Raw genomic sequence first — 113,112 nt, 5'->3', positions numbered from 1 at the left:
GGGCTCCTTCCTGTCCATGGCGGATCGTTTTCACCGGTCCACTTGGGAGTTTTGCGAGGGTTTCGCAAGTTCACTATGGTGGATGACCGTTCGCCATCCGTCTCTTCCAGAACGAAGAAGGGCCCGGACGTTTCCGTCCGGGCCCCTTATCGCATCGGTGATGACCGTGGCGCGTCAGGCGACCTTCTGCACCTCGGCGACGATCTTCTTGGCCGCGTCGCCCAGATCGTTGGCGGGGACGATGGCGAGGCCCGAGTTCGCCAGGATCTCCTTGCCCTTCTCGACATTCGTGCCCTCGAGGCGGACGACGAGCGGCACCTGCAGGTTCACTTCCTTCGCCGCGGCGACGATGCCGTCCGCGATGATGTCGCAGCGCATGATGCCGCCGAAGATGTTGACCAGGATGCCCTTCACCGCCGGATCGCTCAGGATGATCTTGAACGCCGCCGTCACCTTCTCCTTGTTGGCGCCGCCGCCGACATCGAGGAAGTTGGCCGGGAACATGCCGTTCAGCTTGATGATGTCCATCGTCGCCATGGCAAGGCCGGCGCCGTTGACCATGCAGCCGATGTCGCCGTCGAGCTTGATGTAGGCGAGGTCGTACTTCGACGCCTCCAGCTCCATCGCGTCCTCTTCGGTGGTGTCGCGGAGTTCCATCAGGTCCTTGTGACGGAACATGGCGTTGCCGTCGAAACCGACCTTGGCGTCGAGCACGACCAGCTTGCCATCGTCGGTGACGGCGAGCGGGTTGATCTCGATCTGCTCGGCATCGGTGCCCAGGAACGCGTCGTACAGCTTGGACGCGACGCTGGCGGCCTGCTTGGCGAGGTCACCGGTCAGCTCCAGCGCAGCGGCGACCGAGCGGCCGTGATGCGGCATGAAGCCGGTCGCGGTGTCGATGTCGATCGAGTGGATCTTCTCCGGCGTGTCGTGCGCCACAGTCTCGATATCCATGCCGCCCTCGGTCGAGGCGACCATCGAGACACGGCCGGTCGCGCGGTTGACGAGCAGCGCGAGGTAGAATTCCTTGGCGATGTCGACGCCGTCGGTCACGTACAGGCGGTTGACCTGCTTGCCGGCGTCACCGGTCTGGATCGTCACCAACGTGTTGCCGAGCATGTCGGCAGCGGCCGCGCGAACCTCGTCGGCGGTCTTGGCGAGGCGGACGCCGCCCTTGGCATCCGGGCCCAGTTCCTTGAACTTGCCCTTGCCGCGGCCGCCGGCGTGGATCTGCGCCTTGACGACGTAGAGCGGTCCGGGAAGCTTCTTGGACGCCTCGACAGCCTCGTCGACCGACAGGGCGGCAAAGCCCGCGGGGACCGGTACGCCGAACTTCGCCAGCAGTTCTTTCGCCTGATATTCGTGAATGTTCATGGGCGACCTCGCCTTGTGCTATTATCTAGGACGGTTGACAGCCCTTTCGCACAGGGAGCGAAGCGAATCCACCCCGGATTTTGCGGAATTCAGCGCACTATTGCAAACGCATCGCAATATATATAGGAAAGTCGAAGAATTTCATGTCCTGGTCCATCGGCATCCTGCTCCTCGTCGCCACCGTGATCGGCATGGAAGGCTTCGCCTATGCGGCACACCGCTGGATCATGCATGGTCCGGGCTGGTTCCTGCACGAAAGCCACCATCGCCCGCGGACCGGCAGCTGGGAGTTGAACGACCTGTATGCGGCGATCTTCGCGGTGCCGTCGTTCGTGATGATCCTGGGCGGCGTGCAGCTTGGCTGGTGGCCGGGCTTTACCTGGATCGGGGCGGGGATCGCGGCCTATGGCGCGATCTATTTCGGTTTCCACGACGTGATTGTGCACCGGCGGCTGCCGACGCGGTACCTGCCCAAGTCGACCTACATGAAGCGGATCGTGCAGGCGCACCGGCTGCATCACGTGGTGGAGACGAAGGAGGGCAATGTCAGCTTCGGCTTCCTGGTCGCGCCCCGGCCCGAGGACCTGAAGGCCGAGTTGAAGCGGCGGCGCCATGCCGGGGTACGCGCACCCAAAGCGGAGGCCGGTGCGTTTCCGGAAAAGTAACCACCATGGCCGTAGAGCGAGTCGCGATGGAACATCCGGTCTTCACCCCGCCGTTCGAGCCGGTCGCCGGCCAGGAACTCCGCCAGTCGCTGCGCCGCAAGGTCAAGATGCGCGCGCATCTGCGCGACAAGGGACAGACCCGGTTCGAGATCGACGTGGTCGACCTGTCGCAACAGGGCTTTCGTGCCGAAACCAGCTTCACGCTGTGGCCGGGCACGGTGGTGTGGCTGACGCTGCCCGGCCTCGCGCCGCTGGAGGCGGTGGTCGCATGGCGGGACAAGTTCAAATATGGCTGCGCCTTCGCCAAGCCGCTGCACCCGGCGGTGTTCGAACATATCGTCGGCCTCGGCAACCGCTGAGGCGGCGACCCTCTACCCCCGACCGAGGAAGAGGGTTCGGGCGTATCAGTCGAACAGCGAGGACACGCTGGTTTCGTCCGCGATGCGCTTGATCGCCTCGCCCAGCAGGGGGGCGATGGCGAGGTGGCGGATCTTGGGGGTGGTGCCGATCGTCTCGTGATTGCCGATCGAGTCGGTGATGACCAGCTCGCGCAGGGCCGAGCCGTCGACCCGCGCGACCGCGCCGCCCGACAGCACGCCGTGGGTGACATAGGCGACGACGTCCTCGGCCCCCGCCGCGCGCAGCGCCGCGGCGGCGTTGCACAGCGTGCCGGCCGAGTCGACGATATCGTCGATCAGGATGCAGAAGCGCCCCTCGACATCGCCGATGATGTTCATCACCTCCGACTCGCCGGCACGCTCGCGACGCTTGTCGACGATGGCGAGCGGCGCGTTGTCAAGTCGCTTGGCCAGCTGGCGGGCGCGCACCACGCCGCCGACGTCGGGCGAGACGACCATCAGGTTCTTGCCCCGGAAGCGGGCCTGGATATCCGCGCTCATCACCGGCGCGGCGTAGAGATTGTCGGTGGGGATGTCGAAGAAGCCCTGGATCTGCCCGGCGTGCAGGTCGACCGAGAGCACGCGGTCGGCGCCCGCGACGGTGATCAGGTTGGCGACCAGCTTGGCCGAGATCGGCGTGCGCGGGCCGGGCTTCCGGTCCTGGCGGGCATAGCCGAAATAGGGAACGACCGCGGTGATCCGCTTGGCCGACGCGCGCTTCAGCGCGTCGATCATGATGAGCAGTTCCATGAGGTTGTCGTTGGCGGGAAAGCCCGTCGACTGGATGACGAACACGTCCTCGCCGCGGACATTCTCCTGGATCTCGACAAAGATCTCCTCGTCGGCGAAGCGGCGTACCAGCGCCTCGGTCAGCGGCACCTCGAGATAGTTCGAGATCGCCTGCGCCAGTGGCAGGTTCGAATTGCCCGTCATCAACTTCATGGTCGTCGGTCCCCGCAGCCCGGTCGTGATGCGCGCCCCTTAACCATGGTGTCACATAAGCGCAAAGTGCTTTGCCGCATCGCCGGGCCCCGGTTATGGCCACGCGCATGACCGTGACCCGCTTCGCGCCGTCGCCCACCGGGCGGCTTCATGTCGGCAATATCCGCACCGCCCTGCATAACTGGATGTATGCGAAGGGGAATGGCGGCCGTTTCCTGCTGCGCATCGACGACACCGATGCCGAGCGCAGCGAGGAACGCTTCGTGGACGCGATCCGGGCCGATCTGGCGTGGCTGGGCATGGAGCCGGACGGGGAGGTGCGGCAATCGGCGCGGTTCGCGCTGTACGAATCGCGGTTCGCCGAACTGGTTGCGGCCGGGCGCATCTATCCGGCCTATGAAACCGCGCAGGAACTGGACCTGAAGCGCAAGGTGCTGCTGGGGCGGGGATTGCCGCCCGTCTATGACCGGGCGGCGCTTCGCCTGTCGGAAGCGGAGCGTGCCGCGCTGGAGGCGCAGGGGATACGCCCGCACTGGCGGTTCAAGCTGGATCATGACGCGCCGATACGCTGGGACGATGCGGTGCGTGGGTCCCAAAGCTTCGATCCTGCGACGATGAGCGATCCCGTCATTCGGCGCGCGGACGGATCATGGCTGTACATGCTGCCATCAGCGATCGACGACATCGACATGGGGGTGACGCAGGTGGTGCGCGGCGAGGACCATGTGTCCAACACCGCGCTGCAATTGCAGATGTTCGACGCGATGGGCGCGACCCCGCCGGACTTTGCGCATGCCGCGCTGCTGACCGGGGCGGAGGGCAAGCTGTCCAAGCGGCTGGGATCGCTGGGCGTCGATCACTTCCGCGAGGTCGGGCTGGAGGCGCAGAGCGTCCGCGCGTTGCTGGCGCGGATCGGGACCAGCGATCCGGTGGAGCCGGTGGCGGACATGGCACCGCTGATCGCGACGTTCGATTTCGCCCGCTTCGGCCGCGCGCCGGCGCGGTTCGACGAGGCCGAACTGGCACAGCTGAACGCGCGCATCGTGCACCAGTTGCCGTTCGAGGCGGTCGCGGATCGCCTGCCCGCCGGCATGGGCGCGGCGGAATGGGATGCGGTGCGGCCGAACCTGTCGACGGTGGCCGAAGCGGCGGACTGGTGGGGCGTGATCGAGGGACCGGTCGACGCGGAGATCGCCGGGGAGGATCGTGCCTATCTGGCCGAGGCGGCGGCCGCGGCGGCGGCGATCGACTGGGCGGGCGATCCCTGGCACGCGCTGACCGACCGGTTGAAGGGGACGAGCGGGCGCAAGGGCAAGGCGCTGTTCCTGCCGCTGCGCCTGGCGCTGACCGGCCGGGCGCATGGACCGGACATGGGCCAGTTGCTGCCGTTGATCGGGCAGGCGCGGGCGGTAGCGCGACTCGGGGCGGCGGCGGGCTGACCCGGCGCGTGCCGTGGAAGTGGACACTACACCCCCCACTGCGTGTCCACTTCCGATCTCGTTACGCTGCCTTGTCGGAAGCAGCGGACTGGCGGGCGTGTGCCGGATCATGGTGACGTCATAGCGGACCGACACGCTGTAGGAAAACGGCCGCTTGCGCGAGTCTCGTTATGATGTACCATCGCATCCCGCGGCAAGGTGTGGCCGTGGGGCGTCTCAAGGAGTGATCGTCAGCGAAGGAGGCAAGCGTCATGTATGCGGATCGTCACGCACGTGAATTCCATCCGGCCAGCCTGTCGGTGGCCGTCGGCGTCAACGTCGTCCTGATCGGGGCGCTGTTGTTCGCCAATCCGCCATCGGTGTTCAAGAAGCCGCCGGACACGACGCTGACCACGACGAACATCCCGCTGCAGCCCCCGCCGCCACCCGAACCGGTGCTTCCCGAGATACAACCGCGCGAGAGCGTCACGCCGCAACCGGCACCCCGGCCGGTACCCGATCTGACCATGCTGCCCGTGGACGTCGCGCCGGCCGGACCGGTGTTTTCGCCGCCGCCGCCTTTGCCGCCGGTCGAGGGCGGCGTGATCGGCGGCACGGGTACCGCGCGAGTGGTCGATCCACCCAAGCCGCCATCGGTGTTCACCGGGCCGCAGGTCGATCCGCGCTATGCCGGGCAGTTCCAGCCGCCCTATCCATCCGCCGAGCAGCGGATGGGCGAGGCCGGGCGCGTGGTGGTGCGGGTGCTGGTCGGAACCGACGGGCGGGTGCGGCAGGCGGAATGCGTGACCGCGAGTTCGGACGGCTTCTGCCGCGCGACGCGTGAGCGGGCGCTGGCCAAGTGGCGGTTCAAGCCGGCGACGCGCGACGGCGTGGCGGAAGAGGCGTGGCGGACGATGTCGGTGACGTTCGTGCTGGAGGATTGATGCTGGGGTTGCTCCCTCTCCCCTGCGGGAAGCATCAGCTGAACAGCGCCCCGCGCTGTTCAGCCCATGCCGGGGGCATGGGCGACCTGGTGCTGGTGGGAGGGTGAGGGGCAAACCAGCAGTGTTGCACTGCTTGGCGGCCCCTCACCCCAACCCTCTCCCCGGAGGGGAGAGGGAGCTGGTGTTTGGCCCTTTATCCGCGGCCCCCAAATCCCTATCTTCGGGCCCATGTCGTTCTTCGGCCGCTTTTCGCCCCGCCGCGCCTATCAGGATCTGCGGCTGTTTCTGTCGCATCGCCAGCCCTATGAACTGGGGTTCCTGGCGCTGGCGGTGGGGATCACCGGCTTCTTCGTCTATGCCTTTGCGCGCGACGATTATGTGCCGGTGCCGTACAAGCCCGACATCGTCTATGTCGAGCAATGGTCGGCCGATCGCACCGACGCCGAGATCGTCGCGCAGCAGAAGATCGACTATTTCAAGAAAAAGAAGATGCTGGCCGAGCAAAAGGCCGCCGAAGAGGCCAAGCGCGCCGAGTTCAAGAAGGTGGACGACGCGTTGAGCCGGTGGGGTATCTGAGCGACGATCATCGCTGGATGGGCGCTGCACTGGCGCTCGCCTCGCGCGGGCGCGGACGGACGGCCCCCAATCCCAGCGTCGGTTGCGTCATCGTCGCGAACGGCCGCGTGGTCGGGCGCGGATGGACGCAGGATGGCGGGCGGCCGCATGCCGAGGCGATGGCGCTGCGGCAAGCGGGCGCTGCGGCAACCGGCGCCACCGCCTATGTCACGCTGGAGCCGTGCGCGCATGTCTCGGCGCGGGGGCCGGCCTGTACCGACCTGCTGATCGCCGCGGGCGTCGCGCGGATCGTGGCGGCGATGGGCGATCCCGATCCCCGCACCAACGGCAGCGGTTTCGCGCGGGCGCGGGATGCCGGGATCGCGGTGGTCGAAGGGGTTCGGGAGGCCGAGGCGCGGGGCATCATCGCCGGCTTCCTGATGCGGCAGGCATCGGGGCGGCCCTATGTCACGCTGAAGCTCGCCACCTCGCTGGATGGCTGCATCGCGATGGCGGACGGGCAGAGCCGCTGGATCACCGGCGCGCAGGCTAGGGCGCATACCCATCTGGAGCGGAGCCGGCACGAGGCGATCCTGGTCGGCCGCGGCACGCTGGTGGCGGATGCGCCGCGGCTGGACGTGCGGCTGGCCGGGCTGGCGGCGCGAAGCCCGCGCCGCGTGCTACTGTCGCGCCGGCCCGAACCGGGGTGGGAGCATGTCGCGGCCCCGCAGGCGATTGCCGGGCTGGCGGGGGTCGATCATCTGATGGTCGAGGGGGGCGCCGGGGCGGCGGCGGCGTTCCTGGGCGCCGATCTGGTCGATCGGCTGCTGCTGTACCGGGCACCCGTGCTGATCGGGCGGGGCCGCGCGGCACTGGGCGATATCGGGCTGGCAACGCTGGCGGATGCGCATGGCCGATGGCGGCTGGCCGATGCACGCGCGCTTGGCAGCGACCGGCTCGAGGTCTACGAGCGCGGCTGATATGTTTACAGGCATCGTCACCGATATCGGTATCATCGACGCGGTCGAGTCGCGCGGCGACACGCGCGTCCGCATCTCCACCGCCTATGACATGGGCAGCGTCGATCTGGGCGCCTCGATCGCCTGTTCGGGCGTGTGCCTGACCGTGGTCGACAAGTCCGCGCCCGGCGCGCCGGGCTGGTTCGCGGTCGACGTCTCGGGCGAGACGATCAGCCGGACCGCGGCCGATCAGTGGACGAACGGCCGCCACCTGAACCTGGAACGTGCGATGAAGCTGGGCGACGAGCTGGGCGGGCATATCGTCACCGGCCATGTCGACGGGGTCGGCACCGTGGTGTCGGTGGCGGAGGAAGGCGGATCGCACCGCGTGTTCGTGCGCGTGCCGGCCGAACTGGCCCCCTTTGTCGCGACCAAGGGGTCGGTGACGATCGACGGCGTTTCCCTGACCGTGAACAGCGTCGAGGATGGAGCCGACGGCACGGTCGTCGGCCTGAACATCATTCCGCATACCGCCGCGGTGACCACGCTGGGCACGGTGGCCGAGGGGCAGGCGGTGAATGTCGAGATCGACGTACTTGCCCGCTATCTGCAACGCATGGAGCATTATCGTGGCCGCTAAGTCCGCAGAACTGGCGCGGTTGCGCCACGCCTTTCTGTCCAGCCCCGAAGAGATCATCGACGAGGCCCGCAACGGGCGGATGTTCATCCTGGTCGACGACGAGGACCGGGAGAATGAGGGCGATCTGGTCATCCCCGCGCAGATGGCGACGCCCGAAAAGGTGAACTTCATGGCGCGGCACGGCCGCGGGCTGATCTGCCTCGCCATGACCAAGGAGCGCGTCGACGCGCTCGGCCTGCCGCTGATGAGCCGCAACAACGGCACCCGGCACGAGACCGCCTTCACCGTCTCGATCGAGGCGCGCGAGGGGGTGACGACGGGGATTTCGGCGGCCGACCGTGCGCGGACCATCTCGGTCGCGATCGATGCGGCCAAGGGCGCGGGCGAGATCGTGACGCCGGGCCATGTCTTCCCGCTGGTCGCGCGGGACGGCGGCGTGCTGGTGCGCGCCGGTCATACCGAGGCGGCGGTGGACGTCGCGCGGCTGGCCGGCCTCAACCCCTCGGGTGTGATCTGCGAGATCATGAACGAGGACGGCACCATGTCGCGCATGGACGATCTGGTCGGCTTTGCGCAGCTCCACGGGCTCAAGATCGGCACGATCCGCGACCTGATCGCCTATCGCCGGCGCTACGACCATCTGGTCGAGTTGCAGTCGGAGGCCAAGTTCGTCAGCGAATGGGGCGGCGACTGGGTGGCGCGCGCCTATCGCAACAAGGCGACCGGGACCGAGCAGGTCGCGCTGGTCAAGGGGCGGCTGGACATCACGAAGCCGGTGCTGGTGCGCATGCACGCGCTGTCGCCCTTTGCCGACGTGTTCGGCGAATCGGGGTCGCGCGGGCATCTGCTGGCGCGTTCGATGGAGATCATCGCCGAGGAGGGTGCCGGTGTCGTCGTCGTCATCAACCGGCCGCGATCGGACGCATTCACCACCGCGGTGCGCCTGAAGGCGGGCGAGGAGGTGTCGATCGACATGGAGGAACTACGCGACTACGGCGTCGGCGCGATGATCCTGGCCGAACTGGGCGTGCAGGACATGGTGCTGCTGACCAACACCCATCACACGCTGGTCGGCCTCGACGGCTATGGCCTGTCGATCGTCGGCGAGCGTCGCATCGAAGAAGGAGACGCCTGATGGCGCATGTGCTGATCGTCGAGGCGCGGTTCTATACCCATCTGAACGACCTGCTGCTGGAGGGTGCGCGCGCCGCGATCGAGGCGGCGGGGCACACCCACGAGACGGTGACCGTGCCGGGCGCGCTGGAGGTGCCGGGCACGATCGCGCTGGCGGCGGAGCGTTATGACGCGTTCGTGGGCTTGGGCGTCGTGATCCGCGGGGAAACCTATCATTTCGAGATCGTCGCGGGCGAAAGCGCACGCGGGATCATGGCGCTGACCATGGACGGGCTGGCGATCGGCAACGGCATCCTGACCGTCGAGAACGAGGAGCAGGCGCTGGTCCGCGCCCGCCCCGACCAGAAGGACAAGGGCGGCGAGGCGGCAAAGGCGGCGCTGGCGATGCTGGACCTGAAGAGCCGCTTCGGGTGATGGTCCTCCGGTGACCGAGATGCCGCCGACCCGATTCCGCGTGATCGAGCGCGGACGGCGATTGGTGGTGATCGATACGCGTGCGGCCGGACCGGTGGCCGGGGCGGGGCCGCAGCGGACGCGGTTCGATGGCGGGGGCGAGGTGGTGACCGCTGCGCTGTATGATGACAAGGCGCCACGGACGCTGAGGCTGGACGCCACGCGGTTGCGGATCGTCGGATGGTGCCGGGCGGCGGCGTTCCTGATGCAGTGGTCGCCGGAAATGCACCGGCCGCTGCGGAGATGGGTAACGCGGTATCTGGACCGGGTGGAGCGGCTGTAACGCTGCTCCCTCTCCCCTTGGGGAGAGGGTCGGGGTGAGGGGGTGCCAAGCAGCGTTCCGCCTGTGGCGGCCCCTCACCCTTCCATCGGGTCTTACGCCGCCCTGGCCTCGTCCAGCGTCGGGTAGTCGATGTAACCCTCCGGCCCCTGGCTGTACCATGTCTTGATGTTGCTCTGGTTCAGCGGGGCGTCCTTGGCGAGGCGCTCGGGCAGGTCGGGGTTGGCCAGGAAGGTGCGGCCGAAGCTGATCGCATCCGCCGTGCCGGCGTCGATGGCGGCCTGCGCCTGTGCGGCGGTTTCATAGTCCGAGTTCAGCACCAGCGGCCCTGTGAACACGTCACGGATCTGTGGCGAGAGCTTGGGTACGTCGGTCTTGCCGAAGGTGCCGTCGGGGCCGGGTTCGCGCAGTTCCAGAAAGCCGATGCCGATCTCCGCCAGCGCCTGGGCGGCGGGGATGAAGACCGCGGCGGGGTTCGAGTCGTCCACGCCCTGGCTGTCGCCGTTGGGGGAGAGGCGGACGCTGGTGCGGTCGGCACCGGCGACGCCGGCGACGCGCTCCACGACTTCGCGCAGGAGGCGGATGCGGTTTTCCGGGGTGCCGCCGTAGCGGTCGTCGCGGAAATTGGCGTTGTCGCGCAGGAACTGGTCGATCAGATAGCCATTGGCGGCGTGGACCTGCACGCCGTCGAACCCGGCGGCGAGCGCGTTGGCGGTGGCGCGTGCATAGGTGTCGAGGAGGACGGGGATCTCGTCGAGCGTCAGCGGGCGCGCGGTCTCGAAATCCTGTTTGCCGTCATAGGTATGCGCCTGACCCGCGGTGGCGGTCGCCGAGGAAGAGACGGGCTGCTCTCCGATCACCGAGGAATGGACCTGCCGGCCCATGTGCCAGAGCTGCGCGACGATGCGGCCGCCGGCGTCGTGCACCGCCTTCGTCACCGGGCGCCACGCCTCGACCTGCTCGTCGGACCAAAGACCGGGGGCGAAGGGCCAGCCGAGCCCCTGGCGGCTGATCCCGGTCGCTTCCGAGATGATGAGGCCGGCACCGGCACGCTGTGCATAATATTCGGCCATGATCGGGGTCGGCACCGCCGCCTTGTCGGCGCGACCACGGGTGAGCGGCGCCATGAGGATGCGGTTGGGCGCGTGAATGGCGCCGAGATCGATGGCGTCGAACAGACTGGGCATTAGGCTTCCTTTTTCTTGCCTGACGACGGCGAGATAGGGAGCTAAGGGGAGCCATGCACGCAAGCGCACCCCCAAGAAAAACTGCGCCGGCCCAAACCCCGTTACCGGATGCGTCCCCGGCGGCGTTCGCCGCGGTGATCCTGGCCAACGTAGCGCTCGCCTTCGGGCCGTGGTTCGTGCGGCTGGCGGATACCGGGCCGGTGGCGGCGGCGTTCTGGCGGATCACGCTGGCCGCGCCCGTGCTGGTGGCGGCGGCATTCGTGGCCGGCGGCGGTGGCGTCGTGCGGGGGCGGCAACCCCCCTGGGGCCTGCTGGGCGTGCTGCTGCTGTCCGGCATCGCCTTTGCCGGCGATCTGGGAACGTGGCACCTGGGCATCCGGCAGACGACGCTGGCCAATGCCACGCTGTTCGGCAATTCGGCGACGCTGATCTTTCCGATCTACGGCTTTCTGGTGGCGCGGGCGTGGCCGACGCGCATGCAGGCGTTCGCGCTGCTGCTGGCGGCACTGGGCGGCGGGCTGCTGATGGGGCGGTCCTATCAGGCGGACCCGCGGCATCTGATCGGCGATCTGCTGTGTCTGGCGGCGGGCGTGCTGTATGCGGTCTACTTCATCCTGATGGCGCGGGTGCGGATGCGGGTGGCGCCGGTGCCGGCGCTGGCGATGTCGACGCTGGCGAGCATCGTGCCGCTGCTGCTCTATGCGCTGGTGCTGGGCGAGCGGATCTGGCCCGATCACTGGGGCGCGCTGATCGCGATGGCGCTGGTCAGCCAGGTGGTGGGGCAGGGGCTGATGATTTATGCGCTGGGCAAGTTGAGCCCGCTGGTGATCGGCATCGCGCTGCTCGTCCAGCCGATCGTGGCGGGCGCGATCGGGTGGATCATCTATGGCGAGCGGCTGGGCGGGCCCGATCTGCTGGGCGTGGCGTTGGTGGCGGCAGCACTGGTGCTGGTTCGCCGCAAGGGAAGGAGTGAGGCATGAGCGATGTCGTGGATATGACGCTGGACGAGGTTCGCGCCGCCCTTGCCCCCGGCATCGCCAGCAATGCGGCATTCGACGGCTGGACCGCCGCGGCGCTGGAGATGGCGGCGGATGCGGCGGACATTGACCGGGACGTGGCGCGGCTGGCGTTTGCGGGCGGGGCGGTGGCGATGATCGATGCGTGGTTCGACAGCGTGGACCGGGCGATGGTCGAGGCGCTGCCCGCCGCGACGGTCGCCACGATGAAGATCCGCCAGCGTATCCAGCAGCTTGTCGAGGCGCGGCTGGCGGTGCTGGCGCCCGAGCGCGAGGCGCTTCGCCGGGCATTGGCGGTGCTGGCCATGCCGCAGAACGTGGCGGCGGCCGCGCGGCTGGGGTGGCGATCGGTGGACACGATCTGGCGCCATGCCGGCGACACCGCGACCGATTACAATCATTATACCAAGCGTACGATCCTGCTGGGCGTGTACGGCGCGACGATCACCGTGTTCGTGGACGATGACAGCGAGGGCCATGCGGACACGCGCGCGTTCCTGGCGCGGCGGATCGATGGCATCATGCAGTTCGAGAAGCTGAAGGCGGGCGTGCTGCGCCGCGCGGAATATCGGCCGAGTCTTTCGCGCTTTATCGGCCGGCTGCGCTATCCGGCCGTGTAACTTCATCACCGCGGCTAATTGATAATCACTCGCAGGCGGTCTATGTAGGGGCCATGGCCACCGCACCGATGTTCGACTCCGCCGGGTTCAGCCTGATCTCGCTGCCGCGCCACCGCCCGGCAACGGTGGCCGCAATCGCATGGGAGCGACTGGCGCAGCCCGAGGCACGGCGTTTACGCGAGTTCGGGTTCGACGAGGGCGTCGATGTCGAGGTGCTTCATCGCAGTTTCCTGGGTGGCGGTCCGATCGCCTGTCGCATCGGACGGATGACGGTGGCGCTGCGCCGCCGCGTCGCCGCCGCGATCCAGGTAGCGCCGGTCGCGCAGGTCACGGCAGGCGAGTCCGCACCGGGCGACTCGGATCGTCGCTGACAGGATGCATGCACAACCGCTGGTCGCGCTGGTCGGCAATCCCAATGCCGGCAAGAGCGCGCTGTTCAACGCGCTGACCGGTGCCCGGCAGAAGGTCGGCAATTATCCGGGCGTGACGGTGGAGCGGCATTCGGGCCGTCTGGCGCTGGACGATGGCCGCCCGGTCGAACTGGTCGACCTGCCCGGCGCCTATAGCTTGGACCCGTCCTCCCCCGACGAGCGGGTGACGCGCGATGTGGTCACCGGGCGGCAGGCGGGGGAGCGGCGTCCCGACGCGCTGATCATCGTCGTCGACGCCGCCAATCTGGACAATCACCTGCGCTTCGCGCTGCAACTGATCGCGCTGGGCCTGCCGGTGGTGGTCGCGCTGAACATGGTCGACCTGGCCGAGCGCGACGGGCTGACGCTGGACCCCGACATCCTGTCGCGCGAACTGGGCGTCCCGGTGGTGCCGACGGTGGCGGTGCGGCGGCGCGGGATCGATGCGTTGCGCAGCCATGTCGGCGAGATGGTGGCGACGCGGCAGTCCCGCGATGCCGGGCCCGCCGAGGACATCAAGGCGCTGCAACGCCGCGCGCGCGAGATTGCGGGCCGGACCACGGTGTCGGAAACCGCCGGGCGACGCTGGACCCATGCGCTGGATGCGGTGGCGCTGCACCCGGTATCGGGACCGATCCTGCTGATCGGATTGCTGTTCATCATGTTCCAGGCGGTGTTCGCCTGGTCGGAGGCGCCGATCGGGTGGATCGAGGGCGCGTTCGCCGCGCTGGACGGGTGGATCGATGCGGTATTGCCCGACAGTTTCCTGCGATCGCTGCTGACCGATGGCCTGATCGCGGGTGTGGGCGCGGTGGTGGTCTTCCTGCCGCAGATCCTGATCCTGTTCCTGTTCATCCTGATCCTGGAAGCGTCGGGCTATATGGTGCGCGCGGCGTTCCTGATGGACCGGCTGATGGCGCATGTCGGCCTGTCGGGGCGGGCGTTCATCCCGCTCCTGTCCTCCTTTGCGTGCGCGGTGCCGGGGATCATGGCGACGCGGTCGATCGAGGACGAAAAGGACCGGCTGACCACGATGCTGATCGCGCCGCTGATGACCTGTTCGGCGCGGCTGCCGGTCTACACGATCATCATCGGGGCATTCATTCCGGACCGGCAGGTGGCGCCTTTGGTCGGTTTGCAGGGGCTGGTGCTGCTCGGCCTCTACGTCATGGGCATATTGGGCGCATTCGTCGCGGCGCTGGTGCTGCGCCGGACAGTGACCAAGGGCGAATCCTCCGGCTTCATGATGGAGATGCCGAAATATCAGTGGCCGCAGCTTCGCGACGTCGCCATCGGGCTGTGGAGCCGGTCGCTGATCTTTCTCAAGCGGGCCGGGACCACCATCGCGCTGACCACGGTGATCCTGTGGGCGCTTTTGTCCTTCCCCAAGCCGCCGGAGAATAGCGGCATCTCGCCGGTCGATTATTCGGTGGCGGGGCGGATCGCGAACGGGCTGGAGACGGTGGTCGCGCCGATCGGCTTCAACCGCGACATCGCGCTGGCACTGATCCCCGCGATGGCGGCGCGCGAAGTGGCGGTGGCGGCGATCGGCACCGTCTATGCCATCGACGACCCCGATGCCGAGGGCGGGCAGAAGGCGATCACCGAGAATCTGAAGAACCGGTGGACCCTGCCGACCGCGCTCGCCTTTCTGATGTGGTTCGTCTTTGCCCCCCAGTGCATTTCCACCATCGCTGTCACCCGGCGGGAGACGAACGGGTGGAAGTGGCCGGCGTTCATGGTTGGCTATTTGTTCGCCACGGCCTACATCATGGCCGGTATCACCTATTGGCTGGCGACGCTCGCCGGCCTGTAAGAGAAGTTTCGGGGCATCATGGCAGGCAGCGTCAACAAGGTCATTCTCGTCGGCAATCTGGGGCGCGACCCCGAAAGCCGCAGCTTCCAGAACGGCGGCAAGGTCGTGAACCTGCGCATCGCCACGTCGGAATCGTGGAAGGACCGCAATTCGGGCGAGCGCAAGGAAAAGACCGAATGGCATTCGGTCGCGATCTTCAACGAAGGGCTGGCCAACGTCGCCGAGCGGTTCCTGCGCAAGGGATCGAAGGTCTATATCGAGGGCCAGTTGCAGACGCGCAAATGGCAGGACCAGTCGGGCAATGAGCGGTATTCGACCGAGGTCGTGCTGCAGGGCTTCAACTCGGTCCTGACCATGCTCGACGGACCTGGCGGCGGGCAGGGCGGCGGTGGCCGCAGCGGCGGCGGCGACGACTGGGCCGGCGGCGGTGACGATTTCGGCGGCGGCTATGGCGGCGGCGGATCCTCGTCGGGCGGCGGCTTTGGCGGCGGATCGGGCGGTCAGCGCGGCGGCGGGGCGGCGGCCGGGAACGCCGGTGGTCGCGGCGGGTTCAGCCAGGGCGGCGGTTTCGCCGACGATCTGGATGACGACGTGCCGTTCTGATTCCGGTCGACATCTCTGTTTTTCGGCCGGCAAGGTAGCTTTATCGCATGACGAATAGCGACGATCCGACACCGGCCCGTGCCCGGATCGTCGATGCCTATGCCCCCGGCGGCGTCCGGGCGTCCGGCCTGCTGGACGACGTGACCGATTTCGCCGCCACGCTGTGCGCGGCACCGATGGCACTCGTCTCGCTGGTCGAGGAGGAAGACACCCGCTTCCTGGCGCAAAGCGGGGCGGACGGAATGGCGGCACCGTCGCGCAGCCTGTCCTTTTGCACCCATGCGATGGTGCAGGACGGTTTGACCGAGATCCGCGACGCGACGCTGGACCCCTGCTTTGCCGATCATCCCTTCGTCACCGGGGACATGCATCTGCGCTTCTATGCGGGCATGCCGCTCCGGTCGCGGGACGGCGTGGCGCTGGGCGCGTTGTGCGTGGTCGACCGGGAGCCGCGGCCCGAGGGGCTGACCGCGCTGCAACGGCAGGGGCTGACGGTGCTGGCCAGCCTGACCATGGCACGGCTGGAGGATCGGCGCACCACCGCCGAGCAGGAGGCGATCCGCGAGCGCGAGGCGGAAGCGCTGGCCGATAGCGAGCGGCGGTTCCGGACGCTTGCCGATGCGATGCCGCAGATGGTGTGGGCGACGCTGCCCGACGGCTATCACGACTATTACAATGCGCGCTGGTACGATTTTACCGGCACCCCCCGGGGTTCCACCGACGGCGAGGGGTGGAACGACATGTTCCATCCCGACGATCAGGATCGCGCCTGGGCGGTGTGGCGGCAAAGCCTGGCGACCGGCGACCCGTACCAGATCGAATATCGCCTGCGCCATTTCGACGGCACCTATCGCTGGGTGCTGGGGCGGGCGCTGCCGCTGCGCGATGCGGATGGCGCGATCACCCGCTGGTTCGGCACCTGCACCGACATCCACGAACAGAAGCTGGTGCAGGAAGAGCGCGAGATTATCAGCCAGGAGCTGAGCCACCGCATCAAGAACATCTTTGCGGTGATCTCGGGCCTGATCGGTTTCGCGGCGCGGGGCAATCCGCCGTTTGCGCCGCTGGCGGCCGACTTGCGCGACCGGATCACCGCGCTGGGCCGCGCGCACGACTTCGTCCGGCCGCACAGCAACGCGTCGCGCCCGCTGGCGCGGCAGGACAGTCTGCACGGCCTGCTCAACGACCTGTTCCTGCCCTATGCGCAGGAAAGCATGGAGCGGCTGCGCGTGACGGGCGACGATGTGCGGATCGACGATCGCTCGGCCACGCCGCTGGCGCTGCTGTTTCACGAGTTGGCGACGAACGCGAGCAAATATGGCGCGCTGTCGACCGATCATGGCAGCGTGACGGTGCGGATCGATCGCCGCGATGGCGGGGTGGTGCTGTGCTGGACCGAGACGAGCGGCCCGCGCGTCGACGCGGCACCCGCCTATGCCGGGTTCGGATCGCAACTAGTGGAGTTGAGTGCGGTGCGCCAGCTCGGCGGAACGGTGGCGCGCGACTGGCGGCCGGAGGGGCTGGTGGTGACGGTGGCGGTGCCGGAGGCGGCGTTCAGCCGTGGTTGAGCGTCAAGGGCATCAGGTCGGGCGTCTCGGTCGCATCCATCTTGCCGCCCGTTTCGCTGCACGCCTGGCTGCATAGGGCCGCGGCCGCGATAATCGCCTGCTCGCTGAAGGGCTTGCGAATATAGCCTAGCGCGCCGCCCGACTCGCCGATCTGCGCGGGGTTGGCGGTGACGAACACCACCTTGACGCCATATTCGGACGAAATGCGCCGGGCGATGGTGGGGCCGGTGGCGCCGTCGCGCAGGTTGACGTCGACAAAGGCGAAGCTGCACTGCGGCGCGGCCTCCATCGCGGTGGCGCTGTCCGCGGCGATCGCGGCGACGTGGTATCCCGCGTCGGTGAGGATGCGTTCGAGATCGAGGGCAACGAAGATCTCGTCCTCTACGATCAGTGCGGTTTTCGACATGCGGGCGTTCCAATATCGGGACGGGCAGGGTCGAAGGACCATGCCCGATACTCGGACAAGCCAATGCGCTGACCTATGTTCGGTTCCGTACTCATCTTGATTTAAATCAAGTTTAGTTCATCGCTGTAGCAGAAAGACCGCATGTTCCGCGCGCAGATTGGCCGCGGCGGCACTGGTCTGGCGGCTGCGCGACAGGAACCAGCTTCCCTCCACGGTCAGGCCGCGATCACGCAGAAAGGCGCGAAAGTCGTCGATGGTGACGTGGTGGATGTTGGGGGTGTCGTACCAGCGTTCGGGGAGGAGGTCGGTGACGGGCATGCGTCCGCCCCACATGAGCGACAGGCGGACGCGCCAATGGGCGAAGTTGGGGAAGCTGACAAAGGCGCGGCGGCCGATGCGCAGCAGGTGGTCGAGCACGACGTCCGGAGCGCGCGCGGTCTGCAGTGTCTGGCTGAGGATCGCATAGTCGAAGCTAGCGTCGGGGTAGCTGGCGAGGTCGGTGTCGGCATCGCCCTGCACCACCGCCAGCCCGCGGGCGACCGCGGCGGCGACGTTGGCGGGATCGATCTCCAGCCCGCGCGCGTCGCATCCCGCCTCGTCGCGCAGCGCCGCCATCAGCGCGCCGTCGCCGCAGCCGATATCGAGGATACGGCTGCCGCGGGCGACGTGGCGGGCGATGATCGACAGGTCGGGGCGCAGGTCGTTCATGGCTCGGCCCTCAGGAAACCGTCGATCACCCGGTTCATCTCGGGGGCCTCCAGCAGAAACGCGTCATGGCCGTAAGGGCTGGACAGTTCCACGAAGCTGACCGCGGAGCCGGCCGCGTTCAGCGCCTGGACGATGCCGCGCGAGGCGGCGGTGGGATACAGCCAGTCGGTGTCGAAGCTGACCACGCAGAAGCGCGCCCGCGTCTGGCGGAAGGCACCGGCGAGCAGGCCGCCATGTTCCTCGGCCAGGTCGAAATAATCGACCGCGCGGGTGATATAGAGATAGGAATTGGCGTCGAACCGGTCGACGAAGCTGATCCCCTGGTGGCGCAGATAGCTTTCCACCTGGAAATCGGCGTCGAAGCCGAAGCTTTTCGCCTCGCGCGCCTGAAGCTTGCGGCCGAACTTCTCGGTCAGGCCCGCTTCCGACAGATAGGTGATGTGCGCGGCCATGCGCGCCACCGCGAGACCGGCGGCGGGAGGGTCGTCATGCCCGTAATAGTCGCCGCCGCGCCAGCGGGGATCGGCCATCACCGCCTGGCGTCCGACCTCGTGAAAGGCGATGTTCTGCGCGGTGTGGCGCGCGGTGGTGGCGACGGCGACGACGGCGCGAACCCGCTCGGGAAAGGTGGCGGCCCAGCTGAGCGCCTGCATGCCGCCCATCGATCCGCCGACCACCGCCTGCAACTGTCCCACCCCCAGATGATCGAGCAGCAGGGCCTGCGCGCGCACCATGTCGCGAATGGTGATGACGGGAAAACTCATCCCCCAGGGCGCGTTCGTCGCGGGGTTGATCGTGGCGGGGCCCGACGAGCCCATGCAGCTGCCGATGACGTTGGAGCAGATGATGAAATGCCGGGTCGGGTCGATCGGCCTGCCGGGGCCGACGAGCCGCGTCCACCAGCCGGGCTTGCCGGTGCGCGGATGGACGCTGGCGACATGCTGGTCACCGGTCAGCGCATGGCAGATCAGGATCGCGTTGCTGCCTTGGGGATCGAGCGTGCCATAGGTTTCATAGGCGATCTCGACCGGCGACAGCAGCGCGCCGCCGTCCAGCCGCAGCGGGCCGGGCAGACGGACATGGCGGAGAAGGCCGAAGCGCGCGTCATCGGACATGGGACGGTTCGCTAGGCCGCCGGGGCTGGCGACGCAAGGCCCGCGCGGCTATGCCCCCGCCATGACCGCACCCGATCCCAAGGCCTGGGTAAAGGCCATCGCCCCCTATATCCCCGGCCGCTCCACGACCGATGACGGCCGCCGCGTCCACAAGCTGTCGTCCAACGAGAACCCGCTGGGCACCAGCCCCGATGCCAGGGCGGCCTTCGCGACCGCGGCCGATACGCTGGAGCGCTATCCCGACGCGACTGCAACCGCGCTGCGCGAGGCGATCGGCGAAGTGCACGGGCTGGAGCCGGCGCAGATCATCTATGGCACCGGATCGGACGAGATCCTGCATCTGGCGGCCGGTGCCTATGCGGGCGTGGGCGACGAGATCATCCATGTCCGCTACGGCTTTGCCGTGTACGAGATCGCGACGCGGCGCGTCGGCGCGACGCCGGTGGTGGTCCCCGACCGCGACTATGCGACCGATGTCGATGCGATCCTGGCCGCGGTGACCGAGCGGACGACGGTGGTGTTCGTCGCCAACCCGAACAATCCCACCGGCACCTTTGTCGGCGCCGACGAGATCGCGCGGCTGCATGCCGGCCTGCCGTCTCATGTCCTGCTCGTCCTCGACCAGGCCTATGCCGAATATCTGGAGGAGGGCGAGGACGATGGCGGCCTGGCGCTGGCGCGTACCGCGTCCAACGTGCTGGTGACGCGCACCTTTTCCAAGATCCACGGGCTGGCGGCCGAGCGTATCGGCTGGGGCTATGGCGCGCCCGCGATCATCGATGCGCTGCACCGCATCCGCGGCCCGTTCAACGTGACGATCGCCGGGCAGGCGGCCGCCGTCGCCGCGATCCGCGACACCGGTTTCGTGAAGGACACGCGCGCGCACAACACGCGCTGGCTGCGCTGGTTCGAGGAGCAGATCGCCGGCTTAGGCAATGCCGGCCTGCGCGCGGTACCGTCCAAGGGCAATTTCTCGATGGTGCTGTTCGAGGGCGCACTGACCGCCGAGCGCGCCTATCACGGGCTGATGGATGCGGGCTATATCGTCCGCTGGCTGCCCGGACAGGGGCTGGGGCATGGCCTGCGCATCACCATCGGGACCGAGGACGAGACGCGCGGCGTCGTCGCGGCCCTGCGCGAACTGGCCGGCGCCTGATGCTGCCTTTCGCGCGCGTGACGATCATCGGGCTGGGCCTGATCGGCTCGTCGATCGCGCGCGGGGTGAAGAAGGCGATGCCCGGCGCGGTCGTCACCGCCTATGACGCGGACCCGAGCGTGCGCGATACGGTGCACGCGCTGGGCATCGCGGACGATGTCGCCGATTCGGCGGGTGCGGCGGTGGTCGATGCCGATCTGGTCATCCTGTGCGTGCCGGTCGGGGCGATGGCGGCGGTGGCGGCGGAGATCGCCGAGGATTTGCCCGCCGACGCGGTGGTGAGCGATGTCGGCAGTTCCAAGGCCAGCGTCTTCGCCGCGCTGCGTGGTGCGCTGCCGGGTGCGACGATCGTGCCGGGGCATCCGGTGGCGGGCACCGAGCATAGCGGGCCGGAATCGGGTTTCGCGACGCTGTTCCAGGGGCGCTGGTGCATCCTGACGCCCGAGGACGGAGCGGAAAGCGCGCCCGTCATCCGCCTGCGCGCCTTTTGGGAGGCGCTGGGCGCGCAGGTCGAGCTGATGAGCCCCAAGCATCACGACCTGGTGCTGGCGGTGACCAGCCATGTGCCGCACCTGATCGCCTATTCGATCGTCGGCACCGCCTCGGACCTGGAAGAGGTGACGCGCAGCGAGGTGATCAAATATTCGGCGGGTGGCTTCCGCGATTTCACCCGCATCGCCGCGTCCGACCCGACGATGTGGCGCGACGTGTTTTTGAACAACCGGGAGGCGGTGCTGGAGATCCTGCAGCGGCTGACCGAGGATGTGACGATGCTGCAACGCGCGATCCGCTGGGGGGACGGGGATACGTTGTTCGACCTGTTCACGCGCACCCGCGCGATCCGCCGCGGGGTGATCGACCAGGGGCAGGACGATGCACGGCCTGATTTCGGCCGGGCGCACGGGGAGTAGGGTCGGGGGCTGCTTGAAATGCGTTGAGGCAGACGATCAGCCCTCTCGGCGATGAATTCACCGCAACAAAGCCACTCTTAGCCTGCCGCCGATGTCCGTCATGAGTGGAAAGTGGATCGGCCGCTTTGCTTGCTGTGACGTTCAATGCGGCGGGGAATCGCTGGGGCGGAACCCGAACCCTGTATGTCGATAGCTCTCCAGCTCCTTGCCGATGCAACGAACCGTGGGAGAGAGACCGTCTTCTTGCACCAATTCATCGGCTCTCAGTATAAACGTCGCACTAGGAAGATGGCGTTTGTTTCGAAGGTATTCACTTCTCATTGCTCCGCATTGTTTGGCGATGCGTTCGCTCGCCACAGCCGTGAGAAGCGGCTTTCCAGCCCGATCACTTGCACAGCCAGTCAGTGCAACGACTGACGCGAAAGCAATTCCGTACCAAGGCTTACGCAAAATCCTTCCTCGCCATTGGGCTTATCGATATGCCGGAAATTGGATGATCCGCTGCTATTGAGCAACCCGTTCCGGTTCGAGAGCCGCAAGAAATAGCGATTTGCGACGGTGCAGTAGCGCGTGGTCGGCTGAAGCGCATTGCAAAGGAAATGCTTAATCCAGCACGTTGATCGCGGCGTGGACGCGGGCCTCGATCTCGGCGCGGTCGAGGCCGGGGGGGATGACCTCGCCGAAGCGCAGCGTGATGACGCCGGGGCGCTTCAGACCCTTGCGCGGCCAGACCACGCCGCTGTCGGTGGCGACGGGGACGACGGGCAGCTTCAGCATGCGGTACAGGCCGGCAAAGCCGGGTTTCAGCGGCGGCTGCGCGCCCGGCGCAACGCGCGTACCCTCCGGAAAGATCAGGATGGCGCGGCCCACCGCCACGGCGGCGGCGGCATCGCGCATCATGCCGCGAAGGGCACGGGCCGACGCGTCGCGATCGACCACGATCGCGCCGTAGCGCCGCGCCGCCCAGCCCCAGATCGGCAGATCGGCCAGTTCCTGTTTCAGCACGATCGCGGGGCCATCGAGCAGGGCCTGCAAGGCCAGCGTCTCGAACATCGCCTGGTGCTTGGCGGGATAGAGGGCGGGGCCGGCGGGGCGCGTGCCCTCCACCCGGATGGTGATGCCGAGCAGCACGCGCGTCGCCCAGTTGTGGAACCGGGTCCAGCGCGTCGCGTGGTCGATCATCGCGGATTGCCCGATAAAGGCGGCGATGGGGGCGGAGGCCGCAAAGAACAGCGACACCGGATAGAAGATGCAGGCGAACACCAGATTGCGCAACGCGATCACGACCCGAACCCCACCCATAATGCGATCCGGCGCAGGATCAGCTTGTTGTATTCGTTGACCAAGGTCGCCAGCCGCGGGTCGCTGGTCGGCACGCCGTCGCCCAGCACCACGACACCGGGGCCGAGAGCTGCGATCAGCTCCATCTTCGCGCGCGGCAGGTGCCAGTCGGCGGTGACGAGCCGGATGCTGGCATAATGATGCGAGCGCACCCAGCGCACGGTTTCCTCCGCATTCGAGCGGGTATCGACGGCATCGGTGCCGAGATCGATGCAGCAGGTGAACAGTGCGCGCGGCGTCTTGTAGGTGCGGGCCAGATCGATCGGGCGGACGCCGGGGGCGACGCCCGTCACCAGCATCCGCCGCGCCTGACCCTCGCGCAGCAGCGCGATGCCGCGATCGATGCGGCCGGGGCCGCCGGTCGGCACGACGATCGCGTCGGTGGTGTTGCCCTCCAGCGGGGGGGGCAGCATCAGCATGAACGCGGCGAACCCCAGGCACCAGCCGATGCCGATCAGCCCGAGGAACCGGGCGATCACAGCGTGCGCCGCAACTGGGCGAGCACCGCGACCCGCGCCGCGAACGTGGCAAGCGCCACGAAGCCGAAGGGCAGCAGCGCCAGCACCAGCCATTGGGCGGGACCAAGCGTCACCGAGCCGAGCAGTTCGGAGCCGAGCGCCGCCATCTGCCCGCCGATCAGCAGGATGACGGCAAGGGCGCCCAGCCCGCCCGCCGCGCTGCCGATCCCGGCATCGATCGCGATCCGGCGCTGGAACAGCCGGGCGATCTGCACGTCGGTCGATCCCAATATGTGCATGACGCCGATGGTGGTGCGATGCGCCTCCAGTCCGGCGCGGGCGGCCAGCATCACCACCGCGCCCGTCGCCGCCATCATCAGCAGGACGACCAGCCCGGCCAGCCATGTCATCGACGACAGGAAACCGCTGACCGGCGTCATCCAGGTGGCGTGTTCCTCGACCTGAACGGTGGCGGGGGACACGGCGCGCACGACAGTCGCGACGCGCGCGACCGTGGCGGGATCGGTATCGACCAGATCGACATCGATCAGGGCGGGCACGGGCAGGCCGGCATCGGCGGCATCGGCACCCAGCCACGGCTTCAGCATGGCGGCGAGTTCCGCCTGCGGCACGCGTACGGTGCGCACCACCTCCTCGCGGTCGCCGAGCGCGGCGAGCACGCGGCGGGTAGTCGCCTCGCGCCGGGTCGGCTCGCCCTCCACCACCTGCACGGTCAGCCGGCCGGCCAGCTGGCGGTCGAGCGCGCGCGCGGCGCGGGCGGTGCCCAGGCCGCCGGCGGCGGCGAGCAGCGTCAGGAACAGCATGATCGCCATCACCCAGGTCATCGCCCGGATGCCGGGTGCCTCGTCCAGCACCCGCCGTTCGGTGCCCGCCCCGCTCATCCGCCGTCCTCCCCGTCGATGCGCACGGGGGGATGGCGCAGCGCGCCGGTGGGATCGAGCAGCCGGCCGCCCTCCAGCCGCATCATCTGGGCCGAGGGCAGGCGGTTCATCAGGTGCAGGTCGTGGGTGGCGACGACGACGGTGGTGCCCAGCTTGTGCAGCGAATCGAACAGGTGGAGCAGGCGTTCCGCCATGGCCGGGTCGACATTGCCGGTCGGCTCGTCCGCCACCAGTATCTCGGGACGGGCGATCACCGCGCGGGCGATGGCGACGCGCTGCTGCTCACCGCCCGACAGCGTGGCGGGGCGGGACTGGGCGCGTTCCGACAGGCCGATCCAGGCCAGCATCTCGCGCACCGGCTGGGCGATGCTCGCCTCCGACATGCCCGCGACGCGTAAAGGAAGCGCGATGTTGTCGGCGGCGCTGAGGTGCGGGACCAGTCGGAAGTCCTGGAACACCACGCCGATGCGGCGGCGGAAACCGGGCAGGCGCTCGCGCGGCATGATGACCGCATCCTCGCCGAACAGGCGGATGATGCCGCGGCTGGGGCGCTGGGCGAGGTAGAGGAGGCGCAGCAGCGAGGTCTTGCCGGCGCCGCTGGCCCCGGTCAGGAAATAGAAGCTGCCGGCGCGCAGCGTGAAGCTGAGATCGGCCAGCGTTTCCTCGCCCGCGCCGTAGCGCAGTCCGACATTCTCGAACTGGACGATGTTCGCCATGGCGCTCAAAGGGTCGCGATCGCTCGTGTCATGCCGTCGATCCGGCCTTGGCATGAGCGGGCCGACGCTTCAAGCTTGCCACATGACCGAGCGGCGTGCTTACTGAGGATCGGTTCAAAGGCCCGACGTTATCCGGGCCCCTTCGTGAAGCGCCAACCCGCATGATCCTGGAATGCCCCGAGTGCCGCACCCGCTATCTGGTGCCCGACAGCGCGATTGGGCATGACGGGCGCACGGTGCGCTGCGCCAATTGCCGGCACAGCTGGTTCCAGTCGCCGCCGGAATTGCCGCTCGAACCGCTGCCGGAGCCGGTGGTGTCGCTGGACAAGCCGGCGGACCGGGACCTGAGCGAATCGGATGGCGCGGGTGCCGCGGCGATGCCGCCCCTGCCCAGCTTCGTGTCCGCAGCCCCCCCGCCACCGCCGGTGGTGGAAGCGCCCGCCACCGAGACCTTCGACGCCTTTGCGCACCAGCCGCCGTTCCGCCAGCGCCGCAACAATGCGCGCCGCTGGACGATCGGCGCGGTGGCGGCCGGGCTGTTGATGCTGGTGGGGGTGATCGCGATCCTGTGGCTGGGTGCGCCGGGGATCGGCGCCAGCCTGGGGTTGGGGACGACCGAATCGCCGCTGCGGCTGCGCGACAATCCGATCGAGCGGCGCGAACTGGCCAATGGATCGGAGCTGTTCGCGGTCAGCGGCCAGATCACCAACCCGTCGAGCGACCGGCAGCGCGTGCCCGACATCCGTGCCGAGCTGAAGGATGCGCAGGGGCGGGTGGTGTTCAACTGGACGATCACCCCGCAGCAGCGCACGCTGGGCCCGGGCGCGGCGATCGACTTCAATTCGGCCAAGCTGGACGTGCCGCCCAATTCCAAGCGGCTGGAACTCAGCTTCGCCGGGGAATGAACAGTTTGCACGCGAAGCGTGTTGCAGGACGCAAAAGCCTCTGCTAGGGGCACCGGCCTACCAGCCACCGGCCAGCCCGGTGGATCAAGTGTGCGGTCGTGGCGGAATTGGTAGACGCGCAACGTTGAGGTCGTTGTGGCCGAAAGGCCGTGGAAGTTCGAGTCTTCTCGACCGCACCATCTTCCCATCCAGATGATGAACCGGCCTGCAGGGAATGCAGGCCAGTGTCGGCGGCATCATTGCCGCCGCGCGACATCCTCCAGATAGCGCGTCATCGCGGCGTGGCCGGTTTCGTTCAACGACACCTCGATACGGCGGCGGTCGGCGGGATCGATCACGCGGGTGATGAGGCCCAACTTGTCGAGATGCTCGATCCAGCGCTGCGAGGTGGTGACGGGGGCGTCGGCGGTGGATACCAGCGACTTGATGTTCAGGGTCTGGCGTCGGCGATAGGCGACGAAGAGCGACAGCAGCATGTCCCAGGCCGGTTCGTGGAACAGTTCGTCGGGCAGGAAATTGCGTCGTCGCTTGCGCTGGTCGATCAACCGGCCGGCGATGCGAATCAGCGTTTCCTCATCCGGCCCGTCCGTCTCGCGCGAGGCCGCCACCAGCGAGTCGGTGCGACGCCCGAATTCCTCGACAATGCCGGACAAGCGCGTCGCCAGTTCGTTGACCAGCCCGATAGCCGCTTCGTTGCTCACCCCTGACACCTCCAGCATGCTCCCACATGCCCGCCGAAATGGCGGTAGTTTGTTATTGATCTTATTACGTTATCTACAATGGCATGATGTCCCAAACAATCTTTTGGTTCCCTCGCCCACATGGGTGATCGCGCCGGCCGGGACGGGGCCTGCGTAACATATATGAGCGCATGGACATTGGCGCTGCATTATGTTTGATCAAGGTTAACTTGGGGAAGGGCGACGTCATGGATGCTCAGCGCGTATATGCGCTCCTGCAACAGGCCTGCATGCTGTTGGAGGATGCCGGGGATTTCCACATCGCCGCGCATGTCGGGCAGGCGATGGCGCTGGTCGAGGGGCGCTATGCGGTAGGGGGCGACCATCTGGCGGAACGCGACGGCGCACTTTCGCGATCGGACCCGGTGGAACACATCTGAACGCAAGGCACTCGCGCGGCGGTCGTGCGTTTCAAGGGTCTCCACGGCGTAAGGATCTTCGTGACTGCCTATTGCCACGCCATCGGCACCGCGGTGCCGGGCCATGATGTCCATGCCATGTATTGCGACTGGGCGACCGACCTGCTGGACCCCCGCGAGGCGCGCATCTTTGCGCGGATGGCGGCGCGTGCCGGGATCGAGCATCGCTTCTCCGTGCTGCCGCCGCGCCCGGATGGCGGGCCGCAGATCGGCGATGGCGGCTTCTACGACAAGGCGCCACTCCCCGGCACGGCCGCGCGCATGGCCATCTATGCCGAGGCCGCACCGCAGCTTGCCGCCGCCGCCGTGGCGGCGTGCGCCGCGCAGGCCGATCTGGGCGGCATCACCCATCTGGTGGTCGCAAGCTGCACCGGCTTCGTGGCGCCGGGGATCGACCAGATCCTGGCGCGGCGGCTTGGCCTGTCGCCCTCGGTCGAGCGGCTGCTGATCGGGTTCATGGGCTGTTACGCCGCGGTGACGGCGCTGCGCACCGCACGGCATATCGTGCGGTCGGAGCCGCAGGCGCGGGTGCTGGTCATCACCGTGGAGCTGTGCACGCTGCATCTGCAGGCGACGCCGGAGGTGGGCGCGCTGATGGGCCAGTTGCAGTTCGGCGACGGTGCGGCGGCGGCGCTGGTGACGGGCGAGCCGGGCGGGCTGGAACTGGAGGCGGGGGTGTCGCTCGCCCTGCCGGAAAGCGCCGAGCTGATCCGCTGGGACATCACCGACCGCGGCTTTGCCATGCACCTGTCGGGCGAGGTGCCGGGGCGGCTGGCGGAGGCGCTGGGCGCGGCGGAGACGCGGGCCGCGCTGTCGGGTGATGGCGGACCGATCGAGGGATGGGCGGTCCATGCCGGCGGGCGGTCGATCCTGGATGCGGTGGAGCGGGCGATGGCACTGGATGCCGGAGCGCTGGCGTCGTCGCGGGCGGTGCTGCGCGAGAAGGGGAACATGTCGTCGGCGACGTTGATGTTCGTGCTGGCGCGGATGATGCGCGAGGCGCCGATCGAGCGTGGGCTGGCGCTGGCCTTCGGACCCGGCCTGGCGGCGGAGGGCCTGCGCTTCCGGAGCGCGGCGTGAGCCTTGCCACCCGCGCCCCCGGTCCGGAGCTGATGGATGCCGAGGACCTGGACCCCGGCACATACCGCGCGGTGCTGCACGATCTGGCGCGGGTGAACACGGTGACGATGGCGCGGCGGCCGACGCTGCGGTTTCTCGATTCGGTGATGCGGGGGCGGTCGACGCTCCGGCTGCTCGATGTCGGGTTCGGCGACGGCGATATGCTGCGCAGCATTGCAGGCTGGGCAAAGGCGCGGGGCATCGTCGCGCAACTGGTCGGGATCGATCTCAATCCCAACAGTGCCGGCATCGCTGCGGCGCAGACCGGGCGCGACATGCCGATCGATTACCGCACCGGCGACTATGCCACGCTGGCGGGGCAGGAGTGGGACGTGATCGCCTCCAGCCTGGTCGCGCATCATATGAGCGAGGCGGAGTTGATCGCCTTTTTGCGCTTCATGGAACAGGAGGCGCGGGTCGGCTGGTTCGTCAACGACCTGCACCGGCACCGCTTCGCCCATGTCGGCTATCCGCTGCTCGCCCGGGCGGCACGGTGGCATCCGATCGTGCGGCATGACGGCCGCCTGTCGATCGCGCGCAGCTTCCGCCCGGCCGAATGGCGCGACTTGCTGGCGGCGGCGAACATCAGCGCGGCGAAGATCGAGCGCCGCTTCCCCTTTCGGTTATGCGTCGCACGCCGGCGCTGATCGTCGGCGGCGGGCCGGCGGGTGCGGCGGCGGCGATCACGCTGGCGCGTGCCGGTACGCCGCATCTGCTGGTCGAGCGGCAGCGCGTGATCGGCGATGCGCTGTGCGGCGGCTTTCTGAGCTGGCGGACGGTGGCGCAGGTGCGGGCGCTGGGCGTGGAGCCGGGCGGCCACCGGGTCACCCGGTTGCGCATGATAACGCCGCGCGCGGTAAGCGAGGCGGCGTTGCCGGAACCCGCCATCGGCCTGTCGCGCCACCGGCTCGACACCATCCTGTTGACGCAGGCCGAGGCGGTGGGCGCGCGGATCGAGCGCGGCGTGAGCGTGCGCGCGGTGGAGCAGGACGGCGTGCGGCTGGCCGGGGGCGATGTGCTGTCGCCGGATGCGCTGTTCCTGGCGACCGGCAAGCACGACCTGCGCGGAACGCCAGAGCGGGGCGATGCGGGCGAGGACCCGGCGCTGGGCTTGCGCGTGCGGCTGGCGGCGGCACCGGGCCTGTCCGCCCTGGTGGACGACGCGATCGAACTGCATCTGTTCGACCGTGGCTATGCCGGGCTGGTCTTGCAGGAGGATGGCAGCGCCAATCTGTGCATGGCGGTCCGCCGGTCGCGCCTGCGCGCGGCGGGGACCGCGGCGGCACTGCTTGCCGAACTGGGGCGGGAGGTACCGCGGCTGGCCGAGCGGCTGGCGTTCATGGCGGGCGGGTCGCACGTCGATGCAGTGGCCAATGTGCCCTATGGCTGGCGGGCGGCTCCGGCCGCGCTGTTCCGGCTGGGGGATCAGGCCGGCGTGATCCCGTCGCTGGCCGGGGAAGGCATGGGGATCGCGCTCGCCAGCGGCGTGTCGGCGGCGCAAAGCTATATCGCCGGGGGCGCGGCCGCGGCGCCCGACTGGCAGCGCGCGTTCACCCGGCGGATCGGGATGCCGATCGCGGTCGCCGGTGGCGTCCGGGCGCTGGCGGAGGGGTGGGCACGCGGCGCGCTCCCCCGGCTGGCGCATCCGGCGCTGGTGCGGCTGATCGCGCGGGCGACGCGGGTGGCGTGATCGTGCGCCGGACCGCATGGAGGCAGCGGCAGGCCGCACGCAAAGCTTGCTTGTGATGGCGCGCGAAGCCGGGTATTTCGCGCATCCTTCATGGCTCGCGCGCGTTCTTCCCGCTCACGTCCCCGTTCGCCCTGGCGGCGCCGGATCGTCGTTTCCCTCCAGATCCTGATCGGCCTGGCCGTGCTGGCGCTCGGCGCGCTGCTGATCGCGGTGTATGTCGCGCGGTCGCAACTGCCGAGTTTCGAGGAGCTGAAATCCTCGCCCAACGGCCAGATGATCCGCGTCCATGCGTCCGACGGCACGGTGATCGTATCGCTCGGGCCGAGTTACGGCGAATGGCTGTCCTATGGCCGCATCCCCGCGGTGATGCGCGATGCCACCGTGGCGGTGGAGGATCGCCGTTTCCGTCAGCATCCCGGCGTCGATCCGATCGGCATCGTGCGCTCCGTGATGGTCCGGTATGAACGCGGCCGGTGGGTGCAGGGCGGCTCCACGATCACGCAACAGCTTGCGCGCAACATCTTCCTGAACAACCAGAAGAAGTTCGGCCGCAAGTTTCGCGAATGGATCCTGGCGCTGGCGCTGGAGCGCAAGTTCAGCAAGGATCAGGTCCTCGAACTCTACCTGAACAAGGTCTATTATGGCGGCGGTGCGTATGGCATCGACGCGGCCTCCCGCAAATTCTTCGGCCACGGCGCGGACACGCTGAGCCTGTCGGAGGCGGCGGTGATCGCCGGGCTGGTCAAGGCGCCGTCCAACTATTCGCCGACCGCCGATGCCGAGGCGGCGGTGGGCCGCGCGGGCGTGGTGATCGACCAGATGGTGCGCAACGGCTTCATCACCGCGGCCGAAGCGGCGGAGGCCGAGCCGAAATCGCTGCACCTGGCGCCCGAGCCCAAGCAGAACAGCGTCCGCTACTTCACCGATTGGGCCTTGCCGCAACTCGATACGCTGATCGACGAGACGCAGGCCCCGCTGGAGGTGTGGACGACGCTGGACCTGGGGATGCAGCGCGCCGCCGATGCGGCGATCCGGCAGCAGGCGCCGGCCGGTACGCAAGGGGCGCTGGTCAGCCTGGACCGTGACGGCGCGGTGCGCGCGATGGTCGGCGGCAAGGATTACGTATCCACCAACTACAACCGTGCGACGCAGGCGGTCCGCCAGCCGGGCTCCGCGTTCAAGCTGTTCGTCTATCTTGCCGCGCTGGAGGCGGGCCACAAGCCCGAGGATACCGTGGTGGACGAGCCGGTGACGATCGACGGTTGGAGCCCGCGCAACGATTCGCGGCGCAATTCGGGGCAGGTGTCGCTTCGCACCGCCTTTGCCTATTCGCTGAACACGGTGGCGGCCAAGCTGGGCCAGGAGGTCGGCTTCACCACGGTGGCCGACATGGCGCGCCGCTTCGGCATCACCACGCCGGTCAACACGCATCCGTCGATGGTGCTGGGCACGTCGGACGTGCGCCTGATCGACATGACGCGCGCTTTTGCCTCGGTGGCGAACAAGGGCGTGGCGGTGGCCCCCTATGGCATCACCCGCGTGACCACCAACGGGCAGGAAATCTATCGCCACGAGGTGGATCGCAGCCATGTGCTGGTCGCCCCTTATGTCGCGGCCGAGATGACCGACCTGCTGCAGACCGCGGTCAACACCGGCACGGGACGTGCGGCACAGATCGGGCGGCCGGTGGCGGGCAAGACGGGCACGACGAGCAGCATGAAGGATGGCTGGTTCGTCGGTTTCGCCAGCGGGCTGACCACGGGCGTGTGGATGGGACGCGACAATGCGCGACCGGTCGCCGGCCTGCACGGCGGCACCGCGCCGGCGCGTGCCTTTGCGCAATATATGAAGGTGGCGACCGCCAGCCGGCCGATCGAGCAGTTCGAGACGCAGGTGACGCTCCCCGAATGGCAGCTGGAGCCGGACGAGGAGAGCTATTTCGGCGCCCCCGACAACGGCACGGCGGCGGTGGATGCCGATGGCAATCCGATCGCCCCGGCGGTGCCGGGTGACGGCTATGACGACGATCAGGCGCCGGTGGACGTGCGCCGCGGCAGCGACGAGGACGGGCCGCCGGTGCAGGCCGCACCGCCGCAGCGGCTGGATCAGGACTGGCTGGACCGCGTCACCGGGCGCGATGGCCCGCGCGAACCGTCACGCCCGCGCCCGGCGCCGCGCGAGGGGCTGGCGCCGCCGCGCTTCGATCAGGACGACCGGCCGACCCAGTGAAGCGCCGCGCCATGCCGCCGCAACCAGGCGGTGGCGGGCGCGGGGTCCTCGCCCAGCAAGGCCGCGACAAGGGCGTGGAAGGCAGGCGCGTGGTTCATGTGGACGCGGTGCGCCACCTCGTGCGCCACCGTCGCGCGGCGGACGAAATCGGGCGCTAGGATCAGCCGCCAGCTATAGCGGATCGCACCGTGCGAGGCGCAGCTTCCCCAGCGGGCCTTGGCATCGCCGATCGCGACGCGGGTGACGGTGACGCCGGCCTTTGCCGCGAACTCGGCGGTTTCCTGCGTCAACAAGTCGAGCGCCTGGCGGTGCAGCCACAAGGCGACGCGGCGGGGCAGCGTGTCGACCGGGCCGGAGGCGTGCAGCACGTCGCCCTCGCGCCGGAGCAGGCGGCTGCGCCCCTCGGTCCAGCGGATGGTGAGTTCGGTGTCGCCGAAGGGGATGGTCGCATCGGGCGCGAAGGGGCGCGGGGCGGGCAGGGCGGCGCGCTGCGCGGCGATCCATTCCCCCTTGCCCTGCGCCCAGGCGAGCGCTGGTTTGAGCGCGGCGCGCCTGGGGATGACGAGGCGGGTGGTGCCGGTGGCGGGGTCGATCACCAGCCGGATCCGCCGCGCGGTGGGGTGGCGGATGACCTGGTCGATCATATCGGGACCGATATCCCTCTCCCCGAAGGGGCGAGGGGCCTCACAGGTCGCGTTCGACGATGTGATTCTCAAACTCGCCGGCATCGTCTTCGCTGACCGTCCAGCCGCGTACCGATTCGCCGGCGCGGTGCACCGCGTCGCGGTCGCCCGAGACGAGGTAATGCCAGTCGGGCAGCGGCTCGTTCGCGGCGCGCAGGCGATAGGCGCAGGTGCGCGGCAGCCAGTCGATATCGCGGACGTTGCGCATGGTCAGCCGCACGCATTCGGGCACATAGGCGCGCCTGTTGCGATAATCGGAACAGAAGCCGGTACGCCGGTCGAGCATGCGGCAGGCGACGTTGGTCGGCAGCAGCTCGCCGGTATCCTCGTCCTCCAGCTTGTGCAGGCAGCATTTGCCGCAGCCGTCGCACAGTGCCTCCCACTGGGCACGGTCGAGCTGCTCGATCGGCAGCTCCCAGAATTTCACGGTCATCGGACCCAGCGCTCCAGCGCGTTTGCCACGGCCTCCGGTCCCTCGTCGGCAGGGATCAGCGCGATGGGCAGGTTGTTCGGATCCATCAGATAGGTGGTGCGCGCGTGATTGACGAGATAGCCGCCGCCGGGCGACGCCTCGCCCTTCTCCGCATAGACGCCGTAGGATTTGGCCATGGCGGCGATCGCCGCCTCGCTGCCGGTCAGGCCGATGGCGCGGGGGTGGAAGGCCGCCGCGAAGCGCTTCACCACGGGGGCGGTGTCGCGTGCGGGGTCGATGGTGACGAAGACGGGGACGATCGCGCGTGCCTTAGCCGGATCGCGTGCCTCCAGCAGGCGCAGGCCGGCACCGATCGCCTGCATGTCGGTGGGGCAGACATCGGGGCAGAAGGTGTAGCCGAAATACATGACGCGCCAGCGTTTGCCCAGCGAACGGTCGGTCACCGGCGCGCCGTCGCCGCCGGTCAGGCGAAAGGGGCCGCCGATCTTCGCACCCGCCAGCGGCGGCGCGGCGGCGGTATCGGGGCCGGACGGGCTGCACGCGGCCAGCGCGAGAAGCAGCGGCATGAGGCGCAACAGGGTCATGACGCGCGCAGCCTTGCTGTGTTAGGCACCGGATCGCAAGCCATGGATTCCAAGGATCTCCGCATGTCCGTCCGCTCCCTCCTGGCAGCCATGCTGCTGGGCGTTCTCGTTGCAGCACCGGCCGGTGCGCAACAACAGTCCGAAAGCTACAAGTTCCTTCAGGCGGTCAAGGACGCCAAGGGCAACGAGGTGACCGAGATGCTCGGCCGCCCCGGCAGCAACATCATCAACACGCGCGATCCCAGCACGGGCGAGGGGGCGCTGCACACCGTCATCAAGCGGGGCGACGAGACCTATCTGCGCTTCCTGCTGCAAAAGGGCGCGGACCCGAATTTGCGCGACGGGCGCGGCAACACGCCGCTGCTGCTGGTCGTCACCACCGGGCAGACCGACATGATCGGCATCCTGGCGGCGGCCAAGGCCAACGCCAACATCGCCAATTCGGCGGGCGAGACGCCGCTGATCCGTGCGGTGCAGCGCCGCGACATCACCATGGTGCGCGAGTTGCTGGCGGCGGGCGCCGATCCGGACCAGGGCGATCTGCTCGCCGGCATGTCGGCGCGCGATTACGCCACGCAGGACCCGCGCAACGCCGCCATCGCCAAGGTGCTGGCCGATACGCCCAAGAAGACGCGCAAGGCGGTGTCCGGGCCGAAGCTGTAGGGTTTCCAGAACCTTCAATGCACCTGACAGGCGATCATCCTTACCCGTTCGTCTCGAGTAGTCGTCGAGCGTGTCGAGACGACGTATCGAGAGGCCTTCACCTCGGGCAAGCACCTCTCGATACGGGCTCTCGACAAGCTCGATCCCTACTCGAGGCGAACGGATGTGAGTTGATACCCTAAATCAACGCCAATTCGGCGAGCTTGCCGAGGAGTGCGGGCGGCAGCACGTCCGCGCCGCTGGCGTCGCCGCCGAGATCGCCGGGGGCGTCGGTGGCTTCCAGATAGCGCCAGCCCTGGTGTGCGCGCTTGGGGCGCGCCTGGACCAGCACCAGCGCGGGATCGATATGGATCGCGCAGCGACCGCCTTCCGCCTCGCCGAAGGACAGGATCGGCGAGCGGGCGATCAGCTGGTGTTTCAGGATCCAGAACAGCGATCCCTGTCCCGCCACCTCCTCATGCCGCTTGGGCAGATAGCGGGTGGTGAGAAAGACGGGGCCGTCGGCGGCGCGCAGGGCCAGTCGTTCGGCAAGGTGATCGATACTGGTCGCGCCAAACGCGACTTTGGTCAGATGCAGTGCCACGCCGCTGGATTTGGGGGCGAAACCCGCCCGCGACAAGTCAGCCGCCCAGACCCCACAGCGCCGCCAGCCCCAGAAAGGTGAAGAAGCCCATCGAGTCGGTGCAGGTGGTGACAAAGACCGACGACGCCACCGCCGGGTCGACATTGAACCGGTCCAGCGTCACCGGCACCAGCACGCCGACCAGGCCGGCGACGATGTTGTTGATGAACAGGGCCAGCGCGAAGACGATCGCAAGGCCGGGATTGCCGAACCACAGATAAGCGCCCGCGCCGACCAGCAGGCCGAGCCCGGTACCGTTGCTGGCGGCGATGCGCAGTTCGCGCACGATCATCCTGAGCGTGTTCGATCCGGTCAGCTGGTTGGTGGCGAGCGCGCGGACGACCACGGCCAGCGTCTGCGTGCCGGCATTGCCGCCCATGCCGCTGACGATCCCCATCAACTGCGCCAGCACCGCAAAGCGCGCGATCCGGTCGTCGAACAGCCCGACCACGGTGGCGGCCAGCATCGCGGTGGGGAGGTTGATCAGCAGCCAGGTCAGCCGGGTGCGCACGGTGAAGCGGATCGGCTCGTTAATGTCGCCTTCGCCGGCACCGGACAGCAGCAGCGTGTCCTCGCCCGCCTCTTCCTGGATGATGTGGACGATGTCGTCCACCGTCACCATGCCGACCAGCCGGCCGCTGGCATCGACCACCGCGGCCGAGATCAGCGCATATTTCTGGAAGCGCAGCGCCACCTCTTCCTGGTCCATGTCGACCGGGATCAGCGTCTGTTCGCGCTTCATGACATCGGCCAGCGCGATGTCGCGGGGGGTGCGCAGGATCCAGGACAGCTGGCAGGTGCCGACCGGCTTGTGCCGTTCGTCCACCACGAAAATTTCCCAGAAATCGGTGGTCAGCTCGTCATGGCCGCGCAGAAAGTCGATCGCGTCGCCCACCGTCCAGTGCTCGGGCACCGCGATCAACTCGCGCTGCATCAGGCGGCCGGCGGATTCCTCGGGGTAGGACAGTGCCTCCTCGATCGCGGCACGGTCGTCCGGGTCGAGCGCGCGCAGCACCGCGCGCTGCTCGTCGGCATCCATGTCCTCGATGATCGCGACCGCGTCGTCGGTATCGAGTTCGGAGGCGATGTCCGCGACCTGATGCGGCTCCAGCGCCTGGATCAGTTGTTCGCGAACATAATCGTTCATCTCGGCGAACACGTCGCCGTTCAAGAGGTCGGCGACCGCGCGGGCCAGCGTGCCGCGATCCTCCTCGGGCGTCAGCTCGAACAGGTCGGCGATGTCGGCGGGGTGCAGCGGCTCGACCAGCGCGCGGGCGCCCTCGTCATTGCCGTCCTCCACCGCGTCCAGCACGGCGCGGACGAATTCGGGCTTCAACCGATCGTCCTCGTCCAGCTGGGTTTCGCCCTCCACCTCGGGAAGCTCGGTGTCGCTCATCGCTGCCTCCCTGATGTTTCGCGTGCCGTTCGCGCTCTATCGCGGTGCAACGCGATTTGCCAGCGGGCGAACGAATCCCTACCTGCGCGGGCACTAGAGGAAGGAAGACTGATGGCCGATACCTTTGAGACGCTGACCCTGACGCTGGACGACGGCGACGTCGTCATCACGCTGCGCCCCGACCTGGCGCCCGAGCATGTCCGCCGCATCGGCGAGCTGGCGAACGAGGGTTTCTATGACGGTGTCGTGTTTCACCGCGTGATCCCCGGCTTCATGGCGCAGGGCGGTGATCCGACCGGCACGGGCATGCACGGGTCCGACAAGCCCAATTTGAAGCAGGAATTCAATGCCGAGCCGCATGTGCGTGGCACCTGTTCGATGGCGCGGACCAGCGACCCGAACTCGGCCAACTCGCAATTCTTCATCTGTTTCGACGATGCGCGCTTCCTCGACCGCCAGTATACGGTGTGGGGCCAGGTTTCGAGCGGCATGGAGCTGATCGACGCGCTGCCCAAGGGCGAGCCCCCGCGTGAGCCGGGCAAGATCGTGAAGGCCCGCGCGGCCTGATCATCGAAGCCCTCGCTTCGTTGGAGCGAGGGCTTTTTTTCACGCGGAGACGCGGAGGCGCGGGGATTGCGCTGCTGGGCCTGCGCTCGGGCTGTTGCGAGCGTCGCCAAATACTAGTCCTTGCGGATAAGCGGCGACGGGTGTTCGGGCGCGCAACCCTTCTGCGTTCTCCGCGCCTCGGCGCGAAAAGATGTTCACGCGAAGGTGCGAAGGTGCGAAGGCGCGAAGAGAAGGGGTAAGGGTCCGCTGCCGCGGACGAGCCATCTTGGCGTCTTCGCGGCTTCGCGTGAACCTTACGCCGCTTGCGGGTAAAGCGTGCGGATCAGCCAGTCGTGGAACAGCTTCACCGGCTTTTGCTGGAGCGCGCGCGGGCGGCAGACGAACCAGTGGCTGTAGGGGCTTTCCACCTCGATATCGAACAGCCGCACGAGTCGCGGGTCGTGCGCATTCTCGAAATGGCTGGCGTGCATGAAGGCGATGCCGAGGCCTTGCGCGACCGCCTCCAGCATCAGCCCGCCCGAATCGAAAAAGTCGATCGCCTTGGGCTTCACGTTCGGCAGGCCGACCGCGCTGGTCCAGGCGGTGAAGGCATCGGGCATTTCGCGGTGGAGCAGCGCGGTCATGCCGTTCATCTGTTCCGGGCGGACGATCGGGTTCGGCCCGTCGAGCAACGTCTTGGCGCCGATCACATAGACACGGTTGGTATCCAGCCGCTTGGCATAAAGCGCCGGATCGATCTCGCGCCCCAGCGCGATCACCGCATCAAGCCCCTCGCCCAGTCGCGCGATGCCATGGCCCGCGGTGTCGATGTCCAGATGCAGTTCGGGATGCGCGGTGCGCAGTTCGCCGAGCCGCGGAAACAGTTTTTGCGAGGCGTAGAGCGGCAGCACGCCGAGACGCAGGCGCAGCACTTCCTGCCCGCTCGACATCGCCTCCACCGCATCCGACAATTGGTCGAGCAGCGGCGCGATCTGCGTCATCAGCGTTTCGCCGTCGTCATTGGGCACCATCGCCTGATGCCGCCGCGCGAACAGCGGCTTGCCGACGAATCGCTCCAGCGTCTGTACCCGGCGGCTGAGCGCGGGCGCGGACAAGGCCAGTTCCTCTGCGGCGGCCTTGATCGAACCGAGCCGCGCCACCTGCACGAATGCCTCGATAGCCCCCAAGGGCGGCAGCCTGCGCATCGACATCCTCCTCCTGGGATCCTTGGATCAAACGGTTGCACATCTTGCAAGCGTCAACACGCTTTTCGCACTTGCAACATAATCCGCCGCGACGCAAAAAGCACGGGCCTTTCAGGCATCCTCTCCTAAAAACTTTCATGGGCTGGTCTGCGGATCGGCCCTTTTTTTTGGCACTGCACGCCGCCTCGCCCTTTCGCGATCCGGAACCCGCCCCCACGTGGCGCGCTCTTGGCGATACGAAAAGCACGAGGAACAGCATGGCCGAAAGCGACGCGCCGACGCGCAAGATACAGGTGGCGAACAGCCGCCCCGAAGACTCGGGACGCGGCCTCGCGCACCTGCCGCGCTCGCTGATGGCGGCGTTGCAGATCGCGGAGGGTGACGTGATCGAGATCGTCGGCAAGCAGGCGACGCCTGCACGTGCGGTCGGCCCCTATCCCGAGGATGAAGGGCTCGATATCCTCCGGATCGACGGGTTGCAGCGCGCCAATGCCGGCGTCGGCTCGGGCGATTTCGTGGAAGTGCGGCGGGTGGAATCGAAGCCGGCGTCACGCGTCGTCTTTGCGCCGGCGCAGCAGAACCTGCGCCTGCAAGGCTCCACCAACGCGCTGAAGCGCACCTTTTTCGGTCGACCGCTGTGCCAGGGCGACGTGGTCGCGACCGCGGGGCAGCAGCGGGTGACGAACATGCCGCCGGGCGTGCAGCGCTACATGAACGCGCCCGCCTATGCCTTGCAGGAGATCCGGCTCGCCGTTGTGCAGGCCAGCCCCAAGGGCGTGGTGCATATCGACGAAAATACCGAAATCGAGCTGCGCCCCGAATATGAGGAGCCGGCGCAGCGGCGTGCCGACGTCACCTATGACGATATCGGCGGCATGGCGACGACGATCGACCAGTTGCGCGAGATGGTCGAATTGCCGCTGCGCTATCCCGAGCTGTTCCAGCGGCTGGGTGTCGATCCCCCCAAGGGGCTGCTGCTCTATGGCCCGCCGGGAACGGGCAAGACGCGGCTGGCACGCGCGGTCGCCAACGAATCGGATGCGCAGTTCTTTTTGATCAACGGGCCGGAGATCATGGGCTCCGCTTACGGGGAGTCCGAGTCGCGGCTGCGCGAGGTGTTCGAGGAGGCGACCAAGGCCGCGCCCTCGATCGTGTTCATCGATGAGATCGATTCGATCGCCCCCAAGCGCGACCGGGTGCAGGGCGAGGCGGAGAAGCGCCTCGTCGCGCAGTTGCTGACGCTGATGGACGGACTGGAATCGCGTGCGAACCTCGTGGTGATCGCGGCGACGAACCGGCCGGAAGCGATCGACGAGGCGCTGCGACGGCCGGGGCGGTTTGATCGGGAGATCGTGGTCGGGGTGCCGGACGAGCGGGGCAGGCGGGAGATCCTGGGCATTCACACGCGCGGGATGCCGCTGGGGGACAGGGTCGATCTGGACGAACTGGCGCGGACCACGTTCGGGTTCGTGGGGGCCGACCTGGCGGCGCTGACGCGCGAGGCGGCGATCGAGGCGGTGCGGCGGATCATGCCGAAGCTCAATCTGGAGGAGCGTACGATCCCGCCCGAGGTGCTGGACACCCTGTCCGTCACGCGCGAGGATTTTCTCGAAGCCTTGAAGCGGGTTCAGCCGTCGGCGATGCGCGAGGTGATGGTGCAGGCGCCGAGCGTGCGCTGGGATGATGTCGGCGGGCTGGATGCCGCGCAGATGCGGCTGAAGGAAGGCGTCGAGCTGCCGCTGAAGGACCCGGATGCGTTCCGGCGGCTGGGCATTCGCCCCGCCAAGGGCTTCCTGCTGTATGGGCCGCCGGGCACCGGCAAGACGCTGCTCGCAAAGGCGGTGGCGCGCGAGGCGGAGGCGAACTTCATCGCCACCAAATCGAGCGACCTGCTGTCGAAATGGTATGGCGAGAGCGAGCAGCAGATCAGCCGGTTGTTCGCCCGCGCGCGACAGGTCGCGCCCACGGTGATCTTTATCGACGAACTCGATTCGCTGGTGCCCGCACGCGGTGGCGGGCTGGGCGAGCCGCAGGTGACCGAGCGCGTGGTGAACACCATCCTGGCGGAAATGGACGGGCTGGAGGAGTTGCAGTCGGTGGTCGTGATCGGCGCCACCAACCGGCCCAATCTGGTCGATCCCGCGCTGCTGCGCCCCGGCCGTTTCGACGAGCTGATCTATGTCGGCGTGCCCAATGAAGAAGGGCGCCGCCGCATCCTGGGCATCCAGACGCAGAAGATGCCGCTGGCCGGCGACGTCGACCTGGACATCGTCGCGCGGCGGACCGAGCGGTTTACCGGCGCCGATCTGGAGGATGTGGTCCGCCGCGCCGGCCTGGTCGCGCTCAGGCGCTCGATCCGGTCGCAGGAAGTGACCATGGCCGATTTCGAGGAAGCGCTGGACGAGGCACGCGCCAGCGTCACGCCGGAAATGGAGCAGGATTACGAGCAGATCGCCGCCAAGCTGAAGCAGGATGCGGCCGCGATCCAGCCGATCGGCTTTGCCTTTCCGAACCGGTCGAAGGAGTGACGCCTTTCCCCTCTCCCCGGCGGGGAGAGGGGTTATGGCCGTTCCCATTCGTAGGACCGCGTCACCGCGGCCACCGCAATGTCGTAGCGGTCGTACCAGCGTGCGCGACCCTCGGCGCGGATCGCCGCATGCGCGGGGTGTTCGCGCCATGCGATGGCGGCGGCCTCGTCCGCCCACCAGCTGACCGTGATCCCGAGCCCGTCCTTGTCGCGCGCCGCATCCACACCGCGGTATCCGGGCTGCGCGGCGGCCAGTCGATCCATCGCTTCGGCGGCTGCGGCATAGCCGGCCGCATCGGCGTCGGTGCGCTGCGACACGAAGATGACGGCGATCTGCCCGGTTCTGTCCATATGTTCGCCCTGCCCCGTCCGGGCACCGTTTAGGCGTGGGCGAATGGGGGCGCCAGGGTCGTCCGCCGCACCGATGCAACCCAAAAGCTTGAAACACGTTTGCCACCTGTGCGACGGAGGGGGAGACCTCGCCGCCCGTGTGGGGACCACGAACGACAGGATCTCGATGCCCAGCTCGACCACCGCCGCGCGCCGTGCGCGTTCCCGACCCGCCGGCGTGCCGTCCCCCGGCCAGATGTTCTTCCAGGAATTTCTGAAACATCCGGTGATGGTCGGCTCGATCATCCCTTCCTCCAACAAGCTGATCCGCAAGATGCTGGCGCCCGTCGACTGGGCGAATACCAAGCTTTTCGTGGAATATGGCCCGGGCGTCGGCACCTTCTGCCGACCGATTCTGGAGCGGATGGCGCCCGATGCGACGCTGATCGCGATCGACACGAACGAAGATTTCTGCGGCTATTTGCGCCACACGATCACCGATTCCCGCTTTGTCGCGGTCAACGGGTCGGCGGCGGACGTTGCCCAGATCATCAAGGATCACGGCCACGAGCACGCTGATTATGTGCTGTCGGGCCTGCCCTTCTCCACGCTGCCGGCCGGCGTCGGTCCCGCGATCGCCGCCGCCACGCATGAGGTGCTGCGCCCGGACGGTGCCTTCCTGGTCTATCAGTTCAGCCCGAAGGTGAAGGACTTCCTGCTGCCCCACTGGCAGCGGATCGACCATGATATGGAATGGTGGAACGTGCCCCCCGCCCAGCTTTACTGGGCTTGGAAGGACTGAAGGCGTTTTCAAACGCGTTTCATCGCGTTTCCAGACAGCTTCTGAGTTTCCCGGACGCCGGCCCTTATAAAGGCCGGCGTTTCCATGTCGGCCTCAGCGTAGCGCCCGGTTGGCCAGTGCGCCGCAATCGGCGTCGCTGGCGGTCGGCCCGCCATGACCGGTGATCGCGCGACCGATCGAGCGGAAGATGTTGCCGATCGATTTCACCTCGCGCGGGATGACCAGATCGGGCTGGCGAATCGTGCCGTTCATCAGGGCGGCGCCGTCGAGCCGCAGGATCGCATCGCCCTTGGGCGCGCCGGTCAGGCGCAGCGCGATGCGTTCTTCGGGGAAGCGCACCGTGCCCGTACCCTCCAGCTTGCTGCGCGTGGTATCCAGCACCAGCGGATCGACGCGGCCGGTGCCGTCCCGCATGTTCAGTCGCAGCACGAGGCAGCGCAGGCCGGCCGTCGAATCGTCGCCTGCCACCAGCATGCGTCCGGCATCGAAGCCGAGTGCCGCGGCATAGCGGTCCGGCAGGGTGCCGTTTCGCACGACCAGCCCGATGAACCCGCGCGACCGGCCGATGGCGTCGCGGATCGTCTCTCCCGCGCCGGTCAGTTGCGCGCGGGCGGAAACCCGGCCGGTGAAGTCGCCGCCACCGCCGGCAAGCGACACCACGCTGGCATCCGACAGCCGCAGGTCGAGCGTCAGCGTCGGCCGGGTCGCGCCACCCCGTTGATCGACCTGGGCCGAGCCGCGGACCACCCCTTCCGTCAGGTTCAGGCGCAATTCGGGGATGCGGAGCAATTGGTGGTCGAGAACGAGCCTGCCCGCCATGGCGGTGATGGGAGAGGGCCCCTGAGCGCTGACGATGCGACCGACCTTGAAACGGATCGTGCCGTCGGTCGAATCGATCTTGCTGATGTCGATACGGGTGTTCGGTACGAGGCGCGGGCCGATGCGGCGTTCGAGTGCAGCGGCCTCCGCGCGACCCTCGGCCGAGGAAAGATCGTCGAAGTCGAACTGGCGGGAAGTGATCTCCCCGTCGAGTTTGGTGCGGTCAGTGCTTTTGTCGACGGTGATCCGGCCGGTGAGATCGGAGCGGCCGATCGTTCCTGTCAGGTCGGTGATCGTCCAGACCGGACGTTGATGGCGGACATGCGCGGACAGTTGCACCGGGCGGGTGCGGAACAGCCCGGCCTCCACCACCGCATCGATCAGTTTCAGGTCGCTGGCGCGCGCGGTCAGGTCCAGCGTCATCGCGTTGGTGTCGAGCGCGCGGTCCATGCGGCCGACGGCGCGCATCGCCAGTGCCGGGCCGTCGATGATCGCGGTGAACGGCCAGGGGCCGGGGCGGACCGGTGCCCCCTTGACGCGGATCGCGACATCGGCACCGCGAATCGATCCGTGGCCTTCGGCACGCAATCCCGTATCGGGATCGGCGGCGAAGCGGACGGTGGCGGTCCGGTCCTGCTTGGCATCGCGATAGCTGATGATGCTGTCGGTGAGGGTAAGATCCTGAAGATCGGTGGCGCCGCCGCCGCTTTCGCGCCTGCCGGGCCGCGACCAGTTGGTCCGGCCATTCCGGTCGCGAACCAGCGCGAGACGAAGCCCGCGGGCCTCCACCGCCTCGATCCGGAAATCCCCGGTCAGCAGCGCCCAGGCGGAAAAACGCACTTTTGCGGTATCGACCCGCGCGAAATCGCCGCTGCCGGCCCAGGCCGCCTGCGGAATGCGCAGGTGCCGGATGGCGATGACGGGGTGGAAGCCGATCGTGTCGACCCGCTCGACCGCGCCGATCGTGACGGGGCGACCAAAGCGCTCGGTCGCCTCACGCGTGACGATGCCGCGCAACACGCCCCAGGGGAACAGCGCCAGGACCAGCAGGCCGAGCAGCAAGGTCGCTGCAACCGTACCCAGGACGATCCGTGCCGTCCGCCCCTTCATGATCGTGCGCATCCCTTTGCCCGACGCGCCAGCCGCACGTTCGTTCCGGTTGCGTCAGGACCGCATCAAAAATCGATTGCGATACCCTTCAATTCCCAATCGCCATAACGGGTCGGGTCCTTGCCAAGCGGATCATGCTCCGGGCGCTTCTCCGCCTCGGGTTCGGGGACCGGCGGGTTGGGAGAGAGATAGGCCGGTGGTTTCACATGGTCTGGGCGCTGGCCCATGGGCGTGCCTTTCGGTAGCGGGGTGTGCCCCCCACATCGGGGTGCCAAGGAGCTTTGCCAAGTGAATCGACCCCCGCGCCGGCCCAATCATCCCGTTCGTCAAGCCGAGCCGCTGGGCACGGCAAGCCGGCGCGCGGCCCTGCGCCTGCTGGACGCGGTGCTGCGCCGGGGGGAACCGCTGGAGGCGGCGCTGGCATCGGCGACGCGCGACCTGCATGGCGGGCCCGATCGCGGGCTGGCCCATGCGATCGCGGCGGAAACGCTGCGCCGCCTGCCCGATCTGGACGCGCTGATCGATTCGGCGACCAGGAACCAGTTGCCCGACGATGCAAAGGCGCGGTCGGCACTGCGCATCGCGCTGGTCCAGGTGCTGTCGCTGGGTACGCCGCCGCATGCCGCCATCTCCACCGTGCTGCCGCTGGTCGATGGCGGCCCGCGCAAGCTGGTCCACGGCGTGTTCGGCACGCTGATGCGGCAGGGGGTGTCCCTGCCGGAAGTCCCGGAGCTGCCGAGCGTGACGGCGGAACGCTGGGCGGCACAGTGGGGCGACGCGATGGTGGATGCGGCCGAGCAGGCGATCGCCGCCCCGCCGCCGCTGGACCTGACGCTGGTCGATCCCGCCGCGACCGCGGACTGGGCGGAGCGGCTGAGCGGCACCAGCCTGATGCCGGGCCATGTCCGCCTGCACGATGCGGCGTCGGTGCCCGAGCTGCCGGGGTTCGAGGAAGGCGCGTGGTGGGTGCAGGACGCGGCTGCGTCGATGCCGGCACGGTTGCTGGGGCCGGGCGCCGGCACCGTGCTGGACCTGTGCGCCGCCCCCGGCGGCAAGACGCTGCAACTGGCGGCGGCGGGGTGGCAGGTGACCGCGCTCGATGCATCTCCCACCCGGCTGGAGCGGCTGCGCGCCAATCTGGAGCGGACCGGGCTGGCCGCGGAGGTGGTGTGCGCCGACGTGCTGCAATGGGCGCCGCCCGCGCCCGTCGATGCGATCCTGATCGATGCGCCGTGCAGCGCGACGGGCATCTTCCGCCGGCATCCGGACGTGCTGTACCGCGTCCGCCCCTCGGTGATCGCCGAGATGGCGGCACTGCAGGCCAAAATCCTGTCGCGCGCCGCCGGATGGCTGCGGCCGGGCGGGCGCATGGTCTATGCCACCTGTTCACTGGAGCCGGAGGAGGGCGAGGCGCAGCTGGAGGCGTTTCTGGCCGCGCATCCGGATTATACGCTGTGCAGCGTCCAGGCGCCGCTGCCCGTCGGCAAATCAACACCTTATATCCGTACCCTGCCGAGCGACATGGCCGAACAGGGGCGGTGCGACGGCTTCTTTATCGCGCTGCTGGAACGCAACGGCTGACTTAACCTTTCATTAGCCCTAGAGACCATTGCCCATGCAGCCCGTCCGTATCGCCCCGTCCATCCTGTCCGCCGACTTCGCCAAGCTGGGGGAGGAGGTGCGCGCCATCGACGCCGCCGGCGCGGACTGGATCCATATCGACGTGATGGACGGGCATTTCGTGCCCAACATCACCATCGGCCCGGCGGTGGTGAAGGCGCTGCGCCCCCACACGGCCAAGCCGTTCGACGTGCATCTGATGATCTCGCCGATCGACCAGTATCTGGATGCCTTTGCGGAAGCCGGCGCGGACACGATCACCGTGCACCCGGAGGCGGGGCCGCATATCCACCGCACCATCCAGCACATCAAGGGGCTGGGCAAGCGCGCGGGCGTGGTGCTGAATCCCGCGACGCCGGCCAAGATGCTGGATTACCTGATCGACATGGTCGACCTGGTGCTGGTGATGAGCGTCAATCCCGGTTTCGGCGGACAAAGCTTCATCGACAGCCAGTTGAAGAAGATCGCCGCGATCCGGAAGATGATCGAGATGAGCGGCCGGGCGATCGACCTGGAGGTGGATGGCGGCGTCGATGCCACCCATGCCCGGCGATGCATCGAGGCGGGCGCCGACGCGCTGGTCGCGGGCACCGCAGCGTTCCGGGGCGGGCCCGACATGTACGCCGCCAATATCGCGGCCCTGCGCGGATGAACCAGCCGCTGGACGCGCCGGACGGTATCGAGGAGGGCAAGCGCCTTGTCCGCGTCGGGGGCACGAGCGGGCTGTCGCTGGCGGAGCGGCTTGCCGAGCGCTTCCACCGGCTGACCTGGCGGACGCCGATCCACGGCATGCGCCTGAACGGCCGGCATCCGCTGAAGCTGATCGCGGTGCCCGACGATCCCGTGCTGGGCGACGCGACGCGAGGCTATGCGCTGCTCGACGGCTTTGTCCGCTATCGCGGGGCCGAGCGCGAGATCGACAAGCTGTGGTTCACGCAAGGAGGGCTGACCGGGCCCATCGCCGAATATCTGCACGGCTTCGCCTGGCTGCGCGACCTGTCCACGGTGGCGACGCGGCAACAGGGCGCGCCGGTGGCGGAGTTCCTGATGGGCCGCTGGCTGGATGCGCATGCCGAGACGGTGGATGCGCTGGCGTGGCGGCCCGATCTGTGGGGCAGGCGCATCCTGTTCTGGACCAGCCATGCGCCGCTGATCCTGTCGTCGACCGACCTGGTGTACCGCTCCAAGGTGCTGAACGCGATGGCGCGCGGGGCGCGGCATCTGGACCGCGGGGCGGACAAGGCCCCGGCGGGCGCGCCGCGCATCGCGGCATGGTGCGGCGTGGTGGCGGCGGGATTGCTGATCCCCGGCGGCGAGCCGCGCCTGGCCTTTGGCGAGGCAGGGCTGACGCGCGCGCTGGGCACCGGATTGTTCGACGATGGCGGATCGGTGTCGCGCAGTCCGGGCCAGTTGCTCGATTCGATCATGCTGCTCGCCATGCTGCGCGAATCCTATGCCGCGGTCGGCAAGACGCTGCCCGAGGATATCGCGGCGACGTTGCAACGGATGGTGTCCGCGCTGCTGGGCGTGATGCATCCCGACCGGGCGCTGTCGAGCTGGCAGGGTGCCGGCCCCGAACAGCCCGAACAGATCGCCGCGATCATCGAGGCGTCGGGCGTGCGCACCCGGCCGCTGCGCCAGCCGCGCAACTGGGGGTATCAGCGTCTCGCCGGCGGCGGTGCGGTGCTGGTCGTCGATGCCGCCCCGCCGCCGATCGCGCAGGTGGTGGATGGCGGCTGCGCCTCGACCCTGGCGTTCGAGTTTTCGGACGGGCCGGAGCGGATCGTGGTCAATTGCGGCGGTGCTCGTGCCGCGATCGAGCAATTGCCGATGCGGTTGGCCGATGGCCTGCGCACCACCGCGGCGCACTCGACCCTGGTCGTGGGCGATTCGAACTCCACCGCGATCCACGCCGACGGCACGCTGGGCCGCGGCGTCGGACAGGTGGAACTCAGCCGCCAGGAATCGGAGGCGGCCAGCCGGATCGAGGCGAGCCATGACGGCTATGTCCGCCGCTGGGGCTTCGTCCACCGCCGGCAATTGCTGTTGACCGGTGACGGGCGCGAACTGCGCGGCGAGGACGCGTTGCTGCCGCAAGGGCGCAAGCGCCGCACCGGCACGACGCCCTTCGCGCTGCGCTTCCACCTGGGCGAGGAGGTGGAGGCGGTGCTGAGCCCGGAAGGATCGGCGGCGGTGCTGCGCATGACCAGCGGCGCCTTGTGGCAGTTCCGCTGCCGCGGCGGTGCGCTGGTGATCGAGGATTCGTTGTGGATCGATCCCGATGGTCGCCCGGTCGAGACGCAGCAACTGGTCGTCACCGGTGAGGCGCCGGCGGGTGGCGGGCATGTAAGCTGGGCCTTGAAGCGCGCGCTGTGACCGTTACAGGGCTTCGGCGGTGTTCCCCTCCACTCCCGGAGCCCCGATGACCCATATTCCCGTAAAGCGCGCCCTTCTGTCCGTATCCGACAAGACGGGGGTGATCGACCTTGCCCGCGCGCTTGCCGAACGGGGCGTCGACCTCGTCTCGACCGGCGGCACCGCCAAGGCGATCCGCGACGCCGGCCTGCCCGTGCGCGACATTTCCGACGTCACCGGTTTCCCCGAGATGATGGACGGGCGGGTCAAGACGCTGCACCCGATGGTGCATGGCGGCCTGCTCGCGGTGCGCGACGATGCAAGCCACGCGCGCGCGATGGAAGAGCATGGCATCGGCGCGATCGACCTCGTCGTCGTCAACCTCTACCCCTTCCAGCAGACGGTGGCCAAGGGCGCCGGGCGCGACGAGATCATCGAGAATATCGATATCGGCGGCCCGTCGATGGTGCGTTCGGCCGCAAAGAACCACGCTTATGTCGCGATCCTGACCGATCCTTCGGATTATGACGCGTTCCTGGCGGAGCTGGCCGCGAACGATGGCGCCAGCGGCATCGACATGCGCCGCCGCCTCGCCGCCAAGGCCTATGCGGCGACCGCGGCCTATGATGCGGCGATCGCGCAGTGGTTCGCCTTTGCCGACCAGGGCGAGGCATTTCCGGCGACGCTGCCCATGGCCTATACGCGCCATCACGAGCCGCTGCGCTATGGCGAGAATCCGCATCAGGTGGCAGCGCTCTACCTGCCGCAAAAGGGCGCGCGAGGCATCGCCCAGGCCGAGCAGTTGCAGGGCAAGGCGCTCAGCTACAACAACCTGAACGATGCCGATGCCGCGCTGGAGCTGGTGTCCGAGTTCATCGACGGGCCGCCCACCGTCGTCATCGTCAAGCATGCCAATCCGTGCGGCGTGGCGAGCGGCGATACGCTGCTGGATGCATACAAGGCGGCGTTCGCGTGCGACACCGTGTCGGCGTTCGGCGGCATCATCGCCTGCAACCGCCCGCTGGATGCGGAAACCGCCGAGGCGATCTCGGGGATCTTCACCGAGGTGGTGGTGGCGCCCGATGCCAGCCCGGAGGCGCGGGCGATCTTTGCCAGGAAGAAGAACCTGCGCCTGCTGCTGTCGGGTGAGTTGCCGAACCCGGCACGCCCCGGCCTGATGGTGAAGTCGATCGCGGGCGGGCTGCTGGTGCAGAGCCGCGACAATGGCCGGCTGACCGACGACATGCTGAAGGTCGTCACCAGGCGCGCGCCTACGGAGCAGGAGCTGGCCGATTGCCGCTTCGCCTGGACGGTGGCCAAGCATGTGAAGTCGAACGCGATCGTCTATGCCAAGGGCGGCAGCACGGCCGGCGTCGGCGCCGGGCAGATGAACCGGCTCGAATCGGCGCGCATCGCTGCCTGGAAGGCCAAGGACGCCGCGGACAAGGCCGGCTGGGCCGAGCCGCGCACGATCGGATCGGCGGTCGCGTCGGATGCATTCTTCCCGTTCGCGGACGGATTGCTGGCGGCGGTGGAGGCCGGCGCCACCGCGGTGATCCAGCCGGGCGGGTCGATCCGCGACGACGAGGTGATCGCCGCCGCCGACGAGGCCGGTCTGGCGATGGTCTTCACCGGCATGCGCCACTTCCGGCATTGATGGCACCCGATCTGATCCGGCCTTGTGTGCTGTTCGCGCCATGGCCGGGTCAGCTGCAAAAGTCTTGCGCGGGGATGAGGGGGGACATTGATGCTTGCCATGGCGATAGTGCTGGCACTGGGAATTGAGGCGCCCGTCGCGTTGTGGACGGTGCCGGCACAGGCGGAATGGGTGCCGGGAGACGAGCATCACCTGAACGTCCGGCTTGAACGGCCGGAGACCGCGATTTCGATGCGCGGCGAAGTGCAGTTGCGTGCCGTCCTTGCCGTACAAGGCCCGGCATTCAGGATTTCGCGCTTCCTCAAGCCGACAGGCGGGATCGCCTTCGATGTGATGGATATGCAGGGTCGACGGGTTGCGCCGCTGGAACCGCCGGCAACATCCCCGCCGGCGCCGCCACAGTCGTCCGACGGGCTTACTGTGGTGCGCCCAGGCCAGCCCATGACCTTGCAGGTGGCAGAGTTTCCACGCTGGGTGTTTCCGGGCCCCGGCCGCTACCGGGTGCGGCTTCTCGTCTCGCTGATGAACATCGCGGCCGCACCAACCCGCTATCAGCAGTGGTTCAGCAATATCGTCACGGTCGACGTGATCGACTGAACCGCTTACCGCGTCACCCCGCCTGCATGCGGCAGGGTCGCTTCCTCGGCATCGGGCATCTTTCCGAACAGGGCGCGGTCGGCGGGGCCGAAGGCGAAGCGCCAGAGGACGAAGAGATAGGTCGCCAGGATCGCCGGTTCGCCGACGACCAGTTCCACCCATTCGAGATGCGCCGGCAGGGCGGTGAAGCCCACGCCGACCACCATTGCGGCCCCGAACGCCCACAAGAGCGGCCAGCGCAGCGGCGAAACCGACGCTTTCAGGATGCGGGACAGCAGCGTCGCCTTGACGATCGAGGTGATGCCGAGGCTGAGCATCAGCGCGACGGCCGGGCCCGCGGCCTGCCATGTCGCGGGCCAGCCGAGCGCGCGCATGCCGAGGATCAGCGCGAAGCTGAGCCCCACCTGTACCCCCAGCATGACCACCGAGATCATCAGGTTGCGATGGCGCGCGGTATAGACCAGCGCCGATTCGCATACCGCGCCCGTCGAGGCGAGCACTTCGGCGGTGAGCAGAAAGGCGAGCGCGGCCGTGCCGGCGACGAATTGCGGGCCGACGACGCCCATCACCGCCTCGCCCGGGATCGATCCCATCAGCGCGAGGCCGCCTTGCGCCGCCATGATCCAGAACGCGACCTGGCGCACCTGTCGCGCGATCGCATCGTAATCGCGCACCGCGAGGCTTTGGGTGATGACGGGGCCGAGAATGGGGTCGAAGCTGGTCTTCAGCTTTTGCGGCAGGCTGGCGACCTGTTGCGCCATGTAATAGATGCCGACGATCTTGGGTTCGAACATGACGCCCAGGATGAAGCGGTCGACGTTGCGGCTGCCCCATTCGAGGGCGTCGGCGCCGGCGAGGGGGGCGTTGGCGCGGGCGAGGGCGAAGAGCTGGGTGAGCTCAGGGGACCAGCCGCGGGGGAGGCCGTAGCTGCGGATCAGGGGGACGATGCTGGCGATCAGGGCGGCGATCATCGAGGCGACGTAGGAGAGGACGAGCCCGTCGCGGATGGTGAAGAAGGAGAAGATCCAGGCGGCGATCGAGATCGTCCACGGTTCCACCACCGCACGCGCGGTGACCGCGGCCTTCACGTTCAACCGGTAGGCAAGCGCCGCGAGGCTGACATCGGACCAGGCGGAGGCGACGATGATCGCGGGCAGCCACCGGTCGAGCCCGGTGATCGCCGTGTTCGGGTACATGATCTCCGGAAAGAGCCACAGGAAGCTGCTGGCGGCGACGCTGGCAATCAGCGCGAGCGCCATCGCGTCCCACACCACGTTCACATGCGGCCGGTCGGTCGAGGACAGCGCCTGCGCCAGTCCGCGCTTCAGCCCCAGCGTGGCGACGAGCGCCGCCAGTTCGACCACCACCACCGCGATGGCGAAGCGGCCGACCAGATCGGGGCCGTAGATGCGGCCGGCGATGAACAGGAAGGGGATGCGCGCGGCCAGACGCAGGATGAAGCCGGCGATATTGGTCCGCCCGCCCTTGGCGAGCGTGTCGATGTCCTGGGAGGAGGAGGCCATGCGAGTCAGGCTTTCGCCACCGGATCGCCCTCACCCTTCCCACCCGGCTGCGCCAAGCAGGCCCCTTCCCTCTCCCGCTGGGAGAGGGAAGGCGCGGCGAGGCCGCGGAAGGGTGAGGGCGACCGGGTGGTGGCGTTCAATGTGCCGCTCCCCAGCTTGCTCCCGTGCCGATCTCGACGCCCAGCGGGACCGAGAGCATCACCGCAGGCTCCGCGGCGCGCTCCATGACGTCGCGGATCACCGCGCTGGCGGCGTCGACATCGCCTTCGGGCAATTCGAAGACCAGTTCGTCGTGAACCTGGAGGAGCATGCGGACATGGGACAGGCCGGCCGCCTCCAGCGCGGGTTCCATGCGGACCATGGCGCGCTTGATGATGTCGGCCGAGGTGCCCTGGATCGGCGCGTTGATCGCGGCGCGCTCGGCACCCTGCCGCTCGCCCTGGTTGCGCGACTTGATGCGCGGGAAGTGCGTCTTGCGGCCGAACAGCGTCTGGGTGAAGCCGTGGTCGCGCACCTGGGTCAACGTCTCGGCCATGTAGCGGTTGATGCCGGGGAAACGCTCGAAATAGCGGTCGATCATCGCCTGCGCCTCGTCGGCGGAGACTTCGAGACGGCCGGCAAGGCCCCATCGGCTGATGCCGTAGAGGATCGCAAAGTTGATCGTCTTGGCTCGCGCGCGGGTGTCGCGGTTCACTTCGCCGAACAATTCGGTGGCGGTCAGGCTGTGGATGTCGTCGCCGTTCGCAAACGCATCGCGCAGCGCCGGCACGTCCGCCATGTGGGCGGCGAGGCGGAGTTCGATCTGGCTGTAGTCGGCCGCGAGGATGACGTTGCCCGGTTCCGCCACGAAAGCGTCGCGGATCTGGCGGCCGACCTCGGTACGGATCGGGATGTTCTGGAGGTTGGGCTCGGTCGAGGACAGGCGGCCGGTCTGCGCGCCGGTCAGCGAATAGCTGGTGTGGACGCGACCGGTCTTGGGATTGATCTGTGCCTGCAGCGCATCGGTATAGGTGTTCTTCAGCTTGGTGAGCTGGCGCCAGTCGAGCACCTTGCGCACGATCTCCGCACCCGGACCGCCGTCGCGCGCGAGGCGCTCCAGTTCGGTGACGTCGGTGGAGTAGACCCCGGACTTGCCCTTGCGCCCGCCCTTCAGGCCCAGCTTCTCGAACAGGATGTCGCCAAGCTGCTTGGGGCTGCCGATGGTGAAGGGCTGGCCGGCGAGCGCGTGCACTTCGCCCTCGCGCTCGGCGATGCGGCCGGCGAACTCGTCGGACAGCCTGGCCAGCACCTCGCGGTCGACCTTGATGCCCCGGCGCTCCATGCGTGCGATCACGGGAACGAGCGGGCGGTCGACCATCTCGTACACGCGGGTCGAGCCTTCGGCGGGCAGGCGCGCCTTGAAGCGCTTCCAGAGGCGCAGCGTCACGTCCGCATCCTCGGCGGCGTAGCGGGTGGCGGCGTTCAGATCGACCTCGTGAAAGCCGCGCTGCGTCTTGCCGGTGCCGACCACGTCCTTGAACGCGATGCAGGCATGGCTGAGATGGGTGGCGGCGAGTTCGTCCATGCCATGACCATGCAGGCCGGCGTCGAGATCGAAGCTCATCACGATCGTGTCGTCATGCGGCGCGACCGCAATGCCGCGCTCGCCCAGCACGATCATGTCGAACTTCAGATTGTGGCCGATCTTCAGGACCGAGGGGTCCTCCATCAGGTCCTTGAGCTTCGCCAGGGCGACGTCGCGGTCGATCTGCACCGGCACCTCGGCGAGCAGGTCGTTGCCGCCGTGGCCGAGGGGGATGTAGCAGGCGAGGTTGGGGGCGAGGGCGAGGCTGACGCCGACCAGTTCGGCCTGGGTGGCGTCCGTCGAACTCGTCTCGGTATCGACCGCGATCCAGCCCTGGTGGCGTGCGACGGCGATCCAGCGATCGAGCGCGTCCACATCCTGCACCGTCTCGTACCCGTCATGGTTGCAGGGCGGATCGTCATCCTCGGGCAGATCGACGGACGCCGGGTTCTCGACGGGGGCGTCGGCGACCTGACCGAGCTTGGTCAGGAGCGAGCGGAAGCCGTGATGTTCAAGAAAGGCGCGCAGCGGCGCGTCGGGTATGCCCTTGAGTTCGAGGTCTTCCAGCGGTTCGGGCAGCGCCACGTCGCAGCGCAGCGACACCAGCTCGCGGCTGAGCCGGGCCATGTCGGCATGCTCGATCAGATTGTCGCGCAGCTTGCCCTTCTTCATCCCCTCCGCGGCGGCCAGGACGCCCGCCAGGTCGCCATGTTCGAGGATCAGCTTGGCCGCGGTCTTGGGCCCGACGCCGGGGACGCCGGGGACGTTGTCGACGCTGTCGCCCATCAGCGCCAGCACGTCGCCCAGTTGCGAGGGCGCGATGCCGTGGAACTTCTCCGCGACATGCTCAGGGCCCAGCCGGCGGTTGTTCATCGTGTCGTACAGGTCGAGGCCGGGCTCGATCAGCTGCATCAGGTCCTTGTCGGACGAGACGATCGTCACCTGCCAGCCTTGCGCCAGTGCCGCCTTGGCATAGCAGGCGATGATGTCGTCGGCCTCCAGCCCCTCGGTCTCGATGCAGGGCAGCGAGAAGGCGCGGGTGGCGTCGCGGATCATCGGGAATTGTGGCACCAGGTCTTCGGGCGGGGGCGGCCGGTGCGCCTTATACTGGTCGTACAGGTCGTTGCGGAACGTCTTCGACGACTTGTCGAGGATCACCGCCATGTGGGTCGGACCCTCGGCCGCGTGGAGTTCGTCCGCCAGCTTCCACAACATGGTGGTGTAGCCATAGACCGCGCCGACCGGCTCGCCATGCTTGTTGGTGAGCGGCGGCAGCCGGTGATAGGCGCGAAAGATATAGCCGGAGCCGTCGACGAGATAGAGATGGGGCATGACGGTTCGGGGGTGTAGCGGATGCGGGGGTGCGTAAACAGCCCCCGCCTTGGCGATAGCGGCGGGGGCGGCTTTCCGTCAGTTGGCGACCGAGCCCGGTCCCTGCGCGGAACCGGCATAGGTGGCGACGGCGGCGGCGACGTTCTGGATCAGCACCTGGCGGTTGCGGATCGGCTCGGTCGTGTCGCCGATCATCACCGCGACCGCAAAGCGGCGGCCGTCGGGCGCGGTGAGCAGCCCGACATCGTTGAACCCGGCGTTGCGGCGGCCGAGATCCTGTCCGGTGCCGGTCTTGTGCGCGAGCTGCCAGCTGGCCGGTATGGCGGCGCGCAGGCGGGCATGACCGGTGCGCGAGGCGCCCATCGTCTCCAGCAGGATGCGCGTCGAGGTTTCGGACAGCAATTCGCCGCGGGTCAGCCGGGCGAGCGCGTCGGCGATGGCGATCGGCGCGGCACCGTCGGGCGGATCGGCGACATAGGCGTCGAGCGCGGTGGCGCGCGCCGCCGGGTCGAGCCGGGCGCGCGCCACGGAAAAGGCGTTGCCCAGCGCATAGGCGGGTTGCCAGGTCAGGCCGGCGGTCTTGGCCTGGAGCAGCCGTTCGCCGGGGCCGAAGCGGATGTCGCCCAGCCGCTTCTCCGCGATCATCCGCCGCACCGCCGCCGGCCCGCCGACATAGGTGAGCAGCCGGTCGTTGGCGGTGTTGTCGCTCTGGGTCAGGGCGCGGGTGAGCAGGCCGCCGACGGTGGTCTGGAATCCGTCGCCCTTCACCAGATAGGCGATCGGCTGGTGGAACAGCGTCAGGTCTTCGCGGCGGACGGTGATCGGGTCGTCCAGCCGCGCCTTGCCCTTGTCGCGCAGGTCGAGCAGCGTGATCGCGACCCACAGCTTGGATACCGATTGCTGGGGCAGGCGCTGGCGGCCCCCGGCCTCCACCGTCCAGCCGTCATCGACGGCGCGGATGGCGATGCCCTTCTTGCCCTCGAACCCGGCATACAGGCTCTGAACGGTGCGGATCAGGCCCTGCGGTGCGGCGGGCGCCGTGCGCGGACGGGGCGGCGGCACGGGGATCGACACCGCCACCTCCGGTTCGCGCGCCGGGGCGTTGGCGCTGGCGCCGGGGCTTGGCACCACATTGCATCCGGCAAGCGCCAGCAGACCCGCAACCGTCGCCCATCTGCCGAACCCGGCCATACGCATGTTCACAAAAGCACCCCGCACGATGCCACGATCCTTGACCGGTCGAGCGGTGTCAGGAAACCGCGGATTTCCGCGGGTTGCGATGAAGCGCGGCAGGGGTGCGGCGAACCGCGAAGCCGGGGGTGGCGGTCAGGGGACGAGGATCGTGTCCACCGCGTGCGGCAGGGTTTCGGGATAGTCGAGCGTATAGTGGAGGCCCCGACTCTCCTTGCGATGCAGCGCGGAGCGGACGATCAGGTCGGCGGTCTGGAGCAGGTTGCGCAACTCGATCAGGTCGGGGGTGACGCGGAAATGGCCGTAATGCTCGGCCACCTCGTCGTTCAGCATGCGGATGCGGTTGGCGGCGCGCTGCAACCGCTTGGTGGTGCGCACGATGCCGACATAATTCCACATGAACCGGCGAATCTCCGTCCAGTTCTGCTTGATGACCACTTCCTCGTCCGAATCGGTGACGCGGCTTTCGTCCCAGGGGCGGATCGCCGGCGGCGGCGGCAGGTCCGCCCAGTGCGCGGCGATATGGTTGGCCGCCGCCTCGCCGAAGACGAAACATTCGAGCAGCGAGTTGGAGGCGAGGCGATTGGCACCGTGCAGCCCGGACTGGGTGCATTCGCCCACCGCATAGAGGCCGGGCAGGTCGGTATGCCCGTCCCGGTCCACGACGATGCCGCCGCAGGTATAATGCTGTGCCGGCACGACGGGGATCGGCCCGGTCGTCATGTCGATGCCGAGGCCGCCAAGCTTTTCCTGGATGTTGGGGAAGTGCGCGCGGATGAAATCGGCCGGCATGTGGCTGATGTCGAGATGGACGTAATCCAGGCCGTCACGCTTGATCTCGGCATCGATCGCGCGGGCGACGACGTCGCGGGGGGCCAGTTCGGCGCGGGGGTCGACATCGGGCATGAAGCGGCGGCCGGTGCGCGGGTTGCACAGCCGCCCGCCCTCGCCGCGCACCGCCTCGGTGATCAGGAAGTTCTTGACCTCCAGATTGTAGAGGCAGGTCGGGTGGAACTGCATGAATTCCATGTTCGACACGCGCGCACCTGCACGCCACGCCATGGCGATGCCGTCGCCGGTCGCGCCGCGCGGCGCGGTGGAGAACAGATAGGTGCGGCCCGCGCCGCCCGTCGCCAATATCGTCGCGCGTGCGGTGTGCAGCCCGACGCGGCCGGTACGGCGATCGACCGCATAGACGCCCCACACGTTGCCGGCGCCCGAATAGCGCATTTCGTGCCGGCTGGTGGCGAGGTCGATCGCGACCTGATCGGGGATCAGGGTGATGTTGGGATGCGCCTCCGCCGCCTTTTGCAGCGCGTCCTGCACCGCCCAGCCGGTGGCGTCGGCGACATGGACGATGCGGCGGTGCGAATGGCCGCCCTCGCGGGTCAGGTGCAGCGTGCCGCCTTCCTCGGCAAAGGGGACGCCCAGCTTTTGCAGACGCTCGATCGCGGCGGGCGCGCCCTCCACGACGAATTCGACGATGCTGCGGTCGTTCAGCCCGGCGCCGGCGACCATCGTGTCCTCGACATGGTTGTCGAAGGTGTCGCCCGGCTCCAGCACCGCCGCGATCCCCCCTTGCGCCCAGGCGGTGGAGCCTTCGTTCAGGGCGCCCTTGGCGAGCACGGTGACGTGGAAGCGTTCCGCGAGGTTGAGCGCGGCGGTCAACCCGGCCGCGCCCGACCCCACGATCAGGATGTCGCTCGTCGATGCGGAACCGGTCACGTCGGGCAATCTCCGGCAAGGCCTAAAGCGCGTCGGATGGCAGGCGGGGCGTGCGGGCGCAAGGGACGTGGAACAACAGCGCCCGTCCCTTCGTCCCGCCCCCGGAGCATTTGGAGAATGACATGGATCTGGAGATTGCGGGGCGCATCGCCCTCGTGACGGGCGCGGACAGCGGCATCGGGCTGGAGACGGCGCGGATGCTGCTGGAGGCGGGGTGCCGTGTCGCGATCACCGACAAGACGCACGAGCCGCTGGAACAGGCGCGCAGCATGCTGGCGAGCCACGGCGAGGTAATCGCGGTGACGGCGGACGTGACCGACACGATCGACGTGTCGCGGCTGTTCGCCTCGGTCTACCGCCAGCTTGGCAATCCCGACATCCTGGTGAACGCGGCCGGGGTGACCGGTGCGACCGGCGACTTCCTGTCGGTGGACGAGCGCGGCTGGCTGGAAACGCTGGACATCAACCTGCTGGGTGCGGTGCGCATGTGCCGCGCGGCGATCCCGGGGATGCGCGGCAAGGGCTGGGGCCGGATCGTGATGCTGGCGTCCGAGGACGGCGTGCAGCCCTATGTCGACGAACTGCCCTATTGCGCGTCGAAGGCGGGCATCCTGTCGCTCTCCAAGGGCTTGTCCAAGGCCTATGGCCGGGACAACATCCTGGTGAACGCGGTGTCGCCGGCATTCATCGCCACGCCGATGACCGATGCGATGATGGACGAACGCGCCAGGAAGCGCCGCACCACGCGCGAGGAGGCGATCGAGAGCTTCCTGAAGGAAGAACGCCCCGGCATGGTGCGCGGACGGCGCGGCAAGCCCGAAGAGGTAGCGGCGATGATCGCTTTCCTGTGTTCGGAGCGGGCAGGGTTCATCACCGGCGCGAACATGCGGGTGGATGCGGGGTCGGTGATGACGATTTGAGGTTTCTGCTTCAATCCCTCTCCCCGCCGGAGAGAGGGCGGGGCCCGCCGCTAAAGCGGTGGGAGGGTGAGGGGGCGCCAAGCAGCGCTACACTGCTTGTCTGCCCCTCACCCTTCCCACTGCCTGTCGGCAGCGGGCCCCTTCCAGCATCAGGTCGGTCATGCCCCCGGCATGACCTGAACAGCGCGGGGCGCTGTTCACCTGATGCTCCCCGGTAGGGAGAGGGAGTGATAATCACCCCGCCGATCGGGTCAGGCTGAGGAAGACGTCTTCGAGGTCGGCTTCCTTGGTCGAGACGTCGACGATGCCGTAGCCTTCGCGGGTGACGGCGGCGAGGACCTCGCCGGCGTTGACCCGGTCCTTGGCATAGGTGATCTCCAGCGTGCGCGTGCCCTTCAGCACGATCTTGCCGAAGCAGGCATTGTCGGGGACCCCCGCGACGTCACGGTCGACGGTGACCGCGACGATCTTCTCCTGCGCCTTGCCGACCAGTTCGCGGGTCGGCTCGTTGGCGACGAGGCGACCGTGATTGATGATCGCGATGCGGTCGCACAACTCCTCGGCCTCTTCGAGATAATGGGTGGTCAGCACCACGGTGACGCCGCCGCGGTTCAGTTCGCGGACATAGGCCCAGAGTTGCTGGCGCAGCTCGATGTCGACGCCCGCGGTGGGCTCGTCCAGCACCAGCACCGGGGGCGTGTGGACCATCGCCTTGGCGACCATCAGGCGGCGCTTCATGCCGCCCGACAGGGTGCGCGCATAGGCGTTGGCCTTGTCCTCCAGATGCACCGCGCGCAGCAATTCCATCGAGCGGCGCTTCGCTTTCGGGACGCCGTAGAGCCCGGCCTGGATCTCCAGCGTCTCGATGGGGGTGAAGAAGGGGTCGAACAGGATTTCCTGGTTGACGATGCCGATCGACGCCTTGGCGTTGCGCGGATGCGCGTCGATGTCGAAGCCCCAGATGCTGGCATGACCCTCGGTCTTGTTGACCAGCCCGGCCAGGATGTTGATCAGCGTGGACTTGCCCGCGCCATTGGGGCCGAGCAGGCCGAAGATCTGGCCGCGCGGCACATCGAAGCTGACCCCGTCCAGCGCGCGCTTGCCGCCCGCATAGGTTTTGCACAATCCGTCGATCGAGATGGCCGCTTGCGTCATGGCAATCGCGATAGGCGTCTGTGCGGCCACCAACAACCGGGAATTGAACAGAAGGTCCGTGCCTGCTAATCGCGGGTCCATCATGTTGCCGCCGCCCGAAACCACCCGCGTCTCGCACGCCCGCGTCGCCTGTGACGGCGCCACCGACATTGCCGGCGGAGCCGCGCTCGGCCATCCGCGCGTCTGGCTCCAGATCGACGAGACCGGCTATGTCGACTGCGGCTATTGCGACCGACGCTTCATCCTGATCGGCGGACCCGCCGACGGGGCCGACCAGTCGCAGCTGCGCGATCACGGGGACGGCGCGGGCCGCTGATCGGCGGGGCCATTTACCTGGATCGGCCGTGCCCTATATCAAGGGCATGACGCTTGCCCCCGATCCCCGCTCGTTCCTGTACCGCGACACGCTCGATCCCGACACCGCCCGGCGCCTGACCGCGGCGGCGCTGGCGCGCGCCGACGATGGCGAGCTGTTCCTGCAATATAAGCGGTCGGAAGCGTTCGGCTTCGACGACGGCCGGCTGAAGACCGCCAGCTACGACACGCATTCGGGCTTTGGCCTGCGCGCGGTGTCGGGCGAGATGACCGCCTTTGCCCATGCCAACGAGATGAGCGAGGCGGCGATCCGCCGCGCGGCCGAGACGATGGCGCTGATCGATCCGTCGGGCGCCGCGCCTGCGGCGCCGCCGCAGGGGACCAACCGGCATCTTTATACCGCGGCCGATCCGCTCGACCTCGTCCCCTTCGCCGACAAGGTGAACCTGTGCCAGACGATCGATGCCGCCGCGCGTGCCCGCGATCCCCGCGTGGTGCAGGTGTCGGTCGGCCTGTCGGGAACGTGGAACGTGGTCGAGATCGTCCGCGCCGACGGCTTCCTCGCCACCGATGTGCGGCCGCTGGTCCGGCTCAACGTCTCGGTGGTGGTGGAGCAGAATGGCCGGCGCGAAAGCGGCAATTTCGGCATGGGCGGCCGGTATCTCTACGATCGGCTGATGGCGCCCGAGACATGGAATCGCGCGATCGACGAGGCGCTGGCGCAGGCGCTGGTGAACCTCGACGCGGTGGCCGCGCCGGCGGGCGAGATGACCGTGCTGCTCGGGCCGGGCTGGCCGGGCGTGCTGCTGCACGAGGCGATCGGCCACGGGCTGGAGGGCGATTTCAACCGCAAGGGCACCTCGGCCTTTTCGGGTCGGATCGGCGAGCGGGTCGCGGCGCCGGGCGTGACGGTGGTGGACGACGGATCGATCCAGGATCGCCGGGGCTCGCTGTCGATCGATGACGAGGGGACGCCGACCGCCGAGACGATCCTGATCGAGGACGGCATCCTCAAGGGCTATATGCAGGACCGGCTCAACGCACGGTTGATGGGGGTGGCACCCACCGGCAACGGGCGGCGCGAGAGCTTCGCGCATGCGCCGATGCCGCGGATGACCAACACCTTCATGAAGGCCGGCCGCGACGATCCGGCCGAGCTGCTGTCGCGCGTCAAGTCCGGCATCTTCGCCAAGAGTTTCGGCGGCGGGCAGGTCGATATCGTGTCGGGCAAGTTCGTGTTTTCCTGCACCGAGGCGTACCGGATCGAGAACGGCAGGCTGGGCGCGCCGATCAAGGGCGCGACGCTGATCGGCGACGGCCCGACCGTGCTGACCAAGGTGGCCGGCATCGGCGACGACTTCGCGCTGGACGAGGGCATCGGCATGTGCGGCAAGGGCGGACAGTCGGTGCCCGCGGGCGTGGGCCAGCCGACGCTGCTGGTGAACGGGCTGACGGTGGGCGGGACCGCGGTTTAAGGCGTGCTCAGACGCCGTTGATCAGCATGTCCAAGGCCCTGCCGATGACGTATTCCTGCTCGATCAGTGTTCCGGCCGGCTTGCGAAGCAGGTGAGCCGGGACAGCGGCGGCGAAATGCGTCTGCATCACATGCTCGTGTCCGTGGACGGTAAAGATCGGGTTCAGTCGCCGGTCTTCGCCCCGCACGCCTTCATAAGGAAGCAGCGGCACGACGAAGCGGCTGTTGAGACCGGATAGAAGGTCGGATTGGCAATCGATCCAATATCCGCCGTCGGGTGCCGGATACAGGTCGAACTTCGCCATCAGAAAAGGCGATATTTGGCGAGCGGCAGGCCATTGGCCTCGACCCAGGCATTGTTTGCCTCGATCCAATCCCGATGCTCGGCCTGCCATTGTTCGGCGCGTGCCGCCGCGGTCGCGGTACGGAGCGCATGTTCGCTGACCGTCGCCAGATCGATCCCGCATTCCCGCGCCGCTGCTACGACACCTGTGTCCAGCGAAAGGCTGACCGGTTCGCGTTTCCCCGATGGTACGGGATCGTGCTTCATGCGTTCAGCCTATGCACGCGACCTTCGCGCGTCAACGGAGCAGCCTTTTTCATGAGCCTCGTCGAACTCGGCCGTTATGATCGCAACGAGGCGCACATCCTGGTGGCGCGGTTGGAGAGCGAGGGCATTCCGGCGCTGGCCTTCGATGGTGGGGCCAGCATCGCGGACGGATCGTGGCTGCTGATCCCGGTGCGGGTGATGGTGGACGAGGATGATCTGGATGCGGCGCGCGGGATCGTCGACGCTGCCTGATTTTCGGGCATGGCCGGATCGGTGCCTAAATAAGTTACCGGGATCGGTGGCCCGTTCCCCTCAAACCCCGGCGAGCCCTTACGAAATGTAACTGGCACACCCCTTGCAAAGTTGCCGGACGGGTAACCGAAAAGGGGGTGCGATGAAGCTGGTCATTGCCATCATCAAGCCGTTCAAGCTGGACGAGGTGCGCGAAGCGCTGACCGTTCTGGGCGTGGCGGGGATGACGGTCACCGAGGTCAAGGGATTCGGTCGGCAGAAGGGCCAGACCGAGATCTATCGCGGGGCCGAGTACAGCACCAACATGGTGCCCAAGATCAAGATCGAGGTGGTGTGCGCCACCGATCTGGCCGACCGCGTCGTGGAATCGATCCAGGCGGCGGCAAACACCGGCGCGATCGGCGACGGCAAGATCTTCGTACTCGATGTGGGTCAGGCGGTGCGCATTCGTACCGGCGAAACCGACGATACCGCGTTGTGAGGGGGGACCGTATGAACCGAGCGATTCGTACCGCAGCGGGGCTGGGGCTGGGGGCGGCACTGTTCGCCGCGTTGCCGGCCGTGGCGCAGGAGGCGGCGTTGCAGGCGCCGCCGGCCGCGCCCGCCGGGGTGGTGAACAAGGGCGATACCGCGTGGATGATGACGTCCACTGTCCTGGTGCTGATGATGATCCTGCCGGGGCTGGCGCTGTTCTATGGCGGCCTGACGCGGGCCAAGAACATGCTGTCCACCATGACGCAGATCGGCGCGGTGGCGTGCCTCGCGATGCTGTTGTGGGTGATGTACGGCTATTCGCTGACCTTCGGTCCCGACCTGTCGGGCGGCGCGTCGAACTTCATCGCCGGTTTCGGCAAGGCGTTCCTGTCGGGCGTGACGCCCGCCAGCCAGGCCGCGACCTTTACCGCGGGCGTCGAGATCCCGGAATATGTCTTTGTCGCGTTCCAGATGACCTTTGCCGCGATCACCATCGCGCTGGTGCTGGGTTCGGTGGTCGAGCGGATGAAGTTTTCCGCGGTGATGGTGTTCGCCGCGGTGTGGCTGACCATCGTCTACTTCCCCGTCGCGCACATGGTGTGGGCGGCCTCCGGCCTGTTCTTCAAGGCAGGGGCGCTGGATTTCGCGGGCGGCACGGTGGTGCACATCAATGCCGGCGTCTCCGCGCTCGTCGCCTCGATCATCCTGGGCAAGCGCATGGGTTATCCGACCACGCCGATGCCGCCGCACTCGCTGACGCTGACCGGCGTCGGCACCGGCCTGCTGTGGGTGGGCTGGTTCGGCTTTAATGCCGGCTCCGCGCTGGAGGCCAACGGGTCGGCGGCGCTGGCGATGATCAACACCTTTGTCGCCACCGCATCGGGCGCGCTGTTCTGGATGCTCGCCGAGCGGCTGCACGGCCACAAGGGGTCGGCGCTCGGCTTCTGCTCGGGCATCGTCGCGGGGCTGGTCGCGGTGACGCCGGCGGCGGGCAATTCCGGCCCGTTCGGCGCGATCGTGCTGGGCGCGGTTGCCAGCGTCATCTGCTTCTACATGGTGTCGGTGGTGAAGCCCCGGCTGGGTTACGACGACTCGCTGGACGCATTCGGTGTCCACGGCGTCGGCGGCATGGTCGGCGCGATCGGCACGGGCATCGTCTATGCCCCCGCGCTCGGCGGACCGGGTGCGGCCGACTACGCGATGGGCGCCAAGCTGCTCGTCCAGCTCGGCGCGGTGGCGACCACCATCGTCTGGGCGACGATCGGCACGGTTGTCGCGATGTTCGTCGCCAAGGCGGTCACCGGCCTGCGTGTCTCCAGGGAAGTCGAGCAGGAAGGCCTCGACCTCGGTGAGCACGGCGAGCGCGCTTACAATTAAGAGATCGGGGGCGGACCGGCAGAGCCCGCCCCCCACGATGTTCCTCCTGCGGACGACCTGGCCCGGTGCGGTGACGCACCGGGTCTTTTTTGTCATGTCCATTTGGAAACTCGCGAAAGGGCGAGTTTCGAGGCGGCGCCGGCCCGCTCCCCCACCCGACCACCCATCAAGGATACTCTGTGGGTGGCCGGGTGGGGGAGCGGGCCGGCGCCGCAAAACGTGCCACGGCACGTTTTAAAACAAACGCTCAGCGTCCCTGGATTGCCTTCTTGGCAGTGGAGCGTTCGCCCGCGCCGATGCGGCCGTCGCGATTGGCGTCATAGGCCTGGAAGGTGGCGGCGAGCAGCGCCTGTGCTTCCTTTTCGGTCACCTTGCCGTCCTTGTTGGCGTCTGCCGCGGTGAACCACTTGGTCGCCAGCCGGTCGGCATGCGCCTTGTCGAACTTCTTGTTGGCAGCCCCCATGCGGGCGATGCGCGCGGTAACCTCCGCCTTGCTCCACACGCCGTCCTTGTTTGTGTCGGTCGCCTTGAACTCGCGCGAGAATTTGGCGGCGGCGGTGGCCTGCGTCTCCTGCGCGGCGGCGGGCAGGGCAAGCGTGCCGGCAACAGCGGCGGCGAGAAGGGCGAAACGGGGCATGGGGTGGTCGACTCCTGATGGCTTTTGGGCACGGTCGCTAGGACCTGCGGCTTGTACGCCCAATGAATGGCGCCGCACCCGGTTGCACGCCACCGCGCTTGCGCATAGGGGCGCGACCAAAGCCCTTATCCATCCAAGGACCCCCGCATGAGCGAAGATATCAAGCGCGTCGTTCTCGCCTATTCCGGCGGACTCGACACCAGCGTCATCCTGAAGTGGCTGCAACAGCATTATGGCTGCGAGGTGGTGACCTTCACCGCCGATCTGGGCCAGGGCGAGGAACTCGAGCCGGCGCGCGCCAAGGCCGAGCTGATGGGCATCAAGCCCGAGCATATCTTCATCGACGACCTGCGCGAAGAGTTCGTGCGCGATTACGTCTTCCCGATGATGCGCGCCAATGCGGTCTATGAGGGGACGTACCTGCTCGGCACCTCGATCGCGCGGCCGCTGATCGCCAAGCGCCAGATCGAGATCGCCCGGCAGGTCGGTGCCGACGCGGTCAGCCACGGCGCGACCGGCAAGGGCAACGACCAGGTGCGGTTCGAACTGGGCTATTACGCGCTCAATCCCGACATCAAGGTCATCGCGCCGTGGCGCGAATGGGACCTGACCAGCCGCACCAAGCTGATCGAGTTCGCCGAGGCGCATCAGATCCCGGTGTCCAAGGACAAGCGCGGCGAGGCGCCGTTCTCGACCGACGCCAACCTGCTGCACACCTCGTCCGAGGGCAAGGTGCTGGAGGACCCGTGGGACGAGGTGCCGGATTATGTCTATTCGCGCACGGTGAACCCCGAGGACGCGCCGGACGCGCCCGAGACGATCACCATCGATTTCGAGCGCGGCGACGGCGTCGCGCTGAACGGCGAGGGGATGAGCCCGGCGACCCTGCTCGCGAAGCTGAACGATCTGGGTCGCAAGCACGGCATCGGCCGGCTCGACCTGGTCGAGAACCGCTTCGTCGGCATGAAGAGCCGCGGCATGTACGAGACGCCGGGCGGCACCATCTATGCGATGGCGCACCGGGGCATCGAGCAGATCACGCTGGACCGGGGTGCCGCGCACCTGAAGGACGAACTGGCGCCGCGCTATGCCGAGCTGGTCTATAACGGCTTCTGGTTCTCGCCCGAGCGCGAGATGCTGCAGGCCGCGGTCGACCACAGCCAGACCAAGGTGACGGGCACCGTCCGCCTGAAGCTGTACAAGGGCTCGTGCATCGTCACCGGTCGCAAGTCGCCCTATTCGCTGTACAGCGAAAAGGTGGTGACGTTCGAGGACGACCAGGGCGCCTACGACCAGCGCGATGCGGCCGGCTTCATCAAGCTGAACGCGCTGCGCCTGCGCCTGCTCGGTCGGCGCGACCGCTGATCTAACTCGCGTTTAACCATCCCGGCCTTATGAGTGGTGCGATGACCACGCTGGGCACGGGATGGCGGCGGGACGCGCTGCTGGCGGTATTGCTGGCGGCCGTCCTGACCGCGGCATGGACGCTGCGCGACGCGGCCGCGCTGGCGGCGATGCGGCTGCCCGATACCGACGACCTGATGCGCCTCGTCCAGATCCGCGACTGGCGGGGCGGACAGCGCTTCGCCGATCTGACGCAGCACCGGCTGGGGTTCGACGGCGTGCCGATGCACTGGACGCGCCTTGCCGATCTGGGGCCGGCGGCGATCATCCTGCTCATTTCGCCCCTGGCCGGCGTCGCCACCGCCGAGCGGATCGCGGTGGTGGCATGGCCCGCCCTGTTGTTCGCGGGCGTGCTGTTCGTGATGGCGCGGGCGGCGCGCGACGTGGGCGGGAACAGGATCGCGCCGGTCGCGATGCTGCTTGCCGCGCTCGCCCATCCGGCCACCACATATTTCGCCCCGGGGCGGATCGATCATCACGGGTTGCAGATGCTGTTGTGGCTGATCGCGGTCGCGGGGCTGCTGGGGCCGGATCGCCTGCTGTACGGCGCGCTGATCGGCGGGGCGTCGGCGGCCAGTCTGGTGGTCGGGATGGAAACCGCACCGCTGCTTGCGCTGCTCGCCGCCATCCTTCTGGCGGAGGCGGCGTGGAGCGGGCGGCGCGACCGGCTGGTCGGCTATGGCGGCGGGCTGGCGTTCGGGCTGGTCGCCGCGCGGTGCTTTGCACCGAACTTCTGGTTCTACCCGGCGTGCGACGGCTTTACCGCCAATGCCTGGGTGGCGAGCGTGATCGGGGCCGCGGCGGTGTTTGCCGGGGCGGGCGCCACGGCTTTGCGCGACCGGCGGCATCGGCTGGCGGCGATCGGCGTCGTGGGTGCGCTGGCTGCATGGGCGGTGTGGCGGCTGACGCCGGCCTGCCTGTCGCCTTATGGCGCGCTCGACCCGCTATTGGTGCGCGTCTGGCTGTCGAAGGTGGCGGAGGCACGCCCGCTGCTGGCGACGCCGGCGGTGGCGATCGGCTATGGCGGACTCCTGGTCGCAGGCGTGCTGGCCGCGGTCCATGCCGTGCGTGCCGAGCGGACACGGGGCTGGATCGTCATCCTCGTGCTGCTGGTCGGTGCACTGGGCCTGGCGATGGTGCAGGCGCGGGCGGCCAATGGCGGGGCGCTGCTCGCCTGCCTGCCGCTGGCGCGGATCGTCGTGCTGGCGCGGGCGCGCGGGGGATGGCGGATGGCGGGGGCGTGGCTGGGGTCGGCGGGGATCGTCTATGCACTGATCGCCCAGATGACGGTGCCGGCGACGGCCGCATCGGCGCCGGGCGGAACCGCCGACATGGGCTGCACGCCGCCGGCGATGCTGGCGACGCTGGCGCGGCAACCGGCGGGGCTGGTGCTGGCGCCGGTGGATGCCGGCGCGATGCTGATCGCGCATACGCCGCACCGGGTGCTTGCCGCGCCCTATCACCGCGCGGGCGAGGCGATCCTGGCGAGCTATCGCTTCTACCGCCTGCCGCCGCCGGCGGCGCGGCGCATGGCCGAGCGGCTGGGTGTCCGCTACGTGCTGGCCTGTGCCGCGATGCCCTATCGGCAAGTGCCGGACAGCATGGCGGCGGCATTGCAGCAGGGCCGGGCACCGTTGACCGGCATCGCCCGCGTGGGCACGACGACCCTGTACCGGGTGACGCCTTGAGCGCAGGCTGGTGGCGGTCGCGAACCTTTGTCGCGCTTTGCGTGATGCTGTCCGTGGTGCCGCTGTTGTGGCCGGCGATCCCGCCGCTGACCGACCTGCCCGGCCATATCGGGCGCTACCGCATCCTGAGCGAAGCGGGGCAGGGGCCGCTGGCAGCGCATTTCGGGGTGCGCTGGGCGGTGATCGGCAATCTGGGCGTCGACCTGATCGTGCTGGCGCTGCACCCGCTGCTCGATGTCGAGCCGGCGGCGAAGCTGGCGGTGATGGCGATCCCGGCGCTGGGCGTCGCAGGCCTGTTGTGGCTGGCGCGCGAGGTGCATGGCCGCATCCCGCCGAGCGCGGCGTTTGCGCTGCCGCTGGTCTATGGCTGGTCGTTCCAGCTGGGTTTCGTGAACTTCTGTCTGGCGCAGTCGCTGGTCTTTCTGGGGCTGGCGGCGTGGCTGTATCTGGCGCGGACGCGGGCCAGCTGGGTGCGGATCGCGGCGTTCGCCGCCTTCGCGCCGATCGTCTGGCTGTGTCACAGCTTCGGCTGGGCGATGCTGGGGCTGTTCACGGGCGTGCTGGAATGGCGGCACCGCGTGGAAGCGGGGGAGCGCGCGGTGCCCGCCCTGCTGCGCGCGGGCGCGGCCGTCGCACCGATGGCGAGCCCGGTGCTGCTGATGCTGCACGGCCATGCGGATGCGCTGGCGGGGGATACCGGCGACTGGTTTGACTGGGGCGCCAAGCTGCAATGGGTGGTCGCGCTGTTCCGCGAACGCTGGAAGCCATGGGACATTGGCGGGCTGCTGGTGATGGTGGCGCTGTTCTACGTCGCTGCCCGGTCGCCGCGGCTGCGCTTCGCCGGGCTGCTCGGCTGGCCGGCGCTGGCGGGGCTGGCGACCTTTATCCTGTTGCCGCGGCTGTTCCAGGGCGGCGCCTATGTCGACATGCGGATGCTGGCGCCGTCGGTGGCGCTGGCGATCCTGTCGATCGCACCGCGCGAGGGTGAGGCGATGCTGGCGGCGCGGCTGGCCGGGCTCGCGATGCTGTTCTTCGTCGCGCGGATCGCCGTCACCACGCTCGCCTTCGTGCAGGTTTCGCAGGCGCAGGCCACAGCACTCAGGGCGGTACCCATGCCGCCGGTGGGCGCGGCGGTGCTGACGCTGGTGAACGAACCGCCGGCGTCGCTGTGGGGCAACGACCGGCTGACCCATATCGCCGGGATCGCCATCGCCCGGCGACGCATCTTCACCAACCAGCAATGGGCATTGGCCGGGCAACAGCTCGTCCATCCGCGCCACCCGCGCGCCGCACCCTTCGACCGCGATCCCTCGCACATCGTCTATCCTCCCGGACTGGTCGCGGGGGCGACCGACTTCGACACGGCGATCCGGACATTCGACCGGTGCAGTTTCGCTCTGGTCTGGACGATCGGTTTTCCGCCCGGCCGGGCCCAAGCCGCTGATCTTTCGGTCGCCTGGAGTGACGGCGCGTCTGCGATCTACCGCGTTCGCGAAAGCCGATGCTTGTCGCGGAGCCCGTCCGTCCGCTAGGCACGGGTCAATGAACGGGGGTACGCTTCACTGGTGGCAGACGCGGTGGTTCGTGGCGGCGATGGCGTTGCTCGCCGCGGTGCCGCTGCTCTGGCCCGATATCGCGCCGCTGGTCGACCTGCCGGGGCATATGGGGCGCTACCGCGTCCAGCTCGAAATCGGTCGCCAGCCCTGGCTGAACCAGTGGTATGATTTCCGCTGGCAGGTGATCGGCAATCTCGGCATCGACCTGCTGATCGTGCCGCTGGCGCCGCTGATCGGGCTGGAGCCGGCGGTCAAGCTGATCGTGCTGACCATCCCGGTGCTGACCGTGACGGGGCTGCTGTGGATCGCGCGGGAGGTGCATGGCCGCATCCCCGCCACCGCGCTGTTCGCGCTGCCGCTGGCCTATAGTTATCCCTTCCAGTTCGGCTTCGTGAACTTCGCGCTGTCGATGGCGTGGGCGCTCAACCTGTTCGCCCTGTGGCTGCGGCTGGGGCGCTATGACCGCGTGGCCCTTCGCGCCGCGATCTTCGTGCCGTTGTCGTGCATCCTGTGGGTGTGCCACACCTTTGGCTGGGGCGTGCTGGGCGTGCTGGCCTTTTCCGGCGAGCTGATCCGCCAGCGTGACCGCGGGCATGGCTGGGTCCATGCCTTCTGGCGGGCCGGCATCGGGTGCATTCCGCTGGCGCTGCCGATGGTGATGATGGTGCTGTGGCGATCGGGCGATCACGTCACCGGGCAGACCGCGGACTGGTTCAACTGGCGGTGGAAGATCAACTGGGTGCAGATGGTGCTGCGCGACCGGTGGATGGCGTTCGACCTCGCCTCCGTCACCGTCATGTTCCTGATCCTGCTGAAGGGCGTGCGCGACGAGCGGATCGAATATTCGCGCAACCTGGCGCTGTCGGCGCTGTTCCTGGCGGCGGTCTACATCCTGTTGCCGCGCATCGTGTTCGGCTCCGCCTATGCCGATATGCGCCTTGCCCCCTATGTGCTGGCGATCGCACTGATCGGGCTGCGTCCCAAGCGCGGGCTGTCGTTCCGGGGGGCGGCGACCTTTGCCGCGTTGGGGCTGGCGTTCTTTGGCGTGCGGATCGCCGCGGGCACCTACAGCAACTGGCTGTACGATCGCGATTACGACCGGACGCTGGCGGCGCTGGATCACATTCCGGAGCGTGCCCGCCTCGTGACGTTCGTGGGGCGGCGCTGCATCGACGACTGGGAATCCTCGCGGCTGGAGCATGTCGCCGGCCTCGCGCTGGAGCGCAAGCTGGCCTATGCCAACGACCAGTGGTCGATGGCGGGCGGGCAGTTGCTGACCGTCAACTACCGCGCGGCGGGCCGTTTCGCGCACGATCCGTCCGAGATCGTCACCGGCCGGCGTTGCCGCGGGCAATGGTGGCGGCCGATCAGCACCGCGCTGAAACTGTTGCCGCGCGACGCGTTCGACTATGTCTGGATGGTCAAGCCGCCTGCCTATGACCCGGCCCTGACCAGGGGCATGACGCCGATCTGGCGCGACGGGACCAGCGTGCTGTTTCGCATCGACGACCGCCGCCCGATCATCTCGCCCGAAGAATATGAGCGGCTGACGCGTCCGATCCGGCGGCCGCCACCTGCGGAGCCCAGCCGGATCGCGATCTGACGGAGGTAGGCCTCAAGGCATCCGGCGAGGTCGACTCAATCTCTACTCGACACGAACGGGCAGGGTAGAGTGCCCGGTCGGCGCTCACCCCTCGCGTCGGAACGGCGTCAGTTCGTCCAGATACTCCGCCTCCGCCGCCACCGCGTCACGCTCCATCGCGAGGAAGTCGGCGACCGCGCGGCGGAACGAGGCGTTGGGGATGTAGTGCGCCGAATAGGTCGGCACCGGGGCATAGCCGCGCGCCAGCTTGTGTTCGCCCTGCGCGCCGGCTTCCACCGTCTTCAGCCCGCGTGCGATGGCGGCGTCGATCGCCTGATAATAGCAAAGCTCGAAATGGAGGAACGGCACCTCCTCCACCGCGCCCCAATAGCGGCCGTAAAGCGTATCGCCGCCGATCAGGTTCAGCGCGCCCGCGATCGGGTGGCCGTCACGCTCGGCCAGGATCAGCAGCACACGGTCGCCCATCGTCTCGCTCAACCGCGCGAAAAAGGCGCGGGTGAGATAGGGGCGGCCCCATTTGCGGCTGCCCGTATCCTGATAGAAGGTCCAGAACGCGTCCCAGTGTCGGGGGGTGATCTCCGCGCCGGTCAGGTGGCGGATCGTCAGCCCCTCGACCGCGGCGGCGCGCTCCTTGCGGATCGCCTTGCGCTTGCGGCTGGCAAGGGCGCCGAGAAAATCGTCGAACGACGCGTACCCGTCGTTGGTCCAGTGGAATTGCGTGCCGTGGCGGATCAGCCAGCCGGCCGCCTCGAACAGAGGTACCTGATCGGGCGCGACAAAGGTGACATGGCCGGAGGACAGCCCGTTGCCGTCCACCACGCTTTCCAGCGCGCCGATCAAGGCAGACCCGAGTGCAGGATCGCGCAACAGCAGACGGGGGCCGGGCACGGGCGAGAAGGGGGCGGCGACCTGAAGCTTGGGATAATAGTCCCCGCCGGCGCGCTCCCAGGCATCCGCCCAGGCATGGTCGAAGACATATTCGCCCTGGCTGTGCGCCTTGGCATAGGCGGGGGCGACCGCCGCCGGGCGGCCGTCGGCGCCGTCGATGACGATGGGCAGGGGTTGCCAGCCGGTGCGGCCACCGACGCTGCCCGATGTTTCCAGCGCGGCAAGAAAGGCGTGGCCGACGAACGGATTGCCGTCGCCCGCGCATGCGTCCCAATCGGCGGCGGGGATGCTCGCCACGCCATCGGCGAGGCGCGCGGTGATCGCCGTCAAGCCGGCCGTCCTTCGCACTCGGTCATGACACCGATATGCGAAGGGCGATCCGGCTGCGCAAGATCAGCCGATCTGGACGATCGCGTCGACCTCGACCGCGGCGCCGAGCGGCAGCACCGGCACGCCGACCGCGGAGCGGGCATGCTTGCCCGCCTCGCCGAACACGTCGGCCATCAGCTCGGAGGCGCCGTTGGCGACCTTGGGCTGGTCGGTGAAGGTCGCCGCGGAGTTCACGAACACGCCCAGCTTCACGATGCGGGTGACGCGCGACAGGTCGCCGACATGCTTCTTGATCTGCGCGAGCAGCATCAGCCCGCACAGGCGCGCGGCCTCCGTGCCGTCCTCCAGCGCGACGTCCTCGCCCAGCCGGCCGGTGACGAGCTGACCATCCTTGAACGGCAACTGGCCGGAAATGTGGAGCAGCCCGCCCGCCTCGACGACGGGAACATAGGCGGCGACGGGGGCGGCAGCCTCGGGAAGGGTGATGCCCAGTTCTTCCAGGCGGCGGTCGATATGCGTGGTCATGGGTGCGGGTTGTGGCGTGGGGGCGGCATCCGGGTCAAGGTTCCGGTTCGTGCGGCGCGGGGGTGAGGAGGGGGATTCACGCGAAGACGCGAAGACGCGAAGGGTAGAAGAAGGGGATTCACGCGAAGACGCGGAGACGCGGAGAGTTGTGCTTAGGGCCGCGTCTCGCGCCAGCGAGAGCCTTTATCATCCTGCTTCCCAAGCAAGAGCCGCCCCCGGCGGCTCGGGAGAATGCCGTCGGCGGAACTCTCCGCGTCTCCGCGTGAACAAATCATCTTCGCGTCTTCGCGTCTTCGCGTGAACTCAAACAGCCGCCCGACCCGCCGCGAATCGCTCGCCGATCCACACCACCGCCTCCCGCCAGTCATCGATTCGCGCGTGCGCGTCGGGTGCGGGCGGGACGTGCGACGCCATTTCCGGCTCGGAGATCATGTGCAGCCGGTGCACGCCCGGCGCGTGTTTCGCGACGGAGGCGTGATGCACCGCGAGATCGTCGACGAAGACGGTGACCGGGTTGCCATGTTCGGCCACCAGCCGCGCAACGGGTTCGCCCTTGCCACCGGTGTTGCACTGGACACGGTGGTCGATGCCGAAGGCGGACAATTGGGCCAGGCGCGGCGCCTGGCATTCGTCCTGCAGGTTGGTCAGGATGACGATGTCGGCCTGCTCCGCCAGCGTCGCCAGCGCCTCGGCAGCGTGGGGCACCAGTGTCTGGCGGTGCATTTCGCTGGGGAAGAAGCCGCCGAGCAACTGCCACATCTCGGCCTGGGACGGCGGGGCGCTGCCGTCGCGGCGGGTCATCGCGGTGGCGAAGTCATGATGGCCGACGGCGAAGTCGATCGCGTGCTGCTCGCCCAGCCAGTCGCGGAAATGACGCACCATGTGGAGCAATACTTCATCGCAGTCGCAGATCAGTAGCGGTTTCATCGGAACTCCAGCAGGGTCAGCGCGCGGGCCAATGCTTCGGGGCGTATGTCCAGCGCATCGGCACAGGCGATCAGGTCGGGTTCGTGCGCGGCAAGGAAGCCGAGCACGGCCGCCAGCACCGCCCGGTCGCCCGCGCGGGCGCGCAGGTCGGCGGGTGTCAGCCCGGTCGTGGCGAGCAGGCGTTCGGCCCGCTCCTGCTGCCCGAGCGTCCAGACGAGGGCATGGAGCGCCAGCGCCTCTGCGTCATCGATTGTGTCGGGTTCGGCCATTGCCTATCACCCCATTTTGGAAAGGACTCGAGGACCCGCGTGGCAAGAAAGGTGCTCGTTGTCGAGGACAACGAACTCAATTTGAAGCTGTTCTGCGACCTGCTGCGCGCGCACGACTTCGTGGCGGAGCCGGTACGCGACGGGCGCGAGGCGGTGGCGCGCGCGCGCGCGGTGCGGCCCGACCTGATCATCATGGACATCCAGATGCCGCACGTCACCGGCTACGACCTGATCCTGGAATTGAAGGCGGACGAGGATCTGCGCCGGATCCCGGTGATGGCCGTCACCGCCTATGCCGGCCGCGAGGACGAGGAACGCATCCGCGCGGCGGGCGCGGATGCCTACGTGTCCAAGCCGATCAGCCTGGCGCGATTCATCGATGCGGTAACGGCGCTGCTGTAGGACCGGCGCCGCAGGCCGTCTTACTCATACCGGACGAGGCAGGTTCTTGAATGGAACGAGTCCCGGACGGTGCGGCAGGCAAAACCTCTTTGCGTCTTCGCGTCTTCGCGTGAGTTCAATCTTCGAACCGCCATCCACCTGGTGAGTGCCGGTCGTGATGTTCACGCGAAGCCGCGAAGACGCGAAGAGGGCGCGCGGGCGGGGAAGCCTTGGACCACAGCAACAGCGGCCCTTGCATGATTTCGCTGACGCGAAAGGCTCTGCGCCTGCGTGCCCTCAATCCTCGCCGCGGCGGCCCTTGAAGCCTTGCGCGACGACGAACCATTCCACCGACCCTTTGCGGCTGGAGGGCGGCTTGGCGTGCTTTACCGTGGCGAAATGGCGCTTCATCTCGGCGACGAACTGCGAATCGGCGCCGCCGGCGAACACCTTGGCGACAAAGGCGCCGCCCGGTGCCAGCACGTCCTGCACGAAGGCGAAGGCGGTTTCCACCAGGCCCATGGTGCGCAGCGCATCGGTCTGGGGATGGCCGACGGTGTTGGCCGCCATGTCCGACAGGATCAGGTCGGGCGCGCCGCCCAGCGCCTCCATCAGCCGGTCGGGTGCGGCATCGTCCATAAAGTCCATCTGGAAGATTTCGACACCGTCGATCGGGTCGACGGGCAGCAGGTCGATGCCCACCACCCTGGCGCCCGGCACCTTGCGGCGGACCACCTGCGTCCAGCCGCCGGGGGCAATGCCCAGGTCGATGACGCGCTTCGATCCCTTCAACAGTCCGAATCGCTCGTCCAGTTCGATCAGCTTGTAGGCGGCGCGGCTGCGATACCCCTCCGCCTTGGCGCGGCGGACATAGGGGTCGTTCAACTGCCGCTCCAGCCAGCGGGTCGATTGCGCGGTGCGGCCACGCGCGGTGCGCACCCGCTGGCGCAGGCCGTTGTCGCCGCGACTCATGCGCGCGCGCTCTGGGGCGGGGGGCTGCCCATCAGGCGGCGCAATATGCCCTCGCGAATGCCGCGATCGGCGATCCCCAGCCGTTCGGCCGGCCACAAATCCATGATCGTCTCCAGAATGGCGCAGCCGGCCACCACCAGGTCGGCGCGTTCGGTACCGATGCACGGCACCTTGGCGCGCTGGCCAAGCGATTGGCGCGAAAGCTGCGCGCTGATGGTGCGCATCGCGGCGGCGGGCACGATCAGCCCGTCCACCGCGGCGCGGTCATATTGGCTGAGGCCCAGATGGACGCTGCCCAGCGTCGTCACCGTGCCGCTGGTACCCAGCAGGCGGGGATTGCGCAGGTTGCGCGGCAGGCGGCTGGCGAACCCTGCGAAACTGTCCGCCACCAGCCCGCGCATCCGCGCATAGGCGGCGAGCCGCCCCTCCTCGCCCTCGCCACCGCCTGCGCTTTCGGTCAGCGAGACGACCCCCCAGGGCGCCGAATGCCAGTCGAGCACCTTGGGAACGGGGCTGCGCGTATCGACCAGTACGAGTTCGGTCGAGCCGCCGCCGATGTCGAAGACCAGCGCGGGATCCTCGCCCGGTTCGATCAGCGCATGGCAGCCGAGCACGGCCAGCCGCGCCTCCTCCTCGGCGGAAATGATGTCGAGATGGATGCCGGTTTCCTCCAACGCGCGGGCGATGAAGGCAGGGCCGTTCGACGCGCGCCGGCACGCCTCGGTCGCGACCGAGCGCGCCAGCGTGACATTGCGGCGCTTCAGCTTGTCGGCGCAGACGCGCAGGGCCGCGATCGTCCGTTCGATCGCCGCGTCCGACAGCTGGCCGCTGGTCGCCAGTCCCTCACCCAGCCGCACGATTCGCGAAAAGGCATCGACCACGGCAAAGCCGCCGCCCTGTGGCCGCGCGATCAGCAGCCGGCAATTATTGGTCCCCAGGTCCAGCGCGGCAAAGGCCTGCGCATCCGACCACCGCCCTCGGGCGGGGCGGGTCGGGGCCGAACGGGCAGGCGGCTTGGCCTGCCGGTACGGCCTTCGGGCGGAAACATCCCCCATCGCCGTATCTCACTTTTTCTGTTCTGCCGTCGCGGGCATGATCGCCCGTCCGGTGCTTGGCATGGAACGTAGCGTGTCCCCCCCGCTCCGACAAGACGATGCCATGCATGAAGCTGTTGACAGTCCACCCCCGCCAGCCTAGAGGCACGCGCCTGTCGTTGCCCCGTCGTCTAAAGGTAAGACTACGGACTCTGACTCCGTCAATTGAGGTTCGAATCCTCACGGGGCATCCAGACACATCCATCCACCTGCCGCATTGCCGACACGGATCGCAGGATTCGCGCAGGCGGCGTGGTGCCTTTTCGCATGTCGCGCGTTTCGGGGTGATGAGGCGAGCTTCCGCACGTCCTCAACGCCCCGCTCAGGCTTGTGTCACTACGGATTGAGCGGGGCGTCCCTTTCCAGTCGCCCCCCCCGTTTCCGGGTCAGAAGCGCGACCAGTCATCCTCTTCCACGGCCAAGGCCGCCGCGCCGGTCCGGATACGCCGCGCCGGGGCGGATGCGACGCGGCTCTGCAGGGCATGGACCGGGCTGGCCGGCGCTTGTGCCGGCGGCGTCTCGCCGATCCGGAAGCGGGCGATATGCTGCATCAGCAATTCGGTCTCGCCGGCCAGGCTGCGGGCGGCGGCGGTGGCTTCCTCCACCATGGCGGCGTTCTGCTGGGTCACGCCGTCCATGTCGCTCACCGCGGTGCTGATCTGGCGCAGGCCCGACGCCTGCTGCCCGGAGGCGACGCGGATCGAGGATACGAGTGTGCCGACCTCCGCGATCCGCGTGGCGATGCGGCCGAGCGCCGCGCCCGTTTCGCCAACAAGGCCGACGCCGGCCTCGACCTGTTCGGAACTGGCCTGGATGCGTGCCTTCACGTCCTTGGCCGCTTCCGCCGAGCGCTGGGCGAGCGCGCGGACTTCGGAGGCGACGACGGCGAACCCCTTGCCCGCATCGCCGGCCCGCGCCGCCTCCACCCCGGCGTTGAGCGCCAGCAGGTTGGTCTGGAAGGCGATGCCGTCGATGACGCTGATGATCTCGACGATCTCGCTGGACGACCGCTCGATGCCGCCCATCGCCTCCACCGTGCGGCGCACGATCTCACCGGACTGCTCGGCTTCGGCACTGGCCTGCTCGACGCTTTGATGGGCCTGCGCGGCATCGTCCGCGGTGCGGCCGACGGTGGCGGTGATCTCCGCCATCGCCGCGGCCGTTTCCTCCAGGCTGGCGGCCTGTTGTTCGGTGCGCTGCGACAGGTCGCCCGAGGCATGGCGTATCTCGCTGGAGCCATGGGCGATGCTGCCCGCCGCGCTGCCGACCTGGGTCATGGTCGCCTGAAGCGCGGCGAGCGCGGTGTTGAAATCATTCTTCAGCTTGGCAAACGGGCCGGCAAGGTCGGCATCCACCCGCGACACCAGATCGCCCCGCGCCAGGCCGGCCAGCCGCTCGCCGATGCTGGCGACGATCAGGGCTTCCTGATCCTGCTTCGCCCGCTCGGCACCCGCCAGCTGATCGCGGAAGGTCGCCATGGCGCGGGCCATCTGCCCCACCTCGTCCGCCCGCTCGACCTGCGGCACCGTCAGGTCGGTGCGCCCTGCGGCAAGCGTTTCCATCGTTTGGCGCAACTGGTGCAGGGGTGCCACGACGCTGCGCCGCGTGATGACGAGGCCCGCGGCGAGACCCGCGATCGCGAGCAGCGCGGTGGCAACGAGCAGGACGAGGCGCGACCAGCTGGCCTCCGCATCCGCCGCGGCGCGCAGCGTGGTCACCTGTTCGCCGAGTGCGTCGATCTGCGCCTCGGCAATGGTCGATGCGGCGCGCTCGACCGGGCGCACCTCCAGACGAAACGCCTGGAACGCGCCTGCCCGGTCACCGGCATCGGCGCGGGCTGCGACGCGCGCCAGATCGGCGACGAGTGCGCGTTGCCGGGTGAAATAGGCGGCGGGGATCGCGGCGGCGCGCAGTTCCGCCTCCCGCGCGTTCAGTTGCGTGACCAGCGCATCGCGGCGCTTCTCGAAACGGCCGCGGATCGCGGCCAGCTCGCTGGCATCGGGTTCGGTGACGAGGTTCAGGGCATCGCGTTGCAGCGCACGGCTGAGCGAACGCTGCTCCGCCAGCGCGAGCATCCGGTCCTGCGCACCGCGGGCTGCATCGTTGGCGCGCGACACCTGCCGCTGTCCGTGCAGCATGACGCCGGCCAGCAGCATCAGCAGCGCCAGCGACACCACCAGCGGCGCCATCAACCTGGCGGTGACACTGCGCTGTAACATTTCCACCCGACTTTCCCGTAGCTTGATCTGAGGCAAGCTATGGAAGGTGCGGCGTTAGCGAACCGCTAACGAAGGGGAAGCGGTGGCCGGCTGCAACGTCTCGTCGGCGAGCGGCGTGGCCGGCACCCGGAACACGCCGCGGGCCGCCAGCCGGTCGCCCGGTCGCCGTCGCGCGGTCCACATCGCCAGCCAGGGGGCGAGCAACAGGCCGATGGTGACCGGCGACAACCACCAGCCCAGCATCGGGCGCAGCAACGACACCGCGACCAGCACCAGCCCGATCCCCAGATGCCAGCGATAGCGGGGAAGCGCGTCCGCCAGCGCCAGGCCGTCGCGCACCCGGCTTTGCGGGGCCCAGCCCGACTTCCTGCCGCGCAGGATGGCGATCAGGTCGATGGTCTGGGTGAGTGCGATGACCGGGGCGGTGAGGATCGACAAGGGCACGTCCAGCGCGACCGATTTCAGGATGCCGCCTGCGCCACCGTAGCTGGCCCGGCGTTCCCGGTTCGCCATCGCCCAGATCACGCTCATCAGCTTGGGGCCGAACAGCAGCGCCAGCGTCGTCACCAGCACCTGTGCGGAGGTGGCCGCCCGTACCGACCCGCCGCCTTCCGACAGGTCGAGCGCGATCGAGGTGGCGATCAGGATCAGCCAGGCCGGCGAGGTGAGATAGGCCGAGGCACCGATCAGCAGTTGCAGCCGGCTGATCCAGTGGAAGCCGGAACTGCCGAGGACGCCCAGATGCTGGATATTGCCCTGCGCCCAGCGACGGTCGCGCACGGCCTGATCGATCAGCGTGGGGGGATATTCCTCGAACGTGTCCTCCACCATGATCATGTGGACACGCCAGCCACGGCGGCGCAGCAGGGCGGCCTCCACCATGTCGTGGCTCATGATCGTGCCGCCGAACGGGGGGTTGCCGGGGAGTTCGGGGAGGCCGCAGGACGAGGCGAAGGCCGAGGTGCGGATCAGGGCGTTGTGCCCCCAGAAGGTCGCTTCCGAGCCGGACCACCAGACGAGGCCGGCGGTGGAGATGGGGCCGTACAGGCGGCTGGCGAACTGCATCCAGCGCTGGAACAGCGTGGTCGCGCCGATCACCATCGGCACGGTCTGGATCAGGCCGATGGAGGGGCGCTGTTCCATGATCTGCGCCATCGCCACCATGGTGTCGCCGCCCATCAGGCTGTCCGCGTCGAGCATCATCATATGGTCGAAGGCACCGCCATGCGCGCGGATCCATTCGGCCACGTTGCCGGGCTTGCGACCGGTATTTTCGGTACGGCGGCGATAGTAAAGCGGCACGCGCAGGCGCGGGGCGAGGGCGGCCCAGGCGGCACGCTCCTCCGCTTCCGCCGCTTCGCCCGAGTCGCTGAGCACGAAGATGGCGAAATGATCGCCCTGGCCGGTCCGCTCCAGCATCGCGCCCATGCGCGCGATCCGGTCGAACACCGCATCCACATCCTCGTTATGCACCGGGATCAGTACCGCGGTGCAGCCGGTGAGGGGGGCATCGGTGCGGGGTGCGCGAGTGGTGCCGGGATGTGCGCCCGACATGAGCAGCCAGAAGCCGACCGCGGCGGTGACGAAGCCGAAGGCGATCCAGGCGAACAGCGGAAAGAACAACAGGAGGAGGAGCGCGTCGCCGATGCTGAATCCGTCGGAGAGCAGCGATTCCTCCACCGATCCCGCGGCGGCGGTGGCCAGCAGGCCGGTGACCAGCACCAGCAGCACGCGGCGCACCAGAATGTCCTCGGGCGCGATCGCCAGTCCCGGCCGGGGCAGCGGCGCGGTGATCGGCGGCGGTGCACCGTCGAACCGCTGGACGGGCATGTCCAGCGGTGCCGGTGGCGGCATGATCGGCGGAAGCGCGGCGGCGCTGCTCACGGCAGGAAGACGGGGAACAGCACCGTCTCGCTCAGCGCGGTGTTGCCGCGCTTCAGGAACAGGCGGACATCGGCGGGGCCGCTCCCTTCCGGTGCGATATCGGCGGTGACACGCCAGCGATTGGCCTGGCCGACGACCGGATAGGCGGCGCTGGTCAGCAGCCGGCCGCGCGCCACGCCGATTTCCGCCGAAACGCCGCTTTGCCGATCGAGCCCGGCAAGACCCGCGCCGACAAAGTCGACGACCAGCTTGCGCGCGCCCGGCGTCGGCTCGGCACCCGGGCGACCGGCGTCACCGGTCCAGCTATCCACCGCATGCGCAGTGGTCGGCAGCGACGGGTCCTGCGATCCCCAGCGCAGCCGATAGTCGAAGGCAAGGCGCTGCCCGGCCCTGGGCGCGGCGGCCGGCGTCCAGAAGGCGACGATGTTGTCCACCGTCTCGCTGCCCGTCGGGAAGGCATAGAGCATCACCTGCCCCTTGCCCCATCCTTGGCCGGGTTCGACCCACAGGTTCGGCCGGCGATCGTAAAAGGCGCCGTCATCCTGGTAATGATCGAAGTCGCGGTCACGCTGGATCAGGCCGAAGCCCTTGGGGTTCTGGTCGGCGAAGCTGTCCAGTGTTTCGCGAGGCGGGTTGGTCAGCGGGCGCCAGATGCGCTCGCCCGCGCCCGTCCAGATGGCGAGGCCGTCGGAGTCGTGGATCTCGGGGCGCCAGTCCCTGGCGGCGGCGCGATTGCCCTCGCCATACCAGAACATGCTGGTGGCCGGCGCGATCCCCAGCCGGCGGACGTCGCGGCGGAAGAACAGCACCGCGGACACCTGCTGCACCGTGCCGCCCGACACACCCGGCGTGAAGGCGGTGGCGAAGCGGTACGCGCCGGTGACGCTGGGGCCGTCGAGCAGCGCATGGATCAGATAGGATTGCTCGCCGGTCCGCTCGATCCAGAATTCGGTAAAGGCGGGAAACTCCTCGGCGCCGGCGATGCCGGTATCGATCGCCAGCCCGCGTGCGGACAGGCCATATTGATCCTGCGCGCCCGACGCGCGGAAATAGGATGCGCCCTGAAAGGCGATCCAGTCGCTCTTGCCGTCCTTTGTCACCGCGCGGAAACCGGCGATGCCGAGCGCGGGGGCATGACCCGCCTCCGCCTCGAACAGGTCGGGGGAGAAGGTGAGGGGGCGGGCCTGTCCGCCTTCGACGATGTTGATGCCGACCGGCGTGGGGGCGTAGCGACCGAGCGGGAACAGGCGGATGCCCCCCGCCAGTTGCCGATCCGCACGGTAGCGAATCGCGCCGACACGGTCGTAATCCACCGCCTCGGCCGCCGCGACCTTGGGCACGGCGCGGTAGGGCTGGCGCGACAAGGCTTGGGCGCGTTGTTGCAGCGCAGCCCAGTCGAAGGGCCTGGGCGCGCCCAGCGCGGCGGCACCCTGCGACAGCGCTGCGCGGGGCAGCAGCCCCAGTGCGACGGCACCCGCCAGCATCGCACGCCTTGTCGGATCGATCATGTCACCTCCCGGCCATTCGAGCCGCCGTCATGCGCGGCGACCCGGGTCAAGGCACGTCTTTCGCGCCGAGTTCATGCTGCAACGCGGCGATCGGAGAAGGGTTTCGTTTCGCCGACGTGATGGGACGGCCGAACGCCCCTAAGCCCTAATACCGTATAATATATTTGACAGACGATTTTTAACGGAGGATGTTCGCAACATAAAAAACAAGGGGGTTTCAAATGTGTAAGAAGATGTCTTGGAACGGCAGTTCGGCATTGGCTCTCATCCTCATGGGAATGAGTCCGAATATCGCGCTTGCGCAGCAGTCCAGCGCGCCCCCGGCCGAAGAGGCGCAGGCGGTACCCGAGGCGGCGACCGTCTCGGACGAGCAGCAGAGCGGCGAGGCGATCGTGGTGACGGGCACGCGCATCCGGCGACCGAACCTGACCAGCAACAGCCCGCTGACCTCCGTCGATGCCGCCGAAATCCGCTACCAGGGTGCGGTCGGGGTCGAGAACGTGCTGAACCGCCTGCCGCAGGTGACGCCGGATTCGAACGAGAACGGATCCAACGGGTCGGACGGCACCGCGCGGGTCAACCTGCGCAACCTGGGCTCCACCCGCAACCTCGTGCTGGTCAACGGCCAGCGTCTGTTGCCGGTGCAGGCCAACGACCTGAACTTCCTGCCGTCCTTCCTGGTACAGCGTGTCGACGTCGTTACCGGTGGCGCATCGGCGGTGTATGGCTCGGACGCGATTTCGGGCGTCGTGAACTTCATCCTGCGCGACAATCTGAACGGCATCCGCGCCGACGTGCAGTACGGATTGGCCGTTCACGAGAACAACAACGAGTTCATCCGCGGCATCCAGCGGCAGGCGGGCTTCCGCCTGTCCAATCGCAATGTCGCCGATGGGCAGAAGCTGGATGCCAACATCGCGTTCGGGGCGGAGATGGGCGACGGGCGCGGCAACGTCACCGCCTATTTCGGCTACCGCGATTACAAGCCGATCACGCAAGGCACGCGCGACGTATCCTCCTGCGCGCTCAACGCCGCAGGCGACCGGGGCAGCACGGTATCGTGCGGCGGATCGAGCAACAACGAATTCGGCCTGTTCAATCCGCAGACCGGCCCCAGTCGCGGTCTGTTGCTCAACAACACCAAGGACGGCAACAAGACCTGGGTGCCCTATGGCCCGACCTTCCTCTACAATTATGCGCCGCTGAACTATTTCCAGCGGTCCGACGTGCGCTACACCGCCGGCGCGTTCGCCAAATATGAGGTGACCGATTACGCCGAAGTCTATGGCAGCGCGATGTTCATGGACGACCACACCTTTTCGCAGGTGGCGCCGTCGGCGTTGTTCCAGGGCTTCACCTACCGCGTGAACTGCGACAATCCGCTGCTCAGCGCGCAGCAATATGGCCTGCTGTGCGGCGCGGCGCCCGGCTCCACCGCGACGCAGGACCTGTTCGTCGGCTATCGCCCCGTCGCGGGCAACGCCCGGCCGCGGCGCGACGATCTGCGCCATACCGACTACCGCTTCACCGGCGGGGTGCGCGGCGAGATTGCCGAAGGGCTGCGCTACGACGTGAATGCGCTCCATTCGGTGGTGCTGTTCAACGAAACCTACCAGAACGACATCGACCCGGCGCGCGCCAATCGCGGGCTTCAGGTGGTGAACGTGAACGGCGTGCCGACCTGCAAGTCGGTGATCGACGGCACCGACCCGAACTGCGTGCCGCTGGACGTGTTCCGCTACAACGGGATCAGCGACGCGGCATTCAGCTATATCTATGCGCCGACCTCGACCGAGGGGGTCGACAAGGAAACGGTGCTGAACGCCAATATCAGCGCGGACCTGGGCACCTACGGCATCCGGTCGCCCTGGTCGTCGCAGGGTGTCGGCTTCGTGCTGGGCATCGAGCATCGTCGCGAGAGCCTGCGCTTCACCGCCGATGCGCTGGCGCAGCAAAAGGGGACGCTCAACTCGCAAGGCGCGTTCAACGTGACCGAACTGTTCACCGAAATCGAGGTGCCGATCCTGTCCGACGTGCCGTTCGCCAAGGAACTGGTGATCAACGGCGGTTATCGCCTGTCCAACTACAGCAACCTGTCCAAGGCGGTATCGACCTACAAGGGCGAGGTGTCCTGGGCGCCGATCAGCGATATCCGCCTGCGCGGCAGCTACAACCGCGCGATCCGCGCGCCCAACATCTCCGAACTGTTCGGGCCGCAGATCCGCGGCAACGTGATCGCGCAGGACGGCTGCGCCGGCGCTACCCCCACCGCCTCGCGCGATGTGTGTCGCCTGACCGGCCTGCCCGATGCGCTCTATGGACAGGTGTCGGAATGCCCGACCGACTTCTGCACGGGCCTGTCCGGTGGCAATCTGGCGCTGAAGCCGGAAACGGCGGACACCTATACCGCGGGCGTGGTGCTCAACCCCGGCTTCCTGAAGCGGCTGACGCTGACCGTCGATTATTTCAACATCAAGGTGCGCGATTATATCGGCATCGTCGCGCCCGCGCTGACCACCGAGCAGTGTTTCGAGAACGCCAACCCGTTCTTCTGCGCGCTCATCACTCGCGATCCGCGCAACGGCGTGATCTTCGGCGATGTCGGCGCGATCGCCAGCAACACGCAGAATACCGGTTCGCTGGCGACGTCGGGCATCGATATCGGCTTCAGCTTCGCACAGCCGCTGGGCTCACTGGGTGCGCTCAACCTGGATGCGCAGGGCACATGGCTCAACGAGTTGCGCACCGAGCCGCTGCCCGGACTGGAGTCCTATGACTGCAAGGGCAAGAACGGCCAGACCTGTGGACAGCCGACACCGGAATGGAAGCATCAGGCCCGCCTGACCTGGTCGGATGCGGAGCAGGTCGGCTCGATCTCGCTCAACTGGCGCTATATCGGCGGGACCACGCTCGATTCGACCGAGCCGGTGTTCAATTCGCGGATCAAGGCCTATTCCTATTTCGACCTGGCCGCGACCGCCAAGGTGCAGGACGGCATCGTCTTCCGCGCCGGCGTCAACAACCTGTTCGACAAGGACCCGCCGATCCTGGCGCTGAGCGCGCTGGGCGGGTTCAACAACGGCAACACCTATCCGGGCGTTTATGACGCGGTGGGTCGCACGGTGTTCGTCGGGCTGACGGCGGAGTTCTGATGGTGGCGCCCCGCCCCTGCGGGCGGGGCGTTCACGCCGCTTCGGCGAGCAGCTTGCGCGCCTCGGCCCCGGCCCAGTCGAAGCCGCCGGTGACGCGCCAGATCTCGCGGCCATCCGCGCCGTACAGGATCGTCGTCGGCAGGTTCGCGCCATATCCGGTGCTGAGCGCCAGCTTGGGATCGGTATAGATCTTCAGGTTGGCGAAATTCTTGCCCGCCAGGAACGGCTTCACCTTGGCGGCGCCGTCCAGGTCCTGCGACACCGCGATCACCGGCGTGGCCGCGCCGAGTCGCCCGGCGGCGGCATCCAGCGTCGGCATCTCGGCGACGCAGGGCGCGCACCAGGTCGCCCACAGATTGACCAGCACCGGCTTGCCCCTGAACTCGGCCAGGCTGGCGGGCTTGCCGTCCAGCGTCTGGAAGGCGGCGGGAAGGGTGGCCTCGCCCTTGTGGCTCCGGTCGACGGTGCCGGTGGGGCGGTTCTCCGGCGCGGGTGCGGCGGTGGTCACCTCGTCGGCGGTGGGGGTGGTGGCGGCTTGCTCCGCGCTTCCGCTTTGCCTATCGCACGCCGCGATACTGAAGCCGAGGAGACAGGCGATCACGGCACGCGATACCATGGGCGGTTCCAATGCGATGTGGGGCGGGCGCTTCGCCGAAGGGCCCGCCGCGGTGATGCGCGAGATAAACGCCTCCATCCCCTTCGACAAGCGATTGTGGCGGCAGGACGTGGACGGTTCGCTGGCGCACGTGGCGATGCTGGGCAAACAGGGGATCGTCACGCCCGAGGATGCTGCCGCGATTACCGAGGGGCTGCACCGCGTCGCCGCCGATTACGAAGCGAACGGCGTCGCCGAGGACCTGACCCTCGAAGATATCCATATGCAGACCGAGGCGAAGCTGGCCGACCTGATCGGCCCGGTCGCCGGGCGGCTGCACACCGCACGGTCGCGCAACGACCAGGTCGCGACCGACTTCCGCCTGTGGGTGCGCGATGCGATCGACCAGACGCTGGCGGCGCTGGGCGGGTTGCGGGCCGCGCTGCTGGTGCGGGCCGAGGAGCATGCGGCCAGCGTGATGCCCGGTTTCACCCATCTGCAAAGCGCGCAGCCGGTGACGCTGGGGCATCACCTGATGGCCTATCATGAGATGATCGTGCGCGATGCCAGCCGCTTCGCCGATGCGCGGGCGCGGATGAACAGGTGCCCGCTGGGCGCCGCCGCACTTGCCGGCACCGGCTTCCCCATCGACCGGCACGCGACCGCGGCCGCGCTCGGCTTCGACGGGCCGACCGCCAACTCGCTCGATTCGGTCAGCGACCGGGACTTCGCGATCGATTACCTCCAGGCGGCGACCAACTGCTCGCTCCACCTGTCGCGGCTGGCCGAGGAGTTCGTGTTGTGGGCGTCGCAGCCCTTCGGCTTCGTCGCGCTTTCCGACCAATGGTCGACGGGCAGCTCGATCATGCCGCAGAAGCGCAATCCGGATGCGGCCGAGCTGGTGCGCGGGCATGCGGGCCGCATCATGGGGTGCATGACCGCGCTGATGGTGACGATGAAGGGCCTGCCGCTCGCCTATTCCAAGGACATGCAGGACGACAAGCCGCCCGTGTTCGAGGCGCACGACCTGCTGGCATTGTCGATCGCAGCGATGACCGGGATGGTGGAAAGCGCGACCTTCCGCACCGATCGCATGCGCGGCGTGGCGGAGGCGGGTTTCTCCACCGCGACCGACCTGGCCGACTGGCTGGTCCGGGTCGCCGGCCTGCCGTTCCGCGAGGCGCATCACGTCACCGGTCGCGCGGTGAAGCTGGCCGAGGACAAGGGGCTGAAGCTGGACGCGCTGGCGCTGGCGGATCTGCAGGCGATCGATGCGCGGATCGATGCGGGCGTGTATGAGGTGCTGTCGGTCGATGCCTCGGTCGCCAGCCGCACCAGCTTCGGCGGCACCGCACCGGCCAATGTGCGCGCGGCGATCGCCGCGGCACGGGGAGAACCGCGATGAAGCGCCTGCTCGTCCTCGCCACCGCGCTGGCACTCGCCGGATGCGGCGCGGCCAACCGGTTGCAGCCCGCCCCCGGCGAGTCGCTGCCCGTCGCGCCGCGCGGTGCCACCGCCACGCCGACACCGCGCCAGTTGCTGACGCCCACCACGCAGCAGCGCCCGCAACGCTCGGACGCCCTTATCCACAGTTCGGAAGCGCGCCGCGCCGACGATTTTGATTTGCCCCCCCGCTGATGGACCATTTTCACTACCGCGACGGCGAGATGTTCGCCGAGGACGTCGCCATCGCGCAGATCGCCGCGGAGGTGGGGACGCCCGTTTACGTCTATTCCGCCTCCACCTTCCGCCGGCACGCGCGCGTCTTCCGCGAAGGGTTGAGCGCGCTGCCCCGCGTCCATCTCGCCTATGCGATCAAGGCCAATCCCAATGTCGCGGTGCTGCGCGTGCTGGCCGACGAGGGATACGGCGCGGACGTGGTATCGGTCGGCGAGATGCGCCGCGCCCTCGCCGCGGGCATGAAGCCGCAGGACATCGTGTTCTCCGGCGTCGGCAAGACCCGCGCCGAGCTTGCCGCCGCGCTTGAGGCCGGGATCGGCCAGTTCAACCTGGAGCTGGAGGAGGAGGGCGTCGTCCTCGCGGCACTGGCGCACGAACGCGGCCTGACCGCGCCGGCGGTGATCCGCGTCAACCCGGACGTCGATGCCGGCACCCATGCCAAGATCTCCACCGGCCGCAAGGAGAACAAGTTCGGCGTGCCCATCGACCAGGCGCCGGGCATGTTCGACCGGCTGGCGGGGCTGCCCGGTCTCGACCTGCGCGGCGTCGCCTGCCACATCGGCAGTCAGCTGGGTGATCTGGCGCCGCTGGAGGCCGCCTATGCCCGCATCGGCGAGCTGGTCGCGGAGCTGCGCGCCGCAGGGCACGGCATCAGCCGCGTCGACCTGGGCGGTGGCCTGGGCGTTCCCTACAAGCCCGGCGACGTGATGCCAGAGCCCGCCGCGTACGGTGCGATGGTCGCACGCGTCACGCAAGGCTGGGATGTCGAGCTGATGTTCGAGCCGGGCCGCGTGATCGCGGGCAATGCCGGCGTGCTGGTCACCGAGGTGGTGTGGGTGAAGCCCGGCGTGGCGAACCCTTATGTCATCGTCGATGCGGCGATGAACGACCTTGCCCGCCCGGCGCTCTACGATGCCTATCACGATTTCGTCGCGGTCAGGCCGAACGGCGAGAAGATGACCGCGAACATCGCCGGGCCGGTGTGCGAGACGGGCGACACCTTCGCGATGAACCGCGAGATCGACAAGGTCGTGTCGGGCGATCTCGCCATCTTCCGCACCGCCGGTGCCTATGGCGCGACGATGGCGTCCACCTATAACAGCCGTCCGCTGGTGCCCGAGGTGCTGGTCGAGGGCGAACGCTATGCCGTGGTCGCCGACCGGATCGCCGCCGAGACGATCCTGTCCGCCGAGCGCGTGCCGGACTGGCTGCAAAAATGAGCCTGCACAGCCTGCCGCTGTTCGTGCGGCTGGCAGGCCGCCCGGTGATCCTGCTGGGCGAGAGCGAGCCGGCGGAGGCCAAGCGCCGGCTGCTGGAACGCGCCGGCGCGGTGGTGGTCGGGGAAGATGCCGCCGCCGCGCTCGCGATCGTCGCGATCGAGGACGAGGCGACGGCGCTTGCCGCGATCGGCCGGCTGAAGGCGCGCGGCGTGCTGGTCAATGCGGTCGACCGGCCCGATCACTGCGATTTCACCCTGCCCGCGATCGTCGAGCGTGGTGCGGTGATCGTCGCGATCGGCACCGGCGGCGTCTCCGCCGGCCTGGCGGCGGCACTGCGCCAGCGGCTGGAGATGCTGTTGCCCGCGACGCTCGGCGCGCTGGCCGAGGGGTTGCATGCGGGTCGCGCGGCGCTGCGCGCGCGCTTTCCCGATGGGGCCGCGCGGCGGCGGGCGATCGGCGCGGCGCTGGCGGCGGGCGGTGCGCTCGATCCGCTGGGCGAGGCGCCCGATGTCGCGCGCTGGCTGGCCGATCCGGCGGCCGGGATCAGCCGGCATCACGTCTTTTGCCTCGCCTCGCGCGATCCCGACGCACTGACGCTGGCACAGGCGCGGGTGCTGGCCGCCGCCGACTGCGTGTATCACCGCGCCGACGTGCCGCCCGTGATCCTCGACCGGGCGCGTGCCGATGCGCAGCGTGTCGCCTGCGACACCGCGCCCGCCGATCCGGGGGCGGGTATCACCGTCGACCTGACCATGGCGCCAGGGGCGTGACGGGGTTCGCCTACCACATCGCCGGCGACCGTGCGGCGCCGGTGCCGGTCGACCGGGCACTGGGCGGCCACGACGGGGGCCTTGTCTGGGTGCATCTGGAAACCACCGACGAGCAGGCGCAAGGCTGGCTGCGCGAGACCGCCGCGCTGTCCGATTATGTCGTCGATGCACTGACCGCGACCGAGACGCGCCCGCGCTGTGAGGCGGTGGGCCAGGGCGCCTTCGTCAACCTGCGTGGGCGCAGTCGCGAGGAACTCGACACCTCCGACCTGCTCGCCTCGGTGCGGATCTGGGCGGTGAAGGGGCATGTCTTCTCCGTCACGCGCAAGCCGCTGATCGCGGTGGGGGCGGTGGAGGAAGCGGTAAAGGCCGGCACGATCCGCGACCCCGGCGACCTCATCACCAGCTTCGCCACCGCGATCACGCAGGATCTCGACCCCGATGTCGCCAATCTCGGCGACGAACTGGACGCGTGCGAGGAACAGCTGGACGCCACGCAGATCTTTGCCCTGCGCCGCACGGTCAGCCGGGTGCGCAGCACCGCGATCGGCTACAAGCGGTTCCTCAGCCCGCAGCGCGCGGCACTGGAGAAGCTGGCGTCGCTACCCGGCGACTGGCTGGACGATGACGACCGCCTGCATCTCGCCGGCGCCGCCGACCGCGCGGCGCGCATGGCCGAGGAACTGGACGCGATCCGCGAGCGCGCCGCCCTGCTCCACGAATGGTTGAGCGACCTGCGCGCCGAACAGATCGACAGCCGCTCGCTGATCATCGCGATCGTCGCGATGGTCTTCCTGCCGCTGACCTTCATCACCGGGCTGTACGGCATGAACGTCGAAGGGCTTCCCTATGCGAAGGCACCCTGGGCGTTCGACGCGATCCTGGGCGGGTGCGCGGTGATCGCGGCGGGGATCGTCATCTACTTCGTCCAGCGCCACTGGTTCGAGCGCTAGGCGCGGCGCCGATCACCCGCGGATCGAGCGCCACGCCTCGGCGATCTCCGCCATGCTGGTGGCGACGTCGCGGAACGGCTGCGGGTCCTGTCCCAGCGAGGCATCGACGATCTGCTTGCGCGCGCCGGCATAAAGCCGCGCCAGCGTGACCGACAGGTCGCCGCCCTGATCGAAGTCCAGGCCGTTTTCCAGCGCGAACAGGATCGCGGTGGCGCGCGTCACGCGCTCGCTCTTGCGCGCCAGCTGGCGGTTCTCGGTCGCCCAGGCGGCGGTGCGCAGCGCCGCGATCAGTTCCTCGTAGAGAAGCTGCACCAGCGCCGGCCCGTCCGCCATGGTGGAGCGGCCGACAATGTCGATCTGACGATAGGTGGCCGCCGGATCGGCGGCGAGGGCCGATGCGTACATCAGCTATCCTTGGTCCACATCTTGATCTGCTGGTCCATGAAGCTCTGGACCGACTTGTAGGCGCTGACCTTGCTGTTCATGCTGGCGAACTGGGCGGTCATGCGGGTAGTGGTGGTCTCACGCTGGTCGGTCAGCTTGTCCTGCGCCTGCGTGGTATCGCTTTGCGCTTCGTTCAGGCGCTTGGTGCTCGCATCCAGGCCATAGGTGGTGCTGCTGGCGGCGAGCTGGATCTTGCCGAGCTGCGCGGACAGACCCATCAGGTTGCTGCCGCTGGGCGCGAACATCGCCTCCACCGCATCCGGATATTTGGCCAGCACTTCGGACAGGCGCTTGGCATCGACTTGCAGCGCGCCGGTCTTCTCGTTGGTGGTGACGCCGATCTCCGCCAGCGTGGTCGGCGTGCCGTCGGTGAAGCTGCCCGGCACGACTTTGGTCAAGGTGATCGACTGGAGCGAGCGTTGCAGCGCCTTGGCCGCGGAATCGCTGCGCAGGTCGCCGGTGATCGGGTCCGTCGCCGCCTTCACGTCGGTCATCATCGAATTGACGGTGCTGACGAAGTCGGACACCACCGAGCTGAGCGCGGCGGTGGGCAGGGCGGCACCCAGCGTGACCGGCGTCGGGGAGGCCGATACCAGCGTCAGCTTCACGCCGTCGACCAGATCGTCCACCGTGTTGCTCGCGCGTTCGACATCGATCCCGTCGACGGTCAGCTCCGCATTGGCGGCGACGCCGGACAGCCGCGTGCCCGTAGCGCCGGTGCCGGTGCCGACATTCAGTGCCGACAGGCCCCCGGTGCCGCTGACCGTAAAGGCCTGCGCCGCGCCGGTCTTGCCCTTCATCGCCAGATAGGCGCTGCCATCGGCATTGGTGACCACCGAGGCGGTGACGCCGGCATTGGCGGCGTTGATCTTGGCCGCGATCTTGTCGATCGTCGCGTTTTCGGCATCGATGGTGATATCGATCGGCTTGGCCGCGCCGGGGGCAAAGCCGGTCATCGCCTTGCCATCGGCGCTGTAGGTCGCGGTGCCCAGTGTAATGGTCAGCGTACCGGTGCCGATGGCGGCGGTCTTCGACAGCGGCGTGGTGGTGGCGGCGGTCTGTGCGGTGGCCAGCGCATTCACCGTGATCGACTTGGACAGGCCGGCCAGTTTCGCGCCCGGCGTCCCGCTGGCGGTCAGCACTGCGCTGTTGGAACTGCTCGGCTGCGTCGCCAGCGTGCCGCCCTCGGTCAGCGACTTCAGTGCGGAGTTGAAGTCGGTGATGCCGCTCTTCAGCTTGGCGACCGCCGAGATCTGCGTGGTCAGCGTTTCCGACTTCGCCTTCAATGCGGCGGTGCGCGCGGCGAACTGCGCCTCGACCAGGCCGGGCACCAGCGTGCTGAGATCGACGCCGGACCCGGTGTTGAGCGAGGTGAACAGCGACTGCGCGGCCTTGGAGGTGGCCGACTGCGCCGCCGTCTTGGTCGTGGTTGCCGCCGTGGTCGGCGTCGTCGTCGTGCTGGTGACGGTGGACATGGCTCAGGCTCCGGCGCGCATTCCAAAGGGTAAACGGCCGGTAAGGGCCGGGCTTTAGCGAAATCAGGGTTGGGGAATGCCGTTTTCGTCGAAGCGGGCGCTGGTCGGCACGTCGATCGGCGGCTGCGCGGTGCCGCCGGCACGGGCGTTGAGGTTGAAGACGAAGGCGAGGACGACCGCGATCGCCTGGTACAGGTCGCCGCGCACCTCCTGGTTCTCGCGGCTGGTGTAATAGACGGCACGGGCAAGCTGCGGATATTCCAGGATCGGGATCTTCAGCTCGCCCGCCACGTCGCGGATCGCCAGCGCGCTGACACCGCGCCCCTTGGCAACGACGACGGGCACCTGATCGCGGCCGCGGTCATAGCGCAGCGCGACCGCGAAATGCGTCGGGTTGGTCAGGATGACATGCGCTTCCGCCACGGCGCTGCGCACGCTGCGGCGGGACATTTCGCGCTGCTTGGCGCGCATGTGCGCCTTGGCCTCGGGCGAGCCCTCGGTCTCCTTGTGCTCGTCCTTCACCTCCTGCTTGGACATCTTCAGCTTCTTGAACAGCTGGAAGATCTGGATCGGGATGTCGAAGCCGGCGATCAGGACAAGGCCCAGCGCCATGACCAGCAGGATGCCCATGAAGGTGTCGCCCAGCTCTTCCAGCGCGGTCGGCAGGTTGGATTGCGCCAGCCCCAGCGTCGCGCGTGTCGACGTCCACAGCATATAGCCGCCGATCGCGCCGAGCAGCACGACCTTGAACAGCGACTTGCCCAGCTCGATCCAGCCCTGCGGCCCCAGGATGCGCTTCAACCCCGTTGCCGGGTTCAGCTTGGACGGCTTGGGCGCCAGCATCTTGGTGTTGAAGGTCAGCGAGCCGAGACCCGCCTGGGACAGGATCGCAGCGAGCATGGTGATCGCGAACAGCGAGCCAAGCGCAGGCGCGAGGCGCCAGCCGGCCTGGACCAGTGGGCGGAACGGCTCGAAATCCTCCACATCGGCGTTGGAGAAGGTGAAGCTGGCCGCCATCACCGCGCGGCAGGCTGCGATCAGCGACGGCCCGAAGAACAGCATCCATGCGACACCGGCGAGAACGACAAGCGCAGCCCCGAGATCGCGGCTGCGCAGGATTTGGCCATCCTCCGCGGCTTTCTTGCGCCGCTTGGGTGTCGGGGCTTCTGTCTTGTCGCCACCCTCCTCGGACATGTCAGCGCAACACCAGGTTTTCCGCGGCGGCCAGCGCCTCGCGGATGATGACCAGCATGTAATCGCCCATCGCGGGGAAGGCGATGGCGAGCGCGATGACGCCGACCGCAAGGGCGGCCGGCAGGCCGACCGCGAACAGGTTCAGCGCGGGCGCGGCGCGGCTCATCATGCCGACGACGAGGTTCAGGCAGAGCAGCAGGAAGCCGACGGGCAGCGCCAGCAGCAGCCCGGCGAAAAAGGCATAGCCGCCGAAAAAGGCGATCTCGCGAAACTGTGCCGCGGTCATCCACGCCCGTCCGGGGGGCAGCGCGTCATAGCTTTTGACCACCGTGTCGACCAGCACCAGATGCCCGTCGACCGACAGAAAGAGCAGCGTCAGCATGACCGTGAAGAACTGGCCCAGCGCCTGGGACGAGCGGCCGTTGAGCGGATCGATCGTGGAGGCAAAGCCGATGCCCATCGATCCGCCGATCAGCTCGCTGGCGACCAGCGGCGCGGCGAACGCGACCTGCAGGATCAGGCCCAGCGCCAGCCCGACGCTGGCCTCGGCGGCGACCGACAGGATGGTGGTGACCGAGAAGATCACCGGCGGCGGCACGACGCGGTGGGTGGCCAGCACCAGGAAGGCGATCGCGCCCGCCAGGCTGACGCGCACCGGCAGCGGCACCGACACGGCGCCGAACACGGGTGCGGTGATGAAGGCGGCACCGACGCGGATCATCACGAACAGCACCGCCCAGATCTGCGGCTCGATGGCGAGCCCGAAGCCGAGCATCAGCGCACAAGGTCCGGGATACGCTCGAACATGCTGACGGTGAAATCGCTGAGCAGCCCCAGGATCAGCCCGCCGAAGATCAGGATGGCGAAGGCGACGACGATCAGCTTGGGGACGAAGGACAAGGTCGCCTCGTTGATCGAGGTCGCTGCCTGGATCATGCCGATGATCAAACCCGAGACGAGCACGGGCAACAGGATGGGCGCCGCGGCAAGCGCCAGCACCCACATCGTCTGGTTGGCGAGCGTCAGGAAATAATCGGCGTCCATCGTGGAGATGGCACTAAAGAATCAGGGTTAATTTTAGGTGGATGCAATGCTCCCTCTCCCCGGAGGGGAGAGGGAGCACCGCGTCACCCCTTCAAAGCCCGCGCCCGCGCCTCGGTCAGTTGTTCCAGCATGGTCAGCGGCACCGCACCGGCCTCAAGAATGTCGTGGAACTGCTTTAGGTCGAAACGGTCGCCCAAGATCTCCTGTGCCTTGGCCCGCGCGCGCAGCCAGCTCGCATGGCCGATCTTGTAGCTGCACGCCTGGCCCGGCATCGTGCAGTATCGCTCGATCTCGCGCTGCGAGCGGGGCCGCGCGAAGCCGACCGTGTCGACGAAATATTGCGTCCCCTGCTCGCGCGTCCAGCGCTTGGTGTGGATGCCGGTATCCGCGACCAGCCGTGCGGCGCGGAACAGGAAGGATTGCAGGTATCCGGCGCGCTCGATCGGCCCGGCATAGCCGCCCAGTTCGTCCGCCAGCTGCTCGGCATAGAGCGCCCAGCCCTCCAGATAGGCGCCAAAGAAGCTGATCTTGCGCAGCACATGCGTGTCGGCGCGTTGCGCGGTGGAGATTTGCAGGTGATGGCCCGGCACGCCTTCATGATAGGTGAGCGAGGGCAGCGTGTATTTCGGCCAGTCGGCGACCGACTTCAGGTTGATCCAGTAGATGGCCGGGCGCGAACCATCCAGCGGCGCGCGGTAGTAATAGCCATTGGACGCGCCGTCCTGGATCGCGGCGGGCACCGCCTTGATCTCCAGCGGCGCATCGGGCGCGTTGGTAAAGGCCTGCGGCAGCTTGGCCTGCATCGCGCGCACGCTGTCGTTCAGCCCGGCGATCAGCGCGGTGCGGCCGGCGGGCGTATCGGGATAAAGCTGTGCCGGCGTCGCATTGAGCGCGGCGAGGCGCGCGCCGACCGACCCCTTGGTCAATCCCTGCTGCTTCAGGATCGCATCCAGTTGGCTCGTCAGGTCGGCGACCTGTTCCAGCCCCATCTGGTGCACTTCGCTGGGCGACAGGGTGGTGGTGGTCGCCGCCGCCAGCGCGGCGGCGTAGATCGCCTCGCCCTGCGGTACCGCCCACAGCCCGGCATCCTTGCGGGCACCCGCCCGCAGCTTGCGGACGAGCGCGATCTGGCGGTCGAGCGCGGGGTAGACCTTGGCCCGGACGATCTCGGCGGCCTCAGCGGCATGGTCGCCCGCGATGTTCGCCTCGGCGGTGCGGCGGCGGATCGAATCGACCAGCGTGTTGGCCGCGGGCTGAGGCTGACGCAGCTTCATCATCTGGCCCAGCGCCAGATCGAGCGAGAAGTCGGGCGCGACAAGGCCGCGCTCCGCCTCCGCCGCCTGCACCGCGGTGTCGTTGTCGAGTGCGGTGCCCATCTGGTCGAGCCGGGCGATATAGGCGTCGGCATCGGCGGCATTGGCGACCGTGTGAGTCGAATCGAGAAAATCGGGCAGGTCGAAATACACGCCGCGCTGCTGCGTGATGCGATAGGGCTGGGTGGGCGCGTCGATGTCGAAGCGGGCGGGGCCGACCTGCTGCTGCTCGATCGAATACAGCACGACGTCGCGGTCGATCCTGCCTTGCGGCGACAGGCTATCCGGTTGAATCGCCCGCAATTCGCGCTCCGCCACCTGCGCACGCGCCAGACTGCGCCTGCGGCCGGCAAGTGAATTGTCGTCCAGCTTCGACTTCAGCCCCGCATTGGCGCCCTTGTCGAAGCCGAGCGAGGTGGCAAGCTCGGGCGATTCCTGCAGCGTCGTCGCCAGGATGGTGTCGAACGCCGCCGTCAGCCGGGCGTCGCCGGGTGCGGCCTGCGCCACGGCACGCGGCGCCAGCGCAAACGCGCTTGCAGCCGTGGTGGCGCCGATGAAATTGCGGCGATTCATGCGCTTGTCTCCCTGAACCTGTTATCCGGTGGCTAGCCGGTTCGGGTCTTCATCGTCCAGCTTCGTTGGTCGATTGTTGGGTGGTTCACGCGAAGCCGCGAAGCCGCGAAGAAGAAGGGGTTCACGCGGAGACGCGGAGACGCGGGGACGCGGAGGGGATTGATCGGCCGCACACGCACACACCCTCTCGGCCGGGAGACAAGCTGCTACCCATGATAAGAGAATGAGCCTGCGGCTCGGCGACACATCTCCGCGCCTCCGCGTCTCCGCGTGAACAAAAATCTTCGCGGCTTCGCGTCTTCGCGTGACTCAGATCAAACCCGCTCCACCGAGCCCACCACGTCGGTCGCCCGCAACGCCGCCATCAGGCGCATCAGATGGTGCACGTCGTGCACCTCGACGTCGATCATGTTGGTGTGGAAGCGTGCGTCGCGGGTGTCGAGGCGCAGGTTGATGATGTTGGCCTTGTGCGCGCCGATGACCGAGGCGAGCACGCCCAGCGCACCGGGCTCGTTCTTCACCATCACCGTGATGCGCGCGGTGGCGCCCTCGGTCTCGTCGCCCCAGGATATGTCGACCCAGGCGGTCTCGTCGTCCGAACGGTCGGCAAGCTCGCTGAGCACCGGGCACTGGATCGCATGCACCTCGATCCCGGCATCGGGACGGCGCACGCCGACGATGCGGTCGCCGGGCACCGGGTGGCAGCATTCGGCGAGTTCATAGGCGACGCCCGGCGTCAGCCCCTTGATCGAGATCGCGCTGGATTGCGGCGCCAGTTCGGCGACGTCGGCGCCTGCCGATCCGGGCATCAGCGCCTCCATCACCGCCGCGTCCGAGATGGTGCGGCGCGCGATGGCGACCATCAACTGGCCTTCATCCGACATCTTCAGCCGCTTCAGCGCCTCGGGAAGCGCATCCGCGCCGATCTGCGCGGGCAGGCGCTCGACGATATCCTCGTACAGCTTGGTGCCCAGCGTCACCTGCTCGGCGCGTTCCGCCTGGCGTAGATGGCGGCGGATCGCGGCCAGCGCCTTGCCGGTGATCGCGACGTTCAGCCAGTTGATCTGCGGCGTCTGTCCGGCCGAGCGCAGGATCTGCACCTGGTCGCCATTGTCGATCACCGTCGACAAGGGCACGACGCGGCCGTTGATCTTGGCGCCCACCGCCTGATCGCCCAGCGTGGTGTGCACGGCATAGGCGAAGTCGACCGGGGTGGCCCCCTTGGGCAACTGGATCAGCTCGCCCTTGGGCGTGAAGGCGAAGATGCGATCCTGATACATCGCCATGCGCGTGTGTTCGAGCAGCTCCTCGGGGCTGTCGGCGGTGTCGAGGATCTCGACCAGATCGCGGATCCAGCTCACCTGCTGGTCGTGGCGGGTCGCCTGCTTGTAGGTCCAGTGCGCGGCCAGCCCGTAATCGGCCTCGGCATGCATTTCGGGGGTGCGGATCTGGATTTCCACGCGCGCGTCGCGGGCATGGATCACGCTGGTGTGCAGCGAGCGATAGCCGTTGCGCTTGGGCGTCGAGATATAGTCCTTGAACCGCCCCGGCACCATCGGCCAGCTGCGATGGATGATGCCGAGCGTGCGGTAGCAATCCTCCTCGGTCGGCACGATGGCGCGGAACGCCATCACGTCCGACAGTTGCTCGAAACTGATGTGCCGTTCGGACATCTTGCGGAAGATCGAATAGGGATGCTTTTCGCGGCCCGTCACCTCCGCCTCCACGCCGGCGCGCGAGAGCAGCAGCTTCAGGTCCAGTGCGATGCCGTTGATCCGGTCGTCGCCACCCTCCTTCATCTGCGCCAGCCGGCGGGAGATCGACTCATACGCCTCGGGTTCGAGCTGCTGGAAGGCGAGCGTCTGCATCTCCTTCATGAACTCGTACATGCCGATCCGCTCGGCGAGCGGGGCGTAGATGTCCATCGTCTCCTTCGCGATGCGCCGGCGCTTCTCGGGCTTCGCGATGTGATGGAGGGTGCGCATATTGTGCAGCCGGTCGGCCAGCTTCACCAGCAGCACGCGGATGTCGTCCGACATGGCGAGCAGGAACTTGCGCAGGTTTTCCGCCGCGCGCTCGTTCTCGGTCTGCGCCTCGATCTTGGACAGCTTGGTCACGCCGTCCACCAGTCGCGCGACATTGGGCCCGAACAGCCGCTCGATCTCCTCGGGCGTGGCGACGGTGTCCTCGATCGTGTCGTGCAGGATCGCGGTGGCAATCGTCACATCGTCCAGATGCAGGTCGGTCAGGATGCCCGCCACCTCGATCGGATGGCTGAAATACGGGTCGCCGGAGGCCCGTTTCTGGCTGCCATGCGCCTGCATGGAAAAGACATAGGCGCGGTTCAACAGCGCCTCGTCGGCCTCTGGATCGTAGTCGAGCACGCGGTCGACGAGTTCATACTGGCGGAGCACACCCCATAGATGGCGTCACCGCGCGCTGCTTTGCAATATATTTGATGCGATCAGGGTGATCGGGGCGACGTGACGGGGCGCTTCAACCGGGCGAGGCGGGGCGCCCGCGATCGGTGCGATGGTTGAGGAAGCGGATCTGGCGGTTGGGAAAGTCGATCGCCACCCGCCGGAACAGGCGCAGCACGTCCATGCCGAGCAGCAGCGCGGGCTTGTCGCCCAGCCCCAGCCGGTCGAACGCCGCGCTGTCGGCAAAGCCCATCGGCACGCCTGCGAAGCGGATGCCGCCGACCACCAGATCGTCGGCGAGCAGCGACGGCGCGACTAGCGACTGGCCGGTCACCGAGGTGAGCGTGACGGCGGGCAAGGTCCGTTGCCGCCGGGTCATCGCGTTCAGCAGCGCGCCGTTGCCGATGCTGTAGGGGGTGCCGGTGTCGATCACCACCGCGATGCGGGTGCCGCGCCACGCGGCATCGGTGACGATCAACTGCCCCAGCCGCGACCGGGCGGTGATGACGATCTCGTCCGCCGCCCCCTTTCGCGCGCGGCGCGGGGCGGGGATCAGCGTCATCTGGTCGCGATCGAAATCGATGGTGACCGCATGGTCCTGCAACGCATCGATGCCGAGCAGCCCTTGCGCCCCGATATGCTGCGCGGCTAGCGCGGGCGCGACCACGCCGCGTGGCGGCAGGCTGCTGACCCGAAGCGCGGGGATGATCGCGGTTTCCACCGGCATGATGCCGGTCAGCGCGACGATGCGCGCACCGGGGCCGGCGGTCAGCCCCAGCACCCCCGCCAATTCGCGCGCGATCACGGTGCGCTCCGCCCCGGTATCGATGACGAAATGCCAGGGGCCGCGCGCGCCGATCATTACCGGCACGGTCATGCGCTGCTCCACCGCGCCCAGTTGCAGCAACGTCTCGTCAGGGATGGGGAGCGGCGGCGGCGTCGAGGGCGGGATGACCAGCGGCACATGCTGGGCGGGTGCCGAAGCGGCTGCAATCGTAAGAGAAAAGGCGGCAATCGCACGCTTCATGCTGCGCAACATGCGCGCAGCATTTGCCAACGCCAAGCCTATAATAATCCCTCTCCCCTAACGGGGAGCATCAGGTAAACAGCGCCCCGCGCTGTTTAGTCCATGCCGGGGGCATGGACGGCCTGATGCTGGAGGGGCCCGCCGCGCAAGCGGTGGGAGGGTGAGGGGCCGCCAAGCAGCGCAACATTCGAGCTTCTCCCGCTACAAAGGAAGGCTTGAAGCAGGATCACATCACCTTGATCTGTTCGGACCGATACAGTGCCACGCGTAGCGACCTGTCTCTCGATACGCGGCTGCGCCGCTACTCGACCACTATTTGAGACGAACGAAGGGGCGGGTGGATCACCCCGATGTCATCCAACCCCAACTCCCCGCCACCCTAATCCACCCGCATCGCCTCCGCCGCCAGCGCCTCCGCCTCGATCAGCAACGCATCGTCGCCGACTGTGGTGGACACCTTCTCCCGCCCGATCAGCACCAATACCGGCACCGCCAGCGGGCTGACCCGTTCCAGATTGACGTGCAGCATCGTCCCCGCCGCGCGGTCGAGCAGATGCGCGAGACGCCCGACATCGGTCATCCGCGCGCGGGCATCGTCCCATGCGGCCTGCAGCAGCAGGTGGCTGGGCTCGTATTTGCGCAGCACGTCGTAGATCAGGTCGGTCGAAAACGTCACCTGTCGCCCCGATTTGCGGCGGCCGGGATGCTGGCGCTCGACCAGCCCGCCGATCACCGCCACCTCGCGAAACGCGCGTTTGAGCAGGTGCGACTGCTGCACCCAGTCGACGAACTCATGTTCCAGAATGTCGGAGGAGAACAGGCTGGCGGGATCGATGATCTTTTCCAGTCCATAGCACGCCAGCGCATAGTCATTCGCGACGAAGCCGAGCGGCTTCAGCCCCTGCGCTTCCATCCGCCGGGTGATGAGCATGCCCAGCGACTGATGCGCATTCCACCCCTCGAAGCTGTAGGCGACCATGTAATGCCGCCCCTCGCGCGGAAAGGTTTCGACCAGCAGCTGGCCGGGGGCGGGCATCATCGAGCGGCGGCTCTGGATCGCCAGCCAGTCGCGCACATCCTCCGGAAAGCGGTGCCATTCGTCCGGTAATGCCAGAAAGTCGCGCACCCGTGCGGCAAGGCTGGTCGACAGCGGCATGCGGCTGCCGCCATAGCTGGGGATGCGCGCCGGGCGGCTGGTCGCACGGACGATCAGGTCCTCGGTATCGATCGTCTCCACCTCCAGGCTGAGCCCGGCGAAGAAGAAGGTGTCGCCCGGCGCCAGCGTGGCGGCGAAGCCTTCCTCCACCTTGCCCAGATTGCGGCCGTTGCGGAACCGCACCTTCAGCATCGTCGCTTCCACGATGATCCCGGCGTTCAACCGGTGCTGCGCGATGAATTGCGGGTGGCTGACCCGCCACAGCCCGTCCGCCTGCTGGGTCAGCCGCTTGAACCGGTCATAGGCGCGCAAGCTGTAGCCGCCGTCGCGGATGAACCCCAGCACCCGGTCGAACAGGTCGTCGGTCAAGGCGGAATAGGGCAGGGCGGAGCGGATCTCGTCCAGCAACGCGGCCTGATCGAACGGCGCGGCGCAGGCGCAGGCCATCACATGCTGCGCCAGCACGTCGAGCGCCCCGGGGCGGAACAGGTCCGGGTCCAGCTCGCCCGCCTCCACCGCATCGAGCGCGGCACGCGCTTCCAGATATTCGAAGCGGTTGCCGGGGACGAGGATCGCCTCGCTCGATTCGTCCAGCCGGTGGTTGGCGCGCCCGATCCGCTGGAGCAGCCGCGACGACCCCTTGGGCGCGCCCATCTGGATCACGCAGTCGACATCGCCCCAGTCGACCCCCAGGTCGAGGCTGGAGGTGGCGACCAGCGCGCGCAGCTTGCCTGCCGCCATCGCCGATTCCACCTTGCGCCGGGCCTCCAGGGCCAGGCTGCCATGATGGACGCCGATCGGCAGGCCCTTGTCGTTCGCCTTCCACAGGTCCTGGAAGATCAGCTCGGCCAGACTGCGCGTGTTGCAGAAGATGATCGCGGTACGGTGGGCCTCGATCTCGCGCATCACCTGTGCCGCGGCATAGCGGCCCGAATGCCCCGCCCAGGGCACCCGGTCCTGCGGCAACAGGATCGAGATGTCGGGCGGTGCGCCCGCCTCGCCCTGGACCAGCGATACCGCATCGATGTCGCCGTCGGGCGCCAGCCAGGCGCGGTAACCGTCGGGGTCCGCCACCGTCGCCGACAGTGCGACCCGCCGCAAATCCGGCGCCAGCCGCTGGAGCCGCGCCAGCGCCAGCGCCAGCAGGTCGCCGCGCTTGCCCGTGGCAAAGGCATGGACCTCGTCCACGACGATGGTCTTCAGCCCCGCGAACAGGGTCACGCTGTCCGGGTAGCTGAGCAACAGCGACAGCGATTCTGGCGTGGTCAGCAGGATGTGTGGCGGCTTGGTGCGCTGGCGCGCCTTGCGGTCGGACGGGGTGTCGCCGGTGCGCGTCTCCACCCGGATATCTACCCCCATCTCCTCGATGGGGCCCAGCAGGTTGCGCTGGATATCCACCGCCAGCGCCTTCAACGGCGAGACATAGAGGGTGTGGAGCCCTTGCGCCGGCGCATCTATCAGGTCGACCAGCGTCGGCAGGAAACCGGCCAGCGTCTTGCCCGCGCCCGTCGTCGCGACCAGCAGCGCGTGTCGCCCGGCCTGCGCCTGTTCCAGCATGGCGAGCTGATGCGCGCGCGGCCGCCAGCCGCGGTTCTCGAACCAGCGCGCCAAGGGCGCGGGAAGCGTCAGTGCCGGGTTCGGTCCGTCGTGCCCTGGTCGTACAGGTCGCGCGTCGCCTGTTCGGTCTGGCGCAGCTTCGCTTTCGACGTGCGGTTCTTCAGCATCGCCCAGCCGATCGCCAGGGCGAGCAGGATCGGACCGAGGATCACCACCGTGCCCCAAAGGCCACCTTCCATCAGGACTCTCCTTCATCGCTGTCATGATCAACGATATAGGGGCGATGTTCGATCCGTGACGGCACCGAAACCGTGGCCCACGCGTAATTCGGTGCATGGCAAAGCTAGGCGACTGGATCGAACCGCACCCCCACGGCATCTATGTGCGGCCTGCGGACGCATGGGTGGACCCCTCCGAACCGGTGCCCCGCGCGCTGGTGACGCATGGCCATGCCGATCATGCGCGCGGCGGGCACCAGACGGTGTGGGCGACGCCGGAAACGCTGGCGATCATGGCCTGTCGGTACGGGCCGCAGAATGGTGTGCCCGTCGCCTATGGCGAAACGATCCGGCTGGGCGAGGTGGAAGTGGGCTATGTCCCCGCCGGTCATGTGCTGGGATCGGCGCAGATCGTGCTCGACTATCGTGGCGAACGGGTGGTGGTGTCGGGCGACTACAAGCGTCGCCTGGATCCCACCTGCGCGCCGTTCGAGCCGGTGTCCTGCGACGTCTTCGTGACCGAGGCGACGTTTGCGCTGCCCGTCTTCCGCCATCCCGATACCGGCGACGAGATCGACAAGCTGATCGCGCGGCTGCACGCGAACCCCGATCGCTGCGTCGTCGTCGGCGCCTATGCGCTCGGCAAGGCACAGCGCGTGATCGCCGAACTGCGCGCCCGCGGCCATCGCCAGCCCATCTACATTCACGGCGCGCTGGCGCGTCTGTGCGACCTCTATGTGCAGCATGGCGTTGATCTTGGAGAATTATTGCCGGTCGCCGACACGCCCAAGGCGGCCATGACCGGACACGTCGTCGTCTGCCCCCCCGGCGCCCTCAACGACCGCTGGTCCAGACGCCTCCCCGACCCCATCACCGCCATGGCCAGCGGCTGGATGCGCATCCGCCAACGCGCCCGGCAAAAGAACATCGAGCTCCCCCTTATCCTGTCCGACCACGCCGACTGGGACGAACTGACCGACACCCTGACCGAGATCGCGCCGAAGGAAGTCTGGGTGACCCATGGTCGGGAGGAGGCGTTGGTTCACTGGTGCATGACCCGCCAGATCAAGGCGCGCGCGCTGGCGCTAGTAGGGTTTGAGGATGAGGATGATTGAGTGAAGGCGTCGCCGGCCTTTTCTCAATCTGCCGTACCATTCCAATTTGGATTAGCAGTGGTCGTGACGACTGCATCAATCAAGATAAAACTTAGAAATAACATGATCTTAATTGCAAGATCATGGCAATGTGATTATGTTCATGATGATTTATCACGTGCAAGCGGTGTGTCCTGAAAGATACACGACATTCAATTTGCTATAAGTCGCGCTATCATTTCGTTTGAAATCGTTTTGAAACTTGGCAGCTATGACTGTCTCTTGCTCCCAAAGCAAAATTTAAATGAGCAAGCGGTGATTTTAGGCAATCACAATAAGTTATCGAAACGGGGACCAATATGATGGGAAATAAGATCTATCGGCGGCGGGTGTTGGGGCGAGGCGTTGCCATTCGTGCGATCACCTTGGCCGGAGCAGGTATCAGCGTTATCGGTATGGCGGCACCTGTGGCAGCACGCGGCGTTGCTGATCCGGCGATCGCAAATGCCGTAGATCGGGGGGGCGTTAACTCATCGGCTGGCATCGAAGGGGGATCATTGCAACCCGTTCCACAGCAGTCGCAAGGTGTTTCGGATCAAGAGAATGCGTCTGCCGATCAGGATGACGGCGTCATCACCGTTACGGGATCGCGTATTCGCCGCCGGGAACTCGTGGGGCTTGAACCAGCAACCTCACTGGATCAGGCCTATCTTCAGAACCGGAACCTGACCAACGTCGCCGACGCGCTAAACGAACTGCCGCAATTTAGAGGCAGCGTTACCCCATCGGGTGAGCAGGCGTCTTACGGCAACGGCGTCAACTTCGTTAACACGTTCGGCCTTGGATCGAACCGCACGCTGACGCTGATCAATGGTCGCAGGTCGGTATCGTCCAACGTTCCTTCGCAATTCGGCCCCGGCGGGCCCGGCGTTCAGGTCGACCTGAACATCATTCCGACCTTGGCGATCGAACGTACGGAAAGCCTGTCTGTGGGCGGTGCACCCGTTTACGGATCAGACGCCATTTCTGGCGTGCTGAACGTCATCATGCGGCGACGTTTCGATGGTGCGCGCTTCTCGGCCACGTCAGGCATTTCCGAACAAGGTGACGCCTTCAACTACAACTTTTCCGGCCTTGTTGGCAGCGACTTCGCCGAAGGTCGCGGCAATGTCATGGTGGCGGCCTCCTTTGATCGCCTCAACGGCCTGCGCGGTATCGATCGTGCATTTATCCGACAGAATCTTGGATCCCTCAACAATTGTTCGGGAACGGCCGCGCCGGGCAATGACGGTCGCGTCAATCCCAACATCCCCTGCAACAACGGCGCAACCGACGGCGTTCCCGGGCGCATCCTGTTCCGCAATCTTACATCGCCGTTCCTGTCGTCAGGGGGCGTCATCATCAATGGCGATACCGGGGGACGCACCGGTCTCCAATTCGACGCCGCCGGGCGGATTGTTCCCGTGACGTCAGGTACGCGGCTGACCGGATTCTTCCAATCAGGCGGTAATACGTACCAGACCTCCGACCAGACGCAGATCACTAGCAATCTACAACGGTTCTCGACCTACGCGACGGCATCTTACAAGCTGGCCGATGCTGCGGAAGTGTTTACCGAAGTCCTGTATTACAAGGGACGGGCAGAACAACTCGGGAACGCGCCGACGTTCAATACGTTCGTCTTCGATCCAGACACCAGCGGTGGGCTGACGTTCGATACGGCAACGGTGCCGTTCCTCAACGCAGCGGATCGCACCCTTTTGCTGAGTCGCGGTATTACATCTCTTAATCTCTCGCGATCCAATGAAGATCTCTTTGATCAGAGCGCTATATCCGAAACTGAGTTGAAGCGTGGCGTTATCGGGCTGCGTGGCGATTTCAAGGCTATCGGCCGTCAGCTCAATTATGAAGCGAGCTTCAACTACGGCACCAATCAAATCCAGAATTTTTCCCGTCAGATCAATCAACAGCGGTTCATTAACGCAGTCAGTGTCACGCAAGGCACTTCAGGCCCTGTTTGTTCGGTAACGCCGACCGTGCCGGTGGCGCCCGACCAACCGGTGCAGCCGATTGCGGATGCGCGTTGCGTACCGTTGAATCTGTTCGGCGTTCGTCAAGCTTCCGCCGCGGCACTGGCCTATATCAGTGAGAATACCGTCGATACGGCACGACTGGATCAATGGGTATTCAATGCGAATATCGGTGGCGACCTGATTGACCTGTGGGCAGGATCGATCGGATTCAATCTCGGTTACGAACACCGCAATGAAAAGGCTGCCTTTACCCCAGACAGCTTTACGCAATTCGGCGGTGGTCGTGGATCGGCCGTCGCGCCGACTGCCGGTCAGTTTAACGTCGACGAAGTGTTCGGCGAAATACTGGTTCCTCTTATATCGCGGGACAACAATATACCGGTAATCACGTCGGCGGAGGTTTTCGGGCGCGGCCGGTATGTCAACAACACGGTCAATGGTGAATTTACCTCCTGGGCGGCAGGGGGGCGTATCGGGTTATTCGATACGCTACAGTTCCGCGGCAATTTCACCCGCTCGTTCCGCGCGCCAGCGATCACCGAACTGTTCCTTCCACAAAGTCCTACACAGGTCCGCCCGCTGGACCTGTGTACTGCGGCGAATCGCAACGCCGGCCCGGTTCCGGCCGTGCGCGCCGCAAATTGTCAGGCGTTCCTTCAGGCGACCGGAAATGATCCGGCAAGCTACGTTCTGTTGGCGTCGCAAGCTTCGGTTGCTGGACTGAATGGCGGCAATCCTCAACTGGCGAACGAACAGGCCGACAGCTATACGTTCGGGACGATCTTCCAGCCGTCTTTCGTCCGCGGGCTGACGATCACGGCGGATTACGTGAACATCAAGATCAAGGGGCCGATCGAGAGTCTCGATACCGACCAACTGAGCCAAGGTTGTTTCGACAATGTGAACTTTGATAAGTCTAATCCGCGTAGCGGCAACGAGTTCTGCCGGCAGTTGGGCTTCGCTGCCAATGGCCAGATCCCAAATTCTCCGACCAATCCCGCGGTGCGGTCCGGCTACGTTAACGGCCAACAGGTCAGGTTCGAGGGCATCACCGGCGTTCTGGATTATCAGACCCGGCTCGACGGGTTGAACATTCCAGGGACGCTGAATCTTGGCGCTGATGTCCTTTATGTGATGCGTCGTGTGAACGACATCACCGGCGTTGCCCCTCGGCGATCGGATGGCCTCATCAGCAACAGTGATCCGCGCATCTCGGGGCAGGCGCGTGCGTCGTACGCGAACGACAGTTGGGGAATTGCTGCCTTTGCTAATATCGTGGGACGGCAGATTGTATCGCTACAGAATAGAGGGCCAAGCCCTAATGATACCCGGGAGTTTGACCATTTCGATCCCTATGCAACGATTAATATGAATGTGTTCTTCCTGACTTCTGACGACTCGAGGTTCAATATATCCGTAACGAACCTCTTCAATCGTCAGGGTCAAGAATATTATGGGGTACTGATCCCGCTGTCGATCAATGACCAGATCGGACGTCGCTTCTCGGTAAGCTTCGTAAAGAACTTCTGATAGACATGATGGGGCGGGTAGAAATTTTCTACCCGCCCCATATTTATCTGCTCAGCGCGTCCGACGATATCACCCCACCCTCAACACCAACCGGCCATCCCCCTCATCGACGTGCACCGTGGCACCGTCCTTCACCTCGCCACGCAGGATCGCCTCGGCCAGCGGGTCCTGCAGATAGCGTTGCACCGCGCGCTTCAGCGGCCGGGCGCCATATACGGGATCGTAGCCGACACGGCCCAGCCAGGCACGGGCGGCGTCGGTCAGGTCGAGCGTCACCTTGCGATCCGCCAGCAGCTTGCCGACGCGGCCGATCTGAATGTCGACGATCGGGCCCATATGCGCCTGACCCAGCCGGTGGAACAGGATCACCTCGTCCAGCCGGTTGAGGAATTCCGGGCGGAAATGCGCACGGACGATCTCCATCACCTGCGGCTCGACGGTTTCCACGTCCTGGCCTTCTTCCAGGGTCGCCAGATATTGGCTGCCCAGGTTGCTGGTCAGGATGATGAGCGTGTTCGAGAAGTCGACGGTGCGGCCCTGACCGTCGGTCAGGCGGCCATCGTCCAACACCTGAAGCAGCACGTTGAACACGTCGCCATGCGCCTTCTCCACTTCGTCGAACAGCACCACCTGATACGGCCGGCGCCGCACGGCCTCGGTCAGCACGCCGCCCTCCTCATAACCGACATAGCCGGGAGGGGCGCCGATCAGCCGGGCGACGGCGTGCTTCTCCATGAACTCGCTCATGTCGATGCGCACCATCGCGCTGGCGTCGTCGAACAGGAACTCGGCGAGCGCCTTGGTTAGCTCGGTCTTGCCCACGCCCGTCGGCCCCAGGAACAGGAAGCTGCCGAGCGGCCGGTTGGGATCCTGTAGCCCGGCCCGCGCACGCCGCACCGCGGTGGCGACCGCGCGCACCGCATCGGCCTGACCGATGACGCGCTGGCCGAGCACCGCCTCCATCTTCAGCAGCTTCTCGCGCTCGCCCTCCAGCATCCGGTCGACCGGCACGCCCGTCCAGCGGCTGACCACGCCGGCGATATCGTCCGCGGTCACCTCCTCGCGCAGCATCGCGCCCTTGGTGGTCGCCGCCGCCTCCGCCAGCTGCTTTTCCAGCGTCGGAATGCGGCCGTAGGACAGCTCGCCCGCGCGTGCGAGGTCCCCCTGCCGCTGCGCCTGCTCCAGCTCCAGCCGCGCGGCGTCGAGCTGTTCCTTCAGCTTGGCCTCACCCGCAATCTTGTCCTTCTCCGCCTGCCAGCGCGTGGTCAGTTCGGCGGACTGCTGTTCCAGATTGGCGAGTTCGCCTTCCAGCGTTTCCAGCCGGTCGACCGAGGCGGCATCCGTTTCGCGGCGCAACCCTTCGCGCTCGATCTTCAGGCGCAGGATCCGGCGGTCGAGCGTTTCGATCTCCTCGGGCTTCGATTCCACCTCCATGCGGATGCGGCTGGCAGCTTCGTCCATCAGGTCGATCGCCTTGTCGGGCAGGAAGCGGTCGGTGATGTAGCGGTTCGAAAGCGTCGCGGCCGACACCAGCGCGCCGTCGGTGATGCGCACGCCGTGGTGAAGCTCGTACTTCTCCTTCAGCCCGCGCAGGATGCTGATCGTGTCCTCCACGGTCGGCTCACCGACGAAGACCGGCTGGAACCGCCGCTGGAGCGCCGGGTCCTTTTCCACATATTTGCGGTACTCATCGAGCGTGGTCGCGCCGACGCAGTGCAATTCGCCGCGAGCAAGCGCGGGCTTCAACAGGTTGCCCGCATCCATCGCGCCTTCGGATTTGCCCGCGCCGATCAGCGTGTGCATCTCGTCGATGAACAGGATGATGTCGCCCTCGGCGGCCTTCACCTCGTCCAGCACGCCCTTCAGCCGCTCTTCGAACTCGCCGCGATATTTCGCGCCTGCGATCAACGCGCCCATGTCCAGCGCCATCAGGCGGCGGTCCTTCAGCGTGTCGGGCACGTCGCCATTGGCGATGCGCAGCGCCAGCCCCTCGGCGATCGCGGTCTTGCCCACGCCGGGTTCGCCGATCAGGGCCGGGTTGTTCTTGGTGCGGCGGGCCAGGATCTGGATGGTGCGGCGAATCTCCTCGTCGCGGCCGATCACCGGGTCGAGCTTGCCGTCGCGGGCGGCCTCGGTCAGATCACGCGCGAACTTCTTCAGCGCGTCATAGCGGTCCTCGGCGCCTGCGGTGTCTGCCGTACGCCCCTGGCGCAGTGTGTTGATCGCGCCGTTCAGCGCCTCCGCGCGAACGCCACCGCTCGCCAGCGCCTTGCCGGCCGGGGTCGTCCCCGCCAGGGTGAGGGCGAGCAGAAGCCGCTCCACCGTGACGAAGCTGTCACCCGCCTTTTGCGCCACCTGTTCAGCCTGATCGAGCACGCGGACCAGATCATTGTCGAGGCCCGGCGATCCCTGCGCGCCCGAACCGCTGACAGCGGGAATTTTTGCGAGGGCGGCATCCGTTTCGGCCGCGACGCGGCGCGCATCGCCACCGGCGGCCTGGATCAAGCCGCTGGCCATGCCCTGATCGTCTTCGATCAGCGCCTTTAGCAGATGTTCGCTGCCGATCCGCTGATGGCCCATGCGAATGGCGACGGTTTGGGCGGCTTGCAGAAAGCCCTTGGCCCGGTCAGTAAATTTTTCGAGGTTCATCTGGAGTCCCTGTATCTATTGGGTGTCAGATGGTGTTGCTTCTGGGCAACACAAGGGCAGTTTTCAGTGTTGAAATTTGTCTTCGCATCCCGTTGCACCCCCAAACAGGCCGATATAGTCTCACAGGACACCAGATCGGGGGAAGTTCATGCACGTCAAGGTTCTTGCGCTTAGCGGCGCCGCTCTCATCGCCCTTGGCGCGCCTGTTGCCGCACAGACGGCAAAGCCGGTTCCTGCCGCCACGCTCGTCAACCAAGTCAATATTCCTTATCAGCAATTCACGTTGCCTAACGGGTTGCGCGTGATCGTTCACACCGATCGCAAGGCCCCGATCGTCGCGGTCAGCGTCTGGTACGATGTCGGCGCCAAGCATGAGCCCAAGGGTTCGACGGGCTTTGCGCATCTGTTCGAGCATCTGATGTTCAACGGCAGCGAGAACGCACCGGGCGATTTTTTCGAGCCGCTGAAGCAGGTCGGGGCTACTGACTTCAACGGCACGACCAGTTCGGATCGAACCAATTACTTCGAAACGGTGCCCACGGCCGGACTGGACCGCGCATTGTTCCTGGAATCGGATCGCATGGGCTATCTGCTTGGCGCGATAACCCAGGCGAAGCTCGACGAGCAGCGTGGCGTGGTGCAGAACGAGAAGCGGCAGGGGGACAACCAGCCCTACGGTCTTACGGGATACAAGGTGACGGAAGGGTTGTTTCCTGCCGACCACCCGTACGGGCATGACACGATCGGTTCGATGGCCGATCTGGATGCCGCCAGCCTGGACACGGTGAAGAACTGGTTCCGCAATCACTATGCCCCCAACAACGCGGTGCTGGTGCTGGCCGGCGATATCGATGTCGCCACTGCCAAGCCGCTGGTCGAGAAGTATTTCGGTGCGATCAAGGCCGGTCCGAAAACGGTGACGCGGCCTGCTCCCGTGCCGACGCTGCCCGCGCCCAAATCGGAGACGATCAAGGACCGGGTCGCTGCGGTGATGGTCAGCCGGTATTGGGCGATTCCCGGTGGTGACCATCCTGACGCCGCAGCACTTGGCGTCGCCGGCGCGGTGCTGGGCGGCCTTGCGTCCAGTCGGCTCGACAATGCCTTGGTCAAGAAGGAGAAACTTGCGGTCAACGTGTCCGCTTATGCGGGCAGCGAGGCGCAGGTGGGTACCTTTGGCATCCGCGCCATCGTGCGACCGGGGGTGGACCCTGCACTGGTCGGCCGGCGGATCGATGCAATTCTCGCCGATTTCCTGAAGAACGGGCCGACGGCCGACGAGGTGAACCGCGTCGTGACGACGCAGGCGGCAGCCACGATCCGTGGGCTGGAGTCGGTCGGCGGCTTCGGCGGCAAGGCCGTGGCGCTGGCGCAGGGTGCATTGTTCTACGGCGATCCCGGCTTCTACAAAAAGGAACTGGCGGCGCTGGCCGCACAGACGCCCGCCAGTGTGAAGGCCGCAGCCAATCGGTGGCTGACCCGGCCGGTCTATGCGTTGACGGTCGAGCAGGGTCCGCGCGATGCGTATGAGGAGGCCAAGGTGCCGCCGCGCGCCGATGTGGCCCCCGCGGCTGAAACGCCGGTTCAGGGTACGCGAGGTCCCATTCCGGCACTGGGCAAGGTCAAGGGGCTGAGCTTCCCTGCCGTTCAGCGCACGACGCTGAGGAACGGCATCGAACTGGTCTATGCGCAGCGCAGCGCCGTGCCGGTGACGCAGGTTGCCTTGTCGTTCGATGCGGGCACCGCCGCGGACGTCGCCGACAAGCTCGGCACGCAAGGGTTGACGCTGGCGATGCTGGACGAGGGCGCGGCGGGGCTCGACTCGATCCAGATCGCCGAGGCGAAGGAGCGGCTGGGTGCCTCGATCGGCAGCGGGAGCAGTGCCGATCGTACGACGATGAACCTGCAGGTGCCCAGTGCCAACCTGGCCCCCGCACTCGACCTGTTCGCCAAGATCGCGCGCGAGCCGACCTTCTCGGAAACCGAGCTGGCGCGCGTCAAGCAGCAGGCGCTGGCGGGAATCGCGCAGGAGTTGACCAACCCGAGCGGCCTGGTCGGTCGCGTGGTGCCGCCGCTGGTCTATGGCCCGGCCTATCCTTATGCCAAGGCGCAGGGTGGTGGCGACCCGAAGGCGGTTGCGGCGTTGACGCGTGCCGATCTGCTGGCGTTCCAGCAGGCCTGGCTCCGTCCCGACAAGGCCAAGCTGTTCGTGGTCAGCGATCGTCCGCTGGCCGAGGTGAAGGCGGCGCTGGATACGGAATTCGGTGACTGGCGTGGCACCGGCCAGGCCGGCATCAAGGATTTCTCGGTCGGAATGTCCCCGGCACAGCCCAAGATCCTCTTGGTCGATCGCCCCGACAGTCCGCAATCGATGATCGTCGGTGCGATCCCCACCGGCCTGAAGGGGACCGAGGACCTGTTGCCGGTCAACACGGCGAACGACGCGCTGGGCGGCGGCTTCCTGAGCCGGATCAACATGGATCTGCGTGAAACCAGGCACTGGTCCTATGGCGCGCGGGGCGGCTTCCAGACCGCGGCAGAGGCGGCGCCTTATCTTATCAGTGCGCCGGTGCAGGCGGACAAGACGGGGCCGGCGCTGGCATCGGCGCGCGAGGACGTGGTGGCGTTCCTGGGGAAGGAGCCGATGACGCAGGAGGAGTTCGACCGCGCGATCAATGGCGGAATCAATTCCTTGCCGGGCGATTACGAAACGTCCGACGCGGTGCTGGGCGCGATGCAGTATAACGACCTGTTGAAGCGGCCGGACGATTACCAGACGACGCTGGCGGCGCGGTATCGTGGCATGACGCGTGACCAGTTGAACGGCGCGATCCGGTCCGCGCTGGACCCCAAGCGCACGATCTGGGTTGTGGTGGGAGACGCAAAGCAGGTCCGTCCGCAGCTTGACGGGCTTGGCCTTGCGGTCGAGACCGTGTCTGCCGCATCGGTGGCAGGCGCGGCCGCCGCGGCACCCGCCGCTGCGGCCAAGTAAGGAGAGTATGCATATGGCCGAGATCGACGGCACCTGGGATTGCACCGTCAAATCCCCGCTGGGCGACCAGAACATGACGATGACCGTGCAGACCGACGGCGGTAGCTTCACGGGCACCAGCAGCGGCGCGATGGGCAGTGCCGATGTGCAGGGTGAGGCGAACGGCAACACGATCACGTGGAAGATGTCGATCACCGTGCCCATGCCGATGACGCTGGATTGCGAGGCAACGGCCGATGGCGACACGCTGACCGGATCGGTGGGCGCAGGCGCCTTTGGCAGCTTCCCGCTATCGGGTACGCGTCAGGCCTGAGGCCGGACGGTACCGGCGCGCTATAAGGGCGGTCCGCGGCAACGCTGCGGGCCGCCTTTTCGGTTGACGCAAAGGACCCGCTGCGCCGATCCTGCCGGCGGGGAGATGGCGTCATGGGGGCGTATCGAGCAAGAGGGTACAGGCGGCGCCCGGTCGCCCTGATCGGCACGGTGATGGTCCATGCGGCGCTGCTGCTGTTGGTGCTATCGCCCCATCCACCGCGGCCTCGA

The 113,112-nt window shown here is 67.6% G+C and carries 103 protein-coding genes and 2 tRNA genes; 56 read left to right on the top strand and 49 right to left on the bottom strand.

Going from position 1 to position 113,112, the window contains the following annotated elements; all coding sequences use genetic code 11:
* Positions 1-174: 174 nt before the first annotated feature.
* A complete protein-coding gene (gene sucC / locus OXR08_RS04485) occupies positions 175-1,374 on the bottom strand; it encodes an ADP-forming succinate--CoA ligase subunit beta (RefSeq protein ID WP_112383792.1) in 1,200 nt (399 codons plus the stop codon).
* Between the two features lie 143 nt (positions 1,375-1,517).
* Here sucC and OXR08_RS04480 point away from each other — a divergent pair, with 143 nt between their 5' ends.
* Positions 1,518-2,039, top strand: a complete 522-nt coding sequence (locus OXR08_RS04480) for a sterol desaturase family protein (protein WP_267348018.1) — start codon at positions 1,518-1,520, stop codon at positions 2,037-2,039.
* Positions 2,040-2,044: 5 nt separating this feature from the next.
* Complete coding sequence (locus OXR08_RS04475) at positions 2,045-2,398, top strand: pilus assembly protein PilZ (protein ID WP_235904062.1); 354 nt, start codon at positions 2,045-2,047, stop codon at positions 2,396-2,398.
* Positions 2,399-2,443: 45 nt separating this feature from the next.
* Here the strand turns inward: OXR08_RS04475 and OXR08_RS04470 are convergent, their stop codons facing one another.
* On the bottom strand, positions 2,444-3,379 hold the full coding sequence (locus OXR08_RS04470) for a ribose-phosphate pyrophosphokinase (RefSeq protein ID WP_267348014.1): 936 nt from the start codon (positions 3,377-3,379) through the stop codon (positions 2,444-2,446).
* Between the two features lie 107 nt (positions 3,380-3,486).
* Here OXR08_RS04470 and OXR08_RS04465 point away from each other — a divergent pair, with 107 nt between their 5' ends.
* The 8 genes from OXR08_RS04465 to OXR08_RS04430 all read left to right on the top strand — a co-directional run bounded on the left by OXR08_RS04465 (position 3,487) and on the right by OXR08_RS04430 (position 9,765).
* Positions 3,487-4,818 (top strand): glutamate--tRNA ligase, encoded by a 1,332-nt coding sequence (locus OXR08_RS04465; RefSeq protein ID WP_267348012.1) that lies wholly within the window; start codon positions 3,487-3,489, stop codon positions 4,816-4,818.
* A 251-nt stretch (positions 4,819-5,069) separates the two neighbouring features.
* Entirely contained in the window at positions 5,070-5,741 is a 672-nt protein-coding gene (locus tag OXR08_RS04460) for a TonB family protein (RefSeq protein WP_267348010.1), read from the top strand.
* 228 nt (positions 5,742-5,969) lie between these two features.
* The gene (locus OXR08_RS04455; protein ID WP_112383787.1) at positions 5,970-6,317 is read left to right on the top strand and encodes a hypothetical protein; all 348 of its coding nucleotides are present in this window, start codon (positions 5,970-5,972) and stop codon (positions 6,315-6,317) included.
* Positions 6,314-7,276: a bifunctional diaminohydroxyphosphoribosylaminopyrimidine deaminase/5-amino-6-(5-phosphoribosylamino)uracil reductase RibD gene (gene ribD, locus OXR08_RS04450; RefSeq protein WP_267348034.1), complete on the top strand. Its 963-nt coding sequence runs from the start codon at positions 6,314-6,316 to the stop codon at positions 7,274-7,276. Before OXR08_RS04455 ends, ribD begins: the two co-directional genes overlap by 4 nt.
* A gap of 1 nt (position 7,277) precedes the next feature.
* Positions 7,278-7,895 (top strand): riboflavin synthase, encoded by a 618-nt coding sequence (locus OXR08_RS04445; RefSeq protein WP_267348007.1) that lies wholly within the window; start codon positions 7,278-7,280, stop codon positions 7,893-7,895.
* On the top strand, positions 7,885-9,030 hold the full coding sequence (gene ribB, locus OXR08_RS04440; RefSeq protein WP_235904063.1) for a 3,4-dihydroxy-2-butanone-4-phosphate synthase: 1,146 nt from the start codon (positions 7,885-7,887) through the stop codon (positions 9,028-9,030). The genes OXR08_RS04445 and ribB overlap by 11 nt, the downstream gene beginning before the upstream one ends.
* Positions 9,030-9,443, top strand: coding sequence for a 6,7-dimethyl-8-ribityllumazine synthase (gene ribH / locus OXR08_RS04435; protein ID WP_267347996.1), 414 nt, complete (start codon positions 9,030-9,032; stop codon positions 9,441-9,443). Before ribB ends, ribH begins: the two co-directional genes overlap by 1 nt.
* Positions 9,444-9,462: 19 nt before the next feature.
* A complete protein-coding gene (locus OXR08_RS04430) occupies positions 9,463-9,765 on the top strand; it encodes a hypothetical protein (protein ID WP_267347994.1) in 303 nt (100 codons plus the stop codon).
* A gap of 92 nt (positions 9,766-9,857) precedes the next feature.
* Here OXR08_RS04430 and OXR08_RS04425 read toward each other — a convergent pair whose 3' ends face one another.
* The gene (locus OXR08_RS04425) at positions 9,858-10,949 is read right to left on the bottom strand and encodes an alkene reductase (RefSeq protein ID WP_267347992.1); all 1,092 of its coding nucleotides are present in this window, start codon (positions 10,947-10,949) and stop codon (positions 9,858-9,860) included.
* Positions 10,950-11,002: 53 nt separating this feature from the next.
* Between OXR08_RS04425 and OXR08_RS04420 the strand changes: the two genes are divergently transcribed.
* From OXR08_RS04420 to OXR08_RS04395, 6 genes are read left to right on the top strand one after another with little or no spacing between them, the layout of a single operon-like run.
* Positions 11,003-11,929, top strand: a complete 927-nt coding sequence (locus tag OXR08_RS04420; protein WP_267347990.1) for a DMT family transporter — start codon at positions 11,003-11,005, stop codon at positions 11,927-11,929.
* Complete coding sequence (locus tag OXR08_RS04415) at positions 11,926-12,585, top strand: COQ9 family protein (RefSeq protein WP_112383780.1); 660 nt, start codon at positions 11,926-11,928, stop codon at positions 12,583-12,585. The genes OXR08_RS04420 and OXR08_RS04415 overlap by 4 nt, the downstream gene beginning before the upstream one ends.
* Before the next feature lie 53 nt (positions 12,586-12,638).
* Positions 12,639-12,956 carry a FeoA family protein gene (locus OXR08_RS04410; RefSeq protein ID WP_240313646.1) on the top strand — a complete coding sequence of 106 codons (318 nt, stop codon included), beginning with the start codon at positions 12,639-12,641 and terminating at the stop codon, positions 12,954-12,956.
* Between the two features lie 4 nt (positions 12,957-12,960).
* The gene (locus tag OXR08_RS04405) at positions 12,961-14,811 is read left to right on the top strand and encodes a ferrous iron transporter B (RefSeq protein ID WP_267347988.1); all 1,851 of its coding nucleotides are present in this window, start codon (positions 12,961-12,963) and stop codon (positions 14,809-14,811) included.
* 18 nt (positions 14,812-14,829) lie between these two features.
* Positions 14,830-15,414, top strand: coding sequence for a single-stranded DNA-binding protein (gene ssb / locus OXR08_RS04400; protein ID WP_276589323.1), 585 nt, complete (start codon positions 14,830-14,832; stop codon positions 15,412-15,414).
* Between the two features lie 47 nt (positions 15,415-15,461).
* Positions 15,462-16,982 (top strand): PAS domain-containing protein, encoded by a 1,521-nt coding sequence (locus OXR08_RS04395; protein ID WP_149682664.1) that lies wholly within the window; start codon positions 15,462-15,464, stop codon positions 16,980-16,982.
* Here OXR08_RS04395 and OXR08_RS04390 read toward each other — a convergent pair.
* The 3 genes from OXR08_RS04390 to OXR08_RS04380 all read right to left on the bottom strand — a co-directional run bounded on the left by OXR08_RS04390 (position 16,969) and on the right by OXR08_RS04380 (position 19,211).
* Positions 16,969-17,388 carry a response regulator gene (locus OXR08_RS04390; RefSeq protein WP_267347981.1) on the bottom strand — a complete coding sequence of 140 codons (420 nt, stop codon included), beginning with the start codon at positions 17,386-17,388 and terminating at the stop codon, positions 16,969-16,971. The genes OXR08_RS04395 and OXR08_RS04390 overlap by 14 nt on opposite strands.
* Before the next feature lie 117 nt (positions 17,389-17,505).
* On the bottom strand, positions 17,506-18,096 hold the full coding sequence (gene metW, locus OXR08_RS04385; RefSeq protein ID WP_112383776.1) for a methionine biosynthesis protein MetW: 591 nt from the start codon (positions 18,094-18,096) through the stop codon (positions 17,506-17,508).
* On the bottom strand, positions 18,093-19,211 hold the full coding sequence (locus tag OXR08_RS04380) for a homoserine O-acetyltransferase (protein ID WP_267347979.1): 1,119 nt from the start codon (positions 19,209-19,211) through the stop codon (positions 18,093-18,095). The genes metW and OXR08_RS04380 overlap by 4 nt, the downstream gene beginning before the upstream one ends.
* Positions 19,212-19,272: 61 nt before the next feature.
* Here OXR08_RS04380 and OXR08_RS04375 point away from each other — a divergent pair, with 61 nt between their 5' ends.
* Positions 19,273-20,367, top strand: a complete 1,095-nt coding sequence (locus tag OXR08_RS04375) for a histidinol-phosphate transaminase (RefSeq protein ID WP_267348031.1) — start codon at positions 19,273-19,275, stop codon at positions 20,365-20,367.
* Positions 20,367-21,278, top strand: a complete 912-nt coding sequence (locus tag OXR08_RS04370) for a prephenate/arogenate dehydrogenase family protein (protein ID WP_112383774.1) — start codon at positions 20,367-20,369, stop codon at positions 21,276-21,278. The genes OXR08_RS04375 and OXR08_RS04370 overlap by 1 nt, the downstream gene beginning before the upstream one ends.
* A gap of 603 nt (positions 21,279-21,881) precedes the next feature.
* Here the strand turns inward: OXR08_RS04370 and OXR08_RS04365 are convergent.
* The 4 genes from OXR08_RS04365 to ftsE are packed head-to-tail and all read right to left on the bottom strand — an operon-like array spanning position 21,882 to position 24,695.
* The gene (locus tag OXR08_RS04365) at positions 21,882-22,562 is read right to left on the bottom strand and encodes a lysophospholipid acyltransferase family protein (RefSeq protein WP_267348029.1); all 681 of its coding nucleotides are present in this window, start codon (positions 22,560-22,562) and stop codon (positions 21,882-21,884) included.
* A complete protein-coding gene (locus OXR08_RS04360; RefSeq protein ID WP_112383772.1) occupies positions 22,559-23,098 on the bottom strand; it encodes a YdcF family protein in 540 nt (179 codons plus the stop codon). The genes OXR08_RS04365 and OXR08_RS04360 overlap by 4 nt, the downstream gene beginning before the upstream one ends.
* A complete protein-coding gene (locus tag OXR08_RS04355; protein WP_112383771.1) occupies positions 23,095-23,979 on the bottom strand; it encodes an FtsX-like permease family protein in 885 nt (294 codons plus the stop codon). The genes OXR08_RS04360 and OXR08_RS04355 overlap by 4 nt, the downstream gene beginning before the upstream one ends.
* The gene (ftsE, locus tag OXR08_RS04350) at positions 23,976-24,695 is read right to left on the bottom strand and encodes a cell division ATP-binding protein FtsE (protein ID WP_112383770.1); all 720 of its coding nucleotides are present in this window, start codon (positions 24,693-24,695) and stop codon (positions 23,976-23,978) included. The genes OXR08_RS04355 and ftsE overlap by 4 nt, the downstream gene beginning before the upstream one ends.
* Positions 24,696-24,856: 161 nt before the next feature.
* On the opposite strand from ftsE, the gene OXR08_RS04345 reads away from it, so the two are divergent.
* Both OXR08_RS04345 and OXR08_RS04340 read left to right on the top strand, forming a co-directional pair.
* Entirely contained in the window at positions 24,857-25,600 is a 744-nt protein-coding gene (locus OXR08_RS04345; RefSeq protein WP_267347973.1) for a zinc-ribbon domain-containing protein, read from the top strand.
* A 92-nt stretch (positions 25,601-25,692) separates the two neighbouring features.
* A tRNA-Leu gene (locus OXR08_RS04340) sits at positions 25,693-25,779 on the top strand.
* A 57-nt stretch (positions 25,780-25,836) separates the two neighbouring features.
* Here OXR08_RS04340 and OXR08_RS04335 read toward each other — a convergent pair.
* Positions 25,837-26,301, bottom strand: a complete 465-nt coding sequence (locus OXR08_RS04335) for a MarR family winged helix-turn-helix transcriptional regulator (RefSeq protein ID WP_112383801.1) — start codon at positions 26,299-26,301, stop codon at positions 25,837-25,839.
* A gap of 227 nt (positions 26,302-26,528) precedes the next feature.
* Between OXR08_RS04335 and OXR08_RS04330 the strand changes: the two genes are divergently transcribed.
* From OXR08_RS04330 to OXR08_RS04310, 5 genes are all read left to right on the top strand, one after another.
* On the top strand, positions 26,529-26,720 hold the full coding sequence (locus tag OXR08_RS04330; protein WP_112383768.1) for a hypothetical protein: 192 nt from the start codon (positions 26,529-26,531) through the stop codon (positions 26,718-26,720).
* Positions 26,721-26,774: 54 nt separating this feature from the next.
* On the top strand, positions 26,775-27,839 hold the full coding sequence (locus tag OXR08_RS04325) for a type III polyketide synthase (protein WP_267348027.1): 1,065 nt from the start codon (positions 26,775-26,777) through the stop codon (positions 27,837-27,839).
* Positions 27,836-28,525 carry a methyltransferase domain-containing protein gene (locus tag OXR08_RS04320; RefSeq protein WP_267347964.1) on the top strand — a complete coding sequence of 230 codons (690 nt, stop codon included), beginning with the start codon at positions 27,836-27,838 and terminating at the stop codon, positions 28,523-28,525. The genes OXR08_RS04325 and OXR08_RS04320 overlap by 4 nt, the downstream gene beginning before the upstream one ends.
* Positions 28,504-29,568 (top strand): FAD-dependent monooxygenase, encoded by a 1,065-nt coding sequence (locus OXR08_RS04315; RefSeq protein ID WP_267347962.1) that lies wholly within the window; start codon positions 28,504-28,506, stop codon positions 29,566-29,568. The genes OXR08_RS04320 and OXR08_RS04315 overlap by 22 nt, the downstream gene beginning before the upstream one ends.
* 90 nt (positions 29,569-29,658) lie before the next feature.
* Positions 29,659-31,797: a PBP1A family penicillin-binding protein gene (locus OXR08_RS04310; RefSeq protein WP_267347960.1), complete on the top strand. Its 2,139-nt coding sequence runs from the start codon at positions 29,659-29,661 to the stop codon at positions 31,795-31,797.
* Here the strand turns inward: OXR08_RS04310 and OXR08_RS04305 are convergent.
* Genes OXR08_RS04305 through OXR08_RS04295 form a run of 3 tightly spaced genes read right to left on the bottom strand, consistent with a single transcriptional unit; the run spans position 31,773 to position 33,497 of the window.
* Complete coding sequence (locus OXR08_RS04305; protein WP_267347956.1) at positions 31,773-32,441, bottom strand: YgjP-like metallopeptidase domain-containing protein; 669 nt, start codon at positions 32,439-32,441, stop codon at positions 31,773-31,775. The two genes, OXR08_RS04310 and OXR08_RS04305, sit on opposite strands and share 25 nt — an antisense overlap.
* A 40-nt stretch (positions 32,442-32,481) precedes the next feature.
* Positions 32,482-32,913: a YcgN family cysteine cluster protein gene (locus tag OXR08_RS04300; protein WP_149682677.1), complete on the bottom strand. Its 432-nt coding sequence runs from the start codon at positions 32,911-32,913 to the stop codon at positions 32,482-32,484.
* The gene (locus OXR08_RS04295) at positions 32,910-33,497 is read right to left on the bottom strand and encodes an SCO family protein (protein ID WP_267347953.1); all 588 of its coding nucleotides are present in this window, start codon (positions 33,495-33,497) and stop codon (positions 32,910-32,912) included. Before OXR08_RS04295 ends, OXR08_RS04300 begins: the two co-directional genes overlap by 4 nt.
* A 63-nt stretch (positions 33,498-33,560) precedes the next feature.
* Between OXR08_RS04295 and OXR08_RS04290 the strand changes: the two genes are divergently transcribed.
* Positions 33,561-34,160 (top strand): ankyrin repeat domain-containing protein, encoded by a 600-nt coding sequence (locus OXR08_RS04290; RefSeq protein WP_112383799.1) that lies wholly within the window; start codon positions 33,561-33,563, stop codon positions 34,158-34,160.
* Positions 34,161-34,338: 178 nt separating this feature from the next.
* Here OXR08_RS04290 and OXR08_RS04285 read toward each other — a convergent pair whose 3' ends face one another.
* Together OXR08_RS04285 and mgtE are read right to left on the bottom strand one after the other, a co-directional pair.
* Positions 34,339-34,743, bottom strand: coding sequence for a DUF1489 domain-containing protein (locus OXR08_RS04285; RefSeq protein ID WP_240313643.1), 405 nt, complete (start codon positions 34,741-34,743; stop codon positions 34,339-34,341).
* 37 nt (positions 34,744-34,780) lie between these two features.
* Positions 34,781-36,178: a magnesium transporter gene (gene mgtE, locus OXR08_RS04280; RefSeq protein ID WP_112383760.1), complete on the bottom strand. Its 1,398-nt coding sequence runs from the start codon at positions 36,176-36,178 to the stop codon at positions 34,781-34,783.
* A 111-nt stretch (positions 36,179-36,289) separates the two neighbouring features.
* Here mgtE and OXR08_RS04275 point away from each other — a divergent pair, with 111 nt between their 5' ends.
* Positions 36,290-36,745 (top strand): peptidylprolyl isomerase, encoded by a 456-nt coding sequence (locus OXR08_RS04275; protein ID WP_112383759.1) that lies wholly within the window; start codon positions 36,290-36,292, stop codon positions 36,743-36,745.
* Between the two features lie 293 nt (positions 36,746-37,038).
* Here OXR08_RS04275 and OXR08_RS04270 read toward each other — a convergent pair whose 3' ends face one another.
* A complete protein-coding gene (locus tag OXR08_RS04270) occupies positions 37,039-37,929 on the bottom strand; it encodes a LysR substrate-binding domain-containing protein (protein ID WP_112383798.1) in 891 nt (296 codons plus the stop codon).
* Positions 37,930-38,186: 257 nt separating this feature from the next.
* Between OXR08_RS04270 and OXR08_RS04265 the strand changes: the two genes are divergently transcribed.
* Entirely contained in the window at positions 38,187-40,457 is a 2,271-nt protein-coding gene (locus OXR08_RS04265) for a CDC48 family AAA ATPase (RefSeq protein ID WP_112383758.1), read from the top strand.
* 32 nt (positions 40,458-40,489) lie between these two features.
* Here OXR08_RS04265 and OXR08_RS04260 read toward each other — a convergent pair whose 3' ends face one another.
* Positions 40,490-40,807, bottom strand: a complete 318-nt coding sequence (locus OXR08_RS04260) for an antibiotic biosynthesis monooxygenase (RefSeq protein WP_267347946.1) — start codon at positions 40,805-40,807, stop codon at positions 40,490-40,492.
* Between the two features lie 166 nt (positions 40,808-40,973).
* On the opposite strand from OXR08_RS04260, the gene OXR08_RS04255 reads away from it, so the two are divergent.
* Positions 40,974-41,588, top strand: a complete 615-nt coding sequence (locus tag OXR08_RS04255; protein WP_112383756.1) for a methyltransferase — start codon at positions 40,974-40,976, stop codon at positions 41,586-41,588.
* A 93-nt stretch (positions 41,589-41,681) separates the two neighbouring features.
* On the opposite strand, the gene OXR08_RS04250 is transcribed toward OXR08_RS04255, so the two are convergent.
* On the bottom strand, positions 41,682-43,529 hold the full coding sequence (locus tag OXR08_RS04250) for an AsmA family protein (protein WP_267347944.1): 1,848 nt from the start codon (positions 43,527-43,529) through the stop codon (positions 41,682-41,684).
* Between the two features lie 53 nt (positions 43,530-43,582).
* A complete protein-coding gene (locus OXR08_RS04245; RefSeq protein ID WP_149682681.1) occupies positions 43,583-43,744 on the bottom strand; it encodes a DUF1674 domain-containing protein in 162 nt (53 codons plus the stop codon).
* A gap of 112 nt (positions 43,745-43,856) precedes the next feature.
* On the opposite strand from OXR08_RS04245, the gene OXR08_RS04240 reads away from it, so the two are divergent.
* The 5 genes from OXR08_RS04240 to OXR08_RS04220 all read left to right on the top strand — a co-directional run bounded on the left by OXR08_RS04240 (position 43,857) and on the right by OXR08_RS04220 (position 49,746).
* Positions 43,857-45,098: a transcription antitermination factor NusB gene (locus OXR08_RS04240; RefSeq protein WP_267348025.1), complete on the top strand. Its 1,242-nt coding sequence runs from the start codon at positions 43,857-43,859 to the stop codon at positions 45,096-45,098.
* Between the two features lie 34 nt (positions 45,099-45,132).
* The gene (gene rpe, locus OXR08_RS04235) at positions 45,133-45,789 is read left to right on the top strand and encodes a ribulose-phosphate 3-epimerase (protein ID WP_267347941.1); all 657 of its coding nucleotides are present in this window, start codon (positions 45,133-45,135) and stop codon (positions 45,787-45,789) included.
* Complete coding sequence (locus tag OXR08_RS04230; RefSeq protein WP_112383752.1) at positions 45,786-47,513, top strand: heparinase II/III family protein; 1,728 nt, start codon at positions 45,786-45,788, stop codon at positions 47,511-47,513. Before rpe ends, OXR08_RS04230 begins: the two co-directional genes overlap by 4 nt.
* Before the next feature lie 46 nt (positions 47,514-47,559).
* Entirely contained in the window at positions 47,560-49,149 is a 1,590-nt protein-coding gene (gene purH, locus OXR08_RS04225) for a bifunctional phosphoribosylaminoimidazolecarboxamide formyltransferase/IMP cyclohydrolase (protein WP_267347940.1), read from the top strand.
* Positions 49,150-49,239: 90 nt separating this feature from the next.
* Complete coding sequence (locus tag OXR08_RS04220; RefSeq protein WP_267347938.1) at positions 49,240-49,746, top strand: hypothetical protein; 507 nt, start codon at positions 49,240-49,242, stop codon at positions 49,744-49,746.
* A gap of 5 nt (positions 49,747-49,751) precedes the next feature.
* On the opposite strand, the gene OXR08_RS04215 is transcribed toward OXR08_RS04220, so the two are convergent.
* From OXR08_RS04215 to nadB, 4 genes are all read right to left on the bottom strand, one after another.
* Positions 49,752-51,269: an oligosaccharide flippase family protein gene (locus tag OXR08_RS04215; RefSeq protein WP_267347936.1), complete on the bottom strand. Its 1,518-nt coding sequence runs from the start codon at positions 51,267-51,269 to the stop codon at positions 49,752-49,754.
* Positions 51,270-51,405: 136 nt separating this feature from the next.
* The gene (polA, locus tag OXR08_RS04210) at positions 51,406-54,165 is read right to left on the bottom strand and encodes a DNA polymerase I (RefSeq protein ID WP_267347934.1); all 2,760 of its coding nucleotides are present in this window, start codon (positions 54,163-54,165) and stop codon (positions 51,406-51,408) included.
* 78 nt (positions 54,166-54,243) lie between these two features.
* Entirely contained in the window at positions 54,244-55,356 is a 1,113-nt protein-coding gene (locus OXR08_RS04205; RefSeq protein ID WP_267348023.1) for a serine hydrolase, read from the bottom strand.
* Between the two features lie 135 nt (positions 55,357-55,491).
* The gene (gene nadB, locus OXR08_RS04200) at positions 55,492-57,081 is read right to left on the bottom strand and encodes an L-aspartate oxidase (protein ID WP_112383746.1); all 1,590 of its coding nucleotides are present in this window, start codon (positions 57,079-57,081) and stop codon (positions 55,492-55,494) included.
* 122 nt (positions 57,082-57,203) lie between these two features.
* On the opposite strand from nadB, the gene OXR08_RS04195 reads away from it, so the two are divergent.
* Positions 57,204-58,001, top strand: a complete 798-nt coding sequence (locus OXR08_RS04195) for an SDR family oxidoreductase (RefSeq protein WP_112383745.1) — start codon at positions 57,204-57,206, stop codon at positions 57,999-58,001.
* A gap of 234 nt (positions 58,002-58,235) precedes the next feature.
* Here the strand turns inward: OXR08_RS04195 and OXR08_RS04190 are convergent, their stop codons facing one another.
* Positions 58,236-59,156: an ABC transporter ATP-binding protein gene (locus OXR08_RS04190; RefSeq protein WP_267347931.1), complete on the bottom strand. Its 921-nt coding sequence runs from the start codon at positions 59,154-59,156 to the stop codon at positions 58,236-58,238.
* An 82-nt stretch (positions 59,157-59,238) separates the two neighbouring features.
* Between OXR08_RS04190 and OXR08_RS04185 the strand changes: the two genes are divergently transcribed.
* Positions 59,239-59,472, top strand: coding sequence for a zinc-finger domain-containing protein (locus tag OXR08_RS04185; RefSeq protein WP_112383744.1), 234 nt, complete (start codon positions 59,239-59,241; stop codon positions 59,470-59,472).
* Positions 59,473-59,518: 46 nt separating this feature from the next.
* The gene (gene tldD / locus OXR08_RS04180; RefSeq protein ID WP_149682688.1) at positions 59,519-60,946 is read left to right on the top strand and encodes a metalloprotease TldD; all 1,428 of its coding nucleotides are present in this window, start codon (positions 59,519-59,521) and stop codon (positions 60,944-60,946) included.
* A gap of 7 nt (positions 60,947-60,953) precedes the next feature.
* On the opposite strand, the gene OXR08_RS04175 is transcribed toward tldD, so the two are convergent.
* Both OXR08_RS04175 and OXR08_RS04170 read right to left on the bottom strand, forming a co-directional pair.
* Positions 60,954-61,250, bottom strand: a complete 297-nt coding sequence (locus OXR08_RS04175; RefSeq protein ID WP_267347928.1) for a CcdB family protein — start codon at positions 61,248-61,250, stop codon at positions 60,954-60,956.
* A complete protein-coding gene (locus tag OXR08_RS04170) occupies positions 61,250-61,495 on the bottom strand; it encodes a type II toxin-antitoxin system CcdA family antitoxin (RefSeq protein ID WP_267347926.1) in 246 nt (81 codons plus the stop codon). Before OXR08_RS04170 ends, OXR08_RS04175 begins: the two co-directional genes overlap by 1 nt.
* A gap of 51 nt (positions 61,496-61,546) precedes the next feature.
* Between OXR08_RS04170 and OXR08_RS04165 the strand changes: the two genes are divergently transcribed.
* The 3 genes from OXR08_RS04165 to OXR08_RS04155 all read left to right on the top strand — a co-directional run bounded on the left by OXR08_RS04165 (position 61,547) and on the right by OXR08_RS04155 (position 63,598).
* A complete protein-coding gene (locus OXR08_RS04165) occupies positions 61,547-61,747 on the top strand; it encodes a DUF2007 domain-containing protein (RefSeq protein WP_112383742.1) in 201 nt (66 codons plus the stop codon).
* Between the two features lie 142 nt (positions 61,748-61,889).
* Positions 61,890-62,228, top strand: a complete 339-nt coding sequence (locus OXR08_RS04160; protein WP_112383741.1) for a P-II family nitrogen regulator — start codon at positions 61,890-61,892, stop codon at positions 62,226-62,228.
* Between the two features lie 11 nt (positions 62,229-62,239).
* Positions 62,240-63,598 carry an ammonium transporter gene (locus OXR08_RS04155; RefSeq protein WP_267347923.1) on the top strand — a complete coding sequence of 453 codons (1,359 nt, stop codon included), beginning with the start codon at positions 62,240-62,242 and terminating at the stop codon, positions 63,596-63,598.
* 247 nt (positions 63,599-63,845) lie between these two features.
* Here OXR08_RS04155 and OXR08_RS04150 read toward each other — a convergent pair whose 3' ends face one another.
* Complete coding sequence (locus OXR08_RS04150; RefSeq protein ID WP_267347921.1) at positions 63,846-64,235, bottom strand: EF-hand domain-containing protein; 390 nt, start codon at positions 64,233-64,235, stop codon at positions 63,846-63,848.
* Positions 64,236-64,382: 147 nt separating this feature from the next.
* Between OXR08_RS04150 and OXR08_RS04145 the strand changes: the two genes are divergently transcribed.
* The 4 genes from OXR08_RS04145 to OXR08_RS04130 are packed head-to-tail and all read left to right on the top strand — an operon-like array spanning position 64,383 to position 70,486.
* Positions 64,383-65,600: an argininosuccinate synthase gene (locus tag OXR08_RS04145; protein ID WP_267347919.1), complete on the top strand. Its 1,218-nt coding sequence runs from the start codon at positions 64,383-64,385 to the stop codon at positions 65,598-65,600.
* Positions 65,601-65,641: 41 nt separating this feature from the next.
* Complete coding sequence (locus OXR08_RS04140) at positions 65,642-67,327, top strand: hypothetical protein (protein ID WP_267347917.1); 1,686 nt, start codon at positions 65,642-65,644, stop codon at positions 67,325-67,327.
* 41 nt (positions 67,328-67,368) lie between these two features.
* Complete coding sequence (locus OXR08_RS04135; protein WP_267347915.1) at positions 67,369-68,859, top strand: hypothetical protein; 1,491 nt, start codon at positions 67,369-67,371, stop codon at positions 68,857-68,859.
* Between the two features lie 10 nt (positions 68,860-68,869).
* Entirely contained in the window at positions 68,870-70,486 is a 1,617-nt protein-coding gene (locus OXR08_RS04130; protein ID WP_112383735.1) for a hypothetical protein, read from the top strand.
* Positions 70,487-70,570: 84 nt separating this feature from the next.
* Here the strand turns inward: OXR08_RS04130 and OXR08_RS04125 are convergent, their stop codons facing one another.
* From OXR08_RS04125 to OXR08_RS04110, 4 genes are all read right to left on the bottom strand, one after another.
* Positions 70,571-71,704 (bottom strand): GNAT family N-acetyltransferase, encoded by a 1,134-nt coding sequence (locus OXR08_RS04125; protein WP_267347913.1) that lies wholly within the window; start codon positions 71,702-71,704, stop codon positions 70,571-70,573.
* A 63-nt stretch (positions 71,705-71,767) separates the two neighbouring features.
* Positions 71,768-72,229, bottom strand: coding sequence for a RidA family protein (locus tag OXR08_RS04120; RefSeq protein ID WP_267347911.1), 462 nt, complete (start codon positions 72,227-72,229; stop codon positions 71,768-71,770).
* 303 nt (positions 72,230-72,532) lie between these two features.
* A complete protein-coding gene (locus OXR08_RS04115; RefSeq protein ID WP_267347909.1) occupies positions 72,533-73,156 on the bottom strand; it encodes an HAD family hydrolase in 624 nt (207 codons plus the stop codon).
* Positions 73,153-73,425 carry a DUF3572 domain-containing protein gene (locus tag OXR08_RS04110; RefSeq protein ID WP_112383731.1) on the bottom strand — a complete coding sequence of 91 codons (273 nt, stop codon included), beginning with the start codon at positions 73,423-73,425 and terminating at the stop codon, positions 73,153-73,155. Before OXR08_RS04110 ends, OXR08_RS04115 begins: the two co-directional genes overlap by 4 nt.
* 39 nt (positions 73,426-73,464) lie before the next feature.
* On the opposite strand from OXR08_RS04110, the gene OXR08_RS04105 reads away from it, so the two are divergent.
* On the top strand, positions 73,465-73,827 hold the full coding sequence (locus OXR08_RS04105; RefSeq protein WP_112383730.1) for a response regulator: 363 nt from the start codon (positions 73,465-73,467) through the stop codon (positions 73,825-73,827).
* 276 nt (positions 73,828-74,103) lie between these two features.
* Here the strand turns inward: OXR08_RS04105 and OXR08_RS04100 are convergent, their stop codons facing one another.
* Both OXR08_RS04100 and OXR08_RS04095 read right to left on the bottom strand, forming a co-directional pair.
* Complete coding sequence (locus OXR08_RS04100; protein WP_267347904.1) at positions 74,104-74,778, bottom strand: RlmE family RNA methyltransferase; 675 nt, start codon at positions 74,776-74,778, stop codon at positions 74,104-74,106.
* Entirely contained in the window at positions 74,775-75,833 is a 1,059-nt protein-coding gene (locus OXR08_RS04095; RefSeq protein WP_112383728.1) for a Ppx/GppA phosphatase family protein, read from the bottom strand. The genes OXR08_RS04100 and OXR08_RS04095 overlap by 4 nt, the downstream gene beginning before the upstream one ends.
* Before the next feature lie 159 nt (positions 75,834-75,992).
* Between OXR08_RS04095 and OXR08_RS04090 the strand changes: the two genes are divergently transcribed.
* Positions 75,993-76,066 (top strand) — tRNA-Gln (locus tag OXR08_RS04090).
* A gap of 192 nt (positions 76,067-76,258) precedes the next feature.
* Here OXR08_RS04090 and OXR08_RS04085 read toward each other — a convergent pair.
* From OXR08_RS04085 to OXR08_RS04075, 3 genes are all read right to left on the bottom strand, one after another.
* Positions 76,259-78,061 (bottom strand): methyl-accepting chemotaxis protein, encoded by a 1,803-nt coding sequence (locus OXR08_RS04085; protein WP_267347901.1) that lies wholly within the window; start codon positions 78,059-78,061, stop codon positions 76,259-76,261.
* Positions 78,062-78,145: 84 nt separating this feature from the next.
* Complete coding sequence (gene mdoH / locus OXR08_RS04080) at positions 78,146-79,975, bottom strand: glucans biosynthesis glucosyltransferase MdoH (protein ID WP_267347899.1); 1,830 nt, start codon at positions 79,973-79,975, stop codon at positions 78,146-78,148.
* On the bottom strand, positions 79,972-81,483 hold the full coding sequence (locus OXR08_RS04075) for a glucan biosynthesis protein (protein WP_267347897.1): 1,512 nt from the start codon (positions 81,481-81,483) through the stop codon (positions 79,972-79,974). The genes mdoH and OXR08_RS04075 overlap by 4 nt, the downstream gene beginning before the upstream one ends.
* Positions 81,484-81,761: 278 nt before the next feature.
* On the opposite strand from OXR08_RS04075, the gene OXR08_RS04070 reads away from it, so the two are divergent.
* A complete protein-coding gene (locus OXR08_RS04070) occupies positions 81,762-84,635 on the top strand; it encodes a TonB-dependent receptor (protein WP_267347895.1) in 2,874 nt (957 codons plus the stop codon).
* Between the two features lie 31 nt (positions 84,636-84,666).
* Here the strand turns inward: OXR08_RS04070 and OXR08_RS04065 are convergent, their stop codons facing one another.
* Positions 84,667-85,251 (bottom strand): TlpA disulfide reductase family protein, encoded by a 585-nt coding sequence (locus tag OXR08_RS04065; RefSeq protein WP_267347893.1) that lies wholly within the window; start codon positions 85,249-85,251, stop codon positions 84,667-84,669.
* A 16-nt stretch (positions 85,252-85,267) separates the two neighbouring features.
* On the opposite strand from OXR08_RS04065, the gene argH reads away from it, so the two are divergent.
* The 5 genes from argH to OXR08_RS04040 are packed head-to-tail and all read left to right on the top strand — an operon-like array spanning position 85,268 to position 89,853.
* Entirely contained in the window at positions 85,268-86,635 is a 1,368-nt protein-coding gene (gene argH, locus OXR08_RS04060) for an argininosuccinate lyase (RefSeq protein WP_267348020.1), read from the top strand.
* Positions 86,632-86,868 carry a hypothetical protein gene (locus tag OXR08_RS04055; protein WP_112383863.1) on the top strand — a complete coding sequence of 79 codons (237 nt, stop codon included), beginning with the start codon at positions 86,632-86,634 and terminating at the stop codon, positions 86,866-86,868. Before argH ends, OXR08_RS04055 begins: the two co-directional genes overlap by 4 nt.
* Entirely contained in the window at positions 86,868-88,130 is a 1,263-nt protein-coding gene (gene lysA / locus OXR08_RS04050; RefSeq protein WP_149682701.1) for a diaminopimelate decarboxylase, read from the top strand. Before OXR08_RS04055 ends, lysA begins: the two co-directional genes overlap by 1 nt.
* Entirely contained in the window at positions 88,127-88,900 is a 774-nt protein-coding gene (locus OXR08_RS04045; protein WP_267347888.1) for an NAD(P)-dependent oxidoreductase, read from the top strand. Before lysA ends, OXR08_RS04045 begins: the two co-directional genes overlap by 4 nt.
* Positions 88,897-89,853: a zinc transporter ZntB gene (locus tag OXR08_RS04040; protein ID WP_267347886.1), complete on the top strand. Its 957-nt coding sequence runs from the start codon at positions 88,897-88,899 to the stop codon at positions 89,851-89,853. The genes OXR08_RS04045 and OXR08_RS04040 overlap by 4 nt, the downstream gene beginning before the upstream one ends.
* 12 nt (positions 89,854-89,865) lie before the next feature.
* Here OXR08_RS04040 and fliS read toward each other — a convergent pair whose 3' ends face one another.
* The 10 genes from fliS to OXR08_RS03990 form a co-directional block, all read right to left on the bottom strand.
* Complete coding sequence (fliS, locus tag OXR08_RS04035; RefSeq protein ID WP_311732274.1) at positions 89,866-90,258, bottom strand: flagellar export chaperone FliS; 393 nt, start codon at positions 90,256-90,258, stop codon at positions 89,866-89,868.
* Entirely contained in the window at positions 90,258-91,772 is a 1,515-nt protein-coding gene (gene fliD / locus OXR08_RS04030; protein WP_267347884.1) for a flagellar filament capping protein FliD, read from the bottom strand. Before fliD ends, fliS begins: the two co-directional genes overlap by 1 nt.
* 63 nt (positions 91,773-91,835) lie before the next feature.
* A complete protein-coding gene (locus tag OXR08_RS04025) occupies positions 91,836-92,966 on the bottom strand; it encodes a flagellar type III secretion system protein FlhB (RefSeq protein WP_112383857.1) in 1,131 nt (376 codons plus the stop codon).
* Position 92,967: 1 nt separating this feature from the next.
* Positions 92,968-93,741: a flagellar biosynthetic protein FliR gene (gene fliR, locus OXR08_RS04020; protein ID WP_112383856.1), complete on the bottom strand. Its 774-nt coding sequence runs from the start codon at positions 93,739-93,741 to the stop codon at positions 92,968-92,970.
* The gene (fliQ, locus tag OXR08_RS04015; RefSeq protein WP_112383855.1) at positions 93,741-94,010 is read right to left on the bottom strand and encodes a flagellar biosynthesis protein FliQ; all 270 of its coding nucleotides are present in this window, start codon (positions 94,008-94,010) and stop codon (positions 93,741-93,743) included. Before fliQ ends, fliR begins: the two co-directional genes overlap by 1 nt.
* Positions 94,011-94,093: 83 nt before the next feature.
* On the bottom strand, positions 94,094-95,896 hold the full coding sequence (locus OXR08_RS04010) for a DUF885 family protein (protein WP_267347880.1): 1,803 nt from the start codon (positions 95,894-95,896) through the stop codon (positions 94,094-94,096).
* A gap of 314 nt (positions 95,897-96,210) precedes the next feature.
* Positions 96,211-98,310 carry a bifunctional (p)ppGpp synthetase/guanosine-3',5'-bis(diphosphate) 3'-pyrophosphohydrolase gene (locus OXR08_RS04005; protein ID WP_112383853.1) on the bottom strand — a complete coding sequence of 700 codons (2,100 nt, stop codon included), beginning with the start codon at positions 98,308-98,310 and terminating at the stop codon, positions 96,211-96,213.
* 82 nt (positions 98,311-98,392) lie between these two features.
* A complete protein-coding gene (locus OXR08_RS04000) occupies positions 98,393-99,343 on the bottom strand; it encodes a retropepsin-like aspartic protease (RefSeq protein ID WP_267347877.1) in 951 nt (316 codons plus the stop codon).
* Positions 99,344-99,722: 379 nt separating this feature from the next.
* Entirely contained in the window at positions 99,723-102,110 is a 2,388-nt protein-coding gene (locus tag OXR08_RS03995; RefSeq protein WP_267347875.1) for a ligase-associated DNA damage response DEXH box helicase, read from the bottom strand.
* A 14-nt stretch (positions 102,111-102,124) separates the two neighbouring features.
* A complete protein-coding gene (locus OXR08_RS03990) occupies positions 102,125-102,295 on the bottom strand; it encodes a hypothetical protein (RefSeq protein ID WP_162527077.1) in 171 nt (56 codons plus the stop codon).
* Positions 102,296-102,390: 95 nt separating this feature from the next.
* On the opposite strand from OXR08_RS03990, the gene OXR08_RS03985 reads away from it, so the two are divergent.
* Together OXR08_RS03985 and OXR08_RS03980 are read left to right on the top strand one after the other, a co-directional pair.
* Entirely contained in the window at positions 102,391-103,389 is a 999-nt protein-coding gene (locus OXR08_RS03985) for a ligase-associated DNA damage response exonuclease (protein ID WP_267347870.1), read from the top strand.
* A gap of 338 nt (positions 103,390-103,727) precedes the next feature.
* Entirely contained in the window at positions 103,728-106,931 is a 3,204-nt protein-coding gene (locus OXR08_RS03980) for a TonB-dependent receptor (RefSeq protein ID WP_267347868.1), read from the top strand.
* A 69-nt stretch (positions 106,932-107,000) separates the two neighbouring features.
* On the opposite strand, the gene clpB is transcribed toward OXR08_RS03980, so the two are convergent.
* A complete protein-coding gene (gene clpB, locus OXR08_RS03975) occupies positions 107,001-109,580 on the bottom strand; it encodes an ATP-dependent chaperone ClpB (protein WP_267347867.1) in 2,580 nt (859 codons plus the stop codon).
* A 148-nt stretch (positions 109,581-109,728) separates the two neighbouring features.
* Here clpB and OXR08_RS03970 point away from each other — a divergent pair, with 148 nt between their 5' ends.
* Together OXR08_RS03970 and OXR08_RS03965 are read left to right on the top strand one after the other, a co-directional pair.
* Positions 109,729-112,569 (top strand): pitrilysin family protein, encoded by a 2,841-nt coding sequence (locus OXR08_RS03970; RefSeq protein WP_267347866.1) that lies wholly within the window; start codon positions 109,729-109,731, stop codon positions 112,567-112,569.
* A 13-nt stretch (positions 112,570-112,582) separates the two neighbouring features.
* Positions 112,583-112,882 carry a hypothetical protein gene (locus OXR08_RS03965; RefSeq protein ID WP_112383847.1) on the top strand — a complete coding sequence of 100 codons (300 nt, stop codon included), beginning with the start codon at positions 112,583-112,585 and terminating at the stop codon, positions 112,880-112,882.
* The last annotated feature ends 230 nt before the right edge of the window (positions 112,883-113,112 follow it).

It is taken from the genome of Sphingomonas sp. GM_Shp_2, from assembly GCF_026540875.1.
GTDB classification, from domain to species: domain Bacteria; phylum Pseudomonadota; class Alphaproteobacteria; order Sphingomonadales; family Sphingomonadaceae; genus Sphingomonas; species Sphingomonas carotinifaciens.
This window is presented reverse-complemented; position numbering and strand designations above follow the sequence as displayed.

What these genes read in the sequence shown, in the direction of transcription:
- sucC (WP_112383792.1), bottom strand. Translation starts at nt 1,374, where the DNA reads ATGAACATTCACGAATATCAGGCGAAAGAACTGCTGGCGAAGTTCGGC.
- OXR08_RS04480 (WP_267348018.1), top strand. Translation starts at nt 1,518, where the DNA reads ATGTCCTGGTCCATCGGCATCCTGCTCCTCGTCGCCACCGTGATCGGC.
- OXR08_RS04475 (WP_235904062.1), top strand. Translation starts at nt 2,045, where the DNA reads ATGGCCGTAGAGCGAGTCGCGATGGAACATCCGGTCTTCACCCCGCCG.
- OXR08_RS04470 (WP_267348014.1), bottom strand. Translation starts at nt 3,379, where the DNA reads ATGAAGTTGATGACGGGCAATTCGAACCTGCCACTGGCGCAGGCGATC.
- OXR08_RS04465 (WP_267348012.1), top strand. Translation starts at nt 3,487, where the DNA reads ATGACCGTGACCCGCTTCGCGCCGTCGCCCACCGGGCGGCTTCATGTC.
- OXR08_RS04460 (WP_267348010.1), top strand. Translation starts at nt 5,070, where the DNA reads ATGTATGCGGATCGTCACGCACGTGAATTCCATCCGGCCAGCCTGTCG.
- OXR08_RS04455 (WP_112383787.1), top strand. Translation starts at nt 5,970, where the DNA reads ATGTCGTTCTTCGGCCGCTTTTCGCCCCGCCGCGCCTATCAGGATCTG.
- OXR08_RS04445 (WP_267348007.1), top strand. Translation starts at nt 7,278, where the DNA reads ATGTTTACAGGCATCGTCACCGATATCGGTATCATCGACGCGGTCGAG.
- ribH (WP_267347996.1), top strand. Translation starts at nt 9,030, where the DNA reads ATGGCGCATGTGCTGATCGTCGAGGCGCGGTTCTATACCCATCTGAAC.
- OXR08_RS04430 (WP_267347994.1), top strand. Translation starts at nt 9,463, where the DNA reads ATGCCGCCGACCCGATTCCGCGTGATCGAGCGCGGACGGCGATTGGTG.
- OXR08_RS04425 (WP_267347992.1), bottom strand. Translation starts at nt 10,949, where the DNA reads ATGCCCAGTCTGTTCGACGCCATCGATCTCGGCGCCATTCACGCGCCC.
- OXR08_RS04420 (WP_267347990.1), top strand. Translation starts at nt 11,003, where the DNA reads ATGCACGCAAGCGCACCCCCAAGAAAAACTGCGCCGGCCCAAACCCCG.
- OXR08_RS04415 (WP_112383780.1), top strand. Translation starts at nt 11,926, where the DNA reads ATGAGCGATGTCGTGGATATGACGCTGGACGAGGTTCGCGCCGCCCTT.
- OXR08_RS04410 (WP_240313646.1), top strand. Translation starts at nt 12,639, where the DNA reads ATGGCCACCGCACCGATGTTCGACTCCGCCGGGTTCAGCCTGATCTCG.
- OXR08_RS04405 (WP_267347988.1), top strand. Translation starts at nt 12,961, where the DNA reads ATGCATGCACAACCGCTGGTCGCGCTGGTCGGCAATCCCAATGCCGGC.
- ssb (WP_276589323.1), top strand. Translation starts at nt 14,830, where the DNA reads ATGGCAGGCAGCGTCAACAAGGTCATTCTCGTCGGCAATCTGGGGCGC.
- OXR08_RS04395 (WP_149682664.1), top strand. Translation starts at nt 15,462, where the DNA reads ATGACGAATAGCGACGATCCGACACCGGCCCGTGCCCGGATCGTCGAT.
- OXR08_RS04390 (WP_267347981.1), bottom strand. Translation starts at nt 17,388, where the DNA reads ATGTCGAAAACCGCACTGATCGTAGAGGACGAGATCTTCGTTGCCCTC.
- metW (WP_112383776.1), bottom strand. Translation starts at nt 18,096, where the DNA reads ATGAACGACCTGCGCCCCGACCTGTCGATCATCGCCCGCCACGTCGCC.
- OXR08_RS04380 (WP_267347979.1), bottom strand. Translation starts at nt 19,211, where the DNA reads ATGTCCGATGACGCGCGCTTCGGCCTTCTCCGCCATGTCCGTCTGCCC.
- OXR08_RS04375 (WP_267348031.1), top strand. Translation starts at nt 19,273, where the DNA reads ATGACCGCACCCGATCCCAAGGCCTGGGTAAAGGCCATCGCCCCCTAT.
- OXR08_RS04370 (WP_112383774.1), top strand. Translation starts at nt 20,367, where the DNA reads ATGCTGCCTTTCGCGCGCGTGACGATCATCGGGCTGGGCCTGATCGGC.
- OXR08_RS04355 (WP_112383771.1), bottom strand. Translation starts at nt 23,979, where the DNA reads ATGAGCGGGGCGGGCACCGAACGGCGGGTGCTGGACGAGGCACCCGGC.
- ftsE (WP_112383770.1), bottom strand. Translation starts at nt 24,695, where the DNA reads ATGGCGAACATCGTCCAGTTCGAGAATGTCGGACTGCGCTACGGCGCG.
- OXR08_RS04345 (WP_267347973.1), top strand. Translation starts at nt 24,857, where the DNA reads ATGATCCTGGAATGCCCCGAGTGCCGCACCCGCTATCTGGTGCCCGAC.
- OXR08_RS04330 (WP_112383768.1), top strand. Translation starts at nt 26,529, where the DNA reads ATGGATGCTCAGCGCGTATATGCGCTCCTGCAACAGGCCTGCATGCTG.
- OXR08_RS04315 (WP_267347962.1), top strand. Translation starts at nt 28,504, where the DNA reads ATGCGTCGCACGCCGGCGCTGATCGTCGGCGGCGGGCCGGCGGGTGCG.
- OXR08_RS04310 (WP_267347960.1), top strand. Translation starts at nt 29,659, where the DNA reads ATGGCTCGCGCGCGTTCTTCCCGCTCACGTCCCCGTTCGCCCTGGCGG.
- OXR08_RS04305 (WP_267347956.1), bottom strand. Translation starts at nt 32,441, where the DNA reads ATGATCGACCAGGTCATCCGCCACCCCACCGCGCGGCGGATCCGGCTG.
- OXR08_RS04300 (WP_149682677.1), bottom strand. Translation starts at nt 32,913, where the DNA reads ATGACCGTGAAATTCTGGGAGCTGCCGATCGAGCAGCTCGACCGTGCC.
- OXR08_RS04295 (WP_267347953.1), bottom strand. Translation starts at nt 33,497, where the DNA reads ATGACCCTGTTGCGCCTCATGCCGCTGCTTCTCGCGCTGGCCGCGTGC.
- OXR08_RS04290 (WP_112383799.1), top strand. Translation starts at nt 33,561, where the DNA reads ATGTCCGTCCGCTCCCTCCTGGCAGCCATGCTGCTGGGCGTTCTCGTT.
- mgtE (WP_112383760.1), bottom strand. Translation starts at nt 36,178, where the DNA reads ATGAGCGACACCGAGCTTCCCGAGGTGGAGGGCGAAACCCAGCTGGAC.
- OXR08_RS04275 (WP_112383759.1), top strand. Translation starts at nt 36,290, where the DNA reads ATGGCCGATACCTTTGAGACGCTGACCCTGACGCTGGACGACGGCGAC.
- OXR08_RS04270 (WP_112383798.1), bottom strand. Translation starts at nt 37,929, where the DNA reads ATGCGCAGGCTGCCGCCCTTGGGGGCTATCGAGGCATTCGTGCAGGTG.
- OXR08_RS04265 (WP_112383758.1), top strand. Translation starts at nt 38,187, where the DNA reads ATGGCCGAAAGCGACGCGCCGACGCGCAAGATACAGGTGGCGAACAGC.
- OXR08_RS04260 (WP_267347946.1), bottom strand. Translation starts at nt 40,807, where the DNA reads ATGGACAGAACCGGGCAGATCGCCGTCATCTTCGTGTCGCAGCGCACC.
- OXR08_RS04255 (WP_112383756.1), top strand. Translation starts at nt 40,974, where the DNA reads ATGCCCAGCTCGACCACCGCCGCGCGCCGTGCGCGTTCCCGACCCGCC.
- OXR08_RS04250 (WP_267347944.1), bottom strand. Translation starts at nt 43,529, where the DNA reads ATGCGCACGATCATGAAGGGGCGGACGGCACGGATCGTCCTGGGTACG.
- OXR08_RS04245 (WP_149682681.1), bottom strand. Translation starts at nt 43,744, where the DNA reads ATGGGCCAGCGCCCAGACCATGTGAAACCACCGGCCTATCTCTCTCCC.
- rpe (WP_267347941.1), top strand. Translation starts at nt 45,133, where the DNA reads ATGCAGCCCGTCCGTATCGCCCCGTCCATCCTGTCCGCCGACTTCGCC.
- OXR08_RS04230 (WP_112383752.1), top strand. Translation starts at nt 45,786, where the DNA reads ATGAACCAGCCGCTGGACGCGCCGGACGGTATCGAGGAGGGCAAGCGC.
- purH (WP_267347940.1), top strand. Translation starts at nt 47,560, where the DNA reads ATGACCCATATTCCCGTAAAGCGCGCCCTTCTGTCCGTATCCGACAAG.
- OXR08_RS04220 (WP_267347938.1), top strand. Translation starts at nt 49,240, where the DNA reads ATGCTTGCCATGGCGATAGTGCTGGCACTGGGAATTGAGGCGCCCGTC.
- OXR08_RS04215 (WP_267347936.1), bottom strand. Translation starts at nt 51,269, where the DNA reads ATGGCCTCCTCCTCCCAGGACATCGACACGCTCGCCAAGGGCGGGCGG.
- polA (WP_267347934.1), bottom strand. Translation starts at nt 54,165, where the DNA reads ATGCCCCATCTCTATCTCGTCGACGGCTCCGGCTATATCTTTCGCGCC.
- OXR08_RS04205 (WP_267348023.1), bottom strand. Translation starts at nt 55,356, where the DNA reads ATGGCCGGGTTCGGCAGATGGGCGACGGTTGCGGGTCTGCTGGCGCTT.
- OXR08_RS04195 (WP_112383745.1), top strand. Translation starts at nt 57,204, where the DNA reads ATGGATCTGGAGATTGCGGGGCGCATCGCCCTCGTGACGGGCGCGGAC.
- OXR08_RS04190 (WP_267347931.1), bottom strand. Translation starts at nt 59,156, where the DNA reads ATGACGCAAGCGGCCATCTCGATCGACGGATTGTGCAAAACCTATGCG.
- OXR08_RS04185 (WP_112383744.1), top strand. Translation starts at nt 59,239, where the DNA reads ATGTTGCCGCCGCCCGAAACCACCCGCGTCTCGCACGCCCGCGTCGCC.
- tldD (WP_149682688.1), top strand. Translation starts at nt 59,519, where the DNA reads ATGACGCTTGCCCCCGATCCCCGCTCGTTCCTGTACCGCGACACGCTC.
- OXR08_RS04175 (WP_267347928.1), bottom strand. Translation starts at nt 61,250, where the DNA reads ATGGCGAAGTTCGACCTGTATCCGGCACCCGACGGCGGATATTGGATC.
- OXR08_RS04170 (WP_267347926.1), bottom strand. Translation starts at nt 61,495, where the DNA reads ATGAAGCACGATCCCGTACCATCGGGGAAACGCGAACCGGTCAGCCTT.
- OXR08_RS04165 (WP_112383742.1), top strand. Translation starts at nt 61,547, where the DNA reads ATGAGCCTCGTCGAACTCGGCCGTTATGATCGCAACGAGGCGCACATC.
- OXR08_RS04160 (WP_112383741.1), top strand. Translation starts at nt 61,890, where the DNA reads ATGAAGCTGGTCATTGCCATCATCAAGCCGTTCAAGCTGGACGAGGTG.
- OXR08_RS04155 (WP_267347923.1), top strand. Translation starts at nt 62,240, where the DNA reads ATGAACCGAGCGATTCGTACCGCAGCGGGGCTGGGGCTGGGGGCGGCA.
- OXR08_RS04150 (WP_267347921.1), bottom strand. Translation starts at nt 64,235, where the DNA reads ATGCCCCGTTTCGCCCTTCTCGCCGCCGCTGTTGCCGGCACGCTTGCC.
- OXR08_RS04145 (WP_267347919.1), top strand. Translation starts at nt 64,383, where the DNA reads ATGAGCGAAGATATCAAGCGCGTCGTTCTCGCCTATTCCGGCGGACTC.
- OXR08_RS04140 (WP_267347917.1), top strand. Translation starts at nt 65,642, where the DNA reads ATGACCACGCTGGGCACGGGATGGCGGCGGGACGCGCTGCTGGCGGTA.
- OXR08_RS04130 (WP_112383735.1), top strand. Translation starts at nt 68,870, where the DNA reads ATGAACGGGGGTACGCTTCACTGGTGGCAGACGCGGTGGTTCGTGGCG.
- OXR08_RS04120 (WP_267347911.1), bottom strand. Translation starts at nt 72,229, where the DNA reads ATGACCACGCATATCGACCGCCGCCTGGAAGAACTGGGCATCACCCTT.
- OXR08_RS04115 (WP_267347909.1), bottom strand. Translation starts at nt 73,156, where the DNA reads ATGAAACCGCTACTGATCTGCGACTGCGATGAAGTATTGCTCCACATG.
- OXR08_RS04110 (WP_112383731.1), bottom strand. Translation starts at nt 73,425, where the DNA reads ATGGCCGAACCCGACACAATCGATGACGCAGAGGCGCTGGCGCTCCAT.
- OXR08_RS04100 (WP_267347904.1), bottom strand. Translation starts at nt 74,778, where the DNA reads ATGAGTCGCGGCGACAACGGCCTGCGCCAGCGGGTGCGCACCGCGCGT.
- OXR08_RS04095 (WP_112383728.1), bottom strand. Translation starts at nt 75,833, where the DNA reads ATGGGGGATGTTTCCGCCCGAAGGCCGTACCGGCAGGCCAAGCCGCCT.
- OXR08_RS04085 (WP_267347901.1), bottom strand. Translation starts at nt 78,061, where the DNA reads ATGGCGCCGCTGGTGGTGTCGCTGGCGCTGCTGATGCTGCTGGCCGGC.
- OXR08_RS04075 (WP_267347897.1), bottom strand. Translation starts at nt 81,483, where the DNA reads ATGATCGATCCGACAAGGCGTGCGATGCTGGCGGGTGCCGTCGCACTG.
- OXR08_RS04070 (WP_267347895.1), top strand. Translation starts at nt 81,762, where the DNA reads ATGAGTCCGAATATCGCGCTTGCGCAGCAGTCCAGCGCGCCCCCGGCC.
- OXR08_RS04065 (WP_267347893.1), bottom strand. Translation starts at nt 85,251, where the DNA reads ATGGTATCGCGTGCCGTGATCGCCTGTCTCCTCGGCTTCAGTATCGCG.
- argH (WP_267348020.1), top strand. Translation starts at nt 85,268, where the DNA reads ATGTGGGGCGGGCGCTTCGCCGAAGGGCCCGCCGCGGTGATGCGCGAG.
- OXR08_RS04055 (WP_112383863.1), top strand. Translation starts at nt 86,632, where the DNA reads ATGAAGCGCCTGCTCGTCCTCGCCACCGCGCTGGCACTCGCCGGATGC.
- lysA (WP_149682701.1), top strand. Translation starts at nt 86,868, where the DNA reads ATGGACCATTTTCACTACCGCGACGGCGAGATGTTCGCCGAGGACGTC.
- OXR08_RS04045 (WP_267347888.1), top strand. Translation starts at nt 88,127, where the DNA reads ATGAGCCTGCACAGCCTGCCGCTGTTCGTGCGGCTGGCAGGCCGCCCG.
- fliS (WP_311732274.1), bottom strand. Translation starts at nt 90,258, where the DNA reads ATGTACGCATCGGCCCTCGCCGCCGATCCGGCGGCCACCTATCGTCAG.
- fliD (WP_267347884.1), bottom strand. Translation starts at nt 91,772, where the DNA reads ATGTCCACCGTCACCAGCACGACGACGACGCCGACCACGGCGGCAACC.
- OXR08_RS04025 (WP_112383857.1), bottom strand. Translation starts at nt 92,966, where the DNA reads ATGTCCGAGGAGGGTGGCGACAAGACAGAAGCCCCGACACCCAAGCGG.
- fliR (WP_112383856.1), bottom strand. Translation starts at nt 93,741, where the DNA reads ATGCTCGGCTTCGGGCTCGCCATCGAGCCGCAGATCTGGGCGGTGCTG.
- fliQ (WP_112383855.1), bottom strand. Translation starts at nt 94,010, where the DNA reads ATGGACGCCGATTATTTCCTGACGCTCGCCAACCAGACGATGTGGGTG.
- OXR08_RS04010 (WP_267347880.1), bottom strand. Translation starts at nt 95,896, where the DNA reads ATGAATCGCCGCAATTTCATCGGCGCCACCACGGCTGCAAGCGCGTTT.
- OXR08_RS04000 (WP_267347877.1), bottom strand. Translation starts at nt 99,343, where the DNA reads ATGAAGCGTGCGATTGCCGCCTTTTCTCTTACGATTGCAGCCGCTTCG.
- OXR08_RS03990 (WP_162527077.1), bottom strand. Translation starts at nt 102,295, where the DNA reads ATGGAAGGTGGCCTTTGGGGCACGGTGGTGATCCTCGGTCCGATCCTG.
- OXR08_RS03985 (WP_267347870.1), top strand. Translation starts at nt 102,391, where the DNA reads ATGGCAAAGCTAGGCGACTGGATCGAACCGCACCCCCACGGCATCTAT.
- OXR08_RS03980 (WP_267347868.1), top strand. Translation starts at nt 103,728, where the DNA reads ATGATGGGAAATAAGATCTATCGGCGGCGGGTGTTGGGGCGAGGCGTT.
- clpB (WP_267347867.1), bottom strand. Translation starts at nt 109,580, where the DNA reads ATGAACCTCGAAAAATTTACTGACCGGGCCAAGGGCTTTCTGCAAGCC.
- OXR08_RS03970 (WP_267347866.1), top strand. Translation starts at nt 109,729, where the DNA reads ATGCACGTCAAGGTTCTTGCGCTTAGCGGCGCCGCTCTCATCGCCCTT.
- OXR08_RS03965 (WP_112383847.1), top strand. Translation starts at nt 112,583, where the DNA reads ATGGCCGAGATCGACGGCACCTGGGATTGCACCGTCAAATCCCCGCTG.